This window comes from Xanthomonas arboricola (genome assembly GCF_002940665.1).
GTDB lineage: Bacteria > Pseudomonadota > Gammaproteobacteria > Xanthomonadales > Xanthomonadaceae > Xanthomonas > Xanthomonas arboricola_B.
Genome location: NZ_MIGY01000003.1, coordinates 845296 through 959944, shown reverse-complemented (window position 1 = coordinate 959944; position 114649 = coordinate 845296). Strand labels below are relative to the sequence as shown.

Here is a 114649-nt window from a genome sequence, read left to right as displayed (position 1 = left end):
CTGGTCCTGGTCGATGGCATCCGCTGGGTCAACGAATCCTCGGCCTCCGGGGTAGGCTCCTCGACCGATCTCAACACCATTCCGTTGGCCATCGTGGAGCGCATCGAGGTGCTCGAAGATGGTGCCTCGTCGTTGTACGGCTCGGATGCGATCGCCGGCGTGGTCAACATCATCACCCGGCGCAGCTTCGACGGTGCGCAGGTCACGCTCAATTACGGGCAGTACGGCAAGGGCGACGGCGCCAACCAGGGCATGGACCTGGCCTGGGGCACCAGTGGCGAGGATTTCAGCCTGTTTCTGGGCGCCAGCTACGTCAAGCAGGATCCGATCTACGCACGCGACCGCGCGCAGGCCCGCTTTCCGATCCCGGGCACCGGGTTGACCTTCGCCAGCTCGGCAACGCCGGATGGCCGCTTCCAGTTCGTCGACCCCAATACCGGCGTGCGCCAGAACCTCACGCCCAACGCCGGCGTCGGCACGCCGCGATACGATGGCAGCGCCGGCTGTACGCGCAGCGACGACTACCACTGTTTCGGCACCGCGGACCGCTACAACTTTGCAGAACAGAACCTGTTGCTGACGCCATCCGAGCGCAAGGGCGTATTCGCGCAGTTTCGCTATTACTTCAACGACGACGTGCAGTGGTACGTCAAGGCGCTGGGCAACCGGCGCGAGTCGACCAACCAGGCGGCGCCCGAGCCGATCTTTCTCGGCCCCGATGCCGGCACCGGCAATCCGCTTGCCGACAACATCGTGATTTCCGCGCTCAATCCGTTCAATCCGTTCGGCTTCGAGTTGAACTCGGCCACCAACCTGATCCAGATCGGCCGCCGACCGGTGGAAGGCGGGGCGCGCCGTTTCGAGCAACAGGTCGACACGCAGTACTTCGGCACCGGTCTGGTGGGCACCTTCGAAGGTGCGGCGCGCACCTGGTTCTGGGACATCAACGGCATGTACAGCAAGAACGAGGCCGAACAGACCAACTACGGCAGCTACAACCTCTACAACATCAACCTTGGCCTGGGCGATCCGGCCGCATGCGCGGCGGTGGCCGGCTGCGTGCCACTGGATATCTTCAGCGGCGCCGGCAGCATCACGCCGGAGATGTTGCGCTGGATCCAGCCGGTGGTGCGCGACCGCAGCCAGAACGAGTTGAGCCTGTTCACCGCCAATCTGAGCAGCGAGCTGTTCCAGCTGCCCGGTGGTGCGGTGTCGTTCGCCACCGGCTACGAATACCGCAAATACGAAGGTGCCTACCAACCCGATCCGCTCACCGTGGCGGGGCGCTACAACGGTGTGCCGTCGTTGCCGACGTCAGGCAGCTACGACGTCAACGAGGCCTATCTCGAACTCAATATCCCGATCTTCGCCAACGCGTCGTTGGGCGACAAACTCGACTTGAATATCGCCGGCCGCTACTCGGATTACTCCACCTTCGGCGGCGAGTTCACGCCAAAGTACGGCCTGCGTTGGCAGGTCACCGATGAGCTGGTGCTGCGCACCAGTTATGCAGAAGGCTTCCGTGCGCCAACCATCGGCGAGCTGTTCGGTTCGGCGGCGCGCGCCGATCTGCAGTTGTCCGATCCATGCTCGATCGGGCTAGGCGGTACCGCGCCGCGCGGCAGCGCCGCGAACTGCGCGGCGCTCGGTGTGCCGGCCGGCTATCAACAGGCCAACCAGCAGATCTCGGTCACCACTGGCGGCAACGAGCAACTGGATCCGGAACGTTCGCGCAGCTTCAGTGCCGGCTTCGTGTTCAGCCCGGGCTTTGCCAGCAATGCCAGCTGGTCCGACCGCCTCGATCTGGAAATGACGTTCTACCGTCATCATGTGGATGGCGCGATCCAGGCGATCAATGCGCAAACCCAGCTGGATCTATGTGTGGACACCCTGGACGCGCTGTATTGCAACGGCATCGGCCGCGCCTCCACCGGCGGCATCAATGCGTTCAACAATCGGCTGACCAATCTGGGTTCGATCAAGACCGACGGTTGGGATGTGGACCTGTTCTGGACCTTGCCGGAGACGGCGTTTGGCCGTTTCAAGGTGTCCTGGCAGAACACCTTCGTGGGCCGCTACGAGGCACTCGGTGCAGCAGGGCAGCGTCAGCCGCAGGGGCCGGGCATCGAAGTGGTGGACAGCGCGATCCCCGAATGGACCAGCAACGCAGTACTGGACTGGTCGCTGGGTAATTGGACCGCATCGTGGACCGCGCGCCACATTTCCAAACTCACCGAACAATGCGGCGATGCAGTGGGATTTGCGGTGTGTTCCGATCCTGTAGTGGGGTCCAATCGCCTGGAGGCGATCACCTACCACGATGCACAGCTGGGCTATCGCGTCGATTGGCTCAAGGGGCTGCAGCTCACGGCCGGCTTGAACAACGTCTTCGACAAGGACCCGCCGCTCTGCCTGTCGTGCTCCCTCAATGGCTACGACGCCTCCACTTACGACATCCCCGGTGGGCGCTTCTGGTATGCGCGGGTCGACTTGAAGTTTTAGTCCGTCGTGTCAGTTGTAGAGCGGAGAGCGGCTGATCTGCGGATTTGCTGCAGGGCCCTTACCCGCCCACCGTCGCGGGACACGCCGCAAGTACGTCCGTGTAGGCTCTACGCGGCATCCATGCCGCGTAAGGTCCCGCGACGGTGGGCGGGTAAGGACCAGTCGAGCTGGTCGGTGTGCATGGTTGCAAGCAATGCAGGACGTGCGTTGTTCGGTAATGCGCATCCGATCAGCTCCGCAGCGCAATGAGATCAGAAGACAGGCTTTCAACAACAACCTGCAAACTCTCTGGTGCGGTGTCCTCGCCGATTGCGGGACCGTGTGGCGGCATGGATGCCGCCACCGAGCCTACAAGGACGTACTTGCGGCGTGTCCCGCGAGCGGTGAGGGCACCGCGCGCTCGACTAACCAAGCTTTTGATCGCATCTAAACGGCGCTACGACTCTAAATCTCGGTTGTCTTGAAGTGCTTGGAGAGTGCGGATAGATCAATTACAGAGCGGTTGATCTGTAACTTCGCTGCAGGGCCCTTGCCCGCCCACCCTCGCGGGACACGCCGCAAGTACGTCCGTGTAGGCTCTTACGCGGCATCCATGCCGCGTAAGGTCCCGCGACGGTGAGCGGGCAAGGACCATCGAAGATGGTCGGTGCATGGTTGCAAGCAATGCATGACGTGCGTTGTTCGGTAATGGCGCATCCGATCAGCTTCGCAACGCAACGAGATCAGAAGACAGGCTTTCAATAAACAACCTGCAAACTCTCTGGTGCGGTGAGGGCACCGCGCACTTGACCCAAGGCGGCGCACCGCGTTTTCTAGCATCACCCGCGCACAGGCGCATCGCCGGCCACGTAGTAGTCCACCGTGCTGCGCGGCAGTGGCGTGCGGCCACGCATGCGGTCGGCGATCTTCTCGGCGATCATGATGGTGGTGGCGTTGAGGTTGCCGGTGATGATGCGCGGCATGATCGAGGCATCGATCACCCGCAGGCCGTCCATGCCGTGTACGCGGCCCTGTCCGTCGACCACCGCCATGTCATCTGTGCCCATCGCGCAGGAGCAGGACGGGTGATACGCCGTCTCTGCGCGCGCGCGTACGAACGCGTCCAGCTCGGCATCGGTCTTACAGTCCGCGCTCGGGCTGATTTCACGGCCGCGGTAAGCGTCCAGTGCGGGCTGGGCGATGATCTCGCGGGTGATGCGGATCGCATCGCGAAATTCCTGCCAGTCCTGATCGGTGGATTGGTAGTTGAACAGGATCGACGGATGCTGGCGCGGGTCGCGCGACTTGGCATGCACGCGCCCGCGGCTGGGGGTGCGCATCGAGCCCACATGCGCCTGGAAGCCGTGTTCCTTCACCGCATTGCTGCCGTTGTAATTGATCGCCACCGGCAGGAAGTGATACTGGATATTGGGCCAGTCGAACTCGTCGCGCGTGCGGATGAAACCGCCGGCCTCGAACTGGTTGCTCGCCCCGGTGCCGGTGCCGGCAAACAGCCACTCCGCACCGATGGCCGGCTGATTCCACCATTGCAATGCCGGATGCAACGATACCGGTTTGGTGCAGGCGTACTGGATGTAGACCTCCAGGTGGTCCTGCAGGTTCTGGCCGACGCCGGGCAGGTCGTGCACCAGTTGCACGTCGAGCGCGCGTAATAGATCGGGCGCGCCGACACCCGAGCGTTGCAGCAGCTGCGGCGAGGCAATCGCGCCAGCACACACCAGCACTTCGCGGCGTGCATGCACGTCGATGCCTTCGCTGCTGTTGCCGACCAGGTAATGCACGCCGATCGCGCGCTTGCCGGCAAACAGGATGCGGTCGGTGGTGGCATGGGTGACGATGTGCAGGCCATCGCGCGGACGCGCCATGTCCAGGTAGCCGCGCGCGGTGCTTGCGCGACGTCCTTGCGGCGTCACCGTGCGATCCATCGGCCCGAAACCTTCCTGCTGATGGCCATTGAGATCGTCGGTGCGCGGGTAACCGGCCTGCACACCGGCATCGACCATGGCATGGAACAGCACGTTGTTGTCGTTCTTCGGCGTGGCGACGCTGACCGGGCCTTCGCCGCCGTGATAAGCGTTGGCGCCGATGTCGCGCGTCTCGGCCTTGCGGAAGTACGGCAACACATCGCGGTAGCTCCAGTCTTCCAGGCCTGGCCGCTTGGCCCAATGGTCGAAATCCAGGGCATTGCCGCGGATGTAGCACATGCCATTGATCAGGGACGAGCCGCCCAATCCCTTGCCGCGCCCGCACTCCATGCGCCGGTTGTCCATATGCGGCTCCGGCTCGGTCTCGTAGGCCCAGTTGTAGCGACGGCCCTGCAACGGAAACGCCAATGCAGCCGGCATCTGGGTGCGGAAGTCCAGCCGATAATCCGGCCCGCCCGCTTCCAGCAGCAACACGCTGACGCCCGGATCTTCGGTCAGGCGCGCGGCCAGCACGTTACCTGCCGAGCCGGCGCCGATGATGATGTAGTCGTACTCGCGTTGCATGAGGTTCTCCTTGTTGCGGTGCCGGTGTGAAGCGGCTTTCAAAAGCGATTGCGCAGTGGGCGGGCGTCTCTGTGCGAAACGGCACGATCCGCAGGCTGCGGAGCGCGCATCTCGCCGGTGCTGCCGGGGACAGCCTGCCGTGTGGCGTCAGCGTTCAAAACACCGACGCGTAGCGCTCCAGTTCGACCTGGATGGATTTGGTGCGGGTGTAGGCCTGCAGTGTGGCCAGGCCGTTCTCGCGGCCCACGCCGGATTGCTTGTAGCCGCCCACCGGCATCGGTGCCGGCGACTCGCCCCAGGTGTTGATCCAGCAGATGCCCGCCTGCAGGCGATGGATCAGGCGATGCGCGCGTGCCAGGTCCGGCGTCACCACGCCCGCGGCCAGGCCGTAGGTGGTGGCATTGGCGCGTGCGATCGCTTCGTCTTCGTCGTCGTAGGCGAGCAGGCTCAGCACCGGTCCGAAGATCTCCTCGCGCACGATGGTCATCACATCGGTGCAGTCGCTGAAGATGGTCGGTGCGATGTAGCAGCCTTGTGCCAGCGCGCCGTCGCGCAGACGTTGGCCGCCGCACAGCAGACGTGCACCCTCGGCCTTGCCCTGTTCGATGTAGTCCAACACGCGCTGCATGTGCGCGGCGCTGACCATCGGGCCGAAGGTGGTGCGCGCGTCCAGCGGGTCGCCGATCTGGATGCGTTGCACGCGTGCCAGCAGCCGCGCTTCGAAGGCGTTGCGCAGCGCGCGCGGCACGAACACGCGCGTGCCGTTGGTGCATACCTGCCCGGAGCTGTAGAAGTTGGCCATCATGGCGATGTCGGCGGCCAGATCCAGGTCGGCGTCCGCGCAGACGATCAAGGGCGACTTGCCGCCCAGTTCCATGGTGACGTCTTTCAGCGACGAACTCGAGGCACTCGCCATCACCTTGCGCCCGGTCGCGGTGCCGCCGGTGAAGCTGATCTTCTCGATCTGCGGGTGTTCGGTGAGCGCGGTGCCCACGCTGGCGCCATCGCCGGGCAGCACGTTGAACACGCCATCGGGCAGGCCGGCCTCGGTGAAGAGTTCGGCCAGCTTGAGTGCGGTCAGCGGTGTCACCTCGCTGGGCTTGAAGATCATTGCATTGCCGGCCGCCAGCGCGGGCGCGGCCTTCCACAGCGCGATCTGGATCGGGTAATTCCACGCGCCGATCGCGCCGACCACGCCAAGCGGCTCGTGCCGGGTGTAGAAGAAGCTGCCTTCGCGCAACGGCAGCTGTGCGCCCTGCAGCGCCTGCGCCACGCCGGCGTAATACTCCAGCACGTCCGCGCCGGTGACGATGTCCACGCTGCGGGTTTCGCTCAGCGGCTTGCCGGTGTTGAGCGTTTCCAGCTCGGCCAGCGCGTCGTTGCGGTCGCGCAGCAGCGCCACTGCACGCAACAGGATGCGCGAGCGCTCCACCGTGGTCAGTGCCGCCCATTGCTGCTGGCCGGCCTTGGCGCTGTCGACCGCGGCATCCAGATCGTCGGCACCGGCGTTGTGCACATTGGCCAGCACCTCGCCGGTGGCGGGATTGACCACCTCGAAGGTGTGGCCGCCGCGGGCGGGAACATAACGGCCGCCGATGTACAGCAACTGGTCGGGAAAACGTGGCATGACAAACCTCCTGTGGGGCGCACGCGGCAGCGGCGGCACCTCAGCGCGTGAGATGCAGGAACTGCAGGTGACGCTCGTATTGATCGATGATGTCGTTGATGATCTGCTCGCGGCTGTAACCGACCAGGTCGTAATCCTGGCTGCCTTCGTACAGATACACTTCGGCGCGGTAATAGCGTTGGTTACGCAGGCGTTGCGCGGCGAAGGACGGCGTCAGGTAACCGCGCATCACCACCTGGTAGCGGAAGCCCTGCTGCTCGCCGTGATCGACGCTGATGTCCATGTCGCCGTCGTCGAGCCGGCTGCTGACCTGCCAGCCCTCTTCCTGCAGTTGCGCGGTGACCGCTTCGATCGCCGGGCGCACTTGGTCGTGCATGAAGCGATACACCTCATCGCGCGCCGGGAAATGCATCGCCTGGCCCAGGCGCTGACGCCAGCCGCGGTGATGCCGCGATTGTCCGATCAGCGGGCTGGGGCTGTAGAGCTGCGCACGCTTGCGTTGCGACTCTTCGCTGAGCGCGCGCGACAAGCCCCAGGCCATCAGCAGCAGCACTGCCGAGAACGGCAGCGAGGCCAGCACCACGGCCGATTTCAGCGCATCCATGCTGCCGGCCAGCAACAGGCCGCCGGTCACCACCGCAGTGAGCACACCCCAGAACACGCGCAACCAGCGCGGGCCGTCGTCGTGCGGTTCGCCGCCGTGCGAGGACAGCGTGGACAGCACCACCGTACCGGAATCGGCAGAGGTCACGAAGAACACGAAGCTGATCGCCACCGTCACCGTGATCACCGTGCGGCTCCACGGGTAGTTCTGCAGGAGCGAATACAGCACCGTCTGCGGCGCATCGATGGCCTGCTGCGCCAGCGCGCCCTGGCCGTGATGCAGCAACTGGTCCAGCGCGCTGTTGCCGAAGATCGACAGCCACGCCAGGGTGAAGCCGAGTGGGATCAGCAACACGCCGAGCACGAACTCGCGAATGGTGCGGCCGCGCGAAATGCGGGCGATGAACAGGCCTACGAACGGTGCCCAGCCGATCCACCACGCCCAGTAGAACACCGTCCAATTGCCGAGCCAGTCGCCGCGGCCGCCGTAGGCGTACACATCGAAACTCTTGTTGACCACACTGCCCAGGTAGTCGCCCAGATTCTGGATCAACGCGTTGAGCAGATACTGCGTGGGGCCGGCCAACAGCATGAACAGCAGCAGCGCGATCGCCAGCAGCATGTTGATGTCCGACATCCAGCGCACGCCTTTTTCAACGCCGGACACCGCCACCACGATCGCCGCGCCCATCATCGCCACGATCAGCGCGACCTGCACCCAGTGGGTGTGCGGCACATCCATCAAGGTGCTCAGGCCGGCATTGAGGTGCAGTACGCCAAAGCCCATGTCCGCGCCCAGGCCGAACACGGTGGCCACGATGCCCAGCGCATCCACGGTGTAGCCGATCGGCCCGTTGATGCGCTTGCCGATCAGCGGATACAGCGCCGAGCGCAAGGCCAGCGGCAGGTTGTGGCGGAATGCGAAATACGCCAGCGCCATCGCTGCCAGCGCGAACACGCCCCAGCCATGCAGTCCCCAATGCAGGAACAGCAACTGCATCGCCTGACGCGCAGAGGCCTCGCCGCTGCCGGTTCCGCCCTGCGGCGGTTGCAGATAATGGGTGAGCGGTTCGGAGACGCAGAAGAAGAACAGCGTGATGCTGATACCCGCGGCGAACAACATGCCGGCCCAGGAGAGATAGCTGAATTCCGGCTCGTCGTGATCGGCGCCGAGCTTGATGTTGCCGTAGCTGGACAAGGCCACGCCGAGCACGAACACCAGATACACCGTCATCGCCAGCAGGTAGTACCAGCCGACATTGCGCGATGCCCAGGTCTGCGCGCCCAGCAGCACGCGGCCCGCCTCGAGCGGAAACAACGCCACCAACAACGCAAACGTACAGACCACGGTCGCCGCCAGCACGAACACCGGCCGCAGGGTGCGCACCGGCAACCGCTGCGGCTCTACCGCACTCATGCCGACACACTCATATGACGCGTATCACGTGCGGTGCTCCCAACGAAAAACCGCCTGCGTTATCGCACAGGCGGTGTCGAGGGGGTGTCATCGGTCGAGTCCGCCAGTGCGAACCCATGGCCACGTTGCGTGCTTGCTAGCGCAGCAGGGGCAGCGGTACGCGGATATCCATGCCGACCGCAAGATGGTCGGAGAACGCTGCGGGAATCGCTTCGATATGTTCGATCTTCAAGCTGTCGCTGACCAGGATATGGTCGATCGCCCGATCCGGACGCCAGCTGGGAAACGTATGCACTTCGCAGCTCGGCGGTTGCAATCGCGTGTGCCGGTACAGCGCCTGCATTTCCGGCCGGTCGGCCATGCAGTTGAAATCGCCCATCAACATCGCGTTGGGATGCTCGGACAACAACTCGGCGATGAAGGCCAGTTGCGCCATGCGCGAGTTGGCGCCCAACGACAGATGCGCCACTGCGACCGCCAGGCCTTTGCGACCCTGCCCGAACTTGGCCAGCAGGATGCCGCGCCCGCCGATCCGGCCGGGCAGGGCGTGGTCCTGCACTTCCAGCGGTTCCAGCTTGCTGAGCAAGCCGTTGGCGCTGGAGGCGACACCGCCCATGCGGCGGTTGGGTTGGTGGCTCCAGTAATGGAAGCCGGCGCGCTCGGCCAAGTAGTGGGTCTGGTTGGTGAAACCCGAGCGCAGGCTGCCCGGATCGGCTTCCTGCAGGCCGACGATATCGCGCTCGCCGGCCAGTTTGGCGATGCTGTCCAGGCTGGTGCGCTTGCTGCCCAGCGGCAACGCATGCGACCAGCTGCGCGTGACGTAATCGCTGTAACGGCGGGTGCTGGAGCCGGCCTGGATGTTGGCGGTCAGCACCCGCAGGGTGCGCGAATCCGAAGCGTTCACAGGGCTGCGATCGACAGGATCACTTGGCCAGCGTGGCGCGTTCGCGCGCAATCAGGTGATCGGCGATGCGCAGCATGTCCGGGAAGCTCTGGCCCTTGACCAGGTACTTGCCGTTGACGATCAGCGACGGGGTGCCGGTGAGCTTGCTGCGGGTGGCGAACTGCTTGGCGCGGTTGGTCTTGGCCGACACGCCGAAGCTGCTCATGGTGTCGATGAAGGTCTTCTGGTCCACGCCGTACTTGGCGTAGAACGCGGCGATGTCCTGCACCGAATCCTTGCCGCGCTCACCCTTGAGGGTCTGCTCGGTGTGGATGGCCTTGTACAGCGCTTCGTGGGTCTTTTCCTGCACACCCAGGGTTTCGGCGGCGTAGAACGCACGGCCGTAGTCGTCCCACGGGCCGCCGAACATCGCCGGCACGTAGACAAAGTGCACGTCCGACGGCAAGCCGGCCTTCCACGGCCCGATCAGCGGCTGGAACGCGTTGCAGGCGGGGCAGACATAGCCGAAGACCTCGGCCACTTCGATCTTGCCGGCGGCCTGCTGGTACGGCTGGCCGCCTTCGATATCCAGATAGTCGGTGCCGGCGACCGGTTCGGGGCCGTTCGGCGCGCGCGGTGCGGCGCTGGGGGCGGCGGCCGGCGGGGTGCTGGCGCTCTCGCCAACTGCAGGCGGTGCGGCGGGGTCGGCGGCCGGCGTGGCAGCGGCCGGAGCAGGCGCCGTTTCGGCAGCCGGCGTGGTGGCGGCAGGTGCGGTATCGGACGAGCCGTCCTGGGCCTTGCAGGCGACCAGGATCGGCAGCAGCGCCATCAGCGTCAGGGCGAAGCGGGTCTTCATCGGATTGGATCTCCAGCGTGGGGCGAGGAAAGGGCCGGACGGCCGCGGGGCGCATGATGCCACGGGCGGCCGTCGGTGGCGGTTACGCGGTTCAGCGCTTGGCAGGCGCAGCGTGTTCGCGGGCGATCAGGTAGTCGGCCACGCGCAGCATGTCCGGGTAGTTGCGCGCGCCGATCAGATAGCGTCCGTTGACGATGATCGCCGGGGTGCCGGGCAGCTTGCTGCGCTTGGCGAACTCGCGCGCGGCATCGAGCCTGGCATCGACCGCCTGGCTCTTGTAGGTCTCGATGAAGCGCTGCTGCGGCACGCCGTAGCCGGCATAGAAGGCGGCCAGTTCCTCCGGGGCGACGTTCTGGGTCGGCACGGTCTGCTTTTCGTGGATCGCCTCGAACATGGCGCGATGGCTGCGCTTGGCCACGCCCAGGATGTCGGCGGCGAAGTAGGCACGCGCGAAGGCATCCCAGAACCCGCCGAAGGCCGCCGGCACCGGGGTGAAGCGCACATACGACGGCTGCTTGGCCACCCAGGCCTCCAGGGTTGGCTCGAAGTGCGCGCAGTGCGGACAGGTGTAGCCGAACACCTCGACCACTTCCACCTTGCCGGCCAGCGGCGCGTACGGCTGGCCGCCGTCGATGACGATGTAGTCGTCGCCTTCGACCGGCGGGGCGTTCTTGTCGGCGGCACAGGCCGCCAGCGGCATCAACAGCAACAACAGCAGGGACAGGCGGGAAAGCAGATTCATGCAGGCTCCGTGGGGTGGGAAGGGGGAGGGCGGGAAACGACGACGCCGGTCGCGGGACCGGCGTCGTGACACGCTGTGGCGGTTGCGGCGGTCAGCTCATGAGCGTGCGGGCGTTGCTGCGGGCAGTTGCGCGGCGGCGGCATCGTCGGCGCGGTCGTGCAGACCCTGCAGATAGCTGGCCAGCGCCTGGATCTCCTGCTCGGTCAGCGGGTGCGCCACCTGCGCCATGATATTGAACAGCGCCGGGTTGCGCTCCTGGGTGGTGCCGGCCTGGTATTCCTTCAGGCGCCGCGCCACGTACTCGGCATGCTGGCCGCCCAGGCGCGGATACGCCGGGCCCGGATTGCCGCTGCCGGACGGCCCATGGCAGGCCATGCAGGCCGGCACGCCGCGCGCGACATCGCCGCTGCGGTAGAGCTTCTCGCCGACTTGGTAGAACTTCAGGCCCTGGTACGGCCCCTCGTTGACCACCGCATCGTCGGCCACCCCGGCAGCGGCTTTCTGCGTGGCGAAGTAGGCGCCCAGGTCGCGCATGTCCTGCGCGGTGAGGTCCTTGACGAACGGCACCATCACCGCCGACATGCCGGTATTGCGCTCGCCGCTGGCGATCAAGGCGACCTGGTGCGCCACGTAGCGCTCGGTCTGGCCGGCGATGCGCGGGTACATGGCCACCGCCGGATTGCCGTCCGGGCCATGGCAGGCCGCGCAGGCGGCGGCCTTGGTCTGGCCGGCCTTGGCATCGCCCCAGGTGGTCTTGGACAGGTCCACCTCCAGCGGGGCAATGCGCACCGGCGGCGGATCGGGGATCGGCGTGACCGCCGACTGCGCAAACGCCACGGCGGCGATGACCGGCACGGCGAGGGCGGCGAGGACTAGCACACGAGCATGGCGCATCAGCTAAAGCTCCGTATGGACCCGGCCCGCGCGCGTTGGGTGCTGGCTGTGGCAGGCGTGCTTCGATTATCGACACGCCTTTGCGCCAGGGTCAACGAACAGTGCAGCAAAACCGTCAGGCCCCGAACGTGCGATCCTAGGGAGATGTCGCTCCTTATCGAACAAGCCCGCTACCACCTGTCCGCCCACAACGCCCGGCAATTGCCCGACGATGGCGGCTACGAGGTCGCCTTCGCCGGCCGCTCCAACGCCGGAAAATCCAGCGCGCTCAACGCGCTGACCCGCCAGAACGCACTGGCGCGCGTGTCCAAGACCCCCGGCCGCACCCAGCAGCTGGTGTTCTTCCAGATCCAGCCCGAGCGCTATCTGGTGGATCTGCCCGGTTACGGCTACGCCAAGGTGCCGCAGGACCTGCAGGCGCACTGGCAGGCCTTCATCGACCGCTATTTCCGCACCCGCGAAGCCCTGCGCGGGCTGGTGGTGGTGATGGACATCCGCCATCCGCTCAAGGATTACGACCTGCAGATGCTCGGCTATGCGGCCGAGCGCGGCCTGCCCGCGCACGGTTTGCTGACCAAGGCCGACAAGCTCGGCCGTGGCCAGCAGATGCAGACGTTGCAGAAGGTCAAGAAGGAAGTGACCTCGCGCTTCGGCGACAGCGTGACCGTGCAGACCTACTCCGGCGAGTCGCGCCAGGGCGTGGACGAGTTGCGCGGCATCGTCGGCGGCTGGCTGGGCCTGGACGTCGCGGCGCCTGCCGCGGAGTGAGCCGGGCCGGGCCTGGCGCATGACGCCTGGCCTTCAGAGCATCAGGACGGCGAGCCAGGGCTCGCCGTTTTTTTCATTGCGGCACCGCGCCGAACTCGGTCGGCACCCAGGCGAACGCCTTGCCCTCGCGGCGTACATGACCCAGGCCCGGGAACGGCAGATGCGCACCGGCCACCCACCAGCGGCCGTCGGCGGCCTGCGCCAGCAGACGACGCCGTGAGGCGATCGCCTTGCTGCGGTCGCTGTCGGCCTCGAACGAGGCGTCCGGCCGGGCAAACTGCACCGCGTGGTAATGCAGCACATCGCCCCACACCAGCACGGTGTTGCCGGCGCCACCGTCGAAGCGATAGGAGACGTGGCCGGGCGTGTGGCCCTGGCTGTCCAGCGCGGTGATGCCGGCCGGCAATGCGCTGATGCCGGGCTGGAAGCGGCGCAGCCGACCCTGGGCCTGATACGGCGCCACCGCTGCGCGTGCCAGTGGGAAGGCGAACTGCAGCGTCGGCGCGGCACCGGCCTCCGAGGCCGGATCCAGCCAGTACGCGGCATCGGCCTCGGACAGCCACACCGTGGCGTCGGGAAAGGCCGGCCTGCCCTGTGCATCGAGCAGCCCGCACAGGTGGTCCGGATGCGCGTGGGTGAGCAGCACATCGTCGACCTGGGCGGGGTCGTAACCGGCGGCGCGCAGGTTACTCAGCACCTGACCCAGGCCGGGCCCCAGGCACTGCGCGGTGCCGGTATCGACCAGGCTGAGGTGGCTGCCGTCCTGGATCAGATAGGCGTTGACTGCCGTCTGCAGCCCCTTGCCGTCTTCGGGCACGTAGCCCTGCGCGAGCAGGCGGTCGCGCTCTGCCGGGGCCACGTTGGACAGCTGTTGCCGCGTCAACGCCACGCTGCCGTCGAACAAGGCGGTGACGCGCAGCGTGCCGATGCGCTGCAGGTAGAAGCCGGGGACCTGTGCGTGGGTGGATGCGGGCGCAGCGGCGTGCGCCAGCGTGGCGCTTGCGGCGAGCAACAGCGGCGCCAGCGAACGCAGGGCGGAAAAAACAGGCATGAGCAACTCCAGGACAGGCGGCAAGCGCCGCGGTGTCGCCATGCTGGCCGCTGCGACCTGCGCGATTCGCTCATTGCGCTGCGCGAAGCGCTCGCGTCGGCGATCTAGCGGCTATTGCCGATGCTGGCCGGATCCAGCCCGTAGCGCTGCTGGAAGCGCTGACTGAAGCTGCGGGTAGAGCGATAGCCGGCCCGCGCGGCCACGGTCTTGAGCGGCCAGCGTGTGCTGTAGAGCAAGGCCATGGCGTGCGCCAGCCGCGCGTCGGTGATCAGTTCGCGCAGCGAGCGGTGTTCGGCAGCCAGATGCCGGCGCAAGGTGGCGCCGCTGATGCCAAGACTGTCTTCGATATCGCGCGAGCGCCACGCCCGCTGCGGTTGCGCGGTGATCAGCGTACGCACCTGCTCGGCAACGCTTGGCGCCGGCGGCAGCAACAGGCCGCCGTGGCCGCGGCGGCAGAGGGTGACGACCAGTGCGGCCAGCGCCAGGCGTGCTTCGGTATACAGGCCGTGCTGCAGCGCATCGCGCCATTGCCGCAGTGTCAGCGCGAAATCGATCGCCGGCAGTTGCGCGATGTCGGCGCCGGCCTCGGGCAGCGGCTCGTTCCACAATGCGCGTGCAGCGGCCAGCGCCTCTTCGCAGAGGGGGACCACCACGCTCAGGTAGAGCCCGGTCTGCGGGTCGGGCGTGTTGATCACATCGATGCGGCAACGGCGCGTCACCAGGAACAGATCGCCCGGCACGAACTGCAGCGATTGGGTCGCGCTGCGCACCTGCTTGCGGCCCTGCAGCACCATCGCGAACTGCGCCTGGGTCAGATCCACCGAGCGCGCCCCGTGTTCGCGCCGCGCACTCACGCAGGCAAACCCTTCGGCGCGCTCGCAATGCAGCAGGCTGGCCATCTGCGCGAGCAGGGCGTCGGTGGGTGTGGGCGCAACGGTCATGGCCGGGCGATGCTACAGGATCGCGGCTGCGCGGCTGCGCGGCTGCGGACGATCAAACGCCGTGGATCCGCGCGTGCGGGAAGTTGCGGGGGGCCAGTTTCAGCCTGGACGGTTGCGGCCTGCGGTGCCCTCCGTCACGCCCGGCCCCGGGTGCCGCGGTCACGCCAGCGCTTGCTGCCTGCCTCGGCCACGCCGTGCGCATGGATGGAAATGTCAGACCCGGCCGATGGCAGCAATTCTTTCCATGCCCTGCGGTTATAGTGCGGGCCTTGCGGTGGCAGGGGAGGACCCCCACATCGTTCCCCTAAATTTTTTTGCGAGCCTGCCCTTGTCGAGTCCCAGCCACGTTGCCGAAACGCCGATCACCGAACGCGCGGAGCTGGTCCAGGTGCTGGCCTCCGGCGAGAAGCCCAGCGCTGACTGGCGGATCGGCACCGAGCACGAAAAGTTCGGCTTCCAGCTCGACGACCTGCGCGCGCCCACGTTCGAAGGCGAGCGCGGCATCCAGGCGCTGCTGACCGGGTTGACGCGCTTCGGCTGGGAGCCGGTGCAGGAAAACGGCCACACCATCGCGCTGCTGCGCGACGGCGCCTCGGTGACGCTGGAGCCGGCCGGCCAGCTGGAACTGTCGGGTGCGGCGGTGGAAACCCTGCATCACACCTGCGTGGAAACCGGCACCCATCTGGACGAAGTGGCGCAGGTGGCCGGTGAGTTGCAGCTGGGGTTCCTGGGCATGGGCTTCCAGTCCAAGTGGCGCCGCGATGAAATGCCGTGGATGCCCAAGGGCCGCTACCAGATCATGAAGAACTACATGCCCAAGGTCGGCTCGCTCGGCCTGGACATGATGACCCGCACCTGCACGGTGCAGGTCAACCTGGATTACGCCACCGAAGCGGACATGGTGAAGAAGTTCCGCGTGTCGCTGGCGTTGCAGCCGATCGCCACCGCGTTGTTCGCCGATTCGCCGTTCACCGAAGGCAAGCCGAACGGCTACCTCAGCTACCGCTCGCACATCTGGACCGATACCGACGCCGACCGCACCGGCATGCTGGACTTCGTGTTCGAGGACGGCTTCGGCTACGAACGCTATGTCGATTACCTGCTCGATGTGCCGATGTATTTCTCCTACCGCGACGGCGTCTACGTCGATGCCAGCGGGCAGAGCTTCCGCGATTTCATGCAGGGCAGGTTGCCGGCATTGCCGGGCGCGTTGCCGACGCTGCGCGACTGGTCGGATCACATGACCACCGCATTCCCGGAAGTGCGCCTGAAGAAGTATCTGGAAATGCGCGGCGCCGACGCCGGCCCGTGGGACCGCCTGTGCGCGCTGTCGGCGTTCTGGGTGGGGTTGCTGTACGACGACACCGCGCTGGATGCGGCCTGGGATCTGGTCAAGGATTTCAGCACCACCGAGCGCCACGCGCTGCGCGACGGCGTGCCCAAGCATGCGCTCGGCCTGCCGTTCCGCAATGGCACGGTGCGCGATTTGGCGGTGGAAGCGGTCAAGATCGCCCGCGAGGGCCTGCGTCGGCGTGCGCGCCTGAATGCCGATGGTCAGGACGAAACCGGCTTTGTGGATGTGATCGCCGAGATCGCCGAGAGCGGCGTGACTGCTGCCGAGCGCAAGCTGGCGCTGTATCACGGTGCATGGAAGGGCGACATCGATCGCGTGTTCCGCGAGTTTGCGTACTGAGCGCTTGCTGATCGCAGCAGTGGTCGCGCGCGGCTGATCGATCGCGCGGATCGTCGTGTGCAGGCGTGAATTCTCGGATACGCGCCGGCCGGCACCCCCGAGCTTGCGGGCGAGAGAACGTACTCCAACCCGGCCCTAGCGCCGCTCCGGCATGCACGGCAGGCGCACCGTCACCCGCAGGCCGCCACCTGTTGCACGGTTGTCCAGGCGCAGGTCGCCGCCATGCGCCAGCACGATGCTGTGCGCCACCGACAAGCCCAGCCCGATGCCGCCGGTGTCGCGATTGCGCGAGGACTCGCCGCGCACGAACGGCAACAGCAGCTGTTCGCGCTGGGTCGGGTCGATGCCGGGGCCGTCGTCGTCGATCCACAGCACGCCCTCTTCGCCGTCGCGCTGCAGTTGCAGGCGCGCGCGCTTGCCGTATTTCAGCGCGTTCTCCAGCAGGTTCATCACTGCGCGCCGCAAGGCCAGCGGGTCGCCATCCAGGGTGATCGCCGGGCCGGGCAGCAGTTCGGCATCGGCGCCGATGTCGGTGGCGTTGTCGACCACGCTTTCCACCAGCAGGCGCAGATCTAGCGGCGCGCGTTTGCCGCGGTGGCGATCGTTCTGGATAAAATCCAGCGCGGCGGAAATCATCGCCTTCATCTCGTCGATGTCGGCCAGCGCCTTGTCGCGCAACGGCGGCTGCAGGCCGTCCAGGCGGAACGACAGGCGCGCCAGCGGCGTGCGCAGGTCGTGCGCGATCGCCGCCACCATGTGGGTGCGTTCGTTGATCAGGCGGTTCAGGCGGGCCTGCATCGCATTGAACGAATCGGCCGCGCGCACGATCTCCGGCGGGCCGCTGCGTTGCAATGCGGCAGCATCCGGGTTGCGGCCCAGCCGGTCGGCGGCTTCGGCAAAGCGCTTGATCGGCGCCGACAACGCACGCGAGAACCACCACGCCAGCGGCACGTTGGCCAGCAGGCCGGCCAGGAACAGCAGCACCACATGGGTCTTGAACTCGGCCGACAGCCGCCGCGGTGGCGATTCGACCGTGCGCCAGCGGCCATCGGGCTGTTGCAGCGCGGCGGTGAAGCCGTCCAGCAAGGGCACGCCCGGGGTCAGGCGCTCGCTTTCCCAGGCGCCGGGGCTGTCGTCCGGACGCAGTCCATTGCCGAACGGCGGGGCACCGGGGGGGCGCTCGTGCGGCCAGTCGCCTGGCGCCGGCGGCGAGCGCTGCAAGGCCTCGTGGCGATTGTCGGCGTAACTGGCATCGCCATCATCGGCCCCGAATGCCTGCGATTGGCCGGGCATGCGCGGCGGTGGGGACATGCCGATGCGCGGGCCCTGACGATCGTCGGCGCTGCGGTAGAAGCGCACGCGCTGCTCGGGGACATCCAGCCAATGGGCCAGCAGCATTTCGGCAAACCCGTCGCGCACCTGGCCTGCCGGCGGCAGCGGGGCCTGGGCCGATTCGTGCACCGTCAGGGTCTGGGTGCCGGCCGGCATGCGCGTGGACAGCAGCGCCACCACCTCCGGCGGATGCACCGGCGGCTCGTAGACCGGAGTGCGCATCACCAGCAGGGCGATGCCGACCGCCTGGGCAGTGAGCAGTGCCACCGCCAGCAGCACGAAGGTACGGGCAAAGATGGACAGCCCGCGACGTGCCGGTTTGCTCACAGACGCGAAACGCCCGGCAGCAGCATGTAGCCCTCGTTGCGCACGGTGCGGATCAACTCGGTATGCACGCGCTCGTTGATCTTGCGGCGCAGGCGGCTGATCTGGCTGTCGATGGCGCGGTCATAGACGTCGGTATCGCGGCCACGGGCGTAGTCCAGCAACTGGTCGCGGCTGAGCACCCGCTGCGGATGCTCGACGAAGGTACGCAGCAGCGCGAACTCACCGTCGGACAGGTTGATGAAGATGCCGGTGGGGTCACGCAGGTCGCGCCGCACCACGTCCAGCCGCCAACCGGCGAACTCGTAGACATTGCCACGGTGGTCGGCCTGCTCGCTGCTGGCCTGGCTGCGGCGCAGCAAGGCGCGTACCCGCGCCAGCAATTCGCGCGGATTGCAGGGTTTGGCCAGGTAATCGTCGGCGCCCACTTCCAGGCCGATGATGCGGTCGGTGTCGTTGCCCAGCGCGCTGAGCATGATGACCGCAGGTGAACCGCGCTCGCTGGCCAGCGCCCGCGCCGCGCTCAGGCCGTCTTCTCCAGGCATCATCACGTCGAGTACGATGAGGTCCGGGCGGCGCTGGGCGATGCTCTTGCGCATCTCCGCCACGTTTTCGGCAACGTCCACCTGGTAGCCGTGGGCGCTGAGGAACTCGCCGATCAGCTTGCGCAGGTCCGGGTCGTCGTCGACCACAAGAACGCAGGGTTGTTGCATGTCCATGGAGATCATCGTCGGTGGCGCGGCGCTTGGCCCGCGCAGGGTGGTGGCGACCGGGTACATGGTGCTCGCAGTTGCAGGGCTGGAGCACGCATCATAATGATTGAATTTGTCAACCTTTGGCACACGTGTGACGCAACATGACAGAACGGGACATCGCGCAGGAAACCGGGCCATCGACACTGTGCCGTAGCAATGGCGAGTGTACGCATGACAAGGCGTTTCCGATGATGCGGGTGATCAGCCGCGACAACGGCGTGGGCCTGACCCGGGACATGGTGCTGATGGCGCAGACGCTGCGTGCCGGCGGCGTACCGGTGCAGGAAGTGGGCTTCACCAGTCAGCGGCTGCACGACACCGCACGCGAAGCCCGTCTGTGGGCCAGTCGCGCGCTGTTCGGGCGGGTGCCGGTGCAGATCTTTTCCGAGCGCGTGTATGCGCGCTGCCTGCCGCTGGGCCAGACCAACCTGCTGGTGCCCAATCCGGAATGGTTGCTGCCCAAGTGGCTGCCGCGGCTGCCGCAGTTCGACGCGGTGCTGTGCAAGACCCATCACGCGGAGCGGATTTTCCGCAGTCTGGGCTGCACCACGCGGTTCATCGGCTTCACCAGCCCGGATCGCTACGACGCACAGGTCGTGCGTCAGCGTGCGTTCTTCCATCTGGCCGGGCGCAGTACCGCCAAGGGCACCCGCGTGCTGCTGGAGACCTGGCAGCGGCATCCGGAATGGCCGCTGCTGACGGTGGTGCAGAATCCGCGCACGGCCGGCAAGCCGGTGGTGGCGCCGAACATCGACCACCGCGTCCGTTATCTCGACGACGCCGAACTGCGCCGCCTGCAAAATGCGCACCTGTTCCATCTATGCCCATCCGAGGCCGAAGGCTTCGGGCATTACCTGATGGAAGCGCTGAGCGTGGGCGCGGTGACCCTGGCCACCGACGGTGAGCCGATGAACGAATTGGTCACGCCCGAGCACGGCGTGCTGATTCCGGTGGCCGAGGTGCGCCAGCGGCGTCTGGCGTCGTATTACTACGTGGATGCGGCCGGCATTGCGCAGGCGGTGGAAACCGCGCTGGCCTTGCCGCAGGCGCAGCTGGATCAGCTGTCGGCCAACGCGCGGGCGTTCTACCAGGCCAACGATGCCGCATTCGCCGCGCGCTTTCGCAATGCGGTGCTGGCGTCGTTGCCGGCAGATGCGGCGGACGTCGCCACAGACGTGGCCCAGGCGGTCGTCGAAAATTGATGTGTTAGCCCCTGGCTTGGCCGGGTACCGCTCTGACAAAGCCCCGGCGTGTTGGATACAGCACGGTGCTGGCGTGGTCCCAGGTCTTGCACGCTGCATGACGGCGCACGCCAGCGATCGGCGCGCAGCGGCAAATGCACGACATATCACGATGCAACGCTCTCCCTGACCAAGCGGGTATCGCCCGCCATTGCCATGTGCGTGCGGTACGCGCATGCGCCATCCAGCCAGGGAGATCGACGATGGTCCAGACACGCACCACAGCCGTTGCCATCAGTGCATTGCTCGCAGTGCTCGGCCTGGGTGGCTGCGCCAGTTTCTGCGGCGCGCCTTCCGGCGGGCCACCGCCGCCGCCCGCGCCACCACAGGCACAGCGTGGTCCGCCACCACCACCGCCACCGAGTGCGAGCGATCTGGCCGCGATGCAGGCCTGTGCTCAAGAGCAGGGAGTGGCATTGCCCCCGCCAGCTGCGGCCACGCCGCATCCCGATGCGCCCACGCAGGGCATGGACCACAGTGCGTTTGAGCGCTGTCTGGCCAGCAAAGGCGTGAGCTGGCCAACGCCGATGCCCGGCGGACCCTGGCGCGACGGCCCGGCACCCGATCGCCCGCACGGGTCTGGCGAACCACATGGTCCGCCGCTCCACGATCCCGACTTCGACGCCGCGTTGCAGGCCTGTGCCACCGCGCAAGGCATCGCGTTGCCTGCGCCTGACGCGCCGCCCCTCGGCCCGCCACCGCCAGCACTGTCGCAATGCCTGGAGGCCGAGGGTTTTGCGCCACCGCCGCGGCATGGCTGATCGTGCTGATCACGCCGCCCGTCGGTTCCAGCTGCTGGCGGCGAGCTGCAGCTGGAGTGAGTTGCGCAGGAGCGGCGGTCGCCCTGCACGATGCATTGCTGGATCCGGACGAAGCGGACGCTGGCCGCGCTTGGCGGCCTCTACCTGGGTTCTCTGACAATCGCCAGGCAGTCGCGAGGCCGACTGAAGCGATTTCCCTCCGTGATGCTTCAGCCGGGTCCTATCCGTACGCCAGGCACTCCACGACACTCGGCAGTGTCGAGCACGCTACTGACAAGCTCTTCGCCATCGATTGCCCACTGTGTGGGCTCACCCGGTACGAATGATCGACGACGATGCGCGCAGGCAAGAGCCGGCCACGATGAGTGCCGTGCCCGACGACACCATGCAGGACAACGCGGCGCTGCGGGACGAGCTTTCCGGCATGCGTCGCCTGCATGCACTACAGGTGAGCCTGGCGGCACAGGCCGATGCGCGCATCGCGCTGCAGGAGATCACCGCGCTTGCCTGTGCCTTCGCGCGTACCGACTGCGGCTGCGTGCAACTGGTCAGTGCACACAACAGCGAGATGGAGCTGCGTGTCTATCGCGGACATGACGAACGCAGCGCATTCGTCCAGCAGTTCCTGAAGGACGGCTTCCAGGCGACCTGCGACACCGTGCGGCGCGAACGCCGGCAGTTGGTGATCGAGGACATCGAAACCTTCACCCCGTTGAAGGGAACGCCCGATTACGAGGCCGCGCTGTGCAGCGGCATCCGTGCTGCCCAGTTCACTCCATTGTTCAATCGTGCCGGTGGCCTGCTGGGATTGCTCGGGACCCAATTCACGGTGCCGTATCGGCCTGCGGAGCACGAACTCAGATTGCTCGAACTGCTCGCATGGACGGCTGCCGACTACATCGAGCGCCATCGCGGCGAGCTGGCCTTGCGCATGAGCGAGTCGCGGCTGGCCGCGCTGTCGGCGGCAAGTTCCGAGGTGCATTACCGCATGAGCGCCGACTGGGACGAGATGCACCAGCTGACCGCCGGCGCACGCACTGCCGATGCGATGGCGACCAGCCGTTCCTGGATCATGGATTACATCCCTGCAGAGGATCAGTCGCTGGTGCGGAGCAGGATCGATGCAGGGATCCGCGCGCGCAGCGCGATCGTGTTCGAGCACCGGGTGCGACGCGCCGATGGCAGCATTGCGTGGATGGCGACCAAGGCGGTACCGGCACTGGATGCGGACGGGCGCATCACCGAGTGGTTCGGTGCCGGCGCCGACGTTACCGCGCGCAAGCGGGCCGAGGAACATCTACGCGAAAGCGAGGCGCGGCTGACCTATGTGCTCGATCAGGTTCCGATCGGAATCGGCCTGTTCGATACGCAAGGCCGCTTCACCTACCGTAATCCACAACTGCGTGAGCAGCTGGCAGAGCGGGTGCCCTCGCGCGAGTCATTGCAGGAGCAACCGTGGGCCGGGGTCGACCAGCAGGGGCGGGCGGTTGCGATCGAGGAGTTTCCCTGCGCCCGTGCGCTGCGTGGCGAAGATGCGACCATGCCGGTGGATTTCCTCGATCCCCGTGACACTGCGCAGCGCTGGTTGCGCATCACCGCGGTGGCGCTGCGCGAAGAGGATGGTGTGACCGGTGGCGTTGCGGTGGTGCAGGACGTCACGGTGCAGCGCCAGGTGCAGACGGAAGTGGGCGTGCTTGCCGAGCGCAATCGCGACATCCTCGAAAGTATTTCCGACGCCTTCTATGGCGTCGACGCGCAGGGGCGCTTCACCTACATCAACCAGAAAGCCGAGCTGCTGTGGGGGCGTTCGCGCGACCAACTGCTGGGAAACCTGCTGTGGGAGCAGTTTCCCGACTCGATCGGGTCGCTTCCGTATCAGGCGCATGTGCGCGCGGCACAGACACGCCAGGTGGTGAGACTGGAAGCCTTGTCGCCGGCATTGGGGTACTGGGTGGATATCAGCATCTATCCCACCAACGATGGCGGCATGTCGGTGTATTTCCGCGACATCTCCGACAAGAAACGCGCCGACGCGCGGCTGCGTGCCAGCGAAGAACGCTTCCGCACCGCATTGACGATCGAAACCGTCGGTGCGACCTACTTCGACATGGGCGGCCGCCTCACCGATGCCAACGACACCTTCCTGAAAATGAGCGGCTACAGCCGTGCCGACGTGGAAGCGGGCACGCTCTCCTGGCAGGCGCTAACCCCACCCGAAGCCAGGGACCTGTGCGAGCGGGCGTTCGAGGAACTCAGGACCAAGGGCAGCGCCACACCGTATGAGCGCCAATACCTGTGCAAGGACGGAACCCGGCGCTGGGCCCTGTTTGCGTCCAAGCGCTTGCCCGACGGCACCGGCTTCGAGTTCGTGCTCGACATCACCGACCGCAAGCTCACAGAAGCGGCGCTGCGCGAGGTGCAGGACCGCAATGCCTTCCTGCTGAAACTCTCCGACGCGCTGCGGCCGCTGTCCGATCCGGCTGCGATCCAGGGCGAGGCCGCGCGCGTGCTGGGCGAGCATCTGGCCGCCGGCCGCGCCTACTACGTCGAGGTGGATGCCAGGGCGCAGCAGTACGTGGTCGAGCGCGACTGGCATCAGCCCGATGAAACCAGTCATGCACGTCGTTTCGCGTTGACCGACTGGCCGATGCCCTGGCTGCTCGACGCGCAGACCTGGGTGGTGCGCGATGCCGCCACCGATCCTGCATTGCCCGACGATCAGCGCGCGGCCTATCTGGGCAACCAGATCGCTGCGCTGATCGTAGTGCCGCTGATCAGGGGCGGCCAGCTGGTGGCGACCTTCGTGGTCAATCAACGCAGCGCACGCAACTGGAATGCCGCCGAGATCCGTCTGGCAGAGGAAACCGCCGAGCGCACCTGGGCGGCGCTGGAGCGTGCGCGTGCACAGGGCGCGCTGCTCGAAAGCGAGGAGCGCTACCGGGTGATCCTGGAGAGCGCGCTCGACTACGCAATCTTTACCACCGATACGCGCGGACACATCCAGACCTGGCCGCCGGGTGCGGAGGCGGTGTTCGGCTGGACCGCGGAAGAGGCGATCGGCCAACACATCGCGATGACCTTCGTTGCCGAAGATCGCCTGACCGGCGTGCCGCAGCGCGAGATCGAGCAGGCGCATTACACAGGCGGCGCGCCGAATGTGCGCTGGCATCGGTGCAAGGATGGCCGGCACGTCTTCATCGAAGGCGCAACGCGGCCGCTGCGCAATGGCAGCGCCGAGCCGCTGGGCTATCTCAAGATCGGCCAGGACGTGACCCGACGACGGCAGTGGGAAGATCGCCAGCAGGTGTTGCTGGCCGAGTTGCAGCACCGCACGCGTAATCTGATGGGTGTGGTGCGTGTGGTCTTCAATCGCACGCAGCGCAGCAGCAAGACCATCGCCGAGCTGGCGCTGATCTACAACGATCGCCTGGATGCCCTGGCGCGCGTGCAGGGCCTGCTGTCGCGCCTGAACGAGGGCGATCGCATTCTGTTCGATGAACTGATCCAGGTCGAGCTGTCGGCCATGGGCGCGATCGATGCGCAAGGCCAAGGCGACCGCGTGACACTGGACGGCCCCGCCGGCGTGCGTCTGCGCTCCAGCACCGTGCAGACCTTTGCGTTGGCCCTGCATGAGCTGGCGACCAACGCCAACAAGTACGGCGCGCTTGCGCAGGCCGGCGGCCAGTTGCGGGTGCGCTGGCGCCTGCTGGGTACCGCCAAGGGCACCCGCCTGCATATCGAGTGGAGCGAGACCGGTGTGCATATGCCGGCGCCTGGCGAAGCGGCGCAAGGCTCCGGCTATGGGCGCGAGCTGATCGAACGCGCGTTGCCGTACCAGCTGCAGGCCGAGACGACCTACGCGCTGGGGCCGGACGGCGTGCGCTGCACCATCGAGCTGCCGGTATCGCAGAGCATGCGTCTGGACAGCGACGACAGCTGACGGGCGCGTGTTGCGCCTGCACATGCCCGCCAATGGCGTGCTGCAGTGCGGCGGCGGCCGGCGGGCCGAATCCGCCGCCGTGCAGCAGCATGGGGCGAGGAGCTGCAGACGCCTGGATGGACCTTCAACGCCATGGCTGGCGTGGTGGTGTCGCAGCTGGACTCCGATCCAGGCCACAACCGTCAGCAGCCTCTTTGCGCCGACATGCTCACGGGCATGGATTTTTTCGGGCGAATCCATATACTGCCCCCCAGTATCTGGCCGGAGCCGTCATGCCGCATTCGCCGCAGGAAAAAAAGCGGGCGCTAGCGCGCGTGCGACGCCTGCGCGGGCAATGCGACGCGCTCGAGCGCGCGCTGGAGGCGGGCGCAGACTGTGCGCCTGTGCTGCAGCAGATCGCCGCGATCCGGGGTGCCGTCAATGGGCTGATGTCGCAGGTGCTCGAAGCGCATATCCGCGAAGACTTCGGTCATGCCGCCGCCTCCGATGCGCAGCGCGCCGAGCGGGTGCAGGAGCTGCTCGGGCTGGTCCGGTCCTATCTCAAATGAACTCCCACCGGGTCGGCGCATGCCGTGCCCGTCCTTGAACCTCATCGTCAGGAGCGCCATCACATGAAATCCCGTGCAGCAGTTGCATTCGGTCCCGGCAAACCGCTGGAAATCGTCGAGATCGACGTCGCACCGCCGAAGGCGGGCGAGGTGCTGGTCCGCATCACCCACACCGGTGTGTGCCATACCGACGCGTTCACCTTGTCTGGCGACGATCCGGAAGGCATCTTCCCGTCCGTGCTGGGCCATGAGGGCGGCGGCATTGTCGAGCAGGTCGGCGAGGGCGTGACCAGCGTCAAGGTCGGCGACCACGTGATCCCGCTGTACACCGCCGAATGCCGCAAGTGCAAATTCTGCCTGTCCGGCAAGACCAATCTCTGCCAGGCCGTGCGCGCCACCCAGGGCAAGGGTTTGATGCCCGACGGCACCACGCGCTTTTCTTATAACGGCGAGCCGATCTATCACTACATGGGCTGCAGCACCTTCAGCGAATACACCGTGGTGCCGGAGATCTCGCTGGCCGTGGTGAACCCGCAAGCGCCGCTGGAAAAGGTCTGCCTGCTTGGTTGCGGCGTCACCACCGGCATCGGCGCGGTGCACAACACCGCTAAGGTCAAGCCGGGCGAAAGCGTGGCGGTGTTCGGCCTGGGCGGCATCGGTCTGGCGGTGATCCAGGGCGCGGTGCAGGCCAAGGCCGGGCGCATCCTGGCCATCGACACCAACCCGGGCAAGTTCGATCTGGCGCGCAGCATGGGCGCCACCGACTGCATCAACCCCAAGGACTACGACAAGCCCATCCAGGAAGTCATCGTCGAGCTGACCGATGGCGGCGTGGACTTCAGCTTCGAATGCATCGGCAACGTCAACGTGATGCGTTCGGCGCTGGAGTGTTGCCACAAGGGCTGGGGCGAGAGCGTCATCATCGGCGTGGCCGGCGCCGGCCAGGAAATCAGCACCCGTCCGTTCCAGCTGGTCACCGGCCGCGTGTGGCGCGGCTCGGCCTTCGGCGGAGTCAAGGGACGGACCCAGTTGCCGGGCATGGTGGAGCAATCGATGAAGGGCGAGATCGATCTCGATCCGTTCATCACCCACACCATGCCGCTGGAAGAGATCAACGAGGCCTTCCACCTGATGCATGAAGGCAAGTCGATCCGCACCGTGATTCATTTCTGACCGTACGGCCAGGATCGGCGCGCGGCCGCTTCCGCGCACGTGGTACCCGATACTCCGGGAGGGGCATGATGACCAGCGTCTCGATTCATCCTTCGGTAGACAGCGGTATAGCGCGTGGCGGTGCAGAAGGTTTTCAAGGCGGAACCCTTGAATGCCACTGCGCCAGCGAAAAGGTCACCGTGGAGGTGGGTGCGCAGACCGCGCACAACCACGCCTGCGGCTGCAGTAAATGCTGGAAGCCGGAAGGCGCAACGTTTTCGGTGATTGCAGTGGTGCCACGCGACAAGGTCACGGTGACCGCGCATGCGGAGAAGCTCAGGATCGTCGACGAAAGCGCGGCGATCCAGCGGCACGCGTGCACCGGCTGCGGCGTGCATATGTTCGGTCGCATCGAAAACAAGGATCACGCGTTTTACGGTCTGGACTTCATCCATACCGAGTTGTCGCAGCAGCCAGGCTGGTCGCCGCCGGGCTTTGCGGCGTTCGTGTCCTCCATCATCGAAACCGGCACGTCGCCGGACGACATGGATGGCATACGCGCGCGCCTCAATGAGCTCGGCCTGACCCCGTACGACTGCCTGTCGCCGGGATTGATGGATGCACTGGCTGCCAATGTGGCACGCAAGAAGGGCTTGCTGCACTGATCGCCCCATCCTGCGGCCGGCATGCCTGCCGGCCGCAGGTTTCTACCGAAGGAATCTCATGGAACGTATCGAACACCACGCCTGCTTCGGCGGCTGGCAAGACGTCTACCGGCATCAGTCGCAGAGCTTGAACTGCAGCATGCAGGTCGGCGTCTATCTGCCACCGCAGGCCGCCGATGGTCCGTTGCCGGTGCTGTATTGGCTGAGCGGGCTGACCTGCACCGAACAGAATTTCATCGGCAAGGCCGGCGCGCAGCGCTACGCGGCCGAGCATGGCGTGATCCTCGTCGCGCCCGACACCAGCCCGCGTGGCGACGATGTGGCCGACGCGGACGGCTATGACATCGGTAAAGGCGCCGGCTTCTATGTCGATGCCACCGAGCAGCCATGGGCGGCGCACTACCGCATGTACGACTATGTGGTGAACGAATTGCCGGCATTGATCGAAGCGCACGTCGCCACCACCGGCGCGCGTGCGATCAGCGGCCATTCGATGGGCGGCCATGGCGCCTTGACCATCGCCTTGAAGAATCCGGGCCGCTATCGCAGCGTGTCGGCATTCTCGCCCATCGTCGCGCCAAGCCAGGTGCCGTGGGGCGAGAAGGCGTTCGGCCAGTATCTGGGGCCCGATCGCGCAGCGTGGCAAGCGTACGACGCCACTGCGTTGATCGCCCAGGCACAGGAGCGCCTGCCGCTGTTGGTCGATCAGGGCGATGGCGACGAATTTCTCGAAAGCCAGCTGAAAACCGCGCTCTTCGAAGAGGCTGCCAAGGCTGCCGGTTATCCGGTCACGGTGCGGATGCAGCCCGGTTACGACCATAGCTATTACTTCATTGCCAGTTTTATCGGCGAACATATCGCGCACCATGCTGCGGCGTTGCGTGGTTGATGGTCCGGCCGGGTGCGTGTGCGGCGCGGGCGCTACAAGACGCGCGCCGATGGTGCGCAGACTGTGCCTGCTTGCCGCAATGGCCTGATAACGCCGGTTGCCGACCCACACTCCAGCAATGCGCTTGTGCAACGTTTGTCCGCAGCGCTTGACACGCCGCCACCTGTCAGATATTTCTTACGCATGAAAAGGGGGGGGCAAACGACAGGGGATCGATTGCTGGAGATTCTTTCGGCGCTGGATAATCCGCATCGACTCAGGATCGTCGCGGCGCTGGAAACCGGTGGCCGCAACTACATCAGCAGTCTGGCGCGCGAGATCGGGATCAGTCGTCCGTTGTTGCATCTGCATTTGAACAAGCTCGAAGCTGCGGGTCTGGTGACCAGTCAACTTGAGTTGTCACAGGACGGAAAAGCGCTCAACTACTTCGAGGTCAGCGCCTTTCGCTTGGAACTTTCACCTTCGGTCATTGCGGAAGCGGCGATGTCGCTGACCGACAAGACAGAAAAATAGGAGACGGCCTTGTCGGAGCATTTGTATCTTTTGACGATCTGCCTGCCGCTGAGCACGATCCTGCTGGTTTTCGGGATGCGCTACTTCGCCGCGATCCGACAGGCCAAGGCGCAACTCGATCACAATCAGGCCTACCGCGAGCTGGCCGAGAAAACGCAGACTGCGTTGAACGACATGCGCATCCGCCTGGAGGGTATCGAAAGAATTCTCAAGGACGTCGAATGACGGCGACCGCGACCGTCGCCAGCGGCGCCTCCGTCTCCACCACGCCCGGGTGCGTGCCGGACACCGTGCCGCTTTGGCGGTTGTACGGCCTGCGCGCCGGCTATCTGTTGCTCGTGGTTGGTCTGGGCGTACAGGTCTGGCCAGACATTGTGCTGCGACACGGCAGCTGGGAACTGATGGAGGGTGTGGTGCAGTGCATGCTGGGAGCGATGGGGTTGCTGGCATTGCTCGGGCTTCGCTATCCGCTGAAGCTGCTGCCGCTGCTGCTGTTCGAGATTGCATGGAAGCTGATCTGGCTGGGTATGGTCGCCACGCCTCGGTTGCTGCTTGATCGGATGGATGCCGGCACGTGGTCCACGTTGTCGGCCTGCCTGTTGGTCGTGGTCTTTCCGATCGTGATCCCGTGGCGCTACGTCGCGTCGATGTTCATCCGTATGCCCGGTGACCGCTGGCGGTGACTGCCGTCCTGCCTCGCCCACAACGCAAAAAGACGGGACATTCCATGGCGTACGACATTCAGGCTCGCCCGCAGTTCTATGCGCGAGTTGCAGGCGCGCTCTATCTCGCCGTCATCGTTCTCGGCGGTCTGGCTGAAGGCTACGTGGCGAACTCCTTGATCGTGCCGGGCGATGCCCGGGCCACGATCCACGCCATCGTGCAGCATGCGCAGCTGTGGACGCTGGGGCTGGCCGCAAATCTGGTGGTGCCGCTGCTTGCGGTGGTGCAGCTGTGGATCGAATACATGCTGCTGCGGCCTGCTGGAAGAGGCCTGGCGCTGTTGTTTGTGTTATTGAACCTTGCGTCGCTTTCGGTAGAGGCGGTCAGCAAACTGTTCCAGCTGATGGTACTGCCCCTGGCGTCCGGCGGCTCTTCGGCGGCCGACCCTGATCAGGCCCTTTCGCTGGTCGCGCTGGCATTGCTGGGCCATGACCTCGGTTTCAACATCGCTTTGCTCTTCTTCGGCGCCGCCTGCCTGGTCAGCGGCACGCTGATCTGGCGATCGCGCTATTTCCCCAGGTTCGTGGGTGGATTGATGTTGCTGGCCGGGATCAGTTATCTGGTGGCTTCGCTCGCCGAACTGCTGGCGCCTGCGTTCGCACGGCTGATCAATCCCGGGGTTCTGCTGCCGGTTCTGGTGGGCGAAACGACGTTCTGTCTGTGGCTGCTGATCCGCGGTGTCGATCGGCGGCAGTGGGATGCCAGGGCCGCTGCGATGTAGGCGCCGTTCCCCTTGTCCAGCAGGCGCAATTGGCAACACGAAGTTGATGCCTGCAACGAAACTAACGCACCACCTGCGCCGCAAGCTTGCCCAATCGGCGCATCGCGCGCTCCAGCGTGTCGCTCCATGGCTGGCCGCAGGTCAGCCGCAGGTGATCTGCGTAGTCGCCACGGCTGGAGTACAGATGACCGGGCGAGGTGCCGATGCGTTCTGCCAGCGCGGCCTCGAACACGGCCTGGCCGCTACCGCCGTCGGGCAACTGCAGCCATAGCGATAACCCACCTGCCGGGTCGCCCACGCGCGTGCCTTCCGGCCAATGCCGCACGATGGCATCGCGCAGCCGCTGCCCGTTGTCGGCCAGGGTGCGGCGCAGCTTGCGCAGATGCCGTTCCAGATCGTGTTGCGCCAGGTAGTCGGCCAGTGCCAGTTGCGGCAGGCTGGCGCTGCCGACGGTGGAAAAGTACTTGGCGCGCACCAGGGCGTCGGTCCAGTCGCCACCCAGCAACCACCCCACCCGCAGGCCGGGCGAGAGCACCTTGGAGAACGAGCCGCAGGTGATCACGTTGGCATGGGTATCGAAGTGGCGCAGCGGACGTGGACGTTGCCCCGACCAATCCAGTTCGCCATAGATATCGTCCTCGATCACCACGGTGCCATGGCGTGCGCAGCTGTCGAGCAATGCGCGCTTGGCGCTGTCGGGCGTGAGGCTGCCGCTTGGATTGTTGAAGTTGGGAATCAGCACTGCCGCACGCACCGGCGTGCGCTGCAGCAGCGTATCCAGACGCGCGACATCGATACCCTGGCCGGGAAGGTTGGGTACTTCCAGCACTTTCAGGCGCAGTGCCGCCACCGCCTGCAGGATGCCGTGATACGTGGGCGTTTCCACCAGCACCACATCGCCTGGCGCGGTGAGCGTGCGCAGCGCCAGGCTGATCGCTTCCATCGCGCCGGCGGTGATCACCACTTCTTCCGCGTCGACGGTGGTTGCGCAGTGTGCATAACGTTGTGCGATCTGCCGGCGCAGTGCGGCGTGGCCTTGCGGCGGTGCGTAATCCAACGCCGCCGAGCGCTGGCGACGCAGCTGCCGCGACAGGGCCGCGGCCAGTTGTGCGGTGGGCAATAGCGCAGGCGCGGGGGTGGCAGTGTGCAGTGGCACCAGGTCGGTACGCGCCAAGGTGTCGAGCACGCGCTGCAAGGCCGGGTTGTCGACCATGCCCGGCTTGCGCCGACGTGTGACGGGTGCTGCGGCCGGCAATGCAGGCGTCGTACTGCGCACGAAGTAGCCCGAGCGCGGGCGCGCTTGTACGCGCCCCTCGCGTTCCAGTTGCACGCAGGCCTGCACGGCGGTGGCAGTGCTGATGCCATGGTTGGCGGCCAGTTGCCGGATCGAGGGCAGGCGCTCGCCGGCACGCAAGGTGCCGCCTTCGATCTGCTGCCGCAGCTGCGTGGCCAGCGATTCGTACAGGAGCATTGGCGGGTGCCTTCCATCTGTATTGGTCTATTTGCAGCGTATCTGAATCTGTCATGGTCGTGTAGCACGTTGCAGACTGGGCGTGCCCGGCGAGTACGCCAGGTATGGATTCCTTCTGTGAGGTTGGCCGTGCTGCTTCCCGTGTTTATCGTCGATGCGTTCACCACGGTGCGTTTCAAGGGCAATCCGGCAGCCGTGGTGCCGTTGCAGGCCTGGCTGCCGGAGCCGGTGATGCAGGCCATCGCCAGCGAACACAATCTTTCGGAGACCGCCTTCTTCGTTCGCGACGACAGCGGCGTGTTCGACATCCGCTGGTTTTCTCCAATGAAGGAGGTCGGCTTCTGCGGGCATGCGACCTTGGCCAGCGCATTCGTGATCGCGACGTACCAGCACGCGGCATTTCCGCTGCGCTTGCGTGCGCCGGCTGTCGGTGAGATCGCCGTTGCCAGGGTGGACGAGCGCAGCTTCGAGCTGCGCTTCCCCAACCAGTTGCCGTCCCTGGTGCAGATGGTGCCGCACGCGTTGTCTGAGTCGTTATCGATCGCGCCCCAAGCTGTCTATGCGAATGCGCAGGCGTATATCGCTGTCTACGCCGACCAAGCACAGGTGCGTGCGGTGACGCCGGATCTGGGCCGGATGCTGGCGCTGGCGCCGCGCGATGTGGCGATCACCGCACCAGGCCTTGAGCATGATTTTGTCTCCCGCTATTTCTGGCCCTGCAACGGCGGTAGCGAAGATCCGGTCACCGGATCGATTCATGCCGCGCTTGCGCCGCTGTGGGCGCAGCGGCTGGGCAAGACGCAGCTCACCGCGCTGCAGGCCTCCGCGCGTGGCGGCGAACTGCAGTGCCGGGTCGAGCCGCAGCATGTCTACGTGCGTGGCAGCGCCGTCCAGTATCTGCAGGGAACCATTGCGCTATGAGCACTCCCCTATCCGTGCATGCAGCATCGGCCGGCGCTGGGCGACGGGCGGTCTGGCAACTGCTGGTTGCCGAAGTGCTGATCGGTTCGGTCGGCGTGTTCGTCCACGAAAGCGGGCAGGATCCGGTGACGGCGGTGTTCTATCGCTGCCTGTTCGGGGCGCTGTTTCTTACCGTATGTGGCTTGGTTGGTGGACAGCTACGAGGGCTATGGCGCGAGCGTGCGCTGTTGCGCGATGCCATCATCAGCGGTGTGCTGCTGGTGTTGAATTGGGTGGCGTTGTTCGCCGGCATGGCGCGCTCGTCGATCGGCGTGGCGACCATGGTCTACCACGTGTTTCCGTTCGTGATGCTGCTGCTGGCCGCGTTGTTGCAGGGCGAGCGCACGCGGCGTGCCGATCTGGGCTGGACGTTGCTGGCATTCGTCGGCGTGGCCTGCTCGGCAAACCCGGCGCGGTTGTGGCAGGCGGCCGACCGTGGCTATCTGATCGGCATTGCACTCACGCTGCTGGCGGCATTGCTATGCGGTGCGTCGCTGCTGATGTCGCGCCGTATCAGCCGTGAGCGGCCGCTGGCGGTGGTGACGGTGCAGTGCTGGGTCGGCACGTTCCTGCTGGCCGGGTTTTCCAGCAGTGCGGCGTTGCATTCGGGCCTGCACTGGCTGTGGCTGGCGGGCCTGGGCGTGATCCACAGCGGCATCGTCTATGTGCTGTTCTATTCGTCCTATCGCCATCTGCATGTGGCCACGATTGCGGTGCTGGCGTTCGTGTATCCACTGGTGACGCTACTGCTGGACTATCTGCTCTACGGCCACGCATTGGTGCCGGTGCAGTGGCTGGGCCTGGCGCTGATCGTGGTGGGCACGCTCGCCGTGAATCTGAAATGGCGCTGGCCGCGGCGTGTGGCAGACAGCGCACCGGCCTGAGCGACGTTGCCGCCGCGCAGCGCACACGGCGGCAGTAGAACTCAACGTACGTCGCGCAGTTCCCAGTGGTGCCCGGCCAGGGCCTGCATGCGCTGCTTGAGCAGGTCGCCGGGGATGCTGGTGGTGGCGACCAGGTCCACACGCAGATCGCCCTGCTTGCCGGTAACCGTGGCCGATGGATCGGTCACGCCCAGGCTGGGGTCCACCGCATCCGGGTCGGCCTGCAGCTGGCGCCAGCGATCGAACCAGGCCGGATCGCGCAAGGCGGCCTGCAACTGTTCGGCAAAAGCCTCGGCACCATGGGCACTGAAGCTCACGCTCGCATCGCCGCCGCGGGCGAGCTTGGGGTCGGGCAGGCTGATCGAGTAGCTGACAGGCATGTGCAAAGACTCTGATGGATGACTCCGGTACGTTAGTGCAGCGGCGGTGAGCGCTCCGTCGACAGGTGTGGACACGTGGGAGCCTCCAGGTGCGGAGTCACGGGCTGTTCCGCGAGCGGGGAGGGCGCTGTGTGCTCGCCTCGCCAGGTTTCGACGGCATCTGGTAAGCGAGGCTGCGACTCGGAATCCCGGTTGTTTTTGTGTCCTTGTGTATTAGGGATGAGGTCGCGCGGCTAGATCAGTTGTAGAGCGGCTGATCTGCGGCTCCGCTGCAGGGTCCTTGCCCGCCCACCATCGCAGGACACGCCGCAAGTACGTCCTTGTAGGCTCTTACGCGGCATCCATGCCGCGTAAGGTCCCGCGACGGTGGGCGGGCAAGGACCAATCCAGATGGTCGGTGTGCATGGTTTTCAAAACAGCCGGCAACAGGTGCGGTGTCTTCGCCGCGCCCTCGACGCTGTGAGTTTGCTGCAGGGCCCTTGCCCGCCCACCCTCGCAAGACACGCCGCAAGTACGTCCGTGTAGGCGCTTACGCGGCATCCATGCCGCGTAAGGTCCCGCGACGGTGAGCGGGCAAGGACCAGTCCAGATGGTCGGTGTGCACGGGCGAGCAGGGCGTGGCATGCAGTGTCTGCAGCATGCCCAATCAGTTGCCCAAGACGAGCCGAGCAGTAAGCAGGCTTTCGATGAAGCAACCTAAAAACGTCCTGGTGCGGTGACCTTGCCGGTTGCGGGACCCTTGGCGGCATGGATGCCGCCAAGGGGCTTCCATGGACGGATGCACGGCGTGTCCCGGAAGTGGTGAGGGCACCGCGCCCTCGACCAACGAGGCTCTGCTCCAACCTCATAACGCCCTGACTCAAAACCTGGTCGTCCTGAGTTGGGACTAGAGGCCGAAGTTGCCCGGAAACGACTGCATAGCGTGGAGACGTGACTGCAGACCGTCGCCACGCAGCATTTATGCGGAATTTACGCGGCGGCTGTTGCAGGTCCATAGCGACTTTACGCAGCCCGGGAAGACACTGCGCGGGTTGGCGGAGCGGTTCCGCCGTGGACGATTCCGATGCATCCCTTGACCTGTCTGCTCCATCGCCGCTGCGCGCGCGGTGCGGCAGCGCTTTGCCTTGTCGGCCTGCAGACGCTGCATGCGCCGTCGCATCTCGCATCCATCGCGCCGCGTTGCGCGCGTCTCGGGGAGTAGCCGACATGCCTGCCTGGTTGTCCCTGTTGTGCGGCGTGGCCGTACTCGTTGCCGCCGCGTACCTGCTGTACGTGGTCCTGCGCCCCGAAGACTTCTGATGCGAGTGCGCTCCAATGATTGAAACTCTCCTTGTCTACGCGCTGGCCATCGTGCTGGCCTGGCCCCTGGGCCGCTATCTGGCAGCGGTGATGCGCGGCGCCCCGATGCGTGGCGACGTGCTGTTCGGCTGGATCGAACGGCCGTTGTATGCGTTGCTCGGCACCCGCCCGCAGCAGGGGATGTCGTGGCGTGGGTATGCGGTGGCATTCCTGCTCAGCAACCTGGTTGTCGGCCTGCTGACCTGGGCAGTGTTCATGACCCAGGGGTGGCTGCCGTTCAACCCGGACGCCATTCCGAACATGCGCTGGGACACCGCGCTACACACCATGGTGTCGTTCGTCACCAACACCAATCAGCAGCACTACTCGGGCCAGGCGCAGTTGTCGTACCTGGCGCAGATGACCGGCATCGTCGGCCTGCAGGTGGTGACGCCGATGATGGGTCTGGCATTGGCGGTGGCGACCTTGCGCGCATTGTTCGGTGGGCGAGCCGTTGCAACTGTGTCCGACGCCTTGCCGGCATCCAATGCGACGGCCAGCGCCAAGCCACGGGTGGCTGGGCTGGAGGAGCCGGAGGTCATGCCGCGCCTGGGGCGGCAGCAGTCGGCTGCCGGATTGGAGGCATTGCCGGAGGCAGACGTCGGCAATTACTGGGCGGATGTGATCCGCGCCAGCGTGCGTGTGTTGCTGCCGCTATGCCTGCTGTGGGCCGTGCTGCTCGGCTGGCAGGGCGTGCCCTCCACTTTGCAGGGTGCGGCCACCGCCGCACCGCTGGACAGCAGCGCCGGCATGCCCAAGCAGACCATTCCGGTCGGACCGGTGGCAGCGATGGTCGCGGTCAAGCAGCTCGGCACCAACGGTGGCGGCTGGTACGGCCCCAACAGTTCGGTGGCGCTGGAAAATCCCACGCCGCTGAGCAACCTGCTGGAGACCTTGGCGCTGGTGCTGTTGCCGATGAGCGTGGTGTTCATGGTCGGCTATCTGACCGGGCGCAAGCGTCTCACCGCGCTGGTATTCGGCACCATGCTGACGATGTCGGTCGCATCCACCGCGCTGCTGCTGTGGTCCGAAGCGCATTCGGCCAGCGCCAGCTCGGCTGCCTTGATGGAAGGCAAGGAGGTGCGTGTCGGCGCGGATGCGTCTGCGTTGTGGGCGGCCTTGACCACGCAGACCTCCAACGGCTCGGTCAATGCGATGCACGATTCGCTGGCGCCGTTGAGCGGCCTGGTCACGCTGGTGGACATGCTGATCAACGCGATCTGGGGCGGCATCGGCTGCGGCCTGCAGCAGTTCGTGGTGTATCTGCTGCTGAGCGTGTTCCTGGCCGGTTTGATGACCGGGCGCACGCCGGAGTTGTTCGGCCGCAAGATCGAAGCGCGCGAGGTGCAGTTGCTTGCGCTGCTGATCCTGCTGCAGCCATTGGTGGTGCTGGGCTTCACCGCAGTGGCGCTGGCGGTGCCGGCATTTACCGCCAATTCCAACCCCGGCTTCCATGGCATCAGCCAGGTGTTCTACGAGTACACCTCGGCCTTTGCCAACAACGGGTCGGGTTTCGAAGGCCTGGGCGATGCGACGTACTGGTGGAACCTGAGTTGCTCGGCGGTGCTGGCACTGGGCCGCTATCCCGCGCTGATCCTGCCGCTGATGGTGGCTGCGCGCATGGCGGTAAAGCGGCGCGCGCCGGAATCGGCCGGCAGCCTGCAGGTCGAAACGCCAACCTTCGCGCTGACCCTGATGGCGATCGTGCTGGTGCTCACTGTGCTGCAGTTCATGCCGGCACTGGTGCTGGGTCCTATCGCTGAACACCTCGCCCTGGCGGCGTCCTGAGAGTTTGAGCAATGTCTACGATCGATACGACTGAAAAACGCGCGCGCGGTGACGCGGCGTTGTTCGACGCCGCCGTGCTGGTGGCGGCGATGCGCGCGACCTTCCTCAAGTTGGCGCCGCGGCACCTGCTGCGCAGCCCGGTGATGGCGGTGGTGATGGGTGGCACGCTGCTGGCGGCGGTGATCACCGCCAGCGGGTATGGCAATGCCGGGTTCGGCTGGGCGGTGACGGCGATCCTGTTCGTCACCGTGCTGTTCGGCAATTTCGCCGAGGCCATCGCCGAAGCGCGCGGGCGTGGGCAGGCCGCATCGCTGCGCCGTGCGCGCAAGGATCTGGTCGCCCGCCGTGTGGAAACCGCACTTGGCGGCCGCGAGACCCGCGTGCCGGCGGCGGAGCTGCGCCCGGGCGACTACGTGATGGTGTCCGAAGGCGAATTCGTCCCGGCCGATGGCGAGATCGTGCGCGGCGTTGCAACGATCAACGAAGCGGCGGTCACCGGCGAATCGGCACCGGTACTGCGCGAGGCCGGCACCGATCGCAGTGGCGTGATCGGCGGAACGCGCGTGCTCTCCGATGAGATCGTGTTCAAGGTCACCGCCGAGCCGGGGCATAGTTTCCTGGATCGCATGATCGCCTTGGTGGAAGGCGCCAACCGGCAGAAGACGCCGAACGAAATTGCGCTGACCTTGTTGCTGGCGGCGATGACGCTGACCTTCCTGACCGTGGTGGCCTCGCTGCCGGCGATCGCCGGCTTCGTCGGCGTCACGCTGGATCCGCTGTTGCTGATCGCGCTGCTGGTGTGCCTGATCCCGACCACCATCGGCGGGCTCTTGCCGGCGATCGGCATTGCCGGCATGAACCGCGCGCTGTCTGCCAATGTACTGGCCAAATCCGGCAAGGCGGTGGAAGTGGCCGGCGACGTGGACGTGCTGTTGCTCGACAAGACCGGCACCATCACCTACGGCGACCGGCAGGCCACCGCGTTCCATCCGCTGGCCGGTATCGACCGTGCGCAGCTGCGCGATGCGGCAATGCTGGCCTCGCTGGCCGACCCGACGCCGGAAGGCAAATCTATCGTCAAGCTGGCACGCCAGCAGGGCGCGGTGGCGGTCGAGCCGGAGGGCGCGCATTTCATCGGCTTCACTGCACAGACCCGCATGTCCGGCGTGGATCTGGCCGGGCGCAGCATCCGCAAGGGTGCCGGCGATGCGATCGTGGCCTATGTGCAGGCGCAGGGCGCCACGGTGTCGCCGGAGTTGAATGGCCGCATCGAAGAAGTCGCGCGTGGCGGCGCCACCCCGTTGGTGGTGGCCGAAGGCCGGCATGTGCTGGGCGTGGTCGAGCTGAGCGATGTGGTCAAGCAGGGCATCAAGGAAAAGTTTGCGCAGCTGCGTGCGATGGGCATCAAGACGGTGATGATCACCGGCGACAACCCGCTCACGGCCGCCGCGATTGCCGCCGAAGCCGGCGTGGACGATTACATCGCCCAGGCGCGCCCGGAAGACAAGCTGGCCCGCATCCGCGCCGAGCAGGCCGGCGGGCGGCTGGTGGCGATGGTCGGCGACGGTACCAACGATGCGCCGGCGCTTGCCCAGGCCGACGTGGGCCTGGCGATGAACTCCGGCACGCAGGCGGCCAAGGAGGCCGGCAACATGGTCGATCTGGATTCGGATCCGGCCAAACTGCTGGCGGTGGTCGAGGTGGGCAAGCAGCAGCTGATCACGCGCGGTGCGTTGACCACGTTCTCGTTGGCCAACGATGTGTCCAAGTATTTCGCGATCCTGCCGGCGCTGTTTGCCGCGGCGATTCCGTCGATGGCCGCGCTCAACGTGATGCAGTTGTCCAACCCGCGGCATGCGGTGCTGGCGGCATTGATCTTCAATGCGCTGATCATCCCGGCATTGATTCCGCTGGCGTTGCGCGGCGTGCGCTTTCGCCCGTCCAGCGCCACGGCCCTGCTGCGCCGGAACATGCTGATGTACGGCGTGGGTGGCGTGTTGCTGCCGTTTGCCGCGATCAAGTTGATCGACCTGGCGCTTGTCGCCACTTTGGGGAACTGAGTCATGACGATTTCTTCGAAAACCGGTACGTCCACGGCGCAGCCGTTGCGTGACGACGGCGCCCTGCGCGGGGCGGTGATGTTGGCATTGTTCATCCTGCTGGGCCTGGGCCTGAGCTATTCGCTGGTCGCCACCGGCATCACCGGCGCGCTGTTCCCCGAGCAGGCGCACGGCTCGTTGCTGCGCGACGACGCGCGTGTGGTGGGATCGGCCCTGGTGGCGCAGCCATTTGCCGACGCGCGCTATTTCCAGCCACGCCCCTCGGCGGCCAAGTACGACCCGACCGCGGCGGCCGGCAGCAACCAGGCGCGTTCCAATCCCGACCTGCAGAGCCGCATCGCCGCCACGCGCGCCGAGGTGGCTGCACGCGACGGCATCGCACCGGAGGTGGTCCCCGCCGAGCTGATCACCCAATCCGGCAGTGGCCTGGATCCGCACCTGAGCCCGGCCGGCGCCCAGGTCCAGGTGCGCCGGGTCGCCGCCGCGCGCGGCTGGCCGGAACAACGCGTGGCCGCGCTGGTACAGGCCGCCACCGAACAGCCACAGTTCGGCCTGCTCGGGCAGCCGCGGGTGAATGTGCTAGCACTGAACCTGGCGCTGGATCGCGCGGGGAATGGGGAGTCGGGAATCGGGAATGGGTCAAAGCAACAGCACTAGAGCTGTCAGCTCGCGGTAGGCTGCACCAATCCCCAATCCCGCCCCCCCAATCCCGGCCTCCATGATTGACGCCCGCACCCAACAAGCCGACGCGCTGATCGGCGAACTGCAGCGCGAACATGGCGGGCGCCTGACCGTGTTTCTGGGCGCAGCGCCCGGGGTGGGCAAGACCTACGCCATGCTGTCGCGGGCGCGCGAGCGCCTGCGCCAGGGCATGGACGTGGTGGCAGGGGTGGTGGAAACCCATGGCCGTAGCGAAACCGCGGCACTGCTGGATGGCCTGCCGCTGCTGCCACGCACCCGCATCAACTACCAGGGCCGGGAGCTGGAAGAACTCGACCTGGACGCGTTGCTGGCGCGCAAGCCGAAGCTGGCGCTGATCGACGAGCTGGCCCATCGCAACGTGCCGGGCAGCCGGCACGAACGGCGCTGGCAGGACATCGTGGAACTGCTCGATGCCGGCATCGATGTCTACACCACGGTCAACATCCAGCACCTGGAAAGCCTCAATGACATCGTGCTGCGCATCACCGGCGTGCGCGTGTCCGAAACCGTGCCCGATGCGGTGTTCGACCGTCTGCGCGACATCGTGCTGGTGGACCTGCCGCCGCGCGAGCTGATCGAGCGCCTGCAGCAGGGCAAGGTGTATCTGCCCGAGCAGGCGACACAGGCCTTGCAGGCGTTCTTTTCGCCTTCCAACCTCACCGCGCTGCGCGAGCTGGCGATGCAGACCGCGGCCGACCGCGTCGACAGCGACCTGCGCGACACCCAGGCCGCACGCGGTTTGCCCGGCACCGCCGCCTTGCGTCGCCGCGTGGTGGTGGCCATCGATGGCCGTGGCAGCTCGGATTATCTGGTGCGGGTGGCGCGGCGGTTGTCCGAACGACGCGATGCCCCATGGACGGTGGTCACCGTGCAGACGCGCACCGTGGCCGACGCCGCCTGGCAGCTGGAGATCGACCGCGCGTTCGCACTGGCACGCCGCCTGGGGGGCGATACCGCGCTGCTGCACGGCGCCAACGTCGCCGAGGCATTGCTGGATTTCGCTGCGCAAAACGGCGTGTCCACGCTGGTGCTGGGGCGCACGCGCGAACGCCCGCTGGCGCGCATGTTCAACCGCACGCTGACCCAGCAACTGCTGCAGCGCGGCGCGCATTACGAACTGGTCATCGTCAGCTCCGCCGATGCGCGTGCACGCGCACGCCAGCGTTGGCGCAATCCGCGCCAGTGGTTGCAGCGCGACGACCTGGCCTTCGCGGCGATCGCCGCCGCGGCCGCGGTCGCGGTGGCGTGGGTGATCCAGCGCTGGACCGACATCGACGATCTGTCGATGGTGTTCATTGTCGCGGTGGTGCTGGTGGCCTCGCGCACGCGCATGGCCGCCGCGGTGATCGCCGCGCTGCTGAGCTTTGTCGCCTACAACTTCTTCTTCATCGAACCTCGCTTCACCCTGCACATCAGCGCGCGTCAGGGCGTGGTGACGGTGTGCCTGTTCCTGATCGCCGCGCTGGTCGCCGGCCGTCTGGCCTCGCGCCTGCGCAGCCAGGTGCTGGCCTTGCGCGCCGCCAATGCGCATGCCAACGCACTGCAGACGCTGGCCCGCGAGCTCAGCACTTCCGCCGATCTGGGGCAGGTGCTGGAAGCCGGCCGTCGCGCCCTGGCCACGGCACTGGATGCCGAGGCCTGGTTGCGCCTGGAGCAACGCGAAAGCGATGCGCCGGCCAGCTTCGGCGCACTCGATCGCAGCGCGGCGGACTGGACCCAGCGCCACGCTCAGCCGGCCGGCCGCTTCACCGATACGCTGGCCGGCGCGCAGTGGTGGTGCCTGCCGGTGCGGCACGAACGCGGCAGCCTGGGGGTGGCGGCGCTGCGCTTTCGCCAGAGCGTGCAGCGGCCCGGTCTGGAGGAGCGTCGGCTGGCCGAAGCGATGGTGGAAGACATCGGCCAGGCAGCGCTGCGCACGCGCCTGGTCGCCGATCTGGAAGGCGCGCGCGTCAGTGGCGAAACCGAGCGCCTGCGCTCGGCCTTGCTGTCGTCGGTCTCGCACGATCTGCGCTCGCCGCTGGCCTCGATGATCGGCTCGGCCAGCAGCCTGGCCAGCTACGGCGATGCGATGGACGCACAGGACCGCCACAGCCTGCTCGACACCATCCAGCTCGAAGGCGAACGGCTGGATCGCTACATCCAGAACCTGCTCGACATGACCCGGCTCGGCCACACCGGGCTGACCTTGAAGCGGGACTGGATCGGCGTGGACGAGTTGATCGGCTCGGCCACGCGGCGGTTGCAGCGCTACCAGCCGGCGGTGCGCCTGCAACTGGATCTGGCCGCCGACCTGCCGGCGATCTGGGTGCACCCGGCACTGGTGGAACAGGCCATCTTCAACGTGCTGGAGAATGCGGCGAAATTTTCGCCACCAGGAGTTGCGGTGACCGTGCAGGCGCGGCTGCAGGCCGGCGCCCTGCAGATCGATATCGGCGACCAGGGCCCCGGCATTCCCGAGGACGAGCGCGCGCGCATTTTCGACATGTTCTACAGCGTGGAGCGTGGCGACCGCGGCCGTCACGGCACCGGGCTGGGCCTGACCATCTGCCAGGGCATGATCGGCGCCCATGGCGGCAGCGTGGAGGCACTGGCCGGCGCCGATGGTCACGGCACCACGATCCGCATTACGCTGCCGCTGCTGGTTCCCGCCGCGCCACCTCGCCCCGATGCCGACTGACCCCACTGCCATCCCGCCTGCCCGCGTGCTGATCGTCGACGACGAGCCGCAGATCCGCCGCTTTCTCGACATCAGCCTGCGTGCGCAGGGCTATCGCGTGCTGCAGGCCGGCACTGCCGAGGAAGGCCTGGCCACGCTGGCCGGGCAGGGCGCCGACCTGGTGGTGCTGGACATCGGCCTGCCCGATCGCGACGGCCACGAGGTGCTGGGCGAGATCCGCCAGTGGTCCAACGTGCCGGTGATCATGCTCACCGTGCGCGCCGGCGAAACCGAAAAGGTCGCCGCGCTCGATGCCGGCGCCAACGACTACGTCACCAAGCCGTTCGGCGTGCAGGAACTGATGGCGCGCATCCGCGCGCTGCTGCGCCAGGCCGGCGCCGGCAGCACGGTGGAAGAGAGCGTGTTCGACGACGGCCGCCTGCATATCCACCTGGGCCTGCGCGAGGTCACGCTCGATGGCGAGGCGGTGACCTTGAGCCGCAAGGAATACGCCTTGCTCGCGCTGTTGCTCAAGCACGCCGGCCGCGTGGTCACCCAGCCGCAATTGCTGCGCGAGGTGTGGGGCCCCACCCACGAGGAAGACACCCATTACCTGCGCATCCTGGTCGGCAAGCTGCGCCAGAAACTGCACGACGATGCCGCCGACCCGCATTACATCGTTACGGAACCGGGCGTGGGTTTGCGCTTTATCGGGGTGGCGCGCTGAGTGCAGGCGCGGTTGGCGTGCAGGAGTCGGCGCGCGCTGATGCGTGCGTGGACCGCCTGCATCTGCCGCCGCGCGGATGCAACCCGATCGAGGCGGTAGCCACACCCGCTGCTACTTGCTTGATGCAGCGTGGGTGCGTTGGTCCGGCGCGCGGCGAAGCGTGATCCGTGTCAGTTCCGATGGGCGTCCCAGCCGCAGCGCCAGTCCTGGCCACAGCGCGGTGCCGTTGTTGACGTACAGCTGCATGCCCGCAACGTCGTACAGCCCCGATACGAAGCCTGCGTTGGCCAGCGCGAACAACCGGTCCACGCCCAGGATCAGGCCGCCGTGGGTGTGGCCGGACAGTTGCACGTCCACGCCTTGCGCCGCTGCCTGACGCGCCTGCCTGGGTTGATGGTCCAGCAGCACGATAGGCGTTTGCGGCGGCACGCCGTGCAGGGCGGCACGCAGGTCCGGTGGCGGCAGGCCGACCTCGGGCGCGGACAGATCGGTGACCCCGGCGATGACCAGCGCGGCATCGCCGCGTCGCAGAGCCGTATGGCTGTTTTCCAGCGGCGTCATGCCCAGCGTGGCCAGGTAGCGCGTCCACGCAGTGGCGTCGAAGAAGTATTCGTGATTACCGGGAATGAAGTAGACCCCGTCGCGTGCGTGCAGCGCGCGCAGCGGCTCCACATCCTGGCGCCGGTGTTCGATGCTGCCGTCGATGACATCGCCGGTGACCACGATCAGATCGGTCTGCAGGCGGTTGCTGCGTGTCACCACGTCCTGCGCCCAAGACGCATCGAACAGCCGGCTGACATGCAGGTCGGTCAACTGCAGGATCGTGTAGCCCTCGAACTGCGGCGGCAGGTTGCTGATCCGGATCTCGACCTGTTTGACCGGCGGCACGCGGATCGCCTGGTGCACGCCCACCGCCGCCATAATGCATGCGCCAAGGCCGATCGCATAGCGCAGGCCCGCCGGTACCGTGACCGGATGGCGCAGCAGCCAACCGACCAGCGCGACCAGATCGAGCACGATCTGCAGCAACGCCAGCAGCAGGATCGCGGAAAATGCCCAGTTGAAGAAGATCACCAGGCTACGCGGCATCTCCGGCGAAAACACGCTGCCGGAAGAAAACCGGCAATACAGGTGATATTGCGAGGCGAGTAGCACGACCACGGCTGCAGCCAGTTTCCACGCCAGTGGCCACGGGAGCGGCCACAGGAATCTGCCGATGACGTAGAACGACGGGAGCGCAAATAGAAGATGGAACATCGGTGGTTTCGTCGGTCGGAGGCGAAGGGCGGCACAGGTCCCGGCGGGTGATGTGCAGGGACGTTGGCAGCGAATGTTCAGCACTGCAGCTGCGTGCGCGTGGCGTGCATGCGCCGAGCCAAGCTGCGCCACACACTGCGATCGCTCCGGTAGCTGGCATGAATAAGCGCGTCACTCGGTATCGGTGTGGACAGGATGTTTCCCTGAGCGGCGTGTCAGCGGTGCAATGCCTGCGCCGCTGAGGGAGAGCGTACGCCGCTCAAGTGGCGCGACATGCTCTAGATGGTCAGCGTGCCGTTGGTCATCAGCGCTTCGCGCGCTACGTTGCCGTTGGCGATCATCCAGCCGGGATATTCCGGCGCAAGCGCGCTTGCGTGGTCGAGGGCGGTCAATGCGTCCGCACTCAGCACCACGTCGCTGGCCAGCAGGTTGGCGTCCAGCTGCTGCACGGAGGTCACGCCCAGCACGATGCTGGTGACCGCCGGCTGTTGCCGGAGCCAGGCCAGCGCGACCGCTTCGAGCGTGGTGCCATGCGTCTTGGCCACGTCGTCCATCACCGTCAGCAAGCCCTCGCTCCTGGGTTCATCCACCGGCGGGAAGGGGACGGTGGCGCGACGCCCCTCTTGCCGGTCCTGGCGGTACTTGCCGGTGAGGTAGCCGCCCGCCAGCGGGCTGAACACCAGTAGCGCCATCTGCTCGGCGGCAAGCATCGGCAGCAGTTCGCGCTCGGCATCGCGCCCGGGCAGCGAGTAATACCCTTGATAGGCGTGCGGGCGGGTCAGGTTGAGGCGTTCGGACACCCCCACCGCCCTGGCGGTCTGCCAGGCCGCCCAGTTCGAGACGCCGACGTACCGCACATGCCCCTGTCGCACCAGATCGTCGAGCGCACGCAGGGATTCTTCGATCGGCGTGGCCGGGTCCCAGCCATGCAACTGGTACAGGTCGATGTGATCGGTGCCGAGGCGCCTGAGGCTTTGCTTGACCTGATGCATCAGGTGATGGCGCGAGGTGCCCGCGTCGTTCGGCCCGGCGCCGGTGGCATGCGCCGCCTTCGTTGCCAGGACAACCTCGTGCCGTGCGATACCGTGACGCTGCAGCGCGTGACCGATCATCTGCTCGGATTGGCCGTTGGAATAGACGTTTGCGGTATCGATCAGGTTGATGCCGGCGTCGAATGCCCGACGCACCAGCGCGTCCACCTGGTCCTGGTTCAGGCCACCGGCGGCCGCATACTTGGCCTCCGGAATGCCGAAGGTCATCGAGCCCAGGCTCAACTCGGAAACAAACAATCCTGTCGTGCCCAATCTGTTGTAGCGCATTGGTAAGTCCGGTCGGTGGCGATGGACGGTATGAACGCATGCATAAACGAGAATTGCAAGTTCCGGAACTATTTGGTATCGTATTTATTCATTCAAGAGGCAACGATGTCGGACACTGAACTGCAGGCCCCTGCGCCCGCGCCGGTGCGCGGCCGCAGGCGTGATCCCGCCCGCGACGCCGTCATTCTCGAGGCGGCGATCGAGGTGCTGGCCGAGCGCGGCTACGAGGGCATGACGATGGATCTGGTGGCCCAGCGCGCCAAGGCCGGCAAGGCCACGGTCTACCGGCGCTGGAAATCCAAGGCCGATCTGGTGGTGGATGCGGTTGCGCACGCCAAGCGCGGCCAGGTCGATCCTGACGCGCTGCCGGATACCGGGACGCTGCGCGGCGACCTGCTGGCCATGTTCAAGCCGCGCTCGACCACGGAGGCTCAGCGCACGCTGCAGCTGATGGCCGGGCTGGCGGCGGTGCTGGCGCAGCACCCGGAGTTGGCCGACGCGGGCAACACCGCCATCGTCGAGCCGTGGGTGGTGGCCAATCGCGTGCTGATGCAGCGCGCGCGCGCGCGTGGCGAACTGTCCGCACACGCCGATATCGAGTGCGCCGCGCAGGTGGTGCCGTCGATGGCTGCATATCGCGCGCTGATCCAGCGCAAGCCGTTCGACTTGGCGTTTCTGGTGCGCATGATCGATGGCGTGCTGCTGCCGGCGTTGTGCAACGCGGCGCCCGTAAACGGCTAGTCGTGGCGCCTGGCGGTGACGCCCGTCTGCTGCCAGTTCGCCAGGCCATTCGCTCGTGCGCGAGTGCACGGCCGTCGCAGCGTCTGCGCTGACATGGTCGGGCTGGCATGCCGTGGCTCACGCGTCCGGCAGCACCTTGCCAGGATTCAAGATTCCGTCCGGATCCAGCGCAGCCTTGATCGCGCGCATTGCGGCCAGTGTCGGTGCGCTGAAAGCCTGCGTCATGAACGCGCGCTTGGCCACGCCGATGCCATGCTCGCCGGAGAGCGTGCCTTCCAGCGACAGCACCAGTGCGAACAGACGCGGCAATGCGGCATGTGCGCGCGCGTCTTCGTCGGCATCGGCAGGGTCGTACATGATGTTGACGTGCAGGTTGCCGTTGCCGGCATGGCCGAAGGCCACGATCGGCAACGCGAATTCGGCCGCAAGCGCTTCCACGCCGGCCACCAGTTCGGGGATGCGCGAGACCGGCACCACCACGTCCTCGTTGATCTTGCCCGGCTTGATCGTGCGCAATGCCGGCGACAGCGCACGCCGCGCGGCCCACAACCTGTCGCGCGCGCTGCCATCGGCGGCCACGTCCAGGCTCACCACGCCCTCGCCATCGGCGGCATCGTGCAAGGCCTGCAATGCGTAGGGCAGGGTGTCGTGATCGCCATCGGCTTCGATCAGCAGCATCGCGCCGGCCTCGGGCACATCGCTGCCGTTGCGGCGCAGTAATGCGATCGCACTGGCATCCATGAATTCCAGCATCGTCGGCGTGGTCGGTTGCGCCATGATGCGCGACACCGCCGCCGCGGCGCTGGCCGCATCGCGATACAGCGCGCGCACGCCGGCTTGCGCGACCGCGCGCGGCGTCAGCTTCAAGGTCGCTTCGACGATGATCGCCAGGGTGCCTTCGCTGCCGACCAGCAGATGCGTCAGGTCGTAGCCGGTGGAATTCTTCGTATACGCGCCGCCGCAGCGGATCACCTCGCCGGTGCCGGTCACAGCGACCAGGCCGAGCACGTTGTCGCGGGTGGCGCCGTATTTCACCGCGCGCGGGCCGCCGGCATTGGTGGCCAGATTGCCGCCGATGCTGCAGATGTCCGCGCTGGACGGATCCGGCGGCCAGAACAGGCCATGCGGCTGCAAGGCCTGCTGCAAGTGGCCGTTGAGCAGGCCCGGTTGCACGATGGCGCAGCGATCGGCCGGACGCAGCGCAAGGATGCGATGCATGCGTGCCATCGACACCACCACGCCGCCGGAAAACGGTACCGCCGCACCCGTGGTGCCGGTGCCGGCGCCGCGCGCCACGATCGGCACGCCATGTGCGCGGCAGGCCTGCACGATCGCCACCACATCCTCGGTATCGCCCGGCAAGGCGACGGCGGCGGGCAATGCCCAGCGGCGCGAATCGTCCTCGCCATAGCGGCGCCGCGCGTCGCCGCCGGTCAACCAGCCATCGGGGCCAAGCCGCGCGGCCAGCAACGCGGCCAGGGCAGTGGGAAGCACATCGGTCATGACGGGTGATCCTGTGGTGCCGCGCGCTGGATGCATGTCCATCCCAGCACCGCGACGGTGAGCGGTAGCCAGACCCAACGCAACTCGGAGAGCAGCGTGGCAAGGCCGCGCGCATTGAAGAAACCGTTGGCCAAGGGCGACACGCGGATCGGCCGCCACGGCGCGAACCAGCGCGCCTCGCTCCAGGGCCAGCTCAGCGCAACGCCCAGTCCGCCGGAGGTCATCGCATCCAGCAGCGGATGCGATGCGGTGCAGACGAACAGGAATGCGGCTGCCTGCAGCGCGTCCGCACGCAACAGGCGATGCGCAACCCCACCCAGCAGCGCGCTCAGCCCGGCGAACAGCAACGAGTGGCTGGCACCGCGATGGCCGAACGCATCCGCATACGGAACATGCAACGCGAACGCCAGCACGTCGGCATCCGGCAGCATCGCCGCGACGATGCCGGCACCGAGCAGGCGCGGCGATACGCGGCCGCGTTCACTGGCGCACCAGAGCGCCAGCGGCACCGCGGCATGGGTGATGATGGTGGGCATCGCGCGTGGGTCGTTATCAGCAATCGTCCGCGCGGAAGGCGTCGCGGATCCAGTTCAGCACCGGCGGCTCGCCGCTGGCTTCCACCACATCGAAGCGGCACGGCAAGGTTGCCAGCGCCGGGTGATAGGCAAGAAACAGTTGCGCGGCCAGCACCAGTTTGCGGCGCTTGCGCGCATCCACCGATGCCGCCCCGCCGCCGAAGCGGTTGTCGCGGCGATAACGCACTTCCACGAACACCAGCGCCTGCCCGTCGCGCATCACCAGATCCAGTTCGCCGCCGCGGTAGTTGGCATTGCCCACCACCAGCCGCAGCCCGGCCTGCTCCAGCAGCGCGCGTGCGGCCGCTTCCACCGCCGCACCACGCTGCTGGCGCGTTGCCGGCATGGCGTCAACGGCCGTCGGCGATCGGCACCGGACGGCCACCGTTGAACGTGGACCAAGCCGGGGTGCGCAGCACGTTGCCGAAGCCATCCAGATGCAGCGTGCCGGTGGCGCCGCGCAGGCCGCCGTCGGTGCCGGTGGCGAGTTTTTCCAGATACGCGCTGATCTTCCAGGCGTCGTAGCCGAACGCGAACAGGCGCGCGCCCGGTCCGCGTGCGCTGGGTAGCGTGCTGGCGACCTGGGTGGAGGCCGGCAGACCGGACACGCCCAGCGCGGTCCAGGTTTCGCTCGGGTAGATGATGCCGTCCAGGGCCAGGTCGTCCTCGACCTTGCCGGTGCCGGCCACCAGCTGCGAGGTGCCCACGCGCGACTTGCCGGCGAATCCGCTCAGGGCCAGTTGCGGTGCCAGCGCGCGCGCGGTGTTGCCGCGCACTGCCAGGAACACTGCATCGGCAGCACCGTAGTTACGCAGCTGTGCACCGATGTCGCCCGGCACCTCGGCCACGCTGATGCTGCCGGCCACGCTGCCGCCGCGTTCGCTGAAGCGGTCGCGGAACGCCTTGATGGTGCGCTTGCCGTTGTCGTCGCTGGTGCCGACGATCAGCACGTTGCGGCGCTCGCGCGCGAGCAGGTATTCGGCAGCCATGATGCCGTCGTCTTCCGGCGCCAGCGAGAAGCCGGCGCTGCCGCTGGGCGGGGCCTTGTTGTCGGTGGGGCGGTTGAGCGCCAGCACCGGCACCGCCAGCTGGCCGCGTGCGAACACGGCGCTGACCTCGTCGCGACCCAACGGGCCGACCACGTAATCGACCCCGGCGCTCACCGCTTTGTCGTAGGCGGCATTGGCGCCGGCGGCGGTGCCGGCGGTGTCGAAGAAGCGCAGTTCCGGGCGGCGGCGGGTTTCGGCGTAGTAGCCGGCCAACAGGCCGTCGCGCACCGGTGCCGAGGCGGTGGCCAGGCTGCCGCTGAGCGGCAGCAGCACGCCCAGCTTGACCGGCGGGCGGTAGCCATCGCGTTCGGCCGGCGGGCGCTTGCTGGTATCAAAGCCCCATTGCGCGTCGCGATCGAACGCGCGCGGTAGCGCCAGTCCGCGGCTGATCAAGGCGCGGCCGGCGAAGTTGTACAGCGGGTCGCCGGCCGGCAGCGCCGCGGTGCGGCCCTTCAGCGTGGCGTCGTCGAGCGCGGCGAGCAGGCGCACGATCGCGCGCTGGTTCTCGCTGCGCGGGGTGCCGGTCAGGCTGGCGTCGGCGCGTGCGCGGTCGGCGGCGGCCCCGAACAGGTCGCCGGTGCCTTCCAGTGCGGCGGCGCGTGCCAGCAGCCAGCGGGTCTGCAGTGGCTGCGGCAGGCCTTGCGGGCTGTCGCCCAGCGCCTGCAACGCTTGCGCGGCCTGCTTGTCGATCACTGCCAGCTCGCCGGTCAGTAGCTCGAAGCGGGCGCGGTCTTCGCCGCTGAGATGACGCGGGGTGACCTGCGCCAGCAGCGTGCGCGCACGTGCGTCATCGCCGGCGTCGTGCCAGCCGAATGCGGACGCCGCCAGCAGGCGGCTGCGCTGCGCACCGCTGGCGCCGGCGGCCTCGGCTTCCAGTTGCTGGGCCGCCTCGCGCGGCTTGCCTTGGTCCAGCAACGCCAGCGCCGCGCTCTGGGTCGGCGAGGCGGTCTGGGTCACGCTGCTGGTGGCGCAACCGGCGGCCAGCATCGCCATCAGCGACAGGGCGGAGATCCTTGCAACACGCTTGTTCATTTCAGATCCATTGGACGGGGTCCGCCGGGGCGGACCGTTAAAAACGCTACGATTCTACCCTTTGCCCTACGGAATACCGTCGATGACCTCCCCTGGAACCCTGCATGTGGTCGCCACGCCGATCGGCAACCTGGCCGACCTGTCGCCGCGTGCGCAGGAGGTGCTGCGTGGCGTGGCCGCGATCTGCGCCGAAGACACCCGCCATACCCGCCAGCTGCTCGGCCATTTCGGCATCGACCGCCCGCTGCTGGCCCTGCACGACCACAACGAAGAAGCCATGTCTGAGCGCATCGTCGCGCGCCTGCGCGAGGGCGAGTCGCTAGCCATCGTCAGCGACGCCGGCACCCCGCTGGTCAGCGACCCCGGCTTCAAGCTGGTGCGCGCCGCCCGCGCCGCCGGGATCCGGGTCAGCCCGGTGCCGGGCGCCTGCGCCGCCATCGCCGCGCTCAGCGTGGCCGGCCTGCCCAGCGACCGCTTCGGCTTCGAGGGCTTTCTGCCGGCCAAGAGCGCCGCCCGCCGCGAGCGCCTGGCGCACCTGGCCGGCGAAACCCGCACCCTGGTGTTCTACGAGTCCTCGCACCGCATCGTCGAGTCGCTGGCCGACCTGCGCGGCGCCTTCGGCGACGAGCGTCCGGCGGTGATCGCCCGCGAGCTGACCAAGCTGTTCGAAACCGTGCTCGACGGCACCCTGGCCGAGCTGCAGGCCAGGGTCGAAGCCGACGACAACCAGCGCAAGGGCGAGTTCGTGGTGATGGTGCAGGGCGCCGCCGACGCCGCCGAAGGCCAGCTGGCCGAAGGCCGCCGCGTCTACGCCAAGCTGGCCGAACACCTGCCGCCGTCCACCGCCGCCAAGCTGGCCGCCGAGCTGACCGGTGCACCACGCAAGGCGTTGTATGGCGGCTAGGTGCTGTTGCAGGAGCAGGTTGACGTGCACTGGGATTTTTCTCGGTAAGGCCTCTCGCGCCCAGGTGCGCTCCTACGGGCAATTGCGGGCCTACCGGCAATTGCGGGGCTAGCAGCGTTACGCCGTTCTGCACGGTGGCGATAGCGTATAGTGCGCCCCGGCGGAGTCGGCCAGACAGTCGCGTCACTCGCAAGAGTGCCGAGGAAAGTCCGGGCTCCATAGGGCAAGGTGCCAGGTAACGCCTGGGCGGCGCAAGCCGACGGAAAGTGCAACAGAAAGATACCGCCTACGTCCCTCGTCACCCCTCTGCCGCCACTGAAACGTGTCGGCGATGCATCAGCATCGCCAAGTGCGTTCGGAGGCCGCAGAGGGGTGGCGAGGGGCCGGTAAGGGTGAAATGGTGCGGTAAGAGCGCACCGCGAGTCCGGTAACGGACCGGCACGGCAAACCCCACCTGGAGCAAGACCAAATAGGGATCCATTGGCGTGGCCCGCGCTGGATCCGGGTAGGTTGCTTGAGCGCTGCGGTGACGTAGCGCCTAGACGAATGACTGTCCACGACAGAACCCGGCTTACCGGCCGGCTCCGCCACCTTCGTTTGGGCGTTCGCCCTTCTCGAAGATGCCCACGCTTGGTACCGCCTTCGGCAGTACAAAACGCGGGCCCCGCTCCGGGCATGCCAGAACCCCGCGGCTGTTGCCGCGCCCCCTTGACTCAAGGGGGCTTGCACTTGGGTGCTTTGCCGGGCGCCTTGCCTTGGCTGCGATCAATGTGAGCCGGTTGCTGCGGTCATTGTCGACGCGTCCCGACGATGTCCAGCCGTGTGTCGCCCTGGAAGATCCCGGCGGGACCGAAGCGGCGTTCGTGGATGAAGCCGCAGCCTTGATGGTCCACCGCGACGATGGTGCTGGCGCGGGTGCCGTAGCTGGGTCCGTTGATGAAGGCGGCCGAGAGCAGGCGTTCGGTGGGCAGGTCTACGCCAGTGTGGGGCAGGGCGGCGTCAGGCGCGATGGCGGGGTTGCCCAGGGCGGTCCACAGCGGTTGCAGGTCGTCGGTACCTGCGGCGCACCAGTCCTGCAGGGCTGCAGTCAGTGCAGCGGTCTTGGGCCAGCGCGCGTCCAGCGGGCCGTTGGACATGCCGTGGATGCCGGGCGCCAGCGTGCGCGCCAACGGCGGGTGATTGCTGAGGTGTTCGCAGCGCACGGTGTCGCACAGCAATAGATTGAATGGCGGGAATTCGTGCGCGGCCGCTGCCAGGTCGCCAGCGTAAACGGCCGCGTCCAGGCTGCCGGCCAGGTAATCGGCAATGAGATGTCCGCGCGAGCGCCCGGACGTGCTGGCGAGCGGGTCGCGCACGTTGGTCACCACTGCGGCGCGCCCGTCGCTGCCCAACCCCACCCAACTGCCGCCCGAGCGCAGGTCGCGGCCCGCCAGTACGCCATTGGCGGGCGCCGGCCAGCGCGCCAGCGCAGCGGTCGGCCGGTCGTGGAACTCATCGCGGTTGCCCGCCAGCAGCAGACGCCAACGCGGGTGGGTTTTCCAGGCAAGAGCGACCAGGCACATGGCGCCGATTGTCGCCTGTTTGCGCAATGCCCATGTGCAGCTGGCGCAGTGTGAAGTGAGACTGCGGTCGGGTTTACATCGCCTTCACGCCCCTGAATTTTTGTTCAATCTCAAAATCTGAGATGAAACAGCAACTTGTGGATAACCTTTGAACAAGTCTCTAAAGAGTGCTGCAACTCATTGATGCAACTGGCGATTTATGGCCTTCAAAGTTGTTGACAACCTTTGACGCGCTGCTAAGGTGGGCAACGGAGGGAAAACCAGGTGTTTTGTGGTTTTTCGTGGTTCAATGATCCCCCAGCGGGTATTCGAGGTTGTATTCGGTGTTTCAGGGCGAGACTGCCATCACGGTGGACGACAAGGGGCGTATGGCGGTGCCGACCGCGTACCGCGACCTGGTCACGCGCGCGAGCGGCAATCGCCTGGTGCTGACGTACAACCCGTTCGAAGCCGGATGCCTGTGGCTGTATGCGGAAAAGGAGTGGGAGCGGGTGCGTGACGATGTGATGTCCAAGCCCAATACCCAGCGCGTGGTCCGCACGCTGCAGCAGAAACTGGTGGGTTCTTCCGCAATGCTGGAGCTGGACGCCAATGGCCGTCTGAGCATCCCGGCCAGCCACCGCAATGCGGTCGGCATCGAGAAGAAGGCCGTGCTGCTGGGCATGGGCGACAAATTCGAACTCTGGAGCGAGCAGGCACATCGCGCATTGATCCAGCAGACCTTGTCTGACGGGGATCTGGGCGATGAATTGCTCGATCTCAGGTTGTGAGCCGGGGTGCCCGGATGCGCGGTGAAGCGCAGCCCGGTCACCCGGTGTCGCAGCCACCGGCGGCCCACGTGCCGGTGCTGTACACGCAGGTTCTGGACGGCCTGCAGGTGATCGACAACGGAACCTATCTCGATGGCACGTTCGGGCGTGGCGGACACGCCCGTGGTGTGCTGCAACACCTTGGCCCGGGAGGTCGACTGCTGGTGATGGACAAGGACCCCGACGCGATCGCCGTGGCCGAACAGTCGTTCGGTGACGATGCGCGCGTGTCCATCCATCGCGGCAGCTTTGCCGGCCTCGGCCAGGTGGTCGCTGCGGCAACCGTCGACGGCATCCTGCTGGATCTGGGCGTGTCCTCGCCGCAGCTGGACGTGGCCGGGCGCGGTTTCAGTTTCGGCAAGGACGGCCCGCTGGACATGCGCATGGACCCGGACGCCGGCCAGAGCGCGGCCGAGTGGCTGGCGCATGCCAGCGACCGCGACATCGCCGACGTACTGTGGACCTATGGCGAAGAGCGTCAGAGCCGTCGCATCGCGCGCGCCATCGTGGCGCGCCGCGCCGAACAGCCGCTGCTGCGCACCGCACAACTGGCCGAATTGATCGCCTCGGTAATGCCGCGCGGCGACAGCAAGACCCATCCGGCCACGCGCAGCTTCCAGGCGATCCGCATCTACATCAACCGCGAGCTGGACGATCTGGAAGCCGGCCTGGATGCCGCCCTGGGCGCGCTCAAGCCCGGCGGCCGCCTGGCGGTGATCAGCTTCCACTCGCTGGAAGACCGCATCGTCAAGCAGTTCATGGCCCGCTACGCCAAGGCCCCGCCAAGCAACCGCCGCCTGCCCGAAGCACAGCCGTTCGTGCCGACGCTGCAGCTGATCAGCGGCGCCATCAAGGCCGACGACGCCGAATTGAGCGTCAACCCGCGCGCCCGCAGCGCGGTATTGCGGGTGGCCGAAAAGCTGGGAATGGGAAATGGGGAATCGGGAATGGACAAAGGCAACAGTGCCGCTGCTTTCCGATTCCCGACTCCCGATTCCCGATTCCCGGCGTCTCCGAACGGAGACGCCGCATGAGCCGCCTGCTGCTCATCGTGCTGCTCGCCTGCAGCATCGCCTCGGCGATCGGGGTCGTGTACATGCGTCACATGCATCGCAAGCTGTTCGTGCAGTTGTCCAAGCTCGAACACACGCGCGATGAATTGAACATCGAATTCGGCCGGCTGCAGCTGGAGCAGGCTACCTGGGCGGAAAGCAATCGCGTGGATCAGGTCGCGCGTGCGCGCATCGGGATGAAGTTTCCGGAGACCAACGACATCGTGGTGGTGCGCCCATGACCGAACGGCAGGACAGCCGTTTTGCACGGCGAAGCCGCCCGCAGGGTGGCGCACACACAGGTACGCCCATGACAAAACGGCAGGACAGCCGTTTTGCACGGCGAAGCCGCCCGCAGGGTGGCGCACACACAGGTACGCCCATGACAAAACGGCAGGACAGCCGTTTTGCACGGCGAAGCCGCCCGCAGGGTGGCGCACACGGAGGTGCGCCATGAAAGCCGGCCGCAACCGCGCGCGCAGCAACTTCAATCTGCGTGGCCGCCTGACACTGGTCGGCATCGCGCTGGGCCTGTGCTCGGTGACGCTGATCGGCCGGGCGGCGTTCGTGCAGCTGGTCAACCGCGATTTCTACCAACGCCAGGGCGAAGCGCGCTATCTGCGTGAGCTGCCGATCGCCACCTCGCGCGGCATGATCACCGACCGCAACGGCGAGCCGCTGGCCGTTTCCACTCCGGTGGAATCGATCTGGGTCAATCCGCAGGAACTATTGCGCAACCCGGACCGCATTCCCGAGCTGGCCAAGGCGCTCGGCCAGCCGCTGGACGAGTTGAACGCCAAGCTGGCGCAGAAGGCCGGCAAGGAATTCATGTACCTGCAGCGCCGGATCAATCCGGACAAGGCACATGCGATTGTCGATCTGAAGATTCCCGGTGTGTTTTCGCAGCGCGAGTTCCGCCGCTTCTATCCGCAAGGCGAGGCGATGGCCCACGTGCTGGGCTTCACCAACATCGACGACCGTGGTCAGGAAGGCCTGGAGCTGGCCTTCGACGAATGGCTGCGCGGCAAGCCGGGTTCCAAGAAGGTGGTGCGCGATGCGCGCGGCGCGATCGTGGAGAGCGTGGATCTGGTACGTCCGGCGCAGCCGGGCAAGGACCTGACGCTGAGCATCGACCGCCGCATCCAGTTCCTGGCCTACAAGGAACTGCGCAACGCGCTGGTCGAAAACAATGCTGCCGGCGGTTCGATGGTGGTGATGGATGTGGCCACCGGCGAAGTGCTGGCGATGGTCAACCTGCCCACCTACAACCCCAACGCGGTCACCGGCATCAACCCGTCGGCGCGCCGCAACCGTGCGGTCACCGATCTGGTCGAGCCGGGCTCGACGATGAAGCCGCTGACCGTGGCCACCGCGCTGACCGCCGGCGTGGTGACCAAGGACACCGTCATCGACACCAACCCCGGCTACATGTCGGTGGGGCGCTTCACCATCCGCGATGTGCCGCGCAACAACGGCGTGCTCAACGTCACCGGCGTGATCACCCGCAGCTCCAACATCGGCGCGGCCAAGATCGCCGCCAAGGTGCCGGACCAGACCTTCTATCAGTCGATCCGCAACTTCGGCTACGGCGCCGCGCCGCACAGCGGTTTTCCCGGCGAATCGGCCGGCGTGGTGCTGCAGCCGGCGCGCTGGAGCGGCCCGTCCAAGACCACGATGTCCTACGGCTACGGCCTGTCGGTGACGCCGCTGCAGATCGCGCAGGCGTATGCCACGTTGGGCAATGGCGGCAAGCTGACGCCGCCGACCTTCGTGCGCGGCCAGCACAACGAGACCCGCCAGGTGGTCACCCCCGAGGTGGCGCGCCAGGTCATCGACATGATGGAAACCGTGGTCACCCAGGGCGGCGCAAAGGGCGCGGCGATCCTGGGCTATCACGTGGCCGGCAAGACCGGCACCGCGCGCAAGAACGGCGCCAACGGGTACGAGCGCGGGCATTACAACGCGCTGTTCGCCGGCCTGGTGCCGGCCACGCGTCCACGCTTTGCCACCGTCATCGTGATCAACGATCCGCAGGGCAAGGTGTATTACGGCGGCCTGGTGTCGGCGCCGGTGTTCCACAGAGTGATGGAAGGGGCGCTGCGGCTGATGGACGTGCCGCCGGACGACATCCAGTCGTGGCTGGCCGCACAGGCCGCCGGCAAGACCGGGCAGCCGGTCGTCAAGCCGCAGCCTGCCGATCTGGATCCGGCGCTGGTGCCGGACCCGGTGGATGAAGTGTCTGCGGGTATTCCCACCGCACTCGCACCGGCTGCATTGCCCGCACCCGCCCAGCCTGCGCCGCTGCAGGAGAGCCGCCAGTGAGCCGCACCATGTCGCTGTCGCAGCTGTTGCCGGACGTGCCACTCGCGCACGACGTGCAGGTGTCGGGCCTGGTGATGGACAGCCGTGCGGTGCGTGCGGGCGATGCCTTCGTGGCGATCGCCGGGTTCGGTGCGCATGGTCTGGGCTTCGTCGACCAGGCGCGCGCCAATGGTGCGGCGGCGGTGTTGTTCGAGCCGCCGGCGCCGGCCGATCTGCCGGCACCGGCCGATGCGCTCGCCGTGCCGGGCTTGCGTGCGCGTCTGGGCGCGATGGCCGACCGGTTCCACGGCCAGCCCTCGCAGGCGATGCGCATGGTCGGCGTCACCGGCACCAACGGCAAGACCTCCACCGTGCAATTGCTGGCGCAGGCCCTGACGCTGCTCGGCACCCCTGCCGGCACGCTCGGTACCCTGGGTGTCGGCCTGTACGGCAGCGCGGTGCCGACCGGTTTCACCACGCCGCTGGTGCTGCAAACGCACGCGTTACTGGCGCAGTTGCGCGACGCGGGCGCGCAGGCGGTGGCGATGGAAGTCAGCTCGCATGCGCTGGACCAGGGCCGCGTGGACGCGGTGCATTTCGACGTGGCGGTGTTCACCAATCTCACCCGCGACCATCTCGATTACCACGGCGACATGGCGCAGTACGGCGCGGCCAAGGCCAGGCTGTTCACGCGCGCCGGATTGAAGGCCGCCGTGGTGAACCTGGACGATGCCTTCGGCCGCACGCTGCTGGCCTCGCTCGACCCCGCGCTGCGCGCGATCGGTGTGAGTTCGCGCGCGCAGGCCCAGGCAAACGTGCGTGCGCAAGCACTGCAGCTGGATCACAACGGCATCAATTTCGCGCTGCATCTCGACGGCCAGGTACATCCGGTGCACTCGCTGCTGCTGGGCCGCTTCAACGTGGACAACCTGCTGGCCGTGGCCGGCGCGTTGTCTGCGCTGGAGATCGCGCCGGCGCAGATCGCCGAAGTGCTCGGCCGGTTGCAGCCGATCCACGGCCGCATGAATCGGCTCGGTGGCGCGCATGGCGCACCGCTGGTGGTCGTCGACTACGCACACACGCCCGACGCGCTGGAACAGGCATTGGCCAGCCTGCGCGCGCATGCACAGGACCGGCTGATCTGCGTGTTCGGCTGCGGCGGCGAGCGCGATACCGGCAAGCGCCCGCAGATGGCGGCCATTGCCGAGGTCAATGCCGACGTGGCGATCGTCACCGACGACAACCCGCGTGGCGAAGATGGCGATGTGATCGTGGCCGATATCCTGCGCGGCTTCGCGCGTCCGGATGCGGCGATCGTGCAGCGCGACCGTGCCGCAGCGATCCATCAGGCCATCGGCATGGCCAGTGCCTCCGACATCGTGTTGATCGCCGGCAAGGGCCACGAGCCGTATCAGGAAGTCGCCGGCGTGCAGCACGCCTTCGACGACGCCATCGTGGCGGCGCAGGCCCTGTTGCCGCGCACTGTACTGGGAGTGCGCGCATGAAGCTCACTCCGCTGTCGTTGATGGCCCACTGGGCCGGTGGCGAGCTGCATGGCGACGACGCCATGATCGACGCCGTCGGCAACGACACCCGCACGCTGGCCAACGGCAGCCTGTACGTGGCGCTGCGCGGCGAGCGTTTCGACGGACACGACTTTGCCGCGGACGCGGTGGCGCACGGCGCCAGCGGGTTGCTGGTGAGCCGCCTGCTGCCGGCGCTGAGCGTGCCGCAGGTGCTGGTGGAAAATACCGAACTCGCGCTGGCGCGTATCGCTGCCGGCATGCAGCGCGACCGCGCCACGCGGGTGATCGCCTTGACCGGCTCCAACGGCAAGACCAGCGTCAAGGCCCTGCTGCTGGCCATCCTGACCGAGGCCGGGCGTGTCGACGGCACCACCGTCTACGCCACGCCGGGCAACCGCAACAACGAGATCGGCCTGCCGCTGGCGGTGATCGCCGCCCCCGACGATGCGGACCTGGCGATCTACGAAATGGGCGCCGGCAAGCCGGGCGATATCGCCTATCTCACCGAGATCGCGCAGCCGCACGTGGCCCTGGTCAACAACATCGCGCCCGCCCATCTGGAACGCCTGGGCAGCCTGCTCGGCGTCGCCCGCACCAAGGGCGCCATTTACGCCGCATTGCCGGCCGATGGCGTGGCGGTGATCAATGCCGACGATGCCTTCGGTGCCTGGTTCGAGCAGCAGTTGCATGCGCAGCCGGTGCAGGGCCGTCGCGTGTTGCGTTACGGCCTGCAGGCCAGTGCCGACATCACCGCGCATGGCTTGCGGCTGCAGGCCAGTGGCGCGCAATTCACCCTGGTGACCCCGCAGGGCCAAGCGCAGATCGCGCTGCCGTTGCCGGGCCGCCACAACGTGCTCAACGCGCTGGCTGCGGCCGGTCTGGCGTTGGGTGCGGGCATCGCCTTGCCGATCATCGCCGCCGGTCTGGCCCAGGCGCACCCGGTGGCCGGACGTCAGATCACCCACGCCCTGCCTGGCGGCGCGGTGCTGATTGACGACAGCTACAACGCCAATCCCGGTTCGCTGGATGCCGCCATCGACACCCTGGCCGCTGCACCTGGCGAGGGCTGGCTGGTGCTCGGCGACATGCGCGAACTCGGCCCGGAAGGCGCGGCCCTGCATGCCGCCGCCGGACGTCGCGCGCGCGCGGCCAAGCTGCAGCGCCTGTATGCGCTGGGCGAGCTCAGTGCCGCCGCCGCGCAAGCGTTCGGCGAGGGCGGCCGGGTGTTCGCCACCCATGCCGCGTTGATCGCGGCCTTGCAGGCGGATCTGGCACAGCTCGCCGTTTCGTCGACCCAAACGCAGGAATCTTCTTCGATGTACGAACACACCGGTGCGGCGGCGCCCACTGCCGCCCCCACGGCGCAAACCCCGCCCACGCTGCTGGTGAAAGGCTCCCGTGGCAGCGCCATGGACCGCATTGTCGCCGCGCTGCTCGCCCCGGCGGAGGACGCATCCCATGCTGCTTGAGCTGGCGCGTTGGCTGCAGCAACTGGAGAGCCTGTTCGGGCTGTTCAACTATCTGACCTTTCGCGGCATCCTGGCCGCGCTGACCGCGCTGTTCCTGTCGTTGTGGATGGGCCCGGCGGTGATCCGCAAGCTGGCCCAGTTCAAAGGCGGCCAGCCGATCCGCCAGGACGGCCCGCAGACGCATTTCTCCAAGGCCGGCACCCCGACCATGGGCGGTTCGCTGATCCTGCTGACGGTGACCTTGTCGGTACTGCTGTGGGGCGATTTGCGCAACCGTTACGTGTGGTTGGTGCTGGCGGTGATGATCTGTTTCGGCGCGATCGGCTGGTACGACGACTGGATCAAGATCGTGCGCCGCGATCCCAATGGCCTGAAGTCGCGCTGGAAGTATCTGCTGCAGTCGATCTTCGGCCTGGCCGCGGGCCTGTTTCTGTACTACACCGCCGACGTGCCGGCCGCGATCACCTTCTACATCCCGATGTTCAAGTCGATCGCGCTGCCGCTGGCCGGCGTGAGCTTCGTGGTGATCGCCTATTTCTGGATCGTCGGCTTCTCCAATGCGGTGAACCTGACCGACGGCCTGGATGGTCTGGCGATCATGCCGACCGTGCTGGTGGCCTGTGCGCTGGGCGTGTTCGCCTACGCCTCGGGCAATGTGGTGTTTGCCGAATACCTGAAGATCCCGCTGATTCCTGGGGCCGGCGAGCTGATCATCATCTGCTCGGCGATTGCCGGCGCAGGTCTGGGCTTTCTGTGGTTCAACACCTATCCGGCCATGGTGTTCATGGGCGATATCGGCGCGCTGTCGCTGGGCGCGGTGCTCGGCACCATCGCGGTGATCGTGCGCCAGGAGCTGGTGCTGGTGATCATGGGCGGGGTGTTCGTGATCGAAACGCTGTCGGTGATGATCCAGGTCGCCAGCTTCAAGCTGACCGGCAAGCGCGTGTTCCGCATGGCGCCGATCCATCATCACTTCGAACTCAAGGGCTGGCCGGAGCCGCGCGTGATCGTGCGCTTCTGGATCATTTCGGTGGTGCTGGTGCTGATCGGCCTTGCCACGTTGAAGGTGCGCTGATGAACGACATGTCCCGCCAGGCCACGCGACTGGATGCCATCGGCGGCCGCTACGACCCGTGGCTGCTCGGGGCCGCGGCCACGCTCGCCTCGCTGGGCGTGGTGATGGTGGCGTCCAGCTCGATCGAGCTGTCCGACAACCCGTTCTATTACCTGACCCGCCATCTGCTGTTCCTGGGCATCGGCGTGGGCCTGGCGTTCTGGGCGATGCGCACCGAGCTCAAGACCATCGAGCAGTACAACCAGGTGTTGCTGCTGGCCTGCTTCGGCCTGCTGATGGTGGTGTTCGTGCCCGGCCTGGGCAGCAGCGTCAATGGCGCCAAGCGCTGGATCAATCTGGGCGTGTCGAAATGCCAGACCGTCGAAGCGGTCAAGGTGCTCTACATCGTGTGGCTGTCCAGCTATCTGGTGCGCTTTCGCGACGAGGTCAATGCGACCTGGCCGGCGATGCTCAAGCCACTGGGCGTGGCGATCGCATTGGTCGGCCTGCTGCTGATGCAGCCGGACTTCGGCTCATCCACGCTGCTGCTGGCGATCACCGCCGGCATGCTGGTGCTGGGCGGAGTGAACCTGCCGCGCATGTCGATGCCGATCGTGTTCGGCCTGCCGGTGTTCGCCTTCATCGCGATCCTGGAGCCGTACCGGCTGCGTCGCATCACCTCGTTCCTGGACCCGTGGGCCGACCAGCTCGGCTCCGGGTATCAGTTGTCCAACGCCTTGATGGCGGTCGGCCGCGGCCAGTGGACCGGCGTGGGCCTGGGCGCTTCGGTGCAGAAGCTCAACTACCTGCCCGAAGCGCATACCGACTTCATCTTCTCGGTCATTGCCGAAGAACTCGGCTTTGTCGGCGTGTGCGGGGTGATCTCGCTGTATGCGCTGCTGGTCGGCCGTGCGTTCTGGCTGGGCATGCGCTGCGTGGAAATGAAGCGGCACTTCTCCGGCTACATCGCCTTCGGCATCGGCTTGTGGATCAGCCTGCAGAGCTTCGTCTCGGTGGGCGTGAACCTGGGCATCCTGCCGACCAAGGGCCTGACCCTGCCGCTGATTTCCTCCGGCGGTTCGTCGGTGCTGATGACCTGTGTGGCGATGGGCCTACTGCTGCGCGTGTCCTACGAAATGGATCGTGCCGAGCGCCTGCGCAGCAAGTTGTCGCCGCAGGGTGCGGGCGCGCCGTCGGCCGAGCCGGTCGAACCGGTGGTCGAATCGGCCGCGCCGGCCTATGCGCCCGCGCGCAAACCGCAGCGCGAGCCGGTTGCCGCCGCACCCGCCCCGGCACCGGTCGCAGCAGCCTCGACGACGTCTGCGCATGCGTCCGAGTTCCTGCGCGGCACCAGCCGCATGCAGCCGCGCGTGGAACCGACCTTCGGAAGGATCGCATGAGCACTCATGCGAATCCCTCGCAAAAGCCCGCACATGCATGTGCGGGGATCCGACCAGTGATGATTCTGGCTGGCGGCACCGGCGGGCATATCTTCCCGGGTCTGGCCGTGGCCAAGGTGCTGCGCGCGCGTGGCGTGCCGGTGACCTGGCTGGGCGCCGACGGCGCGATGGAAACCCGGCTGGTGCCGCAGCACGACATTCCACTGGACACGCTGTCCATCAGCGGCCTGCGCGGCAAGGGTCTGGTGAAATTGCTGGGCGCACCGGTGCGGGTGATGCGCGCAGTGCGTGCCGCCGGCTTCGTGCTGCGCCAGCGCCAGCCGCGTGCGGTGATCAGTTTCGGCGGCTTTGCGGCAGGTCCGGGTGGCCTGGCGGCGCGGCTGCTCGGCGTGCCGTTGCTGGTGCACGAACAGAACCGCGCACCCGGCATGACCAACAAGGTGTTGTCGCGTTTTGCGCGCCGTGTATTGACCGGTTTTCCGGGCAGCTTCGCCGGCGAAGAGGCGGTGGGCAATCCGGTACGTGCGGAAATCGCAGCGCTTCCCGCGCCGGCCACGCGTCTGGTCGGCCGTGGCAGTGTCGTACGTGTGCTGGTGCTTGGTGGCAGCCAGGGCGCACGCGCATTGAACCAGGCCGTGCCGGCAGCACTGGCGGCACTTGGCTACCCGGATGTCGATGTGCGCCACCAGTGCGGTGAAAAGCTACGTGACGAAGCCGAGGCCGCGTACGCGCAGGCAAGCGTCAACGCCAGCGTCGAACCGTTCATCGCCGACATGGCCGCCGCCTACGCCTGGGCCGATCTGGTCGTATGCCGCGCCGGTGCCTCCACGCTGGCCGAACTGTGCGCCGCTGGCATCGGCAGCGTGCTGGTGCCCTTCGCCGCAGCGGTGGACGACCACCAGACCCGCAATGCCGAATACCTGGTCGGCGCCGACGCCGCCGTGCTGCTCAAGCAGGACGACACCCTGGCCGTGCGGCTGCAGCAGGTCTTGCAGGGCCTGCTTGCCGATCCCGCCCGCCGCCTGTCGATGGCGCAGGCGGCCCGCACCCTGGCCAAGCCGGACGCCGCCGAACGCATCGCCGACATCATTCTGCAGGAAGCCGGGAGTGGTAAATCGGGAATGGGGAATGGGCAGAGCTCAAAACAATTGCAGGAACAGACAGTGATGCAAGAAAACAAGCGCACCGGTCAGGCGCTCAACGCCGCAGGTGCCTCGCTTTACACGATTCCCGATTCCCAATTCCCGATTCGCACCTCCACCGGAGGTGCTGCGTGATCCGCCGTCTGCAGGACAGCGGCGATCTGGTGCGGGCGTTCCCGCGCGTGCATTTCGTCGGTATCGGCGGCACCGGCATGAGCGGCATTGCCGAGGTGATGCTGACGCTGGGCTATGAAGTCTCCGGCTCGGACAACTCCGATAACGTGGCGACACGTCGGCTGGCCAAGCTGGGTGCGCGAGTGATGCGCGGGCATTCGGCGGCCAACGTGCTCGGCACCGATTGCGTGGTGGTCTCCAGCGCGATCCGCGAAGACAACCCCGAGCTGATGGAAGCGCGCAGCCAGCGCATTCCGATCATGCCGCGTGCGGCGATGCTGGCCGAGCTGATGCGTTTCCGTCGCGGCATTGCGGTGGCCGGCACGCATGGCAAGACCACCACCACCAGCCTGGCGGCAGCGGTGCTGAGCGAGGGCGGGCTGGATCCGACCTTCGTCATCGGCGGGCAATTGCTGGCTGCCGGTGCCAACGCCAAGCTCGGCGGCGGCCAGTGGCTGGTGGCCGAGGCCGACGAGAGCGATGGCAGCTTCCTGCGTCTGAACCCGCTGATGGCGGTGATCACCAACATCGATTCGGATCACCTGGAAAACTACGGCAACGATTTTTCGCGCATCCAGGCGGCATTCGCCGAGTTCCTGCAGCGCCTGCCGTTCTATGGTCTGGCATTGCTGTGCATCGACGATCCGGAAGTGGCTGCGCTGGCGGCCAAGACGCCGCGCCATGTCATGAGCTACGGCATGAGCGAAAACGCCGACGTGCGCGCCGAGGACGTGGTGCAGGACGGTCCGCGCATGCGCTTCACGCTGCGTCTGCCTGAGGGCACCACCACCCCGGTGACGCTCGCCTTGCCGGGCCGCCACAACGTGCTCAACGCACTGGCGGCCGCCGCGATCGGCTGGCAGCTGGGCGTTGCGCCGGAAACCATCGCGCGTGCGCTGGAAAACTTCGCCGGCATCGGCCGCCGCTTCAACGACCTGGGCGAAGTCACCACCAGCACCGGTGCGCGGGTACGCGTGGTCGACGATTACGGCCACCATCCGCGCGAGCTGGAAGCGGTGTTCGCCGCCGCCCGTGGCGGCTGGCCGGACAAGCGCCTGGTGGTGGCGTTCCAGCCGCATCGCTACAGCCGTACCCGCGATCAGTTCGACGCCTTTGCCGCGGTGCTGAGCACCGTCGATGCGCTGGTGCTGAGCGAGGTGTATCCGGCCGGCGAAGCGCCGATTCCAGGCGCCGATGCGCGTGCGCTGGCGCGTGCGATCCGTGCGCGCGGGCGCAGCGAGCCGGTGGTGGTCGGCCAGATCTCCGGCCTGGCCGAAGTGCTGCCGGACGTGCTGCAGGATGGCGACCTGTTGCTGATGATGGGCGCCGGCGATATCGGTTATGTCGCACAGCACATCATCAACGACGGCTTCACCGGAGCGAGTGCATGAGCGCGGTGATTCCCAACGCACGCATCAGCGACCCGGCCGTGTTCGGCCGCGTCGCCGTGCTGCTCGGCGGCACCTCGTCCGAGCGCGAGGTGTCGTTGAACTCCGGCGGCAACGTGCTCGACGCCCTGCGTGCGCGCGGTGTCGATGCGCAGCCGGTCGACGGCATTCCGGCCCTGGCGCAGGCGCTGGTCGAAAAACGCTTCGATCGCGTCTTCAACGTGCTGCACGGCCATAACGGCGGCGGCGAAGACGGCATCGTGCAAGGCCTGATGGAAGCCTTCAAGGTGCCGTATACCGGCTCCAACGTGCTCGGTTCGGCGTTGAGCATGGACAAGATCCGCACCAAGCAGGTGTGGCTGTCACTGGGCCTGTCCACGCCGCGCTATGCGCGCCTGGCCGCCGGTGCCAGCGCCGACGACATCCATGCCGCCGCGCGGCAGATCGGCCTGCCGGTGATCGTCAAGCCGGCCAACGAAGGCTCCAGCGTCGGCATCAGCCGCGTGTTCGACCAGGCCCAGCTCGAACAAGCCGTGGTGCTGGCGGCGCGCTACGACGGCGCGCTGCTGATGGAGCAGCTGATCGAAGGCGACGAACTCACCGTGGCCGTGCTCGGCGAGGTCGCGCTGCCGTCGATCCGCATCGTGCCCAAGGGCCAGTGGTACGACTACAACGCCAAGTACCTGGCCGACGACACCCAGTACCTCTGCCCGGGCCTGGACGGCGATGCCGAGACGCAACTGCGCCAGCTCGCCCTCGACGCTTTCCGCGCCGCCGGCGCCCGTGGCTGGGGCCGCGTCGACGTGATGCGCGACCGCACCAGCGGCCAGCTGTATCTGCTCGAAGTCAACACCGCCCCCGGCATGACCAGCCACTCGCTGGTGCCGAAGGCCGCACGCCAGCTCGGCATCGATTTCGAAGAACTGGTCTGGCGCGTGCTGGAGCAGACGCTATGACGCCGGGAATGGGGAATCGGGAATCGGGATTGGCCAACAGCGACGCCATGCGCGCCGTTGCTGTTGCCGTGGCGAATCCCCAATCCCCAATCCCCAATCCCGCGAGCGCAGCTCGCGCCGTTGCGATTCCCTATTCCCGATTCCCCATTCCCGCGCGCGGAGCGCGCGCATGAACGCCACCCTGCGCATCCTGGCGTGGTTGCTCGCGGTGGCGCTGGTCGCGTTGCCGGTGGTGGCCGTGCTCAATGGCTGGGTCGGTGCCGAGCGTTGGCCGTTGGCGCGGTTGCGGGTGTCGGGCGACTTCAAGCGGGTGCCGGCCGAAGAGTTGCGTGCGGTGGTACTGCCGTATGCGCGCTCGGGCTTTTTCGCGGTGAAGCTGCAGAACGCGCAGGACGCCATCGCGCGCTTGCCGTGGGTGGAAAGTGCGCAGGTGCGCAAGCGCTGGCCGGACGTGCTGGAAGTGCACGTCACCGAGCACAAGCCATTCGCGCGCTGGGGCACCGACCGCATGTTGTCCGAACAGGGCCGGTTGTTCCGCACCCCGCCATTGTTGAAGGATTTCAAGTTGCCGCAACTCGGTGGCCCGGACAGCAAGACCCAGGACGTGGTGGCGCTCTACAACGAATCGCGCGCGCTGTTCGCGCCGACCGGGCTGGATGTGGAGCGCCTGGAAATGGACGCGCGTGGCAGCTGGTCGCTGGGCCTGAGCAACGGCGTGCAGATCGTGATCGGCCGCGACGACGCCCGCGCCCGCCTGCAACGCTTCGCCCGCGTGCTGCCGCAACTGGCCGACCCGCAACGCCCGATCGCCCGCGCCGACCTGCGCTACACCAATGGCTTTACGGTCGAACGGAATTTGGAAAACGCGGTGCCCGAGACAAAGAAAAAACCTCCGCCGGCCACGCCCGCTGCACATCACACGGTCGTGCTGCAACTCCCTCGCACCCATATCCCGCCTTTCTCCAATCCCGAATCCCAAATCCCGAATCCCGGCTTTAAGACATGAACCGCAAAGGCGACAAATCCCTCATCGTTGGACTGGACATCGGCACCTCCAAGGTCGTCGCGCTGGTCGGCGAGTACTCGCCCGGCAATCCGATCGAAGTGATCGGCATCGGTTCGCATGAATCGCGCGGTCTCAAGCGCGGCGTGGTGGTGGACATCGAATCCACCGTGCAGTCGATCCAGCGCGCGGTGGAAGAGGCCGAGCTGATGGCCGGCTGCGAGATCCGCTCGGTGTACGCGTCGATTTCCGGCAACCACGTGCAGTGCAAGAACTCGCCCGGCATCGTACCGATCCGCGACGGCGAAGTGACCTGGAGCGATCTGGAGCGCGTGCTGGATGCGGCCAAGGCCGTGGCCATTCCCGCCGACCAGCGCATCCTGCATGCGATCCCGCGCGAGTACGTGCTGGACGACTCGCAGGAAGGCATCCGCAATCCGGTCGGCATGACCGGCGTGCGCCTGGAGGTGCATGCGCATCTGGTGGTGTGCGCGCAGTCGGCGGCGGCCAACATCACCAAGTGCGTACAGAAGTGCGGCCTGCAGGTGGACGATCTGGTGCTGTCGTCGCTGGCTTCCAGCGTGGCGGTGTTGACCGCCGACGAGCGCGAACTGGGCGTGGTGCTGGTGGATATCGGCGCCGGCACCACCGACCTTGCGGTCTACGTGCAGGGCGCGATCTGCCACACCGCCTCGCTGCCGATCGCCGGCGACCACGTCACCAACGACATCGCGCACATGCTGCGCACGCCGACCCCGGAAGCCGAGCAGATCAAGGTGCGGTATGCCTGCGCGCTGGCGCAGCTGGCCACCGCCGAAGAAAGCATCCAGGTACCGTCGGTCGGCGATCGCCCGCCGCGCCGCATGCCGCGGCATGCGCTCGCGCAGGCGGTGCAGGGCCGTTACGAGGAAATCTTCGAAATGGTGCAGGCCGAACTGCGCCGCTCCGGTTTCGAGGAAATGGTGCGCGCCGGCATGGTGCTCACCGGTGGCGCGTCGAAGATGGAAGGCGTGGTCGAACTGGCCGAGGAGATGTTGCAGATGCCGGTGCGCGTGGGCATTCCCCAGCACGTCACCGGTCTGGGCGAAGTCGTCGGCAACCCGGTGCACGCCTCCGGCGTGGGCCTGTTGCTGATGGGCAGCCAGATCGAACACCCGCGCCGCCCGTCGATCCCGACCGGACGCGCCGGGAGCTTGTTCAAGAAATTGAAGAATTGGTATCGCGGCGAATTCTGAGGCGCCGGGATTCGGGATTCGGAATTTGGGATTGGCAAGAGCGAAAAAACAGAGTGACAGCAACGATTAAGTGGAGAGCGGCGAGCGGGTAGGCGGTAAAATTTTTTGCAGGCATTGCGTCGAGGAGTAGGTGAGGTGAGTCGTAGAGCGCATAGCGGATCTACGGTCCCGGCACACGAATCCCGACTTTCAAACAACAACACTCGCCGTGGTGCGGAGTGGGCAGGGACCAGCGCTTTTGCGAATCCCCAATCCCCACTCCCCAATCCCGGCTCAAGAGGACACTGACATGGCACATTTTGAACTGATCGAAAAGATGGCTCCCAACGCGGTAATCAAGGTCGTTGGCGTGGGCGGTGGCGGCGGCAACGCGGTTGCGCACATGGTCAACACCAATGTCGATGGCGTGGAATTCATCACCGCCAACACCGACTCGCAGGCGATCAAGAACTGCGGCGCCAAGCTGCAGCTGCAGCTCGGCACCAACGTCACCAAGGGCCTGGGCGCGGGCGCCAATCCGGAAGTCGGCCGTCAGGCCGCGCTGGAAGACCGCGAGCGCATCATGGACGCGCTGCAGGGTGCGGACATGGTGTTCATCACCGCCGGCATGGGCGGCGGCACCGGCACCGGCGCCGCGCCGGTGGTGGCGCAGCTGGCCAAGGAAATGGGCATCCTGACCGTGGCCGTGGTCACCAAGCCGTTCCCGTTCGAAGGCCGTCGCCGCATGCAGGTTGCGCTGAAGGGCATCGAGGAACTGAGCCAGCATTGCGACTCGCTGATCACCATCCCCAATGAAAAGCTGATCACCGTGCTCGGCCGCAACGCCACCATGATCCAGGCGTTCCGCGCTGCCAACGACGTGCTGCAGGGCGCCGTGCAGGGCATCGCCGATCTGATCGTGCGTCCGGGTCTGATCAACGTCGACTTCGCCGACGTGCGCACCGTGATGTCGGAAATGGGCCTGGCCATGATGGGCACCGGCTCGGCACGCGGCGACGATCGCGCGCAGGCCGCTGCCGAAGCCGCCATCCAGAACCCGCTGCTGGACGACGTCAACCTGGCCGGTGCCAACGGCATCCTGGTCAACATCACCGCCGGCCCGGACTTCACCATGTCCGAGTTCGACGAGATCGGCCGCACCATCGAGGCGTTCGCCTCGGAAGATGCGACCGTGGTCGTCGGCACCGTGCTCGACCCGGACATGCAGGACGAAGTGCGCGTCACCGTGGTGGCCACCGGCCTGAACCGTGCGGTTGCCCGCCAGACCCAGCGTCCGGACCAGCGCGCGCCGATCAAGCTGGTGCGCAATGCCACCACCGGCCAGCCGGAGTTCGGCGATTTCGACACCAGCGGCGGCGATGCGGTGTCCAAGGCCGTCGGCGGCAGCATGGGCCTGGGCCTGCGTCGTCCGAGCAGCGACTCGGTCGGCAGCGGCAGCAACAACGGCGGCGGTTCGGCTGCGCCGGCCGCAGACCTGCCCAACGATTACCTGGATATCCCGGCGTTTCTGCGCCGCCAGGCCGACTGAGGATCGTCGGCTGCGTCGCTACGGCGGCGCGGTCCGTTCCGCCCCGGAGTTCGCCTCGGGGTGCAGTGCCATGTCCTTTCTGCCGGGTCGGCCACGATCCGGCAGCTTTTGCAGTGGCGTGACCCGGGAATTACAGTTCCCGTCACGCGCGACTTGTTAAAATTCAGATAATCTCTACGGATTAGACAGCCGGTTCAGCGTCTGTCTGCATTGTTCATCCAGACTTCGCATATGACCCAGCAACGCACTCTCAAGAACACCATTCGCGCCACCGGCGTCGGCCTGCACAGCGGCGACAAGGTGTACATGACGCTACGACCGGCTCCGGTCGATCATGGCGTGGTGTTCCGGCGTGTGGACCTGGAGCCGATCGTCGAAGTCCCCGCCGATGCCGAGCTGGTCACCGAGACCACGCTTTGCACCGGCCTGACCTGCAATGGCGCCAAGATCCAGACCGTCGAGCACCTGATGTCGGCACTGGCCGGCCTGGGTGTGGACAATGTCATCGTCGAACTGTCCTCGGCCGAGTTGCCGATCATGGACGGTTCGTCCGGCCCGTTCGTGTTCCTGCTGCAGTCGGCAGGCATCGTCGAGCAGAACAAGGCCAAGCGCTTCATCCGCATCAAGCAGACGGTGGAAGTGCGCGAGGGCGACAAGGTCGCGCGCTTCGAGCCGTACGAGGGCTACAAGCTCGGCTTCACCATCGAATTCAATCACCCGATGATCCCGGCCAAGCAGTCGCGCCAGGAAATCGAGTTCTCCACCTCGGCCTACGTCAAGGAAATCTCGCGCGCCCGCACCTTCGGCTTCATGCGCGACCTTGAATACATGCGCGAGCGCAATCTGGGCCTGGGCGGTTCGATGGACAACGCCATCGTGCTGGACGAGTTCCGCGTGCTCAACGAGGACGGCCTGCGTTACACCAACGAATTCGTGCGGCACAAGATCCTGGACGCCATCGGCGACCTGTATCTGGCCGGCGGCGCCATTCTGGGCGCCTACGAAGGCTTCAAGTCCGGCCATGCGCTCAACAACAAGCTGGTGCGTGCGCTGCTGGCGGATCAGGCCGCCTGGGAATGGGTCAGCTTCCCCGAAGGCACCGTGCAGCCGCCGGTCACCTACGCCAGCCCTGTCTACGCCTGATGTCGGGGAATGCCGCAGTCGGCGTTCAAAGTGTGAACTGCGTCGGATTACCGGCCCGTTCTTAACTTTTATTTAAGACTTCTCTAACTCCTGCGTGGCTGAGGCCCGCTAGGATGCGTCGGGTCGTGCGCGGTCTTCGCAATTCTTTCACGCTGCGGCGGCCGCTTCGCACCAGCGGCGCGGTGCTCACCGTTTGGTGGGTGGAACATCCTGCAGGGAGGCCAGCGCATCGCGCAGACCTCTGTGCGTGGCCTCCGAGACGGGGCGCGGACGCTCGCGATTCTGCTGCATTGGGGAATGCAGCGGGGTGGTAGTGGTCTTGATGGTCACTGCGGTGGCCTTCAGTCCGATGGATCGGGCGGCATCCAGTAATTGGGTCTCGGCAAGTCGCAACTTGGCATGCCAGACAGGTGAATCAACCAGAAAAACGAGCTGTTCGTCTCTGACGTTGGCCAGCCGGCAACGGGTGGCCAGATGAGGCGGTAACAGGGGGCGCAACTGCCGGTCCAGCGCATCGAGCCACAACGCTCGGCGCAAGGGGTCGCCAGCCTTTTCACCCAACGCGGCCTCGATGGCCGGTTGTGGGACGGAAGGGTTGCGTGCGTTGGACTTGGGCTTGGACATGACACTCATATGGCGTTGAAGAAAGTTGTAATCAAATCTCGCGAAACCCGGGCGCAGCGATTGGCCCGCCAGTTCCAGGGCTTTGCCGCGGATCGACCGATGGTAGTCCTCGGCGCCGTGCTTGGGCTGGGCATGTTGATCGGCATTGGTGCCAGCACCGCCACCGGCATGGTGACCAATTCCGCGTTGCAGGCCAAGGTTGCCCGGCAGCAGGCCGAGCTGGCCCAGGCGCAGCGCGCCTCGCAGGCGCAGGTCAACGCACTGGCCGCGCGCATGGGCGAGCTGCAGGCGCAGGCCACCCGTCTCAATGCATTGGGCGAGCGGCTGACCGAAATGGGCAAGTTGAAGGACGGCGAGTTCGACTTCGACGCCCCGGTCGGCGTCGGTGGCGGCGACGAGCCGGTCAGCGACATGCCGGTCGAGTCGCTCAAGCAGACGCTGGGGCAGGTCGAACAGCAGTTCTCCGCCTCGGGCCAGCAACTGAACGTGCTGGCCGCGCTGATGTTCGATCATCAGCTCGAACAGAATTCGGTGCCCTCGCGGATGCCGATCCGCAACACCTACATCACCTCCGGCTTCGGCGGCCGCGCCGATCCGTTCGACGGTGGTTCGGCCTTCCACAAGGGCGTGGACTTCCACGCCAACGTGGGCGACCCGGTGATGTCGGTCGCCGACGGCGTGGTCAGCTATGCCGGCGTGCGCGGCGGCTACGGCAACGTGGTGGAAGTGGACCACGGCAACGGCTATGTGACCCGCTATGCGCACAACTCGCGCCTGGTGGTGAAGGTGGGCGACCTGGTCCGCGCCGGCCAGCAGGTGGCCCGGGCCGGATCCAGCGGCCGCTCCACCGGCGCCCACGTGCATTTCGAGGTGTGGGCGGACGGGCGGGTGGTCAATCCGCGCAAGTTCCTGGGCGATACCAACACGCCGGTGGGCCGCCGCGGGCGCGGTTGACGGCGGCGCGGGCGGCGCTTGATTCGTGAAGGCCCGCCCCAAGCTACAATAGGGTGTTGCCATCGACAGGGCGCAGTGCGCCCTGTTTCGTTTACGGCGGCCGGGTCTTGGGGACCGGCGTCGGTCAAACCGTTCCTTTTCAACCGGTTTCTTCAATGATCAACAGTCTGCTTACCCGTGTCTTTGGCAGTCGTAACGAACGCCAGCTGCGCCAGCTCAACCGCCTCGTCACCCAGATCAATGCGCTGGAGCCGACGATCGAGAAGCTCTCCGACGCCGAGCTGCAAGCCAAGACCCCGGAGTTCAAGCAGCGACTTGCCGCCGGCGAGTCTCTGGACAAGATTCTTCCCGAAGCCTTCGCGGTGTGCCGCGAGGCCAGCCGCCGCGTGCTCGGCATGCGCCATTACGACGTGCAGCTGATCGGCGGCATGGTGCTGCACCTGGGCAAGATCGCCGAGATGCGCACCGGTGAAGGCAAGACCCTGGTCGCCACGCTGCCGGTGTACCTCAACGCGCTGCAGGGCGAGGGCGTGCATGTGGTCACGGTCAACGACTACCTGGCGCGCCGCGACGCCGCGCAGATGGGCAAGCTGTACAACTGGCTGGGCCTGAGCGTGGGCGTGGTGTATCCGGGCATGCCGCATAGCGACAAGCGCGAGGCCTACGGCAGCGACATCACCTACGGCACCAACAACGAGTTCGGTTTCGACTACCTGCGCGACAACATGGCGCTGTCCAAGGCCGACCGTTACCAGCGCAACCTGCATTACGCGATCGTCGACGAAGTCGACTCCATCCTGATCGACGAGGCGCGTACCCCGCTGATCATCTCCGGCCCGGCCGACGAGTCGCCGGAGCTGTACATTCGCGTGAACCGCATCGTGCCGCAGCTGACCAGGCAGGAAAGCGAAGAGGGCGAGGGCGACTTCTGGATCGACGAGAAGGGCAAGCAGGTGCATCTGTCCGAGGCGGGCATGGGCCACGCCGAAGAACTGCTGATGCAGGCCGGCATTCTCGAAAATGCCGAAGATGGCCTGTATGCCGCGCAGAACCTGAGCGTGGTGCATCACCTCAACGCCGCGCTGCGCGCGCATGCGATCTATCAGCGCGACGTGGACTACATCGTGCGCGATGGCGAGGTGGTGATCGTCGACGAATTCACCGGCCGCACGCTGAGCGGGCGCCGCTGGTCCGATGGCCTGCATCAGGCGGTCGAGGCCAAGGAAGGCGTGCCGGTGCAGCGAGAAAACCAGACGCTGGCCAGCATCACCTTCCAGAACCTGTTCCGCATGTACAAGAAGCTGTCCGGCATGACCGGTACGGCCGACACCGAAGCCTACGAGTTCCAAAGCATCTACGGCCTGGAAGTGGTGGTGATCCCGACCAACCGCCCGACCGTGCGCAAGGACCATCCGGACCAGGTGTTCCTCAACCGCAAGGGCAAGTTCAACGCGGTGCTGGCCGACATCGAAGACTGTGCCAAGCGCGGCCAGCCGGTACTGGTGGGCACCACCTCGATCGAGACCTCGGAGATGCTCTCCGAGCATCTGCGCAAGGCCGGGGTCAAGCACGAAGTGCTCAACGCCAAGCAGCACGAGCGTGAAGCCACCATCGTGGCCAACGCCGGCCAGCCGGGCGCGGTGACCATCGCCACCAACATGGCCGGTCGCGGTACCGACATCGTGCTGGGCGGTTCGCTGGAAACCGAGCTGCATGGCATGGGCGAAGACATCAGCGACGAGCAGCGCCTGGGGGCCAAGACCGAATGGCAGCGTCGTCACGACGCGGTCAAGGCGGCCGGTGGCCTGCACATCATCGGTACCGAGCGGCACGAGTCGCGGCGTATCGACAACCAGCTGCGCGGCCGCGCCGGTCGTCAGGGCGACCCCGGTTCGTCGCGCTTCTATCTGTCGCTGGAAGACAACCTGATGCGGATCTTCGCCTCGGACTGGGTCCAGAAGGCGATGCGCATGATGGGCATGAAGGAAGACGACGTCATCGAAGATCGCCTGGTCAGCCGGCAGATCGAAAAGGCGCAGCGCAAGGTGGAAGCGCACAACTTCGACATCCGCAAGAACCTGCTGGACTTCGACGACGTCAACAACGACCAGCGCAAGGTGATCTACGCCCAGCGCGACGAACTGCTGGATGCCGAATCGGTCAAGGACAATGTGGACGGCATCCGTGGCGACGTGATCTACGACCTGGTCGCACGCTTCGTGCCGCCCAATTCGGTCGACGAGCAGTGGGACCTGAAGGGTCTGGAAGCCACGCTGGAATCGGAACTGGGCATGCCGCTGGCGCTGAGCGAGATGGCACGCACGCAGGAAGAACTGGACGCCGAGCAGATTGCGGCCAAGGTGCAGGCAGCGGTGGATGCGCATTTTGCCGAGAAGGAAGCGGCGGTGGGCAACGACACCATGCGCGCATTGGAGAAGCACGTGATGCTGACCGTGCTCGACCAGGGCTGGAAGGAGCATCTGGCCAAGATGGATTACTTGCGCCAAGGCATCTATCTGCGCGGATATGCGCAGAAGCAGCCCAAGCAGGAATACAAGAAGGAAGCCTTCGAGTTGTTCTCCGAGATGCTGGAGAACGTCAAGCGCGAAGTGATCAACCTGCTGGCGCGCGTGCGCATCCGCAGCGAAGAGGAAGTGGCCGAGCTGGAAGAGCAGGAGCGTCTGCAGGCGCAGGCGCGCCTGATGGCCTCGCAGTTCCAGCATCAGGACGCCGGCGGTTACGGTGCCGACGAGGAAGTAGAACAGATGCAGGGCGGCAACGCCCCGGTGCCGGTGTCGCAGGTGACCCGCGACGAGCCCAAGGTGGGCCGTAACGATCCGTGCCCCTGCGGCAGCGGCAAGAAGTACAAGCACTGCCACGGTCAACTCAGCTGAGCTGAGTTGACCGTGGCGCAGCCCGCTTGGCGGGGCTGCGCACCAGGCATCCGCGTAGCGGACGCCTGGTGCACGGTCCTTGCTTCCGATCCCCGCGCCCTTGGCGCGCCCCCTTACCAAGGGGGCTCTGCTTACGGATGGGATCCTGAGGGGGTCTTGAAGCAGGAAGGGGGATATCGCAGACCGAGTGCGAGGCCACGCTCAGGTTTCGCCGCCTTTGGCCAACTCCCTGCGAAGTCATGGCTTGCATCGCTGCCAGGCAAGGTCGGAAACCACGGCATAGACGCTGGAAGCGTCCTGCGAGCTGTCTTGCGGTGGGCCTCGGCACGGCAGGTCCGCCACACGCTGTCCATTTCTTGCGGCGCCAACTGCGTCTTGCGCATGCAGGCGTCTGCGCCGGTGCCGTTGCTGGGCGTATGCTCGATCCACATCCTGCGTGGAGTGCGGTCATGGCGCTGCTGTCCAGCCAGCAATTGAAGGTGTTCGTGCCTGCGCGCGACTACGCGGTGTCGCAGCGGTTCTATCGCGCGCTGGGCTTCGTGCAGGAAGACGAGGTAAGGCAATGTGACCTGCTTCCGGCATGGCACGCATTGCGCGTTTCTGCTGCAGGATTTCTATCTGCGCGAACTGGCCGAGAATCTGATGCTGCACCTGTGGGTGGACGATGCCGACAGCTGGTGGCAACACGTGCACGACACCGGCCTGGGCACGCAGTTCGGAGTGAGCTGCAGCGCGCCGGAAGACCGGCCATGGGGCGCACGCGATTTCACCTTGCACGATCCCAGCGGGGTGCTGTGGCGCATCGGGCATCCACTGTAGGCCGGGATTGGAGATTGGGGGATTCGGGATTGGCAGAAGCACACGTACTGCGCTTTGACCAATCTCGAATCCCCAATCCCCAATCCCCGCCTTCAAGCGATTGCGCTGAACGGCTCACTCGCGGCACTCTTGCGCCATGCCCGATTCTCTAAGATCCATCCACGTCGTTGCCGGCGTGATCACCGACGCCCGCGGCCGCATCCTGCTGACCCGCCGTACCGAGACCCGCGACATGCCCGGCCTGTGGGAGTTTCCCGGCGGCAAACGCGAACCTGGCGAAACCTCCGAACAGGCACTGGTGCGCGAGCTCAACGAAGAACTCGGTATCGAGGCGCAGGTCGGCGAGTGGCTGATGGACGTGCCGCAGCTGTACCCGGACAAGCGGCTGCGCCTGGAAGTGCGCCACATCACCACATGGAAAGGCAGCCCGCGCGGCCGCGAAGGCCAGGCGATGACCTGGGTGGCCGCGGACAAGCTGCCCCGTTATTCGATGCCGCCGGCCGATGTGCCGGTGGTCGGTGTGCTGCGCCAGCCCGACCGCTATCTGATCACGCCCGAGCCGGACGACGACGCGCTGTGGCTGGAAGGTCTGGAGCGTGCGCTGCAGGACGGCATCACGCGCATCCAGTTGCGTGCGCGGCAGGCCGAACCGGCGCGCTGGCAGGCCTTGCTGCAACAGGTGATGCGCTTGCGCGGCCGTGCGCGCGCGCAACTGCTGCTCAACCGCGACATCGCATTGGCCGGCGAACTCGGCATCGGCGTGCACCTGGGCGCGGAGCAATTGGCCAGCCTGCAGGAGCGCCCGTTACCGGCCGAGCAGCCGGTCGCCGCCTCGTGTCACGGGCTGGAAGACCTGCGCCACGCCCAGCGTCTGGGCTGCGATTTTGCGGTGCTGGGCCCGGTGCAGGCGACCGCGTCGCATCCGGGTGCGACACCCTTGGGATGGGATGGATTCGAACGCTTGCGCGAGCGGGTCTCCTTACCGATCTACGCGCTCGGAGGCATGCAGGTCGACGACCTGCGCCAAGCGCGTTCGCATGGCGCGCAAGGCATCGCCGCGATTCGCGCACTGTGGCCGCAGTGACCGTACCGTCGGCGATCTTGGTGGTGTTCGGCGGATTGCCGGGCGTCGGCAAGAGTTCCATTGCCAAGGCGCTACTGACGCACTGCAACGGGTTTTACTTGCGTATCGATACGATCGAGCAGTCACTACGCGCAAGCGGTGCACTCGCCAACGACGTCGGAGCAGCCGGCTACATGACCGCCTACGCGCTTGCCGAGGCCAATCTGCAACTGGGTCACGTGGTGGTCGCCGATTGCGTGAACCCACTGCCGGTCACCCGTGAAGCGTGGCGTGCTGTCGCTCGTCGCACACGCAGCCGCTTGCTGGAGATCGAAGTGGTGTGCAGCGATCGCAATGTGCACCGGCAGCGCGTGGAATCGCGGCAAAGCGACATCGTCGGATTGCGCGTGCCGGAGTGGTCTTGCGTGCTCGCGCATGACTACGTGGCGTGGACCGAGCCGCATTGGGTGATCGACAGCGCGGTGCTGAGTCCGCAGCAGGCGGTGACGCAGATCATGGGCCGGCTTGTCGCATAGCCCGCAAGCATCACCGATGAGGCCCGTGACAGGCTCGCCGCCTCGCAGCCGACGCAGGGCACTTCGCCACAGCAATCCGCTAGCGTCTTTCAAGCCGGGCGCTGCGCTAAAACGTCACCCAGAAGCAGTTGTACTGCCGGCGCAGCCGCAACACGCTGCTTGCGGGCGCACCGCTGGCGAGGTTCTGTTCCAGGCGCAGGCCCCAGGGGCGCGGGCGGCTTGGCGGTGCCGGGAGTGGGGCGTCGATGGCGCTGCCGTCCAGGGATGGAGCCACTGCCGTGCCGGCATCGGCTTCCCAGGTCGGCGGATCGCGTTGCGGGTACATCGGGACGATGTCCAGCAACGGGCGTTGCACGATCGCTTCCAGCCGGCTCAGCAGCTGGTTGGCAGCGGTGTCGGACTGGCCGCTCCACAGGTAAAGGCTGGAGAGCCGATTGACGTCGCGGCTGTCCACGGCCAGTTGCAGCAACGACACCAGCTCGCTCAGCCGGCGCGGGCAGCCGTAGCGATACAGGCCGGTGTTGCCCTGCGTGCGCGTAGCCGGCGGCGGGCGCGACGCGGCGCCGACATCTTCGCAGCGGCGGTCGGTGAACATGGTCTGCCCATCCGCTGTCACGCAGCGACGGATCTCCTGCGCCTGCACGCGTGTGGCCGGGCAGAGGCAGAACGACAGCAGTAACGGCAGCAGCAGACGAGGCATCGGCGCAGCGTAACGGGCGGTGCGTGAGCCGGCGAACAACGCGCAGGGACCGGGGGAAGTTGTACGACGTTTGCGTATCATGCGCGCGCTTGCGAATGAGGTGCCCGCACAGACGCGCCTGCCGAGCGGCATGGCGTCGGCCGGGCGGCTCAGCGGCCTAGCAGTTGCAGCACCTGCGTGGTCGGCTTGGCCAGGTTGAGCGTGTAGAAGTGCAGGGCAGGCGCGCCACCGGCGATCAGGCGCTCGCACACGGTGGCCACCACTTCCGCACCGAAGGCGCGCACTGCATCGGCATCGTCGCCATAGGACTGCATCTTCTTGCCGATCCAGCGCGGAATTTCTGCACCGCACTGCTCGGAAAAACGCCGCAACTGCGAGAAATTGGAGATCGGCATGATGCCGGGGATGATCGGGATCTCCACGCCCATGCGCTGCACGGCGTCGCGGAAATGAAAGTACGCATCGGCGTTGTAGAAGTACTGGGTGATCGCGGCATCGGCGCCGGCATCCACCTTGGCCTTGAAGTAACGCAGATCGCTCAACGCGTCGGTCGCCTGCGGATGGGTCTCCGGATACGCACCGACCTCGATCCGGAACGCATCGCCGTGCTCGGCGCGGATGAAGGCGATCAGGTCCGAGGCATAGCGCAGGTCACCCGGGTGGCCCATGCCCGAGGGCAGGTCGCCGCGCAGCGCGACGATGCGGGTACAGCCGATCGCGCGATACAGCTTGAGCAGCTCGCGGATCTCCTGGCGGCTGCCGCCGACGCAGGACAGGTGCGGGGCGGCTTCGAAACCGTGCTTCTGCTTGAGGTGGCGCACCGTCTCGGAGGTGTAGCTGAGCGTGGAGCCGCCGGCACCGAAAGTGCACGACACGTATTCCGGCGCGTAGCCCTTCAACCTGGCCGCCGTGCGGTCCAGCTGTGCGCGCTGGTCGTCGGTCTTGGGCGGGTAGAACTCGAAACTGAGATGCGTCATCGCGGCGGGTCCGGCGGATCGTGCCGGCATAATATCGCTTCATCGCGATGAATGCATATTTGGTTGCGGATGTCCTGCATTCGGCTGCATCGCCGGGAGATCGTACGGGTCCGCGCCACGCACACATGGTTGGGGCTGCTTGGGGCGCCAGTCTTGGTATGCCGCGTACGCGGTAAGCTCACGGCTACCCCACGCCATCTGATCGGAGCGCGACATGCAGGAACAGGAAATGGATGTAATCGCCGAATCGCTGGGCCGCATCTGGGTTGCATTGGCGCGCAGCGTCGGCGACCTGGCGCTCGCCCTGGCCGAGCAACCCGGCGTGGACGGCAACAAGTTGCTGAGGGACTTTGCCGCACGCCTGCCTTCGGATCAGGATGACGGGACCTCCAAGGTGTTCGAGGCGATCCGCCAGTACATCGACCAGGATGCCGCTCCAAGCGCGGAGTGACTGGTTGCCACCTGCGTCTGCCATGCAGGCGCGCGTGGTCAGGTGCTGTGGTCTTGCAGTGCGCTGGCAGCGGAGTGACGGCCGGATCTGCGGGCCTGCAGGCGATCGCCGCGTGGCGGCGACCGCGCCTCGCATCAATCCGGTAAATCGCTCCTGTTGCCGCACTGCTCAGCGCGTGATGCCGGCCATCGTGCAGTTGCTTGCCCTGAAGCGGTAGCGAGGTGGTTACGCTGCGCGTGCGTGACGTGTCGCGACCGGGCTTGCGCCAGGCGTTGACGCAGGCAGCTCTACACTGGGCGCACTTTCTACGGAGTGCTGCGCATGAGCGATACCACGATGACCGCAATCGCCATCCGCGATGGCAAGGGCGATGCGGATGCGCTGTACGCCAGCGAGCAGCCGCGCCCGCGCCCCGCGCCGGGACAGGTGCTGATCCGCGTGCATGCGGCCGGCATCAATCGTCCCGATCTGCTGCAGCGCGCCGGTCACTATCCGCCGCCGCCGGGCGCGCCGCAGACGCTCGGGCTGGAAATCGCCGGCGAGATCGTGGAGCCGGCCGGTCGCTGGAAGGTCGGCGATCGGGTGTGTGCGCTGCTGGGCGGCGGCGGTTACGCACAGTACGCAGCGGTCGATGCGCGGCATGTGCTGCCGATTCCGCCGGGCATGGATCTGGCGCATGCCGCCGCGCTGCCGGAAACCATCTTTACCGCGTACACCAACCTGTTCGAGCACGGCCGGCTGGCGGCCGGGGAATGGCTGCTGCTGCACGGCGCCACGTCCGGGATCGGCGTGACTGCGATCCAGATGGCCAAGGCCGCAGGTGCACATGTGCTGGCGACCGCGCGTTCGGCAGGCAAGGCGGCGCAGGCGCGCGAGCTGGGTGCCGATGTGGCGATCGATTCCACCACCGAATCGTTTGTCGACGCGGCCAAGGCGCACGGCGGGGTGGATGTGTCGTTGGACATGGTGGGCGCTGCGGTGTTCGCCGACACCCTGGAAGCGCTCAATCCGCGCGGGCGCATCGTCTACATCGCCTCGCAGGCCGGCTCGACCATCGAGGTGCCGATCCCGCTGCTGATGCGCAAGCAGGCGATCCTCACCGGCTCGACGTTGCGCCCGCGCAGTGCCGACGAGAAGGCACGCCTGGCCGCGGAAGTGGAGCGCGTGGTGTGGCCGTGGATCGCGCAGGGCAAGCTGCGCGTGCTGCTCGACAAGCGCTTCCCGCTCAACGAAGCCGCTGCAGCGCATCGCTATCTGGAGCAGGGCAGCCACCTGGGCAAGGTCGTGCTGGAGATGTGAGTGGATGCGGCCACCTGTCTGTCCTGCGAACTCAGGTCAGACAGGTGGCGACGCGGAAGTTTCTGGGCGTGGCATTGCTGGCATCCACCATGGCGGTGCGCAGCGCGGGCATCGCGTACGCGGAGACGTGGATCTGCCGGCCTCTGCCCGGTTGCCAGTGGTCAGCGCCAGTGCGCCGATGGCGCCGGAGCGCATTCTGCAGATCAGTCTCGTGCTCACGCCGCGCACAGATGCAGCCGCGCAACGGCAGGCAAGCACCTGCGCTCAGACCGTCGTATCGACCACCGCTTCGAGGTGGTGCCCGTCGGGATCGATGACAAACGCAGCGTAGTAATCGTTGCCGTACTCCGGCCGCAGGCCGGGCGCACCGTTGCAGCTGCCGCCGTGCTGCAGCGCGGCCCGATGGAAGGCATCGACCGCCGCCGCATCGCTGGCGGCGAACGCCAGATGGAAGCCAGCCCCCGGCGCGCATTGCGCTGCCTGGCGCTGCTTCAACGCCAGGCTGTCATCGCCGCCAGGCCGGCCGTAACCGACCGCCTGATCGGGCGTGCCCGGCTCCAGGTCGGACCACACCCGCACATAACCGAGTGCGCCAAGCACGGCGTCGTAGAAGGCGGCCGACGCCTCGATTGAGCGAACGCCCAGCGAAAGGTGATGCAACATCGGTGTGATCCTTCAAGGGTGGCGGCAGATCCGGGTGCTGGCGGCGATCGTGGTCTGCGCCGGCGCTTGCGTCAATTGACGTGTCGGCAGGATGGGCCGGGCCGCGTGCGCTTTGTGATCCTGAGATGCGCCGTCTTCGGCTGGTTGCGACAAGCCGGCCGACACATGAGCAATGGTGCCGCCATAAAAACGCAGCGATGGCTGCCTTTACACGGCCACCGGGCGGCGCAGGTATAGCAAAACAAGCAGGAGCGATGTCTCGCAGCGAACCGCAGCCTGACCTTACACTGCGCCGTTGCGTGCGCTGGTGCAGCGCGCCGTTGCCGCAGGCTCCGTGCATGCGCCTGAAACGGGCGATCGCGCGGGTCCCGCCACTTCACCCTCAGCCCGAAGGTTTCGATGAAGCATCCAGACGCATTGCGCATTGCCCTTGTCGGCATCGGCAAGATCGCCCGCGACCAGCACGTGCCCACCATCGCCGCGCGCGCCGATGTGCAGCTGGTGGCCACCGTGAGCCGGCACGGCACGGTCGATGGAGTGCCGGCCTATCACAGCCTGGAAGAGGCCTTCGCGGCGCATCCGCAGATTGAAGCGGTGGCGCTGTGCACGCCGCCGGTGGGGCGGCATGCGCAGGCACAGGCCGCGCTGGCCGCCGGGCGCCATGTGTTCCTGGAAAAACCCCCAGCCGCCACCCTGGCCGAGATCGACGATCTGCGCGCGTTGGCGCAGCGTGCGCAACGCAGCCTGTTCACCAGCTGGCATTCGCGCTGCGCCGCTGCCGTGGAGCCTGCGCGGGCGTGGCTGGCCGACAAGCAGATCCTGCGCGCGCACATCACCTGGAAGGAAGACATTCGTCATTGGCACCCGGGCCAGGACTGGATCCTGGAGCCGGGCGGCATGGGCGTGTTCGACCCCGGCATCAATGCGCTGTCCATCGTCACGCATCTGTTGCCGCGCCCCTTCGCGCTGCGCGAAGCGGAGTTGCACACGCCGGAAAACCGCCAGGCACCGCTGTATGCCAGGCTCGGTTTTGTCGATACTGCAGGCGTGCCGGTGACGGCGGAACTGGATTTTCTGCAGACCGGCCAGCAGCGCTGGGATATCGAAGTGGACACCACCGCTGGCCTGCTCGTGCTCAGCGAGGGCGGTGCCAGGTTGAGCATCGATGGCCAGCCGCAACCGGTGGAGGCGGCCAGCGAGTACGACGGCTTGTACCGGCGTTTCGTGCAGCTTGTGCGCGCCGGCGAATCGGAGGTGGATGTCACCCCGTTCGTGCATGTGGCCGATGCGTTCATGCTCGGCGCGCGCAAGGTCACCGCGCCGTTCGCCTGGTAGCCGGTCGCACCATCCAACGTGTTGCAACATCCACAACACCGGCGATAAGCCGGTGTTTTCCTGTGTCGGAGGCCGCGTGTCTTTGCGATCGGGCTCCAACCACGCAGCGGACGCCGCGTGCTCGCCCGACAGCTCAGCGGCGCCACATACGCGCACCGCGCGCCGGCAGCGTAAAGGTGTAGGAGCCGCTGGAAATACGCACCACGCTGCCCGAGCCCAGTGCATCCACATAATCCGCGTTCCAGTACAGCACGCTGCCATTCATCGCCACGGTGGTGGTGACCGGATTGCCGCACTTGTTGATGCCGACGATGCCCAGGCTGCCGCGCCGGAACAGTACATGGCAGGAACTGGACGACAGCATCTGCATGTCGCTGCCTTGCACGCCGTTGTGGAAGCCGATCATGCGGCGCAGGTCGTCGCGCAGATAGGCGTTGATCCAGCGGTTGTCGCCGCTTTCGTTGTTGTCGGTGTAGACCATCGGCATGCCGCCGTTGCGGCCGATCAGATATGCGTATGCCAGGGTCTCGTCGACAGGGTCGAGGATGGCGTAGCGGAAGCCGGCATTGTTGGGGATGTCGTGGGTGACGGCGAAGGTCACCGCGCGATTGCCTGGCAAGGCCTGGCCGGTAGATGCGGGATCGACCAACTGCTGCAGGCTGGCGCCGACGGCGAACGCATTGCGCACCGCGTTGAACAACGGAAAGTCGTAGGCCGCATGCGGCGTGGACTGCAGGTACGGCGCCAGGAACTGGTCGTAATCGCCATTGCCGGTACCGCCGCCGGTGATCAATTCGCCGAACACATAGACGCCGGAACGAATGCCTGCATCGAACACCCGATTGAGATGATCGAAGCTCATATGCTTGGCCGCATCGACACGGAAGCCGGTCACACCCAGGCCCTTCAGCGCTTGCAGATAGGCGCGCTGCTGCTGCACCACCCAATCGTTGCCGAGCAGGTCCGGCAGGCCCGGATCGCTGCCGCCACCGCAGATGCGATAGGTGCGCACCTGGTAGGCATCGTTGTAATTGGTGATGCACTGTGCCGGACCGAAATCGCTGGCGCTCAGAAAGTTCGACTGCAAGGTGCCGAACAGACGCAACGTCTCGTAACGGCCGGGATTTGCAGCGTATTGCGCGAGCACGGCGCTGCCGGGGTAATTGAGATCCGAACGTGTCGCCGCCTCGTTGGCCATGTGGTTGAGCACCACATCGGCATAGGTCTCCACACCATTGTCGGCCAATGCCCGCACCATGCGCGAGAACGCGGCGGTGTCGCCCAGCGGGCCATCGATCACGCGCAGATCCTGCGGTTGGTAGCGCGCCCACCATGCGCTGCCTTGCGAGCGATAGGCGGGAGCGACCAATACCTTGCGATAACCGGCGTCGGCAATCTGCCTGGCGCGTGCCTCTACGGTGGCATACGGCCAATTGAAGGCATGCAGGATCACATCGGCCTGCACATTGGCGGTGGTCAGCAGCAGCACCAGCGCGGCGAGCAGCAGCCGCGAGCTGCGTTGAAGCCGCGAGGGCGGGGGTGGAGCGTGCGTATCGCGCATCGGATGGATCTCCAGTCGGTAGGCGCGAGCACACGCATGCTGCACGATGCCCGCATCGAGGCCTCCGGCCCCTGTTCCGGAAAGCGCGCGCACGGCGTGCAGCGCGCGGTGATGCTAAGCGTGCATCGCGGCGCAACATCGCTGTTGTGCATACGTATTCAATGCAGGCGGGTGGGAAAACCCCGGTGCAGGTCGCGCTTTGCGTGGTGCGTCGTCGCAGAACTTGGGAGCTCGCGCATGCGAAGAAGGGCCCGGCAGAATCGGCTACTGCTGCCGGTGGCAGGCTCGGGCAGTCAGGCTGGGTGGCGCGGGGCGCGGTAAACTGGGCGCACATTCACCGGTTCCCTTCCCATGCGCAATCCGCTGCAAGAACAACTGCTCAAGGCCGGCCTGGTCAAGAAGGCCCAGGTGGACAAGGTCGCGCGCGAGCAGAACAAGCAGCGTCATGCCAAGGGCGCGGCCGTGGCACCGGTCGAGGTCGACAAGGTGGACGCGGCGCGGCTACAGGCCGAGCGCGCCGAGCGCGATCGCGCGCTGGCCGAAGAACGCAAGCTGCAGCTGCGGCGGCAGGAAGTGCTGGCCCAGGTCCGGCAGATCGTGGAAACCAACAAGGTCAAGCGCGATGGCGAGATCGACTACCGCTTCAACGACGGCAGCGTCATCCGCAGCGTGCTGGTCAACCCCGCGCTGCGCAGTCAGCTCGCCAGCGGGGCGCTGGTGATCGTGCGGCATGGCGATGGCTTTGAGCTGATTCCGCGCGCCGCCGCCGACAAGGTCTACAGCCGCGATGCGGACAGCGTGGTGCTGGATCACGGCCGTAGCAGCACGCCATCGGCGCCGGACAGCGACGACGACTATTACAGCCAGTTCAAGGTGCCGGACGATCTGATCTGGTAAGTGGTCGCACCGCAGGGCTGCAGGCTACCCTGGCGTTCTTTGTCACCCGCCACCGTCATGTCCATCGTCCTCACACCGTTCGCCCGCACCCGTCTGTTTCCCCGCGATGGTCGTCGCAACGCCATCCGCGATTGCACGCCCGAACAGTTCATCCAGCGGCTCAATGAACAGACGCCGGTGCGCGTGATCGAAGGCTATGCGCCGTTCTGCCAGCTGCATGTGCACCGCAACTGGACCTCGACGCGCTGCCTCACTGCGCCGATCACCGACGACAACCGCCACCAGCTGCGCTCCGGCTACGAGGCACGCAGCACGCAGGAGTTGCCGGTGCTGGTGCGCTGGTTCGAAGGTGTGGAGCCACCGGTAGCGACGTATCTGCTGCCGATCCTCTATAGCCGCGATCAGCTGGCCAAGGAGGGCGCGCCGATCGACGCCGACTGGGGTGTGGTCGGTTGCCTCTACACCAGCGAGCCGGAAGAAATTCCGATGGCGCCCATCACCATGCTGCGCAATGCACTGGGCGTGGACGAGGGCGGCTCCGGCGTGGCACTGGACCGCGACGCTTACCGGCGCAGCGTTGCGTTTTGGGAACGCAATGCGAACTGGCGGCCGTAGCGGGCAGATAGCCGCGACGTGTCATGCAATTCTTTCGCAGGGAAAGCAGCGCTGCTCTTGAGCTCAGGCGGCGCGGTGTCGCTTCGCCGCCGCGGGCGCATCCTTTGGTTGATTGCCGGCACGCAGGGTATGCCGCAAGCCTTGAGCGAGTATCGCACACGGCAACAGCTGACACTCCCACGGCAAAGCTGTCCGGCATGCTGGATTCCATGGTGTATTGCTCGAGGCGTTGCATCCACGCGATGCATGTCGATGTCGATGTCGATGCCGCATGGCGCGAACGCAGATTGATCGCCAGGCGGGTCCGCTTGCACGCGTGGTCATCCGGCATCCTGCAAGGAAAACGGGCGCCTTGCGGCGCCCGTTTTTCACACGTCATTGCACGGGCGACACTCGCCCGATCACTCAGTAACGGTAATGATCCGGCTTGTACGGGCCGGCCACGTCAACGCCGAGGTACTCGGCCTGATCCTTGGTCAGGGTGGTCAGCTTGACGCCGATCTTTTCAAGGTGCAGACGCGCGACTTCTTCGTCCAGGTGCTTGGGCAGGATGTAGACCTTCTTCTCGTAGCTGTCGCGCTTTTCCCACAGGTCGATCTGCGCCAGGGTCTGGTTGGCGAACGAGTTGGACATCACGAAGCTCGGGTGGCCGGTGGCGCAGCCCAGGTTGACCAGGCGGCCGTCGGCCAGCAGGAAGATCGCATTGCCGTTGCCGAACACGTACTTGTCGACCTGCGGCTTGATGTTGATCTTTTCCACGCCCTTCAGCGCGTTCAGTGCGTCGACCTGGATCTCGTTGTCGAAGTGGCCGATGTTGCAGACGATGGCCTGATCCTTCATCGCCTGCAGGTGCTCGACGGTGATGATGTCCTTGTTGCCGGTGGTGGTGACGTAGATGTCGCCGCGGCCCAGGGTGGATTCGATGGTGTTGACCTCGAAGCCTTCCATCGACGCCTGCAGCGCGCAGATCGGGTCGATCTCGGTGACGATCACGCGGGCACCGTAGGCGCGCAGCGAGGCGGCGCTGCCCTTGCCGACGTCGCCGTAGCCGCAGACCACCGCGACCTTGCCGGCCAGCATCACGTCCATCGCGCGCTTGAGGCCATCGGCCAGCGACTCGCGGCAGCCGTACAGGTTGTCAAACTTGCTCTTGGTGACCGAGTCGTTGACGTTGATCGCCGGGATCAGCAGCTTGCCGGCTTCGGCGATCTGGTACAGGCGGTGCACGCCGGTGGTGGTCTCTTCGGAGACGCCCTTCCAGTCCTTGACCACGCGGGTCCAGTAACCCGGACGCTCGACGGCTACGCGCTTGAGCAGTGCCTTGATCACGCCCTCCTCGTGCGAGGAGGCCGGCTCGTCGACCCAGGTGCCGCCGTTTTCGAGCTCATAGCCCTTGTGGATCAGCAGGGTGACGTCGCCGCCGTCGTCCACCACCAGCTCCGGGCCGGTCTGGGTGCCGTCGGGCAGGGTGAAGGTCAGCGCGTCCAGGGTGCAGTCCCAGTACTCTTCCAGTGTCTCGCCCTTCCAGGCGAACACCGGCGTGCCGGAGGCGGCGATGGCGGCGGCCGCGTGGTCCTGGGTGGAGAAGATGTTGCACGAGGCCCAGCGCACATTGGCGCCGATGTCCTTGAGCGTTTCGATCAGCACTGCGGTCTGGATGGTCATGTGCAGCGAGCCGGTGATGCGCACGTCCTTCAGCGGCTTGGTCTGCGCATGCTTGCGGCGGATCGACATCAGGCCCGGCATCTCGTGCTCGGCGATGTCCAGCTCCTTGCGGCCCCAATCGGCCAGGGAGAGGTCGGCGATCTTGTGATCGGTATGTGGGGCGATTTTCGTGACAGCGTTCATGCAATAGCTCCGGTAAGCAGATCAATGTCTGCAATGCGGGGCGCCGTTGAACGATGAATGCTTGTCGAGCCTGGCCGTATTTCCTGCACGTTTCGTGCAGTTGGCAGATCAGTCCGCCATACCGGTCGCAGCGCCCCTCGACGAGAGCGTGGATTATATCGGCAGCACCCCCCTCCGGCATGAATTGGCCGGCTTGACTCGGCACGCCCCCCAACCAACGGCAGGGGGCCGGGGAGCGGGTGACTGCTATGGTCCGGAGTCGATCGACACGGGGGACGGACAATGCAGGCGATAGCGAATGCACGGCACGGCAGGCGGCCGCAGCGATGGGCCCTGGCAGGCGTACTGGCGCTGAGCGCACCACTGGCTGCGGCCGCAGCTGTCGCGCCGGCTGGCCCGCCTGCCGCTGCGGCGAGCACCGGCTACCAACTGCCTTCCAAGGCGCTGCAGGCGGTGGTGGATGCCCCGCGCGCGCCGCTGCTGCACCTGTCGCCCAAACGCGACCTGGGCGCGATGCTGCAGTTGCCGGCGTTGCCGGACATCGCCGAGGTGGCCCAGCCCGAACTCAAGCTGGCCGGCCTGCGCATCCATCCCAAGACGTTCGCCGGCAGCCGGTTCTCCTTTGCCGACAAGCTGTGGCTGCTGTCGGTGGCCGACGGCAGCGAGCGGCAGATCGCCGGGCTGCCGTCACCGTTGTCGCTGGCCACGTTGAGCTGGTCGCCGGATCAGCGCTACCTGGCGTTCCGCCACGAGGACGCGACCAGCGGCGCCAACGAGCTGTGGCTGGTGGACGTGGCGGCCGGGCAGGCGCGGCGTCTCGTGGCCGGTTTGAACACCAGCATCAACGACGATCTGCGCTGGTTGCCCGATGGCAGCGGCCTGCTGCTGCAGCAGCAAGTGGCCGGGCAGGGCGCGCCACCGGCGCGCGAGGCGACCCCGGACGGCCCGGCGATTCAGCAGACCAGCGCCGCTGCCGGCGTGCGCTCGCTGCCGACCTATCAGGACCTGCTGCGCAACGAGGCCGATGCGCGCGTGTTCGAGTATTACGCCACCGGCCAGCCCATCATCGTCAGCGTGAGCGGGCAGGTGCGCCCGATCGCCACGCCCGGCATCTATCTCGACCTGTCGGTGTCGCCGGATGGCCGTTACATCCTGAGCGAACGCAGCGAGCGGCCGTTTTCGTACGTGGTGCCGGTAGACAATTTCGCGCGTCGCATCGAGGTGCTAGACCTGCAGGGCAAGCTGGTGCGGCAGATCGCCAGGCTGCCGTTGGTGGAAGGCCTGCCGACCGGCAACGACGCCGTGCCCACCGGCGTGCGTGACATCGCCTGGCGCGTCGATGCGCCGGCCACGCTGGTCTGGGCCGAGGCGCAGGACGGCGGCGACCCGGCACGCGAGAGCAGGATCCGTGATGCGGTGCTGATGCAGGCTGCGCCATTTACGCGCGCGCCGGTCACGCTGGCGCAGTTGGGTAGCCGCTTCGAAGGCATCCAGTGGGGCCGCGGCGATCTGGCCATCCTCAGCGAAAGCTGGTGGAAGACCCGCCGCAGCAAGCAGTGGCGTATCGCACCGGACCAGCCGCAGCGCCCGCCCGAGTTGCTCTGGGACCGCTCCTCGCAGGACCGCTACAACGATCCCGGCACGCCGGCGACCGTGGCCGACGGCAAGGGCCGCGCGCTGCTGCAGACCGGTGCCGATGGCAACAGCCTGTTCCTGCTCGGCAAAGGCGCCTCGCCGGAAGGCGACCGCCCGTTCGTGGATCGCTTCGATCTGCACAGCAAGCGCGCCACGCGCCTGTTCCATTCGCAGGCGCCGAGTTATTCCGCGCCGCTGGCATTGCTGGATGCGCAGGGCACGCAGTTGCTGCTCAGCCGCGAATCGCCCGAGGAGCCGGCCAACTATGTCGTGCAGGCGTTGGGCGATGCAGCGCCTGCGCCGCGGGCGTTGACGCATTTCGCCCATCCGCTGCCGCAGTTGCGTGGCGCGCAGAAGGAGCAGATCCGTTACAAACGCGCCGATGGCGTGGACCTCACCGCCACGCTGCTGCTGCCGCCCGGTTACGACCCCAAGCGCGACGGCCCGCGGCCGCTGCTGATGTGGGCCTATCCGGGCGAGTTCAAAAGTGCCGACACCGCCAGCCAGGTCACCGACTCGCCCTATCGTTTCAATGCGATCAGCTACTGGGGACCGCAGGCATTTCTGGCGATCGACTATGTGGTGCTCAACAACCCAACCATGCCGATCGTAGGCGAAGGCGATGCCGAACCCAACGACACCTACCTGCCGCAGCTGGTCGCCGATGCGCAGGCCGCGGTGGACGAAGTGGTGCAGCGCGGGGTCACCGACCGCGAGCACATCGCCATCGGCGGGCATTCCTACGGCGCCTTCATGACCGCCAACCTGCTCGCGCATACGCGGCTGTTCAAGGCCGGCATCGCGCGCAGCGGTGCCTACAACCGCACGCTCACACCGTTCGGCTTCCAGGCCGAGGAACGCAACTACTGGCAGGCGCAATCGGTGTATCAGGCGATGTCGCCGTTCAACTACGCCGACAAGATCAAGGATCCGCTGCTGTTGATCCACGGCCAGGACGACAACAACACCGGCACCTTCCCGATCCAGAGCGAGCGCATGTTCGCCGCGATCAAGGGCCTGGGCGGCACCGCGCGGCTGGTACTGCTGCCCAATGAATCGCATGCGTATCGTGCGCGGCAGTCGATCCTGCAGATGCTGGCCGAGAGCGAGCAGTGGTTGAAGACCAATCTCGGCGAGCCGGTGACCGAGACCGGCGCTACGCGCACGCGTTGAGCGATGGTGCGCTGGCACCGGTAGGAGCGCGCTTGCGCGCGACGGGGCATGACCAGGACAGCCACATCGCGTAGGAGCGGGCTTGCCCGCGATGGGCATTACCGGGAAAGCCCCGTCGCGCGCCAGCGCGCTCCTACGAGAGCCATCGGATAAGGGGCACTGGCACATGATGGTTGGTGTTGAAACCGTCGTGCCGGCCGCGATCATCTAATCCTTTTGGGTTAGTCTTCGACGACTTTGCGCTTGAAGAGGGTGTGCGTTTCCGATGAACGAGTACCGCAGCAGTCTTGTGTTCGCCACCCCCGATCTTGCCTTGCGCGACGATGTACGTCGGCTCGGTGCACTGGTCGGTGACCTGCTCGCCGAGCAGGTCTCTGCGGAATTCCTCGATGAAATCGAACGTGTCCGTACCACGGCGATTGCGCGGCGCGAGAGCGATGCACCACCGTCTACGCTGAGCGAACAACTGGCCGGGCGCGAGCCGCGCGAGGCCGAGTCGCTGGTGCGTGCCTTCAGCACCTATTTCCAGGTGGTCAACATCGCCGAGCGCGTGCACCGCATCCGCCGCCGCCGCGAATACCAGCGCAGCGGCACCGACACGCCGCAGCCGGACGGTTTGCACGATGCCCTGCGCCGGCTCAAGGCGCAGGGCGTGACGCTGGACGAACTCAGCGAGTGGTTGCCGCGGATCGACGTGGAGCCGGTGTTCACCGCGCATCCCACCGAAGCGGTGCGCCGCGCGCTGCTGGAAAAAGAGCAGCTGATGGTTGCCAGCCTGGTCGACAACCTGGATGGCATGCGCACGCCCAACGAGCGCACCACCGACGCAGCGCGTTTCCGTATGGCCTTGACCGCGTCCTGGCAGACCGCCGACTCCTCGCCGGTGCGCCCCACCGTGGAGGACGAGCGCGAGCACGTGGGCTTCTACCTCACCCAGGTGCTCTATCGCGTGGTCCCGGTGATGTACGAAACCCTCGAACACGCCATCGAAGAAACCTACGGCAGCGTGCCGACCCTGCCGCGGCTGCTGCGCTTCGGCACCTGGGTCGGCGGCGACATGGACGGCAATCCCAATGTGGATGCCGTCACCATCGCCGGCACGCTGGATGCGCAACGGCGTGCGGTGCTGGACCGGTATCAGAAGGAACTCTGGCAACTGGCCAGCCTGCTCAGCCAGTCGACCACGCTCGTGGCGGTAAGCACGGCACTGAGCGAGCAACTGCAGCGCTACCGCGCGTTGTTGCCGGAAGACGCCGCACGCTCGCGTCCGCGCCACGGCGACATGCCGTACCGGCTGCTCAACGATCTGATGCGTGCGCGCCTGCAGGCCACGCTGGACGATACCGAGGGTGCCTACACCAGCCCGTCGGAGCTGGAACACGACCTGCAATTGATCCTAGACAGCCTGCAGGCCAACAAGGGCCTGCACGCCGGTTGGTTCGCGGTGCGCCGCCTGTTGTGGCGCGTGCGCACCTTCGGCTTCCACCTGGCGCGCCTGGATGTGCGCCAGGAATCGAGCGTGCATGCGCGCGCGGTGGCCGACGCATTGGGCCAGGCGGATTGGGACGAACACGAACCCAAGCAACGCGCTGCATTGCTCGGTCCGTATGCGTCCGGCGAGCAGGCGTTGCCGCGTGCGGATGACGAAGGCAATGCGCGGCTGGATGCGGTGTTCGCCGCGCTCGCCGATGCGCGCAGCCGCCACGGCGCCGATGCGCTGGGCAGCTACATCATCTCGATGGCGCACAACCGCGCCGACGTGCTCACCGTACTGGCGCTGGCGCGCCGCGGCGGCCTGGTCGACGCCGCCGGCGCGGTGCCGCTGGATATCGTGCCGCTGTTCGAAACCGTGGACGATCTGCGCGGCGGTACCGGCACCGTGCAGGATCTGCTGGCCGACCCGGTCTACCGCCAGCATCTGGCCGCGCGCGGCGATACGCAGATGGTGATGCTGGGGTATTCGGACAGCGGCAAGGACGGCGGCATCACCGCCTCGCGCTGGGGGCTGCAGCGCGCGCAGGTGGAGTTGCTCGAGGCCGCCGCCGAGCTGGGTGTGCGGCTGACCTTCTTCCACGGCCGCGGCGGCTCGATCGCACGTGGCGGCGGCAAGACCAGCCGCGCGCTGGACGCCGCACCGCGCGGCAGTGTCGATGGCCGGCTGCGCGTGACCGAGCAGGGCGAGGTGATCCACCGCAAGTACGGCATCCGTGCCCTGGCGCTGCGCTCGCTGGAACAGATGACCGGCGCGGTGCTGTTGTCCAGCCTGCGCCCGCGTGCGCCCGAACCGCGCGAGGATCGCTGGCGGCCGGTGATGGATCTGGTCGCCGAACGCAGCACCGTGGCGTATCGCGCCTTCGTCGGTGCGCCGGATTTCATGCAGTACTTCCGTCGTGCGACGCCGATCGATGTCATCGAACGCATGACGCTGGGCTCGCGCCCGTCGCGCCGGCTCGGCCAGGACGCGGCCTTGTCCAACCTGCGCGCGATTCCGTGGGTGTTCGCCTGGAGCCAGGCGCGTGCGGTGATCCCGGGCTGGTACGGCGTGGGCAGCGGCCTGCAGGCGGCGGTGGATGCCGGGCACGAAGCCACCTTGCGCGAGATGGCGCAGGACTGGCCGTTCTTCCGCACCTTTCTCGACGACGTGGCGATGGTGCTGTCCAAGGGCGATCTCACCATTGCCGAACTGTTTTCGCGGTTGTCGGGCGACCTGCACGAGCGGTTCTTCCCGGGCATCGGCGCCGAACTGGCGCTGACCAAGGGCTGGGTGAAGGCGTTGACCGGCCAGCAGTCGCTGCTGCAGCACGACCCGCGGCTGGCCTTGTCGATCCGCCTGCGCAATCCCTACATCGATCCGATCAGCGTGCTGCAGGTGGATCTGCTGCAACGCTGGCGTGCCACCGACGGCGAAGACGACGAGCTGCTGCGCGCGCTGGTCGCCTGCGTCAACGGTGTCTCGCAAGGCGTGCAGAACACCGGCTGATCCGGTTCGCCGCTGCGAGCGTCGGATCAGATGATCGATCAGGCCGCCCGATCCGACCGTTGGTCGGAGAGGGCGCGGAATCATCAAGCGGACTCTGGTGTAACCGGACAAATCTGTCCGATAATGCCGCGATGACGACTTCCCGCCCTGATGCCGCGCTGCGCCGCCGGCAGATACTCGATGCCGCCGACGAAGTGTTCAGCGAACACGGCGTCAATGCCCCGCTGGAACTGGTGGTCGAGCGTGCCGGCCTTGGCCGCGCCACGCTGTACCGCAATTTCCCCGACCGGCTCGCGCTGATGACCGCGCTGATGACCCGCGGCCTGGACGGCCTGGAGCGGCTGGCCGCCGATCTGGCCGAGCGCCCGGACGGACTGGCCGTGCTGTTGCACGACGTGGCCGAGCACATCGCCCAGTCCGCGCCGCTGGTGGATTTCTGGCGGTCCATCGAACGCGCGCACCCGGCGGTGGAAACCGCCGACCGGCGCGTGGTGAACATTTTCCTGCCGTTCGTGCATCGCGCCCGCGACGCCGGCCTGTGCCGCGCCGATGTCGACGACGAGCAGCTGCTGCTGGTGATCGACATGCTGGGCAGCTGCCTGCGCGGCAATGACGAATCCGAACGCAAACGGCTTGCCCATCGTTCGGCCGATCTGTTGATGCACGCATTGGGCATGCAGGTGCCGGAAGGCGGCACCCGATGAAACCGGCCACGCGTTCGCGCATCGGGCGCTGGTCACTGCGCGCGGCGCTGGTGCTGGCCGCGCTCTGGGGCGGGCTGGCAATCTACTTCGCGCTGAGCGGCAATGCGTTCGTACGCGCGGCGTGGGTGGGCTCGTGGTGCGCCATGGCAATCGCGGCGTTGTGGGGCTTGCGCCGTGGCCGCGAGAACTGGGCCTTGGTAGGCATCTTCAGTGCGGCATTTGCGGTGCTGGCGGCGTCGTGGTGGATGATGCAGCCCAGCCAGGACCGCGATTGGGCCGACGATGTCGCCCAACGGCTGCAGCCCGAGGTGCACGGCAACATCGTCACGCTGCACAACGTGCGCAATTTCGACTGGCATAGCGAAACCGACTACCAGCCGCGCTGGGAAACCCGCCAGTACGATCTGGACCGTCTGGTCAGCGCCGATCTGGCGCTGTCGTACTGGATGGGCCCGGCGATCGCACACACCCTGGTGTCGTTCGGTTTCGACGACGGCTCGCACGTGGTGTTCTCGCTGGAAATCCGCAAGGAGCGCGACGAGTCGTTCTCGGCATTGGGCGGGTTTTTTCGCAGTTTCGAAGAGACCCTGGTCGCCGCCGACGAGCGCGACATCCTGCGCGTGCGCACCAATGTGCGCGGCGAGGACATGTATCTGTATCGGCTGGCGATTCCCAAGGCCGGGCTGCGCCGCATGTTCATGGGCTACGTGGGCCTGGCCAACGACTTGAATCGCGCGCCGGCGTTTTACAACACGCTCACCAGCAACTGCACCACGATCGTGTTTGCGTTGGCGCGGCAATTGCAGCCCACGTTGCCGCTGGATCATCGCCTGCTGCTGTCCGGCTACGCCGACGAATACGCCTACGATCACGATGGGCTGATGCCCGGCTACGACTTCGCGACACTGAAGCAGCGCGGGCATTTCACCGCACGCGCGATCGCCGCCGACAGGGCGGCGGACTTTTCCGAGCGCATCCGTGCCGGCATGCCGCAGGTACCGGCGCCTGCCGTCGCCGCGAGCGTGGCCCGGTGATGCCGCGCCGGCGTGGATGCCGCACCGCTGCAGTGCTGGCGGGCGTGCTGGCGAGCCTGTGGCTGAGCGGCTGCGCGATGGTCACGGTGCAATCGCGCAGCAGCGGCGACTACATCGCGCGCACGCGTGGCGATGTGCTCAGTACCGGCGCGTTGAGCCAGGCCAGTGGCGAGACGGTGCAGGTGGCCGGTCTGCAATCCAAGGCCTGCCGCAGCGACCCGCTGCCCTGCCTGCAGCAACTTGCCAGCGTCGCTGGCATCGGCGATGAGCGCCGGCTGGCAACGCAGGCCGAGCTGTGGACCGCGTATGCGATCGCGCTGGGCGGGCGCGACCCGACAACGATGAGCGACGCCGCAGTCGATGCCTGGCTGGAGGCCGCGCGGCATGCGTACGCGTACCTGTTCTTCGCCGATCGGGCGCCCAGTGCGCGTGCGTTCGAAAATCGCCAGACCCAGGTGCGCGACTACTACAACTACGCGGTGCAGCAGGTGATCGAACGCTTGTTCGCACGCGCGCAGCAGACCGGCCAGACCGAGCGCGAGCCGACCGCCATAGGCCGCTGGCAGGTCGGTATCGACATGTCTGCGTATCGGTTGCCGGGCGGCGGCAACACGCCGCGCGCGATCTTCGCCGCCTCGGCATTGCGCTTCGATGGACTGCGCAGCACGTACCGACGCGACGGCTTCGGTGCGGAGCTGGTGGCCGAGGTGGACCCGCAGGTGGTCGGCGACCCTGCCGGACTGGCCTTGCAACAATCTGCCGCCGCCGCCGCGCCACCGGAGCGTCCGCTGCCCACCTTCAGCGAGATGCCGTACGCGCCGGCAACGCTGCTGCTGCGCTTCGAGGGCGATACGCTGGATGCGGTGCTGCGCGGTCATGCCGCCACCGTGGTGCCATACGACCCGTATCGGCAGAACGAGGTGGTGCTGCATGGCCAGCGCGTGCCGCTGGCGGCCAACTTCACCGCCGCGTATGGCCTGTGGCTGGCCAGATCCGGTTTTGCCGCGCAGTCGCTGCGGTCGATGCTGGGCAGCGCGCGCGGCATCGACCGCCCGCATCTGTATCTGATGCAGCCCTACGACCCGGACCGACGCGTGCTGCTGATGCTGCACGGGCTGGCCAGCAGCCCGGAAGCCTGGGTCAACGTCGCCAACGAAGTCATGGGCGATGAAGCGCTGCGCCAGCGTTACCAGATCTGGCAGGTGTATTACCCCACCAATGCGCCGGTGGCGGTCAACCGCGCCGAAATCCAGGCCCTGGTGGAGCGCAGCCTGCAGCATTTCGATCCGTCCGGCACGGCGGTCGCGTCGCACGACATGGTGTTGATCGGCCACAGCATGGGCGGAGTGATCGGGCGTCTGCTGGTGTCTTCGTCGGGCGATCGCTTATGGAATTCCTTGCTGGAAAATTACCGGCTGGACGGCGAGCGCGGCGCACGCGTGCGTGCGAAGTTGTCGCCGTTGCTGCATTTTTCGCCAATGCCGCAGATCGATCGCGCCATCTTCATCGCCGCGCCGCATCGCGGTACGCCCTTGGCCGAGGGTGGGCTCGGGCGTTTTGTCGGCCGCCTGGTGCGTTTGCCGATCGCCTTGCTGGATCGCTTCGGCGATGTGTTTCAGGAGCTGGCCAGCAGCGCGCGTGGCGGGCAGGGCGGCGACCTGCGACGCAACGGGCGCCTGCTGCCGCCGACCAGCATCGACAACCTGCGCGATAGCGACCCGTTCGTGCGCGCCAGCATGGACCTGCCGATCTCCCCGCAGGTGCGCTACCACACCATCGTCGGGCGCGAAAAACCGCAGGTGCCGCTGGCCGATTCCGACGATGGCCTGGTGCCGTATCGCAGCGCGCATCTGGACGGCGCCGCGTCCGAACTGGTGGTGACCTCCTGGCACAGCGTGCAGGAAACCCCGCAGGCGATTCTGGAGATCCGCCGCATCCTGCACGAGCAGCTGCAAGCGGAAGCGGCAAATACAAACCAGGCGCAGGCCGCGCCCCCGGCTGCGGCGCCTGCGACGTTCTGAGTGCGCTGCACCATCGGTGGAAAGCGTGGCTGCTAGTCACGCACCGCGGGGTGTGGAATTTCCCCGTTGCCAATGCGCACCATTTTCCGGTGCGGGTCCCGGCGTTGCGATCGCTCACGCCTAGACCGGCCAACCTAGGCAACGCGCGGTCATCCGGTGGGTGCGGACGACGCGCAGGAGCGGGAGTGCACGAGCCATGCCGATACCGAGCACCGACCGCCCTGCCTGACGGCGCGCAGTAGTTATGTTGGCCGCTTTTAGCGCGTTGTTTACCTGGCCCGTGCTATCAGGCGGTTCTCGAACACGCTCGAACCAGGGAAGACGCAATGCGCAAGACGCTGTCGGCAGTGATCTGGGTGCCCTTGCTGCTGGCCGGTTGCAGCCGCGGCGAGGGTCAACGCGAGGCAGCCGACCCTGCGGGCGCCGCGCCGCCGGCAGTGCAGCCCGCAGCGCGTGCATCCGCAGCGCCACCGCTCGCCGATGAAGCGGTACCCGAGTTCCCGGCCATCCCGTCGATCGTGGTGCCGGAGATTGCCGGTGTCACCCCGGCGCAGCGCGCGCTGGAAGCCTCGCTGCAGGACATTCTCGACCCGATCGAAGGCGTCAGCGTGACGCCGGCACGCTGTGGCGACGGCGGCACCCTGATCAACGACGCCGGCATCACCAGTGTCGATGCCCATGGCAATCTGCTGCGCAACGGCGACGGCGGGCTGTTCGACCTCAAGGCCGATGGCAGCGGTATCGCCAACTTCGACGGCGGCCTGATCCGCGTCAATGCCGACGGCAGCGGCACCATCAATGCCAGCGGCGCCGGTGGCGACGACGCGATCATCCAGGTCCAGGCCAGCGGCGCCGGTACCTACAACGGCCCGGCCGGTCTGATCAGTCTGGATGGCAAGGGGGCAGGTACCTGGAACAGCGGCAAGAGCGGCTTGGTCGACAACCACGGCGATGGCAGCGGCACCTGGAACGGCCCGCGCGGTCTGATCACCATCAACGCCGATGGCTCGGGAATCTGGAACGGCCCGGACGGGCTGGTGCAGAACCGCGGCAACGGCACCGGTACGGTCGGCACGCCGCCGCGCGAAGCGCGCATGCCACCCCTGCCGAAGGTGCCACCGGCCGGTCGTTTTCCGCTGCTGCAGAAGTTCGCGCCCCCCGGCGCGCCGTGCGGCTATCTGATCACCTTGAACGAGCGCATCCTGTTCGACTTCGACAAGGCCGAGATCCGCCCCGATGCTGCGCGCGTGATCGACGTGCTGGCGGCCGCGCTCGCCAAGGTCAGCGCCAGGGAGATGGAAGTGCGCGGGCACACCGATGCCAAGGGCAGCGACGCCTACAACCAGGCGCTGTCCGAGCGCCGCGCCGATGCGGTGCTGGCCGCATTACGTACACGCGGTACCGCACGATCGGCCGGCGCGAAAGGCTATGGCGAATCGCAACCGGTGGCACCCGACACGCTGGATGGACAGGACAACCCCGGCGGGCGACAACTCAATCGGCGCGTGGAAATCTTTCTGCGCACCTGAGCGCGGGCCGATCTGCGCGGCATTGCTCGCATGCAGACGCAGGACCAACACGATCCCTGACAGGTGACGTACCAAGCACGTGGTTCGGCCAGGTGTGTCGGTGGATGATGCCGGCCGGTCTTCTGCATGTCATCGCGCCGCGGCCTTGTGCAGTGCGTACTGACGGCCGGTGTGTCCAGCCCTGCCCGCCGCCTTCGGACAGGCGTTCGGCCAGAACGCAAATGGGCCGCAGACGCGGCCCATTCGCACTTCTCGCCAGCGCCGCTCCCGCAGGAGCGACTGACTTACTTCAGCTTGGCGTCGGCGCGCAGGGCATCGGCGCGGTCGGTCTTCTCCCACGAGAACGCGGTGGCGTTGTGCTGCGCGCCGGTCGCGTCGGTGTAGGAGAACTCCTTCGGCTTGCGGCCGAAGTGACCGTAGGACGCGGTCTGCTGATACATCGGGTGGATCAGGTCCAGCATCTGGATGATGCCGAACGGACGCAGGTCGAAGTGCTTGCGGATCAGCTTTTCGATCTGCTCGTCGGCGATCTTGCCGGTGCCGAAGGTGGTGACCGAAATCGAGGTCGGCTCGGCCACGCCGATGGCGTAGGAGACCTGCACTTCGCAACGGTCGGCAAGGCCTGCAGCCACCACGTTCTTGGCCACATAGCGCGCGGCATAGGCTGCCGAGCGATCGACCTTGGACGGATCCTTGCCGGAGAACGCACCGCCACCGTGACGCGCCCAACCGCCGTAGGTGTCGACGATGATCTTGCGGCCGGTCAGGCCACAATCGCCCACCGGCCCGCCGATCACGAACTTGCCGGTCGGGTTGATGTGGAACTTGGTGCCCTTGTGCAGCCACTTGGCCGGCAGCACCGGCTTGAGGATTTCCTCGCGCACGGCTTCGACCAGATCCTTCTGCTTGATGCCCGGATCGTGCTGGGTCGACAGCACCACCGCGTCAATCGCAGTCGCCACGCCGTCTTCATAACGCAGGGTGACCTGCGACTTGGCGTCCGGACGCAGCCAGGACAGCGCCGAGTTCTTCTTCTTGCGGATCTTGGCCTGCTGCTCGACCAAGCGGTGCGCCAGATGGATCGCGGCCGGCATGTGGCTGTCGGTCTCGTTGGTCGCATAGCCGAACATCAGGCCCTGGTCGCCGGCGCCCTGCTGTTCCGGGTTCTTGCGATCCACGCCCTGGTTGATGTCCGGCGACTGCTTGCCGATCAGGTTGAGCACGCCACAGGTCTCGCCGTCGAAACCGACGTCGGAGCTGTTGTAACCGATGTCCAGAATGACCTTGCGGGTCAGCGCTTCCAGGTCGATCCAGGCACTGGTGGTCACTTCGCCGGCAACGATCGCCACGCCCGTCTTGACCATCGTCTCGCATGCCACGCGGGCGCGCTTGTCCTGGGCCAGGATGGCATCCAGCACTGCGTCGGAGATCTGGTCGGCGATCTTGTCCGGATGGCCTTCGGAGACCGATTCGGAGGTGAACAGGTAGCTGGACATCAGGCTTATATCCCTTAATTCGGATGAAAAGATGGGTGCGGATGATACACCGTCCGACAAGCCCGTGCATTGTGCGCCTGAACAGCCCGGTGTGGCGTTAAACCCGTGTCCTGGCGTGGGTTTGCACGGTCATCCGGGCGTCGTCAGCTTGCCATGCGGTGGTCGTATTGACCGGCCAGCATGCGTGCGTGCGTGGCGGCATGGCTGGGTGCAGCCACCCCGCTGGAGGGGAATAAGCGATGTCGTTGGCCAGCGTGCCGGGGCCAAGGCGCATGGCTGCCCTGGCGACCACGACCTGCGCTTGTCCGATCGCAGCGCTCCGCCGCGCCTTGCGGTGGGCGCATTTGCGCGAGCGCGCTGCCGACGCCTGCGGGCGGCACACGCAACCTGCCAGCGCAACGCCCGATCACGGCGCCGAGTTTTTGTCCTGGAGACGTCCGCATGCACTTGTCCACGTTGCATCCTCCTGTCCGCGCCTTGTTCCTATCCGCTTGCCATGCGCGGCAGATGCCGGCAGCCCGCAGCTGCCGGGTGCTGCCACCGGACGTGCGCGACGTGCAGCGTTCGCCGTCCGGGGACAGGGAATGCGGACGTAGGCCGTGGCGTTTTTTTTTCGGCCCGCAACCACGGCGCGATGCGAGCAACGTGCCTGCTGGCTGACTGCCCGCCGGCCAGAACGCACGCGATGGCATTGGACGGTGTCCGGCCTGCTAGCATCGGCCGATGGATTCATTGACCCAGATCGTTCTTGGCGGCGCCATCGCTGCCGCCATCGCACCGGCAGGACAGCGCCGTGCAGCCCTGTTGGCCGGCGCCGCGCTGGGCACCTTGCCCGATCTCGATGCGCTGGTGTTGCTGCCGCTGACCGACGATCCGGTCACGCTGATGACGGTGCATCGCAGCGCCAGCCATTCGTTGTTCTTGCTGCCGTTGCTGGGCGGGTTGATCTGGTGGCTGTTTCGCCGTTACGGCAATGGGCGCGTGGCCGCTGCGCCCAAGCGCTGGTTCTGGGCGATCCAGCTGGCCTTGATCACGCATCCGCTGCTGGATGCCTTCACCGTCTACGGCACTCAGCTATGGTGGCCGCTGCAGCCGCATCCGGCGATGTGGTCGAGCGTCTTCATCATCGACCCGGCCTACACGCTGTGGTTACTGCTTGCCTGCGCGGTAGGGTGGTTTGCGCGCGCACGCCCGATCGCGCAGCACGCGCTGGTGATCGGGCTGGCGCTCAGCTCCGCCTATCTGGGCTGGTCGTTGCTGGCCAAGCACCTGGTCGACCAGGAAGCGGACCGTGCGCTGGCCGCGCTCGGCTTGAAGGATGCGCCGCGCTTCTCGGTGCCGATGCCGCTCAACACCTTGCTGTGGCGCGTGGTGGCGATGACGCCCAACGGCTATGTGATCGGCGAGCGCTCGCTGGTGGCCGACAAGGGCCCGATGCAGTTTCGCGGTTATTCCAGCAACACCCAGGCGCTGGGCGAAGTGACCAGTTTCGATGCGGTGCGCCGGTTGACCTGGTTCAATCGCGGTTTCATGCGCGCACGCCTGGTCGACGACGAGCTGATGCTCAGCGATCTGCGCATGGGCCTGGAACCGGACTACAACTTCAACTTCGTGGTGGCCCATCGCCAAGACGGGCAGTGGCAACCAATCGCGCCGCGACAAATCCAGGCGGCCTACCGCGCGCCGGTGGCGCGCGATCAGATCGGCGAGGTGCTGGCGCAGATGTGGCGACGCATCTGGCACGAGCCGACCGGCACGGTGCTGACCGGCGACCTGGAACATGCTGCCACGCCTGCGCCGGTAGCTCGGTAGGCCCGCTTGGCGGGGCCGCTCGTCAACGCGCGTGCAACACGTCGAGCAGCACGCCGAGCAGCACGCCCGCTCAATACACCGTCGCGCGCGCCTGCACGAACGAGTAGAAGAACACCGCATTCGGGTCGCTATGCACCTGCGCCAGTTCGCGGCGCATGCCATCCACGGTGTCTGCGTTCACCGCGCCGGCCTTAAGCAACTGGTCGGCCGCCGACAGCAGCACTTCTTCCCAGAACCCGATCATGGTCTTGCGCCGGCCCGGCTCGCGGTTGTCCAGATGCAGCGTCTTGATCTCGGTGTGCACATCGCGAAAGCCGCCGGCCAGCAGCAGGTTGCCCAGCTTGGCGCCGACGAACGGGTCGCCGCCCTGGTCGTGCTGGAAATCGTTGAAGGCCATCCAGTAGCGCCACAGGTTGGGCGAATACGGATGCAGCAGGAACGAGGCGTTCATCACCTCGGTGACATACACCGGCGAGCCCGGCAGCAGCACACGCCGCACCTCGTTGAGCACGCGCGCAGGCGAGGGCACATGCTCGAGCACCCAGCACAGGAATGCCGCATCGAACTGACGCGCTTCGAACGGCAGATCGCTCGCATCGGCCTGCTGCAGCGTGTAGCGCTCGCGGCACCATGCCAGCCGTTCCAGATTGGCGCGTGCCGCGCCCAACTGCGCCTCGCTCAGATCCACGCCGGTGACATGCAGGTCGGGAAAACGGCGCAGCAGGATTTCGGTCTGCGCACCCACGCCGCTGCCCACTTCCAGCAGCCGGCGTGTGCCGCTGTAGTCGATCTGGTTGAACAGCGTGGCTTCCAGCAGGCGCGCCTGCTTGAGCAGGCGTGCCTGTTCGGTGGACGAAAACCCATGCAGATAGGTCGGGGTGTCGTTTGGTGCGTTCATCGCTGCAGCTCCAGCAAAGCAGGAAAACTCAGGCAGCCGCCGCCAGCGCTGGCGGCACGCCGGCGATCAAGGCATCGAAATACGCGCGGGTCAGTTCCAGCTGCGCTTCCGGCGTTTCGGCGCGATTGACCACCGCACGGAAGTCGGCGCTCTGCGGGTGGTCCTTGGCGTACCAGCCCAGATGCTTGCGCGCGATGCGCACGCCCTGCGGCTGGCCATAGAAGGCGTGCAGCGCTTCCAGATGGCCGAGCAAGGTGTCGCGCACGAACGCCAGCGTCGGCGGCGGCAACAGCTCGCCGCTGGACAGATAGTGCGCCACCTCGCCGAAGATCCACGGGCGCCCCTGCGCGGCACGCCCGATCATCACCGCATCCACGCCGGTCTCGCGCAGCACCTGCGCCGCCTTCTGCGGCGAGTCGATATCGCCATTGGCGATCACCGGAATCTGCAGCGCCGCCTTGATCTGCGCAATCGTGGCGTACTCGGCGGTGCCGCTGTAATGCTGATCGCGGGTGCGCCCGTGCACGGCCAGCGCGGCGATCCCGCAGTCCTGCGCGATGCGCGCGATGGTCGGGCCGTTGCGGTGATCGCAGTCCCACCCGGTGCGGATCTTCAGGGTCACCGGCACATCCACCGCCTGCACCACCGCGCTGAGGATGCGTGCCACCAGGCCCTCGTCGCGCATCAGCGCCGAGCCGGCCCAGGCATTGCAGACCTTCTTGGCCGGGCAACCCATGTTGATGTCGATCAGCTGCGCACCGTGGTCGACGTTGTAGCGCGCCGCCTCGGCCAATTGCTGCGGTTCGGTGCCGGCGATCTGCACGCTGACCGGATCCGGCTCGCCGGCATGATCCATGCGGTGCAGCGATTTGCTCGTGCCCCAGAAGCGCGGATCGGAGATGGTCATCTCCGACACCGCCAGCCCGGCGCCCAGCCGCTTGCACAACAGCCGGAACGGCTTGTCGGTGACGCCGGCCATCGGGGCGAGGATCACCTTCGGGTCGATGGAGTAGGGGCCGATCTGCATGGCGGCATTGTAGCTGGGTAGGGAATCGGGAATCGGGAATCGGGAATCGGGAATCGGGAGAGCAGTTCCGGCCTTCGGTCTTGTGCGGTTGCTGTGTGGGTCAGGTGACCAGTAGAGCGAGGGCAGCGGCGAGATTGCTGGCTGACCGTACCCTCACCCCAACCCCTCTGCCGGCGGGAGAGGGGCTTCTATTCCTTCTCCCGTCGGGAGAAGGTGGCGCATCAGCGCCGGATGAGGGTACGGGCGCCCAACCTCGCATCACGCTTGCTTCCCGTTACCTTCACGACTGTCCGATGAAGAAGATCGGAGCTCAGGCGCAGCCGGGTTCGTAGCGTCCGTCGACGCGCAGGCCTCGACATGTCGTTTGCGGAGCGACGCAGTCTCATGGGTATGCCGATGCCCGAACGCAGAAGGCGACCGCATCGCTGCGGTCGCCTTCGTGGTCTGTTTGAAGCGCGCGCGGATCACACGGCCGGTTCGGGCACCATGCGCGGCATCGAGGTGGCAGCGCCTTCCACTTCGGTGGAGCGCGCGGCGTAGCGGGTGGCAAAGCGCACGTGGGTGATGAAGCTGGCAGTGGGCGCCTGCGCCAGCGAGGCCACCAGCGCGCCATTGAAGGCATCGCCGGCGCCGGTGGTGTCCACCGTCTGCGCGCTCTCCGCGCCCACACGGTAATGCGCAGCCGTGTCGCCGCGCAGCTGTTCTTCCGCGTGCGAGATGAAGGCGCCCACCGATCCCAGCGTCACCACCACCGTACCGCCCGGTAGCAACTTGCGGCACAACGAATGCAGCGTGTTGCCGTCCAGCGCCGCCACATCGTCTGCATTGATGCGTTCACCGACGTGGCGGCCGAGCAGGGCGGCAAATTCGGTTTCGTTGGGCGTCAGCACATCCGACAGCTTGAGCAGGCCGATCGAGGTCGGCGCATTGGCCGGAGCGGCGTTGAGTACGGTCAGTACGCCGCATTCGCGTGCCAGCGCCAGCGCCGACTCGATGGTTTCCGCCGGCGATTCCAACTGCGCCAGCAGCACGCCGGACGAGGCCACCAGCGCGCGCTGGTTGTCCACGAACGCTGCACTCAGTACCGAGTTGGCACCGGCCCCGATCACGATGGTATTGCGGCCGTGCGCGTCGACATAGATACCGCCGGTGCCGGTCGGCTCATTGCTGGGCTCGGCGATCAGCGCGAACCCGTCATGCGCAGCCAGCGAGCGCGCCAACGCGCCGCCGGCGTCGTCGCCCAATGCGCACAGAAAGTGCGTCCTGGCACCGGCACGTGCGGCCGCGACCGCCTGGTTGAAGCCCTTTCCACCCGGGCCGGTGCTGTAGCGACCGGCAATGGTGGCGCCCGGCGCAGGCAGGACATCACAGCGCCACACGTGATCGACATTGAAGGACCCGACAACGACGACCGAACTCATAAATACCCTTGACTTGAATGACTGAATGAAACGTGGCGTGCGGCGATTAGACCGTCATACCGATGAACCCGCGCCGCCTCAACCGAAATGCGAGAGCACACCGGCAATGGTAGCGGTCATGAACGTGGCGATCGAACCGCCCAGCACTGCGCGCAGGCCGAATTTGGCCAGATCGTGACGGCGTTCCGGTGCCAGCCCGCCGATGCCACCGATCTGGATCGCAATCGAGCTGAAATTGGCAAAGCCGCACAGCGCATACGTGGCAATCAGCCGACCTTCCGCGCTCAGGCCCACGCCCGGCACTTCGCCCTTCACGATACGCGACAGCTCGCTGTAGGCGACAAACTCGTTGATCACCACCTTCTGCCCGATCAGCGAACCGACAGTGGTCGCGTCCACCCACGGGGTGCCGATCACCCAGGCAATCGGCGCCAGCACGTAGCCGAAGATCGTCGACAGGTTGGTCGGGCGGCCCAGCAGCGCGGCGGCGCCGGTGATTTCGCCCAGCCAGGTCAGTGGTGCATTGATCAGGGCAATCAGCGCAATGAAGGCCAGTAGCATCGCGCCGATGTTGAGCGCCAACCGCAGGCCATCGCCGGCGCCGGCCGCTGCCGCATCGATGATGTTGCTGGTGGTCTTTTCCACTTCCATCTTGACCGTGCCGCGGGTCAGCGGGGTGCCGGTTTCCGGCACCAGCAGTTTGGCGACCACCAGCGTGGCGGGTGCGGCCATGATGCTGGCGGCGAGCAGATGCTTGGCGTAGAACGCCTGCTGCGCGGGATCGCTGCCGCCGAGCATGCCGACGTAGGCGGCAAGCACGCCGCCGGCGATATGCGCCATGCCGCCGATCATCATCGTCAGCAGCTCGGACTGGGTCATCTTGGGGATGTACGGGCGCACCGTCAGCGGCGCCTCGGTCTGGCCGATGAACACGCTGGCGCATACGCTGGTGGTTTCCGCACCGGAGACGCGCATCACCTTGGTGATCGCCCACGCCATCGCACGTACAACGACCTGCATCACGCCCAGATGGTAGAGCACGCCCATCAGCGCCGAGAAGAAGATGATGGTGGGCAGCACCTGAAACGCGAAGATGAAGCCGTAGCTGTCGATGTTCATCAGGTTGCCGAAAATGAAGGTCGACCCCTCATTGACGAAGCTCAGCACCTTGACGAAGCCCTTGCCCAGCGAATCGAACACATCGCGTCCGCCCGGCACCAGCAGCACCAGTGTGGCGAACGAAATCTGCAGCGCCAGACCGGTGGTGACCAGCTTCCAGTCGATCGCGCGGCGGTTGCTCGAAAACAGCCAGGTGATGCCGATGAGCACCGCCAGACCGAACAGGCCGAAACCTATCCTTCCCAAACCTTCGACCATTCCAATCCCCGGGGCTGCTGACGGCAAAACGAGAAGCCTAGAGCAGGGGGTGACCGTGGGCAAGGCGAGCAGCATTCAGGGCCCGCCCGTTGGCCCGCAGGCGAGCCAGGTCGGGCGCGGGCAGTTCCCTGCGCGGGGGCAGACGAGCCACGCTTGCGCAAGGTGATGGGGCGGGGGCGTCGATTCGCTGCCCGTGCGTCGCCCCCACAGACCGCGCCCCGAAGCACGATCACCCGACCGGATGCCGCTTTTCCCTTCAGCCGTCGACAACAACCGGTGGTGCTTGCGCGCGTGCCGGCGTGGGACCTTCGGCATGGATGCTGCGCCAGAGCCTGCATGGACGTAGCGCCGGACGTGCGGCGTGTCCCGTCGCGGTACGTGCGTAAGCGCCCTGGGCAGACGGGGCACTCGGCCAGAACTGACTGACCTGCTTCGCGTGGTCGGTCGGCGGCGCGGCGCCGCATCCGGTGTCGGGACACGCCGTGAATCCGTCCGTGGAGGCTCGGTGGCGGCCTCCATGCCGCCACACGGTCCCGCCCCCGGACGCGACACCACGCTCCCGATACTGCTAGCGCTGATCGGCAAGCAATGCTTTCAAAGCACGTGCGGATGCCTATGCAGTCTGTGGCCAATGCAAATCGGTAAGGCATCCATCTGCTGTCATGTCGCCAGCGACGGTAACGCTCCGAAAGACCTGCAGATCACCAGGCCCTCCGCATTTCTTTCCGCAACCGACAACAACCGGTGGTGCTTGCGCGCGTGCCGGCGTGGGACCTTCGGCATGGATGCTGCGCCAGAGCCTACAGGGACGTACTTGCGGCGTGTCCCACACCGGTACGCGTGCAAGCGCCCTCGGCAGACCGAAGCGTTCGCATTGAAAAGATAGATGTCGTGCATAGATGATCGGTATGCGGAATTGGTCGGCAGCGCGGCGCCGCATCCGGTGTCGGGACACGCCGTGAATCCGTCCGTGGAGGCTCGGTGGCGGCATCCATGCCGCCACACGGTCCCGCCCCCGGACGCAGCACCACGCTCCCAAAGTGCTACAGCTGATCGGCAAGCAATGCTTTCAAGCACGTGTTGATTCCTGTGGACTTCCTTTCCGATGTAATCGGCAAGCCATCTATCTGCTCTCACGGCGCCAGGATGGACGCTACGAAGGACCTGTCGCCCAGCAGGACCTCGGCATTTCTTTCCGCAACCGACAACAACCGGTGGTGCTTGCGCGGGTGCCGGCGTGGGACCTTGAGCGGCATGGATGCCGCGCCAGAGCCTACACGGACGTACTTGCGGCGTGTCCCACACCGGTACGCGTGCAAGCGCCCGCAGAAGACCGGAGCATTCGCGTGGAACTATAGATGTGGTGCACAGATGGATCGGTGTGCGGAGTCGGTCGGCAGCGCGGCGCCGCATCCAGTGGCGGGACACGCCGTGAATCCGTCCGTGGAGGCTCGGTGGCGGCATCCATGCCGCCACACGGTCCCGTCCCCGGACGCGACAACACGCTCCTAAGATTGCTACTGCTGATCGGCAAGCAACTCCTGCATTGCCACGTCATCGTTGAACGCAATGCGCCACACCAGCAGACGTGCATGCGAGACCGATCTGTGCGGTGCCAAGGCGCCTCACCCTGTCGCCCTGGCAGCACCACGTCCTACACTGCGCACGCCGATCCGGGGCAGGGCGCCGCGGAGGTTGTTGGAGTCTGCCAATGCAATACCGTCGTCTGGGGGCCACCGGGCTGCAGCTGTCGGCCTTGTCGTTCGGGGCCTGGGTCACTTTCGGCAAGCAGATCGGGCGCAGCGAAGCGCGCAACCTGATTGCCGCCGCCTGGGACAACGGCATCAATTTCTTCGACAATGCCGAGGTCTACGCACGCGGCCGCGCCGAAGAGGTGATGGGCGATGTGATCGCCGATCTGCGCCTGCCGCGCGATGGTTATTGCGTGTCGAGCAAGGTGTTCTTCGGCGCGGTGGACAGCCCGCGGCCGACCCAGCGCGGACTCTCGCGCAAGCATGTCACCGACGCCTGCCATGCCGCGCTCAAGCGCCTGCGCGTGGACTATCTGGACCTGTACTTCTGTCACCGGCCCGACCCGGACACGCCGATCCGCGAAACCGTGCGCAGCATGGATGCCCTGATCCGCCAGGGCAAGGTGCTGTACTGGGGCACCTCCGAGTGGAGCGCCGAGCAGTTGCGCGAGGCCATCCGCATCGCCGAGCAGGAGCACCTGCACGCTCCGGCGATGGAGCAACCGCAGTACAACCTGCTGCACCGCGACCGGCTGGAGCGCGAATACGCGCCGCTGTGCGAGAGCGGGCTGGGCACCACGATCTGGTCGCCGCTGGCCTCGGGCCTGCTGACCGGTAAGTACAACGCCGGGGTGGACGCCGACAGCCGCCTCGGCCAGCCGGGCAATCAATGGTTGCAGGACGAAGTGCTAGGCGCGCCGGAAGCGCGCCGCCTGGAACGCGCCCGCGCGTTCTGCGCCTTGGCCGCCGCGCTGGGCCAGTCGCCCGCGCGCCTGGCCATCGCCTGGTGCCTGCGCAACTCGCACGTGTCCACGGTGATCCTGGGTGCCAGTCGGGTGGCGCAGCTGGAAGAAAATCTCGGCGCGCTGGAGACCTTGACCCAGGTCGAAGCCGACGGTTGGGCACGGGTAGAGGCGGCGACGCGCTGAGGACAGCCGTGCGGTGGGCGTGAGTGCGGACGGTCGACTGCGCGGCGTTGGTTCGTCGGGCTCTTCAACGCAAACGAGAGGCCGCATCTGGCCGGTCCTGCACACCGGCAAAATCTCTCATCGCAATGGTCCGCCGTTCAGTCAGTCCTCTCGCTTGCCCAATGCAGTCCTCATCAGCAAGACAACGATCTCCGCACCTAAAAAACACCGGCGAAAAACGTGGTCGGATATTTTCAATAGGACTGGTGAATCGGAATCGTCCAATCTATGCAAAGGTCATGTCGGTAAGATGAGAATGGCTCTTGATCATTAAATGAGAATGGTTATTATTTGTCTGGCCAACCGACTGGAGATCCAGATCATGACCGCTCATCCCGTGCTGCTCCGCTCCGAACCGGTCAACCTGCGCGACCGCGCTGCCCCGCGTGCCGTCCCCGCAGAAGACCTCATCAGCAGCGAGGCGCTGCTCAAAGGCCGTCGCGAAGTGCTGATCCAGCATGGCGACCGCGTCTATCGCCTGCGCCACACCAGCAACGACAAGCTCATCCTGACCAAGTAAGGCCTCCCCTCCGATTCCGCGCATTGGCGCAGGGGATCGGGTCGTTTGTCGCGGGCGTTGCCGCCGCCGTCCGCGCACCCCCACGCTCTCTCCCGGCGGCCGGTCGCGGCCTAGGCTGCAGCACACGCTGCCGGGAACTTCCGTCCAAAGGTTCCCGATGATGCGCCTGCATCCGCTGGTGGTCGCGCTGTCGCTGGCGCTGCCTGCTCTTCCGTTGAGTGCTCACGCTGCCGACCTCGCCGCCAGTGGTGATGCCGCGCGTGAGGCCCACGACTTCGACCGGCTGCAGGTCACCGCCACGCGTACCCAGCGCGCCCTGGCCGATGTGCCGAGCATGGTGGATGTGATTGATCGCGAACAACTGGACAACCAACTGGTGCGCGAGCTCAAGGATCTGTTCCGCTACACGCCGGGCGTGTCGGTGACCAGCACCAGCGGCCGTTTCACCGGCGCCAGCGGCATCCGCATCCGCGGGCTGGACGGCAACCGCATGGCGACCCTGGTCGACAACGTGCCGGTGTCGGACACCTTCAGCTTCGGCAGCTACCTCAACGCCAACCGCAACTTCGTCGATCTGGAAACGCTCAAGCGCGTCGAAGTGGTGCGCGGGCCGGCCAGCGCCCTGAGCTGGTAGCTGCCATGCCCATCGCCCGCCCGCTGCCGTCGTTGTCGCATGCACGTGCCACCCGCGCTACGTTGCCGCGGCCGCAGCAGTTGGCGGCGCTGGGCACGGTGCTGTGCCTGTATCGGCCCGCATTGGGCAACGAACTGGATGGCTGGCAGCATGCGGTGGATGCGGCGGCGTGCCGGCAGGTCGACAGCGATGGCGTGCGCGAGAGCATCTGGTTCTTCGATGCCGAGGGGCAGTGCTGCTGGCGGATCTGCCTGCTGCCTGACAGCGATTTCCTGATCTGGGATCGCCTGGTCTCGCGGCTGCCGCCGTTGCCGATGGAAACCCATGAGCTGGGCGTCGGCGAGCGGCTGTGGCGTCGTCTGGCCGGGCGCATGCGTGGGGAGGCGTGGCGATTGAGCGCGCTGCGCCTGCAGGCCGCCGCCACCCGCGAGCAGCCGTTTGTCGCCAGCCTGGCGACCGTGTCGGCGCTGGGTGCGGAGGTCGCCGCACGCCTGGCGCGCGAAGAGGGCATCGACGGCCGCGTGGCGGTGGACGACTGCTGCTGCGCGCGCGCTGCCGCCTTGCGTACCAGCTCCATCACGTCCAGCAACATCACCCCGTCCGATATGACGACGTCGCTGGTGCGCCTGCGCCGCTGACGTCTCCAACCACTCCCGAGAGTTCCGATGAGCCGAACGTTTTCCCGTTGCATCGCACTGACGCTGAGCCTGTTGCCGTTGATTGCCGCCGCCGACGCTCAGCGCGATCGGCAGAGCATCCTGGCGATGCAGGGCGAATACGCGGTGGACTTTGCCTTTGACGAGACGGTGTTGCTCAAGCCCGGTTACGAGCGTGCATCGGCCATGCGCAGCGGCGCCAGCGAAGTGGTGATCGTGGTGGAGGATTCACCGCGCAAGCTCGTGCTGCAGCATCTGCTGGTCGACGAAAAAAGCAAGCATGTGACCAAGCATTGGCGGCAGGATTGGATCTACGAGGCGCCGCAGCGTTTCGAATTCAGCGCCGATCAGACCTGGACGGTGCACGCGCTGCCGCCGGCAGTCACCACCGGCGCCTGGACCCAGTGCGTCTACGAGGTCAGCGACGCGCCACGCTATTGCGGCACCGGTCGCTGGGACTATGCCGACGGCCATCCCACCTGGACCAGCGACCTGAGCTGGCGCCCGTTGCCGCGCCGCGAGTACACCAAGCGCAGCGACTACAACGCGCTCGCGGTGATCAATCGCCACACGCTCACGCCCAACGGCTGGACCCACGAACAGTTCAACACCAAGGTGCTGCGCAAGCCCGACGGCAGCCAGGAAGCAATCGCGCGCGAGTTCGGCTTCAACGATTACCGCAAGACCACCGAGGTCGACTTCGCCCCGGCCTATGCGTACTGGAAGGGCACCCAAGGCTACTGGGCCAAGGTGCGCACGCGCTGGGCCAGGTTCCTCGATACGCCACCCGGCCTGCATCTGAAGACCAAGCCGGACGGCATGGCGATGATCATGCCGATGTTCGAGCAGGCAGAGATGGTGCAGAACGGCAGACGGGTCAAGGACGCGCAGATCGACGCGGTGTTCGCGCAGTGGGTCGAACCGGCGAACTAGTCATCCGGATGCCGTAGGAGCGCACCCGGGCGCGATCGGGCATTCCCGAGAACGCCCATCGCGCCGCAGTGCGCTCTCTTGCGAGGTCGCGCCCTGGTGCGTTCCTACGAGCGAGACGGCGGTTGGTCGTTCAAAAAGCCGTTACTCCTTGAACATCAGGAACGCCGCCACCAGGATCAAGCCGAACGCGGCCCAGTGATTCCACTTCAACGACTGGCCCAGGTAAAACGTGGAGAAGCCGGCGAACACCAGCAGTGTGATCACTTCCTGCATGCCCTTGAGCTGCGGCGCCGAGTACACCGCGCTGCCCAGGCGGTTGCCCGGTACCTGCAGGCAGTATTCGAAGAACGCGATGCCCCAGCTGACCAGGATCGCAATCATCAGCGGCGTGCTCTTGTACTTCAGATGCCCGTACCAGGCGAAGGTCATGAACACGTTGCTGGCGAGCAGCAGCAGCACCGGATACAGATAGGCAGTGAAGGAAGCGGTAGGCATGACGGCAGTGGCAGCTAGGGGCCGGCAGCATAAGCCAGTCCCGTTAAGCGCACGCGACCGTGCCGATGAGTCCGGCACGCAGCTCATGCCGCTGGAGGCCGGTGCGAAAGGCTCGCCTGCAGTACGGCCAGGCAGAACGCCCGGCCGTGCGCCGCGCCTGCGGTCACCCCGCTAGCGCTGCATGCCCCAGCGGCGCACGGTCAACCGCTCGATGGCCTGGAACACCACGCCCTCCACCAGCAGGCCCAGCACGATCACCATCGCCAGGCCGGCGAACACGCGGTCGGTATAGAGCTCGTTGCGGTTCTGGAAGATGTACCAGCCCAGACCGCCCTGGCCGGAGGTGGCGCCGAACACCAGCTCGGCGGCGATCAAGGTGCGCCAGGCGAAGGCCCAGCCGATCTTCAGCCCGGACAGGATCGCCGGCAGCGCGGCGGGAATCAGCAGTTGCGCCACGTAGCGCGGCCCACGCAGCCCGTAATTACGCCCGGCCATGCGCAGGGTCTCCGGCACCGCCTGGAAGCCGGCATAGGTGGTCAGCGCCAGCGGCCACAGCACCGAATGCACCAGCACGAACACCAGGCTGCCGGTGCCCAGGCCGAACCACAGCAAGGCCAGCGGCAGCAGCGCGATCGCCGGCAGCGGATTGAACATGGCCGTCAGCGTGCCGAGCACGTCTCGGCCCCAGCGCGTGGAGGCGGCCAGCGCGGTCAGTACGAAGGCCAGCACCACGCCGAGCACGTAACCCTGCGCCAGCACACGCAGCGAAGCGCCCACGCGGCGCAGCAATTCGCCCGACAGCAGCCCATCGGAGAACGCGCGTGCGGTCTGCAGTACGCTGGGTAGCATCAGATCGTCGCCAACCACGCGTGCGGCGATCTCCCACACCGCGACCAGCACCACCAGCACCAGCGCCTTGCGCAGCCATGGCGGTGCTCGCCAGCGCAGCGGCACGGCGGCTGCAATCAACGCGGGATCGAGCGGCTGCAGGACGACTTCGTACTCGGCCCGCACTGGTGGCAGTGGCGACAGCGCGTTGGCGTTGGCGCGGCTCATGGCAGCGCCTCGCGCTGGCGCTCGGCCGGGCGACGCAATGGCGCCACCTTGGCGTCATCCAGGGCGTCGTCGGGCAGGTCGAACAGCAGCCGATGAATCCGCTGCGCGGTCTGCTGGAACGCCACGCTGCCGGCGCTGTGCGGGCCGAACGCATGCGCGTTGAGTTCGGCGCGCA

The 114649-nt window shown here is 66.6% G+C and carries 91 protein-coding genes, 1 other RNA gene, 4 pseudogenes and 1 riboswitch (2 of these 97 running past the window's edge); of the genes and pseudogenes, 61 read left to right on the top strand and 35 right to left on the bottom strand.

Features of this window, described 5'->3' with window-relative positions; all coding sequences use genetic code 11:
• Window positions 1-2502, top strand: partial view of a TonB-dependent receptor plug domain-containing protein gene (locus tag XarjCFBP7645_RS17925; protein WP_104538549.1) — the 3' portion only. 378 nt of this gene lie to the left of the window's left edge; only the last 2502 of its 2880 coding nucleotides appear in the window; its start codon lies off the left edge, out of view; its stop codon occupies window positions 2500-2502.
• Between the two features lie 818 nt (window positions 2503-3320).
• Here the strand turns inward: XarjCFBP7645_RS17925 and betA are convergent.
• The 7 genes from betA to XarjCFBP7645_RS17885 form a co-directional block, all read right to left on the bottom strand.
• Window positions 3321-4991, bottom strand: a complete 1671-nt coding sequence (betA, locus tag XarjCFBP7645_RS17915; protein ID WP_104538548.1) for a choline dehydrogenase — start codon at window positions 4989-4991, stop codon at window positions 3321-3323.
• A 154-nt stretch (window positions 4992-5145) separates the two neighbouring features.
• Window positions 5146-6618, bottom strand: a complete 1473-nt coding sequence (gene betB / locus XarjCFBP7645_RS17910; protein ID WP_104538547.1) for a betaine-aldehyde dehydrogenase — start codon at window positions 6616-6618, stop codon at window positions 5146-5148.
• Window positions 6619-6658: 40 nt separating this feature from the next.
• The gene (gene betT / locus XarjCFBP7645_RS17905) at window positions 6659-8638 is read right to left on the bottom strand and encodes a choline BCCT transporter BetT (RefSeq protein ID WP_104538546.1); all 1980 of its coding nucleotides are present in this window, start codon (window positions 8636-8638) and stop codon (window positions 6659-6661) included.
• A 136-nt stretch (window positions 8639-8774) separates the two neighbouring features.
• Window positions 8775-9512, bottom strand: a complete 738-nt coding sequence (locus tag XarjCFBP7645_RS17900; RefSeq protein ID WP_104538847.1) for an endonuclease/exonuclease/phosphatase family protein — start codon at window positions 9510-9512, stop codon at window positions 8775-8777.
• A 49-nt stretch (window positions 9513-9561) separates the two neighbouring features.
• Window positions 9562-10377 carry a thiol:disulfide interchange protein DsbA/DsbL gene (locus XarjCFBP7645_RS17895; protein ID WP_016902612.1) on the bottom strand — a complete coding sequence of 272 codons (816 nt, stop codon included), beginning with the start codon at window positions 10375-10377 and terminating at the stop codon, window positions 9562-9564.
• Between the two features lie 91 nt (window positions 10378-10468).
• A complete protein-coding gene (locus XarjCFBP7645_RS17890; RefSeq protein WP_039528724.1) occupies window positions 10469-11119 on the bottom strand; it encodes a thiol:disulfide interchange protein DsbA/DsbL in 651 nt (216 codons plus the stop codon).
• Between the two features lie 96 nt (window positions 11120-11215).
• The gene (locus tag XarjCFBP7645_RS17885; protein WP_024939455.1) at window positions 11216-12013 is read right to left on the bottom strand and encodes a c-type cytochrome; all 798 of its coding nucleotides are present in this window, start codon (window positions 12011-12013) and stop codon (window positions 11216-11218) included.
• Window positions 12014-12157: 144 nt separating this feature from the next.
• On the opposite strand from XarjCFBP7645_RS17885, the gene yihA reads away from it, so the two are divergent.
• The gene (gene yihA / locus XarjCFBP7645_RS17880; RefSeq protein ID WP_024939454.1) at window positions 12158-12781 is read left to right on the top strand and encodes a ribosome biogenesis GTP-binding protein YihA/YsxC; all 624 of its coding nucleotides are present in this window, start codon (window positions 12158-12160) and stop codon (window positions 12779-12781) included.
• A gap of 73 nt (window positions 12782-12854) precedes the next feature.
• Here yihA and XarjCFBP7645_RS17875 read toward each other — a convergent pair whose 3' ends face one another.
• Both XarjCFBP7645_RS17875 and XarjCFBP7645_RS17870 read right to left on the bottom strand, forming a co-directional pair.
• Window positions 12855-13832, bottom strand: a complete 978-nt coding sequence (locus XarjCFBP7645_RS17875) for an MBL fold metallo-hydrolase (RefSeq protein WP_047126682.1) — start codon at window positions 13830-13832, stop codon at window positions 12855-12857.
• 104 nt (window positions 13833-13936) lie between these two features.
• Window positions 13937-14773, bottom strand: coding sequence for a helix-turn-helix transcriptional regulator (locus tag XarjCFBP7645_RS17870; protein ID WP_024939452.1), 837 nt, complete (start codon window positions 14771-14773; stop codon window positions 13937-13939).
• Between the two features lie 328 nt (window positions 14774-15101).
• Here XarjCFBP7645_RS17870 and XarjCFBP7645_RS17860 point away from each other — a divergent pair, with 328 nt between their 5' ends.
• On the top strand, window positions 15102-16466 hold the full coding sequence (locus XarjCFBP7645_RS17860; protein ID WP_047126028.1) for a glutamate--cysteine ligase: 1365 nt from the start codon (window positions 15102-15104) through the stop codon (window positions 16464-16466).
• Window positions 16467-16601: 135 nt separating this feature from the next.
• Here the strand turns inward: XarjCFBP7645_RS17860 and XarjCFBP7645_RS17855 are convergent.
• The 3 genes and pseudogenes from XarjCFBP7645_RS17855 to XarjCFBP7645_RS17850 form a co-directional block, all read right to left on the bottom strand.
• A pseudogene (locus XarjCFBP7645_RS17855) lies at window positions 16602-17684 on the bottom strand (ATP-binding protein); the annotation flags it as partial.
• A gap of 74 nt (window positions 17685-17758) precedes the next feature.
• Window positions 17759-18125: pseudogene (locus XarjCFBP7645_RS22220) on the bottom strand (two-component sensor histidine kinase); the annotation flags it as partial.
• A complete protein-coding gene (locus XarjCFBP7645_RS17850; RefSeq protein WP_087962308.1) occupies window positions 18122-18841 on the bottom strand; it encodes a response regulator in 720 nt (239 codons plus the stop codon). The gene XarjCFBP7645_RS17850 and the pseudogene XarjCFBP7645_RS22220, both read right to left, overlap by 4 nt.
• A gap of 137 nt (window positions 18842-18978) precedes the next feature.
• On the opposite strand from XarjCFBP7645_RS17850, the gene XarjCFBP7645_RS17845 reads away from it, so the two are divergent.
• The 10 genes from XarjCFBP7645_RS17845 (at window position 18979) to XarjCFBP7645_RS17795 (ending at window position 30030) form a co-directional block, all read left to right on the top strand.
• Entirely contained in the window at window positions 18979-20079 is a 1101-nt protein-coding gene (locus XarjCFBP7645_RS17845; RefSeq protein WP_104538545.1) for a glycosyltransferase, read from the top strand.
• A 1161-nt stretch (window positions 20080-21240) separates the two neighbouring features.
• On the top strand, window positions 21241-24819 hold the full coding sequence (locus XarjCFBP7645_RS17835) for a PAS domain-containing sensor histidine kinase (RefSeq protein WP_258079580.1): 3579 nt from the start codon (window positions 21241-21243) through the stop codon (window positions 24817-24819).
• Window positions 24820-25091: 272 nt separating this feature from the next.
• Window positions 25092-25367, top strand: a complete 276-nt coding sequence (frmR, locus tag XarjCFBP7645_RS17830; protein WP_016902624.1) for a formaldehyde-responsive transcriptional repressor FrmR — start codon at window positions 25092-25094, stop codon at window positions 25365-25367.
• Between the two features lie 63 nt (window positions 25368-25430).
• Complete coding sequence (locus XarjCFBP7645_RS17825; protein ID WP_104538542.1) at window positions 25431-26540, top strand: S-(hydroxymethyl)glutathione dehydrogenase/class III alcohol dehydrogenase; 1110 nt, start codon at window positions 25431-25433, stop codon at window positions 26538-26540.
• A 68-nt stretch (window positions 26541-26608) separates the two neighbouring features.
• Complete coding sequence (gfa, locus tag XarjCFBP7645_RS17820) at window positions 26609-27184, top strand: S-(hydroxymethyl)glutathione synthase (protein ID WP_104538846.1); 576 nt, start codon at window positions 26609-26611, stop codon at window positions 27182-27184.
• A 58-nt stretch (window positions 27185-27242) separates the two neighbouring features.
• The gene (fghA, locus tag XarjCFBP7645_RS17815; RefSeq protein WP_104538541.1) at window positions 27243-28073 is read left to right on the top strand and encodes an S-formylglutathione hydrolase; all 831 of its coding nucleotides are present in this window, start codon (window positions 27243-27245) and stop codon (window positions 28071-28073) included.
• A 216-nt stretch (window positions 28074-28289) separates the two neighbouring features.
• Window positions 28290-28586: an ArsR/SmtB family transcription factor gene (locus XarjCFBP7645_RS17810; RefSeq protein ID WP_243849001.1), complete on the top strand. Its 297-nt coding sequence runs from the start codon at window positions 28290-28292 to the stop codon at window positions 28584-28586.
• 9 nt (window positions 28587-28595) lie between these two features.
• The gene (locus XarjCFBP7645_RS17805; protein WP_146096362.1) at window positions 28596-28811 is read left to right on the top strand and encodes a hypothetical protein; all 216 of its coding nucleotides are present in this window, start codon (window positions 28596-28598) and stop codon (window positions 28809-28811) included.
• Complete coding sequence (locus tag XarjCFBP7645_RS17800) at window positions 28808-29269, top strand: hypothetical protein (RefSeq protein ID WP_208408957.1); 462 nt, start codon at window positions 28808-28810, stop codon at window positions 29267-29269. Before XarjCFBP7645_RS17805 ends, XarjCFBP7645_RS17800 begins: the two co-directional genes overlap by 4 nt.
• 44 nt (window positions 29270-29313) lie before the next feature.
• Window positions 29314-30030, top strand: coding sequence for a DUF4386 domain-containing protein (locus XarjCFBP7645_RS17795; RefSeq protein WP_104538538.1), 717 nt, complete (start codon window positions 29314-29316; stop codon window positions 30028-30030).
• Window positions 30031-30091: 61 nt separating this feature from the next.
• Here XarjCFBP7645_RS17795 and XarjCFBP7645_RS17790 read toward each other — a convergent pair whose 3' ends face one another.
• Window positions 30092-31501, bottom strand: a complete 1410-nt coding sequence (locus tag XarjCFBP7645_RS17790) for a PLP-dependent aminotransferase family protein (RefSeq protein ID WP_104538537.1) — start codon at window positions 31499-31501, stop codon at window positions 30092-30094.
• A 129-nt stretch (window positions 31502-31630) separates the two neighbouring features.
• Between XarjCFBP7645_RS17790 and XarjCFBP7645_RS17785 the strand changes: the two genes are divergently transcribed.
• Together XarjCFBP7645_RS17785 and XarjCFBP7645_RS17780 are read left to right on the top strand one after the other, a co-directional pair.
• Window positions 31631-32422, top strand: a complete 792-nt coding sequence (locus XarjCFBP7645_RS17785) for a PhzF family phenazine biosynthesis protein (protein WP_104538844.1) — start codon at window positions 31631-31633, stop codon at window positions 32420-32422.
• Window positions 32419-33345 (top strand): DMT family transporter, encoded by a 927-nt coding sequence (locus tag XarjCFBP7645_RS17780; protein ID WP_104538536.1) that lies wholly within the window; start codon window positions 32419-32421, stop codon window positions 33343-33345. Before XarjCFBP7645_RS17785 ends, XarjCFBP7645_RS17780 begins: the two co-directional genes overlap by 4 nt.
• Before the next feature lie 41 nt (window positions 33346-33386).
• Here XarjCFBP7645_RS17780 and XarjCFBP7645_RS17775 read toward each other — a convergent pair whose 3' ends face one another.
• Window positions 33387-33725: a hypothetical protein gene (locus tag XarjCFBP7645_RS17775; protein WP_039509881.1), complete on the bottom strand. Its 339-nt coding sequence runs from the start codon at window positions 33723-33725 to the stop codon at window positions 33387-33389.
• Between the two features lie 1206 nt (window positions 33726-34931).
• On the opposite strand from XarjCFBP7645_RS17775, the gene XarjCFBP7645_RS17760 reads away from it, so the two are divergent.
• The 6 genes from XarjCFBP7645_RS17760 (at window position 34932) to XarjCFBP7645_RS17735 (ending at window position 42996) form a co-directional block, all read left to right on the top strand.
• Window positions 34932-35024 carry a potassium-transporting ATPase subunit F gene (locus tag XarjCFBP7645_RS17760; protein WP_006452907.1) on the top strand — a complete coding sequence of 31 codons (93 nt, stop codon included), beginning with the start codon at window positions 34932-34934 and terminating at the stop codon, window positions 35022-35024.
• A gap of 15 nt (window positions 35025-35039) precedes the next feature.
• Complete coding sequence (gene kdpA, locus XarjCFBP7645_RS17755) at window positions 35040-36851, top strand: potassium-transporting ATPase subunit KdpA (RefSeq protein WP_104538535.1); 1812 nt, start codon at window positions 35040-35042, stop codon at window positions 36849-36851.
• Between the two features lie 11 nt (window positions 36852-36862).
• The gene (gene kdpB / locus XarjCFBP7645_RS17750; protein ID WP_104538534.1) at window positions 36863-38911 is read left to right on the top strand and encodes a potassium-transporting ATPase subunit KdpB; all 2049 of its coding nucleotides are present in this window, start codon (window positions 36863-36865) and stop codon (window positions 38909-38911) included.
• A 3-nt stretch (window positions 38912-38914) separates the two neighbouring features.
• Window positions 38915-39568: a potassium-transporting ATPase subunit KdpC gene (kdpC, locus tag XarjCFBP7645_RS17745; RefSeq protein ID WP_104538533.1), complete on the top strand. Its 654-nt coding sequence runs from the start codon at window positions 38915-38917 to the stop codon at window positions 39566-39568.
• 61 nt (window positions 39569-39629) lie between these two features.
• On the top strand, window positions 39630-42290 hold the full coding sequence (locus XarjCFBP7645_RS17740; RefSeq protein WP_104538532.1) for a sensor histidine kinase: 2661 nt from the start codon (window positions 39630-39632) through the stop codon (window positions 42288-42290).
• Window positions 42280-42996, top strand: coding sequence for a response regulator (locus tag XarjCFBP7645_RS17735; RefSeq protein ID WP_104538531.1), 717 nt, complete (start codon window positions 42280-42282; stop codon window positions 42994-42996). The genes XarjCFBP7645_RS17740 and XarjCFBP7645_RS17735 overlap by 11 nt, the downstream gene beginning before the upstream one ends.
• A gap of 111 nt (window positions 42997-43107) precedes the next feature.
• Here the strand turns inward: XarjCFBP7645_RS17735 and XarjCFBP7645_RS17730 are convergent, their stop codons facing one another.
• Together XarjCFBP7645_RS17730 and XarjCFBP7645_RS17725 are read right to left on the bottom strand one after the other, a co-directional pair.
• Window positions 43108-44253, bottom strand: coding sequence for a metallophosphoesterase (locus tag XarjCFBP7645_RS17730; protein WP_104538530.1), 1146 nt, complete (start codon window positions 44251-44253; stop codon window positions 43108-43110).
• Window positions 44254-44531: 278 nt separating this feature from the next.
• Complete coding sequence (locus XarjCFBP7645_RS17725; protein ID WP_104538529.1) at window positions 44532-45572, bottom strand: aldo/keto reductase; 1041 nt, start codon at window positions 45570-45572, stop codon at window positions 44532-44534.
• A gap of 105 nt (window positions 45573-45677) precedes the next feature.
• Here XarjCFBP7645_RS17725 and XarjCFBP7645_RS17720 point away from each other — a divergent pair, with 105 nt between their 5' ends.
• Window positions 45678-46313 (top strand): TetR/AcrR family transcriptional regulator, encoded by a 636-nt coding sequence (locus XarjCFBP7645_RS17720; RefSeq protein ID WP_104538528.1) that lies wholly within the window; start codon window positions 45678-45680, stop codon window positions 46311-46313.
• Window positions 46314-46430: 117 nt separating this feature from the next.
• Here XarjCFBP7645_RS17720 and XarjCFBP7645_RS17715 read toward each other — a convergent pair whose 3' ends face one another.
• The 4 genes from XarjCFBP7645_RS17715 to XarjCFBP7645_RS17700 are packed head-to-tail and all read right to left on the bottom strand — an operon-like array spanning window position 46431 to window position 50472.
• Window positions 46431-47816, bottom strand: a complete 1386-nt coding sequence (locus tag XarjCFBP7645_RS17715; RefSeq protein WP_104538527.1) for an FAD-binding oxidoreductase — start codon at window positions 47814-47816, stop codon at window positions 46431-46433.
• Entirely contained in the window at window positions 47813-48352 is a 540-nt protein-coding gene (locus XarjCFBP7645_RS17710; protein WP_104538526.1) for a metal-dependent hydrolase, read from the bottom strand. Before XarjCFBP7645_RS17710 ends, XarjCFBP7645_RS17715 begins: the two co-directional genes overlap by 4 nt.
• A 16-nt stretch (window positions 48353-48368) precedes the next feature.
• Complete coding sequence (locus XarjCFBP7645_RS17705) at window positions 48369-48737, bottom strand: YraN family protein (RefSeq protein ID WP_104538525.1); 369 nt, start codon at window positions 48735-48737, stop codon at window positions 48369-48371.
• Window positions 48738-48741: 4 nt separating this feature from the next.
• Window positions 48742-50472, bottom strand: a complete 1731-nt coding sequence (locus XarjCFBP7645_RS17700; RefSeq protein ID WP_104538524.1) for a penicillin-binding protein activator — start codon at window positions 50470-50472, stop codon at window positions 48742-48744.
• An 82-nt stretch (window positions 50473-50554) separates the two neighbouring features.
• On the opposite strand from XarjCFBP7645_RS17700, the gene rsmI reads away from it, so the two are divergent.
• Both rsmI and rnpB read left to right on the top strand, forming a co-directional pair.
• Window positions 50555-51376, top strand: coding sequence for a 16S rRNA (cytidine(1402)-2'-O)-methyltransferase (gene rsmI / locus XarjCFBP7645_RS17695; RefSeq protein ID WP_039523544.1), 822 nt, complete (start codon window positions 50555-50557; stop codon window positions 51374-51376).
• A gap of 162 nt (window positions 51377-51538) precedes the next feature.
• Window positions 51539-51966, top strand: an RNA gene (rnpB, locus tag XarjCFBP7645_RS17690) — RNase P RNA component class A.
• A 198-nt stretch (window positions 51967-52164) separates the two neighbouring features.
• On the opposite strand, the gene XarjCFBP7645_RS17685 is transcribed toward rnpB, so the two are convergent.
• Window positions 52165-52938, bottom strand: coding sequence for an NRDE family protein (locus XarjCFBP7645_RS17685; protein ID WP_104538523.1), 774 nt, complete (start codon window positions 52936-52938; stop codon window positions 52165-52167).
• Between the two features lie 314 nt (window positions 52939-53252).
• Between XarjCFBP7645_RS17685 and mraZ the strand changes: the two genes are divergently transcribed.
• The 15 genes from mraZ to lpxC all read left to right on the top strand — a co-directional run bounded on the left by mraZ (window position 53253) and on the right by lpxC (window position 71118).
• Window positions 53253-53708: a division/cell wall cluster transcriptional repressor MraZ gene (gene mraZ, locus XarjCFBP7645_RS17680; protein WP_104538522.1), complete on the top strand. Its 456-nt coding sequence runs from the start codon at window positions 53253-53255 to the stop codon at window positions 53706-53708.
• Between the two features lie 14 nt (window positions 53709-53722).
• On the top strand, window positions 53723-54781 hold the full coding sequence (gene rsmH / locus XarjCFBP7645_RS17675; RefSeq protein ID WP_166775443.1) for a 16S rRNA (cytosine(1402)-N(4))-methyltransferase RsmH: 1059 nt from the start codon (window positions 53723-53725) through the stop codon (window positions 54779-54781).
• The gene (gene ftsL, locus XarjCFBP7645_RS17670) at window positions 54778-55041 is read left to right on the top strand and encodes a cell division protein FtsL (protein WP_005991913.1); all 264 of its coding nucleotides are present in this window, start codon (window positions 54778-54780) and stop codon (window positions 55039-55041) included. The genes rsmH and ftsL overlap by 4 nt, the downstream gene beginning before the upstream one ends.
• A gap of 211 nt (window positions 55042-55252) precedes the next feature.
• Window positions 55253-57121 (top strand): peptidoglycan D,D-transpeptidase FtsI family protein, encoded by a 1869-nt coding sequence (locus XarjCFBP7645_RS17665; protein WP_024939428.1) that lies wholly within the window; start codon window positions 55253-55255, stop codon window positions 57119-57121.
• Between the two features lie 8 nt (window positions 57122-57129).
• Window positions 57130-58605 (top strand): UDP-N-acetylmuramoyl-L-alanyl-D-glutamate--2,6-diaminopimelate ligase, encoded by a 1476-nt coding sequence (locus XarjCFBP7645_RS17660; RefSeq protein WP_181126415.1) that lies wholly within the window; start codon window positions 57130-57132, stop codon window positions 58603-58605.
• Window positions 58602-60095 carry a UDP-N-acetylmuramoyl-tripeptide--D-alanyl-D-alanine ligase gene (locus tag XarjCFBP7645_RS17655; protein ID WP_047126008.1) on the top strand — a complete coding sequence of 498 codons (1494 nt, stop codon included), beginning with the start codon at window positions 58602-58604 and terminating at the stop codon, window positions 60093-60095. Before XarjCFBP7645_RS17660 ends, XarjCFBP7645_RS17655 begins: the two co-directional genes overlap by 4 nt.
• Complete coding sequence (gene mraY / locus XarjCFBP7645_RS17650; protein ID WP_104538520.1) at window positions 60085-61170, top strand: phospho-N-acetylmuramoyl-pentapeptide-transferase; 1086 nt, start codon at window positions 60085-60087, stop codon at window positions 61168-61170. The genes XarjCFBP7645_RS17655 and mraY overlap by 11 nt, the downstream gene beginning before the upstream one ends.
• Window positions 61170-62549, top strand: a complete 1380-nt coding sequence (gene ftsW, locus XarjCFBP7645_RS17645; protein ID WP_104538519.1) for a putative lipid II flippase FtsW — start codon at window positions 61170-61172, stop codon at window positions 62547-62549. The genes mraY and ftsW overlap by 1 nt, the downstream gene beginning before the upstream one ends.
• A complete protein-coding gene (gene murG, locus XarjCFBP7645_RS17640) occupies window positions 62546-63826 on the top strand; it encodes an undecaprenyldiphospho-muramoylpentapeptide beta-N-acetylglucosaminyltransferase (protein ID WP_104538518.1) in 1281 nt (426 codons plus the stop codon). Before ftsW ends, murG begins: the two co-directional genes overlap by 4 nt.
• Window positions 63823-65256, top strand: coding sequence for a UDP-N-acetylmuramate--L-alanine ligase (gene murC / locus XarjCFBP7645_RS17635; RefSeq protein ID WP_104538517.1), 1434 nt, complete (start codon window positions 63823-63825; stop codon window positions 65254-65256). The genes murG and murC overlap by 4 nt, the downstream gene beginning before the upstream one ends.
• Window positions 65253-66209 carry a D-alanine--D-alanine ligase gene (locus tag XarjCFBP7645_RS17630; protein ID WP_104538516.1) on the top strand — a complete coding sequence of 319 codons (957 nt, stop codon included), beginning with the start codon at window positions 65253-65255 and terminating at the stop codon, window positions 66207-66209. The genes murC and XarjCFBP7645_RS17630 overlap by 4 nt, the downstream gene beginning before the upstream one ends.
• 169 nt (window positions 66210-66378) lie before the next feature.
• Window positions 66379-67215 (top strand): cell division protein FtsQ/DivIB, encoded by an 837-nt coding sequence (locus tag XarjCFBP7645_RS17625; RefSeq protein WP_104538515.1) that lies wholly within the window; start codon window positions 66379-66381, stop codon window positions 67213-67215.
• Window positions 67212-68447: a cell division protein FtsA gene (ftsA, locus tag XarjCFBP7645_RS17620; RefSeq protein ID WP_003485272.1), complete on the top strand. Its 1236-nt coding sequence runs from the start codon at window positions 67212-67214 to the stop codon at window positions 68445-68447. The genes XarjCFBP7645_RS17625 and ftsA overlap by 4 nt, the downstream gene beginning before the upstream one ends.
• Window positions 68448-68736: 289 nt before the next feature.
• A complete protein-coding gene (gene ftsZ / locus XarjCFBP7645_RS17615) occupies window positions 68737-69975 on the top strand; it encodes a cell division protein FtsZ (RefSeq protein ID WP_016902188.1) in 1239 nt (412 codons plus the stop codon).
• Window positions 69976-70206: 231 nt separating this feature from the next.
• The gene (lpxC, locus tag XarjCFBP7645_RS17610; RefSeq protein ID WP_024938333.1) at window positions 70207-71118 is read left to right on the top strand and encodes a UDP-3-O-acyl-N-acetylglucosamine deacetylase; all 912 of its coding nucleotides are present in this window, start codon (window positions 70207-70209) and stop codon (window positions 71116-71118) included.
• Window positions 71119-71304: 186 nt separating this feature from the next.
• Here the strand turns inward: lpxC and XarjCFBP7645_RS17605 are convergent, their stop codons facing one another.
• Complete coding sequence (locus tag XarjCFBP7645_RS17605; RefSeq protein ID WP_024938332.1) at window positions 71305-71751, bottom strand: DUF721 domain-containing protein; 447 nt, start codon at window positions 71749-71751, stop codon at window positions 71305-71307.
• Between XarjCFBP7645_RS17605 and XarjCFBP7645_RS17600 the strand changes: the two genes are divergently transcribed.
• The 5 genes and pseudogenes from XarjCFBP7645_RS17600 to XarjCFBP7645_RS17580 all read left to right on the top strand — a co-directional run bounded on the left by XarjCFBP7645_RS17600 (window position 71752) and on the right by XarjCFBP7645_RS17580 (window position 78008).
• The gene (locus XarjCFBP7645_RS17600) at window positions 71752-72696 is read left to right on the top strand and encodes a M23 family metallopeptidase (RefSeq protein ID WP_024938331.1); all 945 of its coding nucleotides are present in this window, start codon (window positions 71752-71754) and stop codon (window positions 72694-72696) included. It begins immediately after the preceding gene.
• A 155-nt stretch (window positions 72697-72851) separates the two neighbouring features.
• Window positions 72852-75590, top strand: coding sequence for a preprotein translocase subunit SecA (gene secA, locus XarjCFBP7645_RS17595; RefSeq protein WP_104538514.1), 2739 nt, complete (start codon window positions 72852-72854; stop codon window positions 75588-75590).
• A gap of 449 nt (window positions 75591-76039) precedes the next feature.
• Window positions 76040-76409, top strand: a pseudogene (locus XarjCFBP7645_RS17590) (VOC family protein).
• Between the two features lie 136 nt (window positions 76410-76545).
• Window positions 76546-77493, top strand: a complete 948-nt coding sequence (locus tag XarjCFBP7645_RS17585) for a Nudix family hydrolase (RefSeq protein ID WP_104538513.1) — start codon at window positions 76546-76548, stop codon at window positions 77491-77493.
• Window positions 77490-78008 carry an AAA family ATPase gene (locus XarjCFBP7645_RS17580; protein ID WP_429001471.1) on the top strand — a complete coding sequence of 173 codons (519 nt, stop codon included), beginning with the start codon at window positions 77490-77492 and terminating at the stop codon, window positions 78006-78008. The genes XarjCFBP7645_RS17585 and XarjCFBP7645_RS17580 overlap by 4 nt, the downstream gene beginning before the upstream one ends.
• A gap of 106 nt (window positions 78009-78114) precedes the next feature.
• Here the strand turns inward: XarjCFBP7645_RS17580 and XarjCFBP7645_RS17575 are convergent, their stop codons facing one another.
• On the bottom strand, window positions 78115-78708 hold the full coding sequence (locus XarjCFBP7645_RS17575) for a hypothetical protein (protein ID WP_104538842.1): 594 nt from the start codon (window positions 78706-78708) through the stop codon (window positions 78115-78117).
• 149 nt (window positions 78709-78857) lie between these two features.
• Entirely contained in the window at window positions 78858-79685 is an 828-nt protein-coding gene (metF, locus tag XarjCFBP7645_RS17570; protein WP_104538511.1) for a methylenetetrahydrofolate reductase [NAD(P)H], read from the bottom strand.
• 214 nt (window positions 79686-79899) lie between these two features.
• Between metF and XarjCFBP7645_RS17565 the strand changes: the two genes are divergently transcribed.
• Both XarjCFBP7645_RS17565 and XarjCFBP7645_RS17560 read left to right on the top strand, forming a co-directional pair.
• Window positions 79900-80136: a hypothetical protein gene (locus XarjCFBP7645_RS17565; RefSeq protein ID WP_104538510.1), complete on the top strand. Its 237-nt coding sequence runs from the start codon at window positions 79900-79902 to the stop codon at window positions 80134-80136.
• A 321-nt stretch (window positions 80137-80457) separates the two neighbouring features.
• Complete coding sequence (locus XarjCFBP7645_RS17560; protein WP_104538509.1) at window positions 80458-81435, top strand: NAD(P)H-quinone oxidoreductase; 978 nt, start codon at window positions 80458-80460, stop codon at window positions 81433-81435.
• Between the two features lie 264 nt (window positions 81436-81699).
• On the opposite strand, the gene XarjCFBP7645_RS17555 is transcribed toward XarjCFBP7645_RS17560, so the two are convergent.
• Window positions 81700-82098 carry a VOC family protein gene (locus XarjCFBP7645_RS17555; RefSeq protein WP_104538508.1) on the bottom strand — a complete coding sequence of 133 codons (399 nt, stop codon included), beginning with the start codon at window positions 82096-82098 and terminating at the stop codon, window positions 81700-81702.
• A 399-nt stretch (window positions 82099-82497) separates the two neighbouring features.
• Here XarjCFBP7645_RS17555 and XarjCFBP7645_RS17550 point away from each other — a divergent pair, with 399 nt between their 5' ends.
• Window positions 82498-83433, top strand: a complete 936-nt coding sequence (locus XarjCFBP7645_RS17550) for a Gfo/Idh/MocA family protein (RefSeq protein ID WP_104538507.1) — start codon at window positions 82498-82500, stop codon at window positions 83431-83433.
• Between the two features lie 133 nt (window positions 83434-83566).
• Here the strand turns inward: XarjCFBP7645_RS17550 and XarjCFBP7645_RS17545 are convergent, their stop codons facing one another.
• Window positions 83567-84937: an alpha-amylase family protein gene (locus XarjCFBP7645_RS17545; RefSeq protein WP_181126414.1), complete on the bottom strand. Its 1371-nt coding sequence runs from the start codon at window positions 84935-84937 to the stop codon at window positions 83567-83569.
• Window positions 84938-85345: 408 nt separating this feature from the next.
• Here XarjCFBP7645_RS17545 and XarjCFBP7645_RS17540 point away from each other — a divergent pair, with 408 nt between their 5' ends.
• Window positions 85346-85891 carry a DUF2058 domain-containing protein gene (locus XarjCFBP7645_RS17540; protein ID WP_104538505.1) on the top strand — a complete coding sequence of 182 codons (546 nt, stop codon included), beginning with the start codon at window positions 85346-85348 and terminating at the stop codon, window positions 85889-85891.
• Window positions 85892-85948: 57 nt separating this feature from the next.
• Complete coding sequence (locus XarjCFBP7645_RS17535) at window positions 85949-86506, top strand: DUF3228 family protein (protein ID WP_104538504.1); 558 nt, start codon at window positions 85949-85951, stop codon at window positions 86504-86506.
• Window positions 86507-86911: 405 nt separating this feature from the next.
• Here the strand turns inward: XarjCFBP7645_RS17535 and ahcY are convergent, their stop codons facing one another.
• Window positions 86912-88354: an adenosylhomocysteinase gene (gene ahcY, locus XarjCFBP7645_RS17530; RefSeq protein ID WP_104538503.1), complete on the bottom strand. Its 1443-nt coding sequence runs from the start codon at window positions 88352-88354 to the stop codon at window positions 86912-86914.
• 31 nt (window positions 88355-88385) lie between these two features.
• Window positions 88386-88499: riboswitch (S-adenosyl-L-homocysteine riboswitch) on the bottom strand.
• A gap of 188 nt (window positions 88500-88687) precedes the next feature.
• On the opposite strand from ahcY, the gene XarjCFBP7645_RS17525 reads away from it, so the two are divergent.
• From XarjCFBP7645_RS17525 to XarjCFBP7645_RS17500, 6 genes are all read left to right on the top strand, one after another.
• Window positions 88688-91162, top strand: coding sequence for a S9 family peptidase (locus XarjCFBP7645_RS17525; RefSeq protein WP_429001477.1), 2475 nt, complete (start codon window positions 88688-88690; stop codon window positions 91160-91162).
• A 265-nt stretch (window positions 91163-91427) separates the two neighbouring features.
• Window positions 91428-94142, top strand: a complete 2715-nt coding sequence (ppc, locus tag XarjCFBP7645_RS17520) for a phosphoenolpyruvate carboxylase (protein ID WP_104538501.1) — start codon at window positions 91428-91430, stop codon at window positions 94140-94142.
• A gap of 131 nt (window positions 94143-94273) precedes the next feature.
• Complete coding sequence (locus tag XarjCFBP7645_RS17515) at window positions 94274-94846, top strand: TetR/AcrR family transcriptional regulator (protein WP_181126371.1); 573 nt, start codon at window positions 94274-94276, stop codon at window positions 94844-94846.
• Window positions 94843-95880, top strand: coding sequence for a DUF4105 domain-containing protein (locus XarjCFBP7645_RS17510; protein WP_104538500.1), 1038 nt, complete (start codon window positions 94843-94845; stop codon window positions 95878-95880). Before XarjCFBP7645_RS17515 ends, XarjCFBP7645_RS17510 begins: the two co-directional genes overlap by 4 nt.
• Window positions 95877-97901 (top strand): alpha/beta fold hydrolase, encoded by a 2025-nt coding sequence (locus tag XarjCFBP7645_RS17505; protein ID WP_181126370.1) that lies wholly within the window; start codon window positions 95877-95879, stop codon window positions 97899-97901. The genes XarjCFBP7645_RS17510 and XarjCFBP7645_RS17505 overlap by 4 nt, the downstream gene beginning before the upstream one ends.
• A 326-nt stretch (window positions 97902-98227) precedes the next feature.
• Window positions 98228-99430: an OmpA family protein gene (locus XarjCFBP7645_RS17500; protein WP_104538498.1), complete on the top strand. Its 1203-nt coding sequence runs from the start codon at window positions 98228-98230 to the stop codon at window positions 99428-99430.
• A gap of 284 nt (window positions 99431-99714) precedes the next feature.
• Here XarjCFBP7645_RS17500 and metK read toward each other — a convergent pair whose 3' ends face one another.
• Window positions 99715-100926: a methionine adenosyltransferase gene (gene metK / locus XarjCFBP7645_RS17495; RefSeq protein ID WP_104538497.1), complete on the bottom strand. Its 1212-nt coding sequence runs from the start codon at window positions 100924-100926 to the stop codon at window positions 99715-99717.
• 723 nt (window positions 100927-101649) lie between these two features.
• Here metK and XarjCFBP7645_RS17485 point away from each other — a divergent pair.
• Window positions 101650-102738, top strand: coding sequence for a metal-dependent hydrolase (locus XarjCFBP7645_RS17485; RefSeq protein WP_104538496.1), 1089 nt, complete (start codon window positions 101650-101652; stop codon window positions 102736-102738).
• A 70-nt stretch (window positions 102739-102808) separates the two neighbouring features.
• Here XarjCFBP7645_RS17485 and XarjCFBP7645_RS17480 read toward each other — a convergent pair whose 3' ends face one another.
• The 4 genes from XarjCFBP7645_RS17480 to XarjCFBP7645_RS17465 all read right to left on the bottom strand — a co-directional run bounded on the left by XarjCFBP7645_RS17480 (window position 102809) and on the right by XarjCFBP7645_RS17465 (window position 107461).
• Window positions 102809-103636: a class I SAM-dependent methyltransferase gene (locus XarjCFBP7645_RS17480; RefSeq protein WP_104538495.1), complete on the bottom strand. Its 828-nt coding sequence runs from the start codon at window positions 103634-103636 to the stop codon at window positions 102809-102811.
• Between the two features lie 28 nt (window positions 103637-103664).
• Complete coding sequence (dusB, locus tag XarjCFBP7645_RS17475) at window positions 103665-104663, bottom strand: tRNA dihydrouridine synthase DusB (RefSeq protein WP_104538494.1); 999 nt, start codon at window positions 104661-104663, stop codon at window positions 103665-103667.
• Between the two features lie 464 nt (window positions 104664-105127).
• Window positions 105128-106084: a ribokinase gene (locus XarjCFBP7645_RS17470; RefSeq protein ID WP_016903834.1), complete on the bottom strand. Its 957-nt coding sequence runs from the start codon at window positions 106082-106084 to the stop codon at window positions 105128-105130.
• A gap of 78 nt (window positions 106085-106162) precedes the next feature.
• Window positions 106163-107461, bottom strand: coding sequence for a NupC/NupG family nucleoside CNT transporter (locus XarjCFBP7645_RS17465; protein ID WP_104538493.1), 1299 nt, complete (start codon window positions 107459-107461; stop codon window positions 106163-106165).
• Window positions 107462-109172: 1711 nt separating this feature from the next.
• Between XarjCFBP7645_RS17465 and XarjCFBP7645_RS17450 the strand changes: the two genes are divergently transcribed.
• From XarjCFBP7645_RS17450 to XarjCFBP7645_RS17430, 5 genes and pseudogenes are all read left to right on the top strand, one after another.
• Entirely contained in the window at window positions 109173-110141 is a 969-nt protein-coding gene (locus XarjCFBP7645_RS17450; RefSeq protein ID WP_104538490.1) for an aldo/keto reductase, read from the top strand.
• Between the two features lie 319 nt (window positions 110142-110460).
• A complete protein-coding gene (gene hemP, locus XarjCFBP7645_RS17445; RefSeq protein ID WP_024938306.1) occupies window positions 110461-110700 on the top strand; it encodes a hemin uptake protein HemP in 240 nt (79 codons plus the stop codon).
• A 157-nt stretch (window positions 110701-110857) separates the two neighbouring features.
• A pseudogene (locus XarjCFBP7645_RS17440) lies at window positions 110858-111325 on the top strand (TonB-dependent receptor plug domain-containing protein); the annotation flags it as partial.
• A gap of 14 nt (window positions 111326-111339) precedes the next feature.
• Entirely contained in the window at window positions 111340-111972 is a 633-nt protein-coding gene (locus tag XarjCFBP7645_RS17435) for a Hemin transport protein (protein ID WP_104538489.1), read from the top strand.
• A gap of 27 nt (window positions 111973-111999) precedes the next feature.
• Window positions 112000-112923 (top strand): DUF6607 family protein, encoded by a 924-nt coding sequence (locus tag XarjCFBP7645_RS17430; RefSeq protein ID WP_104538488.1) that lies wholly within the window; start codon window positions 112000-112002, stop codon window positions 112921-112923.
• Between the two features lie 141 nt (window positions 112924-113064).
• Here the strand turns inward: XarjCFBP7645_RS17430 and XarjCFBP7645_RS17425 are convergent, their stop codons facing one another.
• The 3 genes from XarjCFBP7645_RS17425 to XarjCFBP7645_RS17415 form a co-directional block, all read right to left on the bottom strand.
• The gene (locus XarjCFBP7645_RS17425) at window positions 113065-113418 is read right to left on the bottom strand and encodes a DMT family protein (RefSeq protein ID WP_039408585.1); all 354 of its coding nucleotides are present in this window, start codon (window positions 113416-113418) and stop codon (window positions 113065-113067) included.
• A 171-nt stretch (window positions 113419-113589) separates the two neighbouring features.
• Window positions 113590-114474 (bottom strand): ABC transporter permease, encoded by an 885-nt coding sequence (locus tag XarjCFBP7645_RS17420; RefSeq protein ID WP_104538487.1) that lies wholly within the window; start codon window positions 114472-114474, stop codon window positions 113590-113592.
• Window positions 114471-114649: the 3' portion of an ABC transporter ATP-binding protein gene (locus tag XarjCFBP7645_RS17415; protein WP_104538486.1), read on the bottom strand. Its footprint extends 661 nt past the window's final position; the window shows 179 of its 840 coding nt (coding positions 662-840); the start codon falls outside the window, past its right edge; the stop codon is at window positions 114471-114473. The genes XarjCFBP7645_RS17420 and XarjCFBP7645_RS17415 overlap by 4 nt, the downstream gene beginning before the upstream one ends.

What these genes read in the sequence shown, in the direction of transcription:
- betA (WP_104538548.1), bottom strand. Translation starts at nt 4,991, where the DNA reads ATGCAACGCGAGTACGACTACATCATCATCGGCGCCGGCTCGGCAGGT.
- betB (WP_104538547.1), bottom strand. Translation starts at nt 6,618, where the DNA reads ATGCCACGTTTTCCCGACCAGTTGCTGTACATCGGCGGCCGTTATGTT.
- betT (WP_104538546.1), bottom strand. Translation starts at nt 8,638, where the DNA reads ATGAGTGCGGTAGAGCCGCAGCGGTTGCCGGTGCGCACCCTGCGGCCG.
- XarjCFBP7645_RS17895 (WP_016902612.1), bottom strand. Translation starts at nt 10,377, where the DNA reads ATGAAGACCCGCTTCGCCCTGACGCTGATGGCGCTGCTGCCGATCCTG.
- XarjCFBP7645_RS17890 (WP_039528724.1), bottom strand. Translation starts at nt 11,119, where the DNA reads ATGAATCTGCTTTCCCGCCTGTCCCTGCTGTTGTTGCTGTTGATGCCG.
- XarjCFBP7645_RS17885 (WP_024939455.1), bottom strand. Translation starts at nt 12,013, where the DNA reads ATGCGCCATGCTCGTGTGCTAGTCCTCGCCGCCCTCGCCGTGCCGGTC.
- yihA (WP_024939454.1), top strand. Translation starts at nt 12,158, where the DNA reads ATGTCGCTCCTTATCGAACAAGCCCGCTACCACCTGTCCGCCCACAAC.
- XarjCFBP7645_RS17875 (WP_047126682.1), bottom strand. Translation starts at nt 13,832, where the DNA reads ATGCCTGTTTTTTCCGCCCTGCGTTCGCTGGCGCCGCTGTTGCTCGCC.
- XarjCFBP7645_RS17870 (WP_024939452.1), bottom strand. Translation starts at nt 14,773, where the DNA reads ATGACCGTTGCGCCCACACCCACCGACGCCCTGCTCGCGCAGATGGCC.
- XarjCFBP7645_RS17850 (WP_087962308.1), bottom strand. Translation starts at nt 18,841, where the DNA reads ATGGACATGCAACAACCCTGCGTTCTTGTGGTCGACGACGACCCGGAC.
- XarjCFBP7645_RS17845 (WP_104538545.1), top strand. Translation starts at nt 18,979, where the DNA reads ATGACAGAACGGGACATCGCGCAGGAAACCGGGCCATCGACACTGTGC.
- XarjCFBP7645_RS17835 (WP_258079580.1), top strand. Translation starts at nt 21,241, where the DNA reads ATGAGTGCCGTGCCCGACGACACCATGCAGGACAACGCGGCGCTGCGG.
- frmR (WP_016902624.1), top strand. Translation starts at nt 25,092, where the DNA reads ATGCCGCATTCGCCGCAGGAAAAAAAGCGGGCGCTAGCGCGCGTGCGA.
- XarjCFBP7645_RS17825 (WP_104538542.1), top strand. Translation starts at nt 25,431, where the DNA reads ATGAAATCCCGTGCAGCAGTTGCATTCGGTCCCGGCAAACCGCTGGAA.
- gfa (WP_104538846.1), top strand. Translation starts at nt 26,609, where the DNA reads ATGACCAGCGTCTCGATTCATCCTTCGGTAGACAGCGGTATAGCGCGT.
- fghA (WP_104538541.1), top strand. Translation starts at nt 27,243, where the DNA reads ATGGAACGTATCGAACACCACGCCTGCTTCGGCGGCTGGCAAGACGTC.
- XarjCFBP7645_RS17800 (WP_208408957.1), top strand. Translation starts at nt 28,808, where the DNA reads ATGACGGCGACCGCGACCGTCGCCAGCGGCGCCTCCGTCTCCACCACG.
- XarjCFBP7645_RS17795 (WP_104538538.1), top strand. Translation starts at nt 29,314, where the DNA reads ATGGCGTACGACATTCAGGCTCGCCCGCAGTTCTATGCGCGAGTTGCA.
- XarjCFBP7645_RS17790 (WP_104538537.1), bottom strand. Translation starts at nt 31,501, where the DNA reads ATGCTCCTGTACGAATCGCTGGCCACGCAGCTGCGGCAGCAGATCGAA.
- XarjCFBP7645_RS17780 (WP_104538536.1), top strand. Translation starts at nt 32,419, where the DNA reads ATGAGCACTCCCCTATCCGTGCATGCAGCATCGGCCGGCGCTGGGCGA.
- XarjCFBP7645_RS17775 (WP_039509881.1), bottom strand. Translation starts at nt 33,725, where the DNA reads ATGCCTGTCAGCTACTCGATCAGCCTGCCCGACCCCAAGCTCGCCCGC.
- XarjCFBP7645_RS17760 (WP_006452907.1), top strand. Translation starts at nt 34,932, where the DNA reads ATGCCTGCCTGGTTGTCCCTGTTGTGCGGCGTGGCCGTACTCGTTGCC.
- kdpA (WP_104538535.1), top strand. Translation starts at nt 35,040, where the DNA reads ATGATTGAAACTCTCCTTGTCTACGCGCTGGCCATCGTGCTGGCCTGG.
- kdpB (WP_104538534.1), top strand. Translation starts at nt 36,863, where the DNA reads ATGTCTACGATCGATACGACTGAAAAACGCGCGCGCGGTGACGCGGCG.
- kdpC (WP_104538533.1), top strand. Translation starts at nt 38,915, where the DNA reads ATGACGATTTCTTCGAAAACCGGTACGTCCACGGCGCAGCCGTTGCGT.
- XarjCFBP7645_RS17740 (WP_104538532.1), top strand. Translation starts at nt 39,630, where the DNA reads ATGATTGACGCCCGCACCCAACAAGCCGACGCGCTGATCGGCGAACTG.
- XarjCFBP7645_RS17735 (WP_104538531.1), top strand. Translation starts at nt 42,280, where the DNA reads ATGCCGACTGACCCCACTGCCATCCCGCCTGCCCGCGTGCTGATCGTC.
- XarjCFBP7645_RS17730 (WP_104538530.1), bottom strand. Translation starts at nt 44,253, where the DNA reads ATGTTCCATCTTCTATTTGCGCTCCCGTCGTTCTACGTCATCGGCAGA.
- XarjCFBP7645_RS17725 (WP_104538529.1), bottom strand. Translation starts at nt 45,572, where the DNA reads ATGCGCTACAACAGATTGGGCACGACAGGATTGTTTGTTTCCGAGTTG.
- XarjCFBP7645_RS17720 (WP_104538528.1), top strand. Translation starts at nt 45,678, where the DNA reads ATGTCGGACACTGAACTGCAGGCCCCTGCGCCCGCGCCGGTGCGCGGC.
- XarjCFBP7645_RS17715 (WP_104538527.1), bottom strand. Translation starts at nt 47,816, where the DNA reads ATGACCGATGTGCTTCCCACTGCCCTGGCCGCGTTGCTGGCCGCGCGG.
- XarjCFBP7645_RS17710 (WP_104538526.1), bottom strand. Translation starts at nt 48,352, where the DNA reads ATGCCCACCATCATCACCCATGCCGCGGTGCCGCTGGCGCTCTGGTGC.
- XarjCFBP7645_RS17705 (WP_104538525.1), bottom strand. Translation starts at nt 48,737, where the DNA reads ATGCCGGCAACGCGCCAGCAGCGTGGTGCGGCGGTGGAAGCGGCCGCA.
- XarjCFBP7645_RS17700 (WP_104538524.1), bottom strand. Translation starts at nt 50,472, where the DNA reads ATGAACAAGCGTGTTGCAAGGATCTCCGCCCTGTCGCTGATGGCGATG.
- rsmI (WP_039523544.1), top strand. Translation starts at nt 50,555, where the DNA reads ATGACCTCCCCTGGAACCCTGCATGTGGTCGCCACGCCGATCGGCAAC.
- XarjCFBP7645_RS17685 (WP_104538523.1), bottom strand. Translation starts at nt 52,938, where the DNA reads ATGTGCCTGGTCGCTCTTGCCTGGAAAACCCACCCGCGTTGGCGTCTG.
- rsmH (WP_166775443.1), top strand. Translation starts at nt 53,723, where the DNA reads ATGCGCGGTGAAGCGCAGCCCGGTCACCCGGTGTCGCAGCCACCGGCG.
- ftsL (WP_005991913.1), top strand. Translation starts at nt 54,778, where the DNA reads ATGAGCCGCCTGCTGCTCATCGTGCTGCTCGCCTGCAGCATCGCCTCG.
- XarjCFBP7645_RS17665 (WP_024939428.1), top strand. Translation starts at nt 55,253, where the DNA reads ATGAAAGCCGGCCGCAACCGCGCGCGCAGCAACTTCAATCTGCGTGGC.
- XarjCFBP7645_RS17660 (WP_181126415.1), top strand. Translation starts at nt 57,130, where the DNA reads ATGTCGCTGTCGCAGCTGTTGCCGGACGTGCCACTCGCGCACGACGTG.
- XarjCFBP7645_RS17655 (WP_047126008.1), top strand. Translation starts at nt 58,602, where the DNA reads ATGAAGCTCACTCCGCTGTCGTTGATGGCCCACTGGGCCGGTGGCGAG.
- mraY (WP_104538520.1), top strand. Translation starts at nt 60,085, where the DNA reads ATGCTGCTTGAGCTGGCGCGTTGGCTGCAGCAACTGGAGAGCCTGTTC.
- ftsW (WP_104538519.1), top strand. Translation starts at nt 61,170, where the DNA reads ATGAACGACATGTCCCGCCAGGCCACGCGACTGGATGCCATCGGCGGC.
- murG (WP_104538518.1), top strand. Translation starts at nt 62,546, where the DNA reads ATGAGCACTCATGCGAATCCCTCGCAAAAGCCCGCACATGCATGTGCG.
- XarjCFBP7645_RS17630 (WP_104538516.1), top strand. Translation starts at nt 65,253, where the DNA reads ATGAGCGCGGTGATTCCCAACGCACGCATCAGCGACCCGGCCGTGTTC.
- XarjCFBP7645_RS17625 (WP_104538515.1), top strand. Translation starts at nt 66,379, where the DNA reads ATGAACGCCACCCTGCGCATCCTGGCGTGGTTGCTCGCGGTGGCGCTG.
- ftsA (WP_003485272.1), top strand. Translation starts at nt 67,212, where the DNA reads ATGAACCGCAAAGGCGACAAATCCCTCATCGTTGGACTGGACATCGGC.
- ftsZ (WP_016902188.1), top strand. Translation starts at nt 68,737, where the DNA reads ATGGCACATTTTGAACTGATCGAAAAGATGGCTCCCAACGCGGTAATC.
- lpxC (WP_024938333.1), top strand. Translation starts at nt 70,207, where the DNA reads ATGACCCAGCAACGCACTCTCAAGAACACCATTCGCGCCACCGGCGTC.
- XarjCFBP7645_RS17605 (WP_024938332.1), bottom strand. Translation starts at nt 71,751, where the DNA reads ATGAGTGTCATGTCCAAGCCCAAGTCCAACGCACGCAACCCTTCCGTC.
- XarjCFBP7645_RS17600 (WP_024938331.1), top strand. Translation starts at nt 71,752, where the DNA reads ATGGCGTTGAAGAAAGTTGTAATCAAATCTCGCGAAACCCGGGCGCAG.
- secA (WP_104538514.1), top strand. Translation starts at nt 72,852, where the DNA reads ATGATCAACAGTCTGCTTACCCGTGTCTTTGGCAGTCGTAACGAACGC.
- XarjCFBP7645_RS17585 (WP_104538513.1), top strand. Translation starts at nt 76,546, where the DNA reads ATGCCCGATTCTCTAAGATCCATCCACGTCGTTGCCGGCGTGATCACC.
- XarjCFBP7645_RS17575 (WP_104538842.1), bottom strand. Translation starts at nt 78,708, where the DNA reads ATGCCTCGTCTGCTGCTGCCGTTACTGCTGTCGTTCTGCCTCTGCCCG.
- metF (WP_104538511.1), bottom strand. Translation starts at nt 79,685, where the DNA reads ATGACGCATCTCAGTTTCGAGTTCTACCCGCCCAAGACCGACGACCAG.
- XarjCFBP7645_RS17565 (WP_104538510.1), top strand. Translation starts at nt 79,900, where the DNA reads ATGCAGGAACAGGAAATGGATGTAATCGCCGAATCGCTGGGCCGCATC.
- XarjCFBP7645_RS17560 (WP_104538509.1), top strand. Translation starts at nt 80,458, where the DNA reads ATGAGCGATACCACGATGACCGCAATCGCCATCCGCGATGGCAAGGGC.
- XarjCFBP7645_RS17555 (WP_104538508.1), bottom strand. Translation starts at nt 82,098, where the DNA reads ATGTTGCATCACCTTTCGCTGGGCGTTCGCTCAATCGAGGCGTCGGCC.
- XarjCFBP7645_RS17550 (WP_104538507.1), top strand. Translation starts at nt 82,498, where the DNA reads ATGAAGCATCCAGACGCATTGCGCATTGCCCTTGTCGGCATCGGCAAG.
- XarjCFBP7645_RS17540 (WP_104538505.1), top strand. Translation starts at nt 85,346, where the DNA reads ATGCGCAATCCGCTGCAAGAACAACTGCTCAAGGCCGGCCTGGTCAAG.
- XarjCFBP7645_RS17535 (WP_104538504.1), top strand. Translation starts at nt 85,949, where the DNA reads ATGTCCATCGTCCTCACACCGTTCGCCCGCACCCGTCTGTTTCCCCGC.
- ahcY (WP_104538503.1), bottom strand. Translation starts at nt 88,354, where the DNA reads ATGAACGCTGTCACGAAAATCGCCCCACATACCGATCACAAGATCGCC.
- ppc (WP_104538501.1), top strand. Translation starts at nt 91,428, where the DNA reads ATGAACGAGTACCGCAGCAGTCTTGTGTTCGCCACCCCCGATCTTGCC.
- XarjCFBP7645_RS17515 (WP_181126371.1), top strand. Translation starts at nt 94,274, where the DNA reads ATGACGACTTCCCGCCCTGATGCCGCGCTGCGCCGCCGGCAGATACTC.
- XarjCFBP7645_RS17510 (WP_104538500.1), top strand. Translation starts at nt 94,843, where the DNA reads ATGAAACCGGCCACGCGTTCGCGCATCGGGCGCTGGTCACTGCGCGCG.
- XarjCFBP7645_RS17500 (WP_104538498.1), top strand. Translation starts at nt 98,228, where the DNA reads ATGCGCAAGACGCTGTCGGCAGTGATCTGGGTGCCCTTGCTGCTGGCC.
- metK (WP_104538497.1), bottom strand. Translation starts at nt 100,926, where the DNA reads ATGTCCAGCTACCTGTTCACCTCCGAATCGGTCTCCGAAGGCCATCCG.
- XarjCFBP7645_RS17485 (WP_104538496.1), top strand. Translation starts at nt 101,650, where the DNA reads ATGGATTCATTGACCCAGATCGTTCTTGGCGGCGCCATCGCTGCCGCC.
- XarjCFBP7645_RS17480 (WP_104538495.1), bottom strand. Translation starts at nt 103,636, where the DNA reads ATGAACGCACCAAACGACACCCCGACCTATCTGCATGGGTTTTCGTCC.
- dusB (WP_104538494.1), bottom strand. Translation starts at nt 104,663, where the DNA reads ATGCAGATCGGCCCCTACTCCATCGACCCGAAGGTGATCCTCGCCCCG.
- XarjCFBP7645_RS17470 (WP_016903834.1), bottom strand. Translation starts at nt 106,084, where the DNA reads ATGAGTTCGGTCGTCGTTGTCGGGTCCTTCAATGTCGATCACGTGTGG.
- XarjCFBP7645_RS17465 (WP_104538493.1), bottom strand. Translation starts at nt 107,461, where the DNA reads ATGGTCGAAGGTTTGGGAAGGATAGGTTTCGGCCTGTTCGGTCTGGCG.
- XarjCFBP7645_RS17450 (WP_104538490.1), top strand. Translation starts at nt 109,173, where the DNA reads ATGCAATACCGTCGTCTGGGGGCCACCGGGCTGCAGCTGTCGGCCTTG.
- hemP (WP_024938306.1), top strand. Translation starts at nt 110,461, where the DNA reads ATGGTTATTATTTGTCTGGCCAACCGACTGGAGATCCAGATCATGACC.
- XarjCFBP7645_RS17435 (WP_104538489.1), top strand. Translation starts at nt 111,340, where the DNA reads ATGCCCATCGCCCGCCCGCTGCCGTCGTTGTCGCATGCACGTGCCACC.
- XarjCFBP7645_RS17430 (WP_104538488.1), top strand. Translation starts at nt 112,000, where the DNA reads ATGAGCCGAACGTTTTCCCGTTGCATCGCACTGACGCTGAGCCTGTTG.
- XarjCFBP7645_RS17425 (WP_039408585.1), bottom strand. Translation starts at nt 113,418, where the DNA reads ATGCCTACCGCTTCCTTCACTGCCTATCTGTATCCGGTGCTGCTGCTG.
- XarjCFBP7645_RS17420 (WP_104538487.1), bottom strand. Translation starts at nt 114,474, where the DNA reads ATGAGCCGCGCCAACGCCAACGCGCTGTCGCCACTGCCACCAGTGCGG.